The sequence below is a fragment of the Mycobacterium kubicae genome (assembly GCF_015689175.1).
GTDB lineage: Bacteria > Actinomycetota > Actinomycetes > Mycobacteriales > Mycobacteriaceae > Mycobacterium > Mycobacterium kubicae.
This window is the reverse complement of record NZ_CP065047.1, coordinates 1,605,045-1,720,387: the sequence shown is the minus strand read 5'-3', so window position 1 is coordinate 1,720,387 and position 115,343 is coordinate 1,605,045. Positions and strand designations below refer to the sequence as shown.

The window sequence follows — 115,343 nt, the reverse complement described above, 5'->3', positions numbered from 1 at the left end:
TCCCATTGCGGCAGCTGACGCCCCCACCGGTCTCACGAGTGCCGGCGGGGTATTCCCCTGCGCTCGCGTGCGTGCCAGGATTGTGGTCAAAGGTGCTGTTCAGGAGCCCGCGTGCGGGTGAGCGGCACAGATCGCCAACTGAATATCTGGCGACCGCGCTCGGTGTGCATGGAAGGAGTTGTGACCCAACATGATTCGACTACGACGTTTGCTGGCTGTCACAGCGCTCACCGCGGCCGTTGGCGGCTTGACCGGGCTGGGAGTCGCACAAGCCGATCCCGATGACCCCGAGCCGGCGCCGCCGCCCCCGGCTGGTCCGCAACTCAGTCCCGAACAGCAGTGCGCCTGGATCGCGTTTCGAACCTGGGTGCCGTGCAACTGGGTGATGCCTGCACCGCCTCCACCGGGCACGCCGGGCACACTGTACTGACGATCTAGCAGCGCTCGGGGCTCAGGCAGTCCCGTCGGGTCATCACCGCACCCGCGTTCTTGCGCGAATCGAATTCGACAACAGCTCGGACGAACTGGCGCGGGCTGTAGTCAATAGCCTGATGTCCCTGCCCGCGTAGTGAAGCGGTAGTCGTGCCGGGGATCATCGCGGCCAGGGATGCTGCGGCCGCACGGAAATACGCGGGGCTCTTGCTGCCGAGCAGGATCCGTACCGGCACGTCGATGTCGGCAAGCCGTTCGGTCGCGCGGTAGGTGCCGACCTCCGCGAGTTCGCGAACGGCGGTGTGTGCGATAGAGCCGGCCACGTAAGGGAATTCGCGATCGGTGAGGTCGTCGATCGCCGGCTCCGGCAACCGCAACGTTTCGCGATAGAACGCCTGCAGGATCGCCCGGGGATTATCCATACTGGATAACGCCGCCAAGCGGTCCGGTGCCACGACCTCGAATCCCGGCGTGGGCAGCGGCGGCTCGTAGAGCAGGATGCGCCGGAATGCCGATGTGATCAGCGCTGCCTCCAGGACCGCCAGAGCACCGTAGGAGTGTCCGACCACGTACACGTTGCCGCCGACCGCCTCGGCGACGGCCGCCACATCTTCGGCTTCGCGCTGCAGGCTGTAGGGTCCGGCCTCGGCAACGCTGAGCCCACGGCCGCGCCGGTCCATCGCGTGGACGGTGTAGCGCTGGGCCAATTTCGCACGCACCGGCCACCACCGGGCGCGGGTACCCGTGCTGCCGTGTACCAGCAGCAAAGGTGTTCCTGCGCCGCATGTTTCGTAGCCGATGACGGTTCCGTCGGTCGACGTAACGGTGGCCATCGCGGCGGTCCTACTCGGGCCAGCTGTTGGTGCGGATGATCTCGACGAAGTCGTCGCGGACGAAGGAGTCGTCGAAGTGTTCCAGCACGTCAGCGTTGACGGTGCCGAAGGTGCTGCGCGGCCGGTGCTTCATGCCGTCGGTGAACGCTCGCAGGATCCGGTTCTTGAAGTCAGGACGCGGGTGGGCGGCAGTCACTGCCTCGATGGCTTCGGCGGACAGGTCGTCGCGTCCGATGCCCAGCACGTCGGTTTCCACGCCCGCGGTGACCAGTGCGATCTCGGGTTCCAAGAACTTCGGTATTCCGGGTGTCGTGTGCAGCGCAATGGACAGCCACACCTTGCGCGCGGCGGCGTCGTCGACGCCCCGCTCCAGCAGGAAGTCGCGCGCTGCGTTCGCGCCATCGACCTCGAACCGCAGCGAAGACGTGCGGTAGCCCTGAGTCAGCCCGATGTCGTGGAACATGGCGCCCGCGTACAGCAACTCCAGGTCCGGTTGCAGCCCGCGCCGCTGCCCTTGCAGCGCGCCGAACAGGAAGACCCGGCGGGAGTGGTTGAACAGCAGCTCGTCTTCGGTGTCGCGGATGTACTCGGTGATGTCACGCACCAGCGGGGTGTCGGGAATGACGATGCCAGCGGTGGACTGCGTGGATGAGGTGGTCATGGTGCATTCCTTTCGGTCTGATGTATCGATCAAACGCCGAACGGTGCAATTTCGGGAGATTTCCCAGCGCCACCTTTCCCACAGAAACCGCCATCGCCGCTGCTCGCTTGGCGCAGGGGATGTCGCAAGCGGCCGGCAACGTCGATTCGTCGCGCACAGGTGGGGTTGCGTTTACGTAACTGACGTCAATTGCGGGTTCGGTGTGCAAACATCGCTGCCAGACTGTCGGCTGTGCGCACCGCCGGCCACAGGGTGCGTTGGGCAAGCGCTAGGGAGTGAGACTCACCATGACCGACCTCGATCAGACACCGTCGGACGGACTGTCCCCGACCAGCGCGGCGCGCTCCGAGCTGTCCGAGCACTCCCGGACCGGGATGAGCGCCGCCGCGTTACAGCGGGCGATCACCGATCATCTGCGGTACTCCATTGGCCGTCCGGCCGCGGCCCTACGGCCCGTGCATTACTACCGGGCGCTCGCGCTGGCGGTGCGTGACCGGATGCAGGACCGCCGCGCCGCGTCGACGCAGGTTTCGCTCGACCTGGGCCGAAAGGTGACGTGCTATCTGTCGGCCGAATTCCTCATGGGTCCACAGTTGGGTAACAACCTGCTCAACCTGCGCATGGAGCGGGATGCACGGGCGGCGCTGGCCGCGATGGGCCAGAACTACGACGAGGTGCTGGCTTGCGAGGAAGAGCCCGGCCTGGGCAACGGCGGCCTGGGCAGGTTGGCCGCGTGCTACCTGGACTCGTTGGCCACCCTGGAGCGTCCGGCGATCGGCTACGGCATCCGCTACGAGTTCGGGATCTTCGACCAGGAGATCCACGACGGGTGGCAGGTCGAGCAGACCGACAACTGGTTGGACAGTGGAAACCCTTGGGAGATACCGAAACCCGACGTCAACTATCTGGTGAAGTGGGGCGGGCACACCGAGCGCTACACCGACGACGCCGGTCACGAGCGGGTGCGTTGGGTACCGGGCATGATGCTCAAAGGCGTCGCGTACGACACACCCATCCAGGGTTACGGTGTCAACACCTGCAACGTGCTGACGCTGTGGAGCGCGCGGGCCGTCAAGTCGTTTGCGTTGGACGCCTTCAACACCGGTGACTACTACAAGGCGGTGGAGGACGAGGTCACCTCCGAAACGGTGACCAAGGTGCTCTACCCCAATGACGAGCCGGAGGCAGGTAAGCGGCTGCGGTTGCTGCAACAGCACTTCTTCGTGTCCTGTTCGCTGCAGCACGTGCTGCACATCATGGACGACCTGGCCGACGTCTCTGTCCAGGAACTCCCCCAGCGGTTCGCGTTGCAGCTCAACGACACTCACCCGTCAATTGGCGTAGCCGAGTTGATGCGGCTGCTGGTCGACGAGCGCCACCTGGAATGGGAAGATGCGTGGGAGATCACGGTCGCGACCTTCGGCTACACCAACCACACCTTGTTGCCGGAGGCGCTGGAGCGGTGGCCGCTGGAGATGTTCGCCCAGTCACTGCCCCGCCACCTCGAAATCATCTACGAGATCAACCGGTGCTTCCTCGACGAGGTGCGCGCCCGATTCCCCGGCGACGAGGACCGGCTGCGGCGGATGTCGCTGATCGGTGAGGACGGCGGCAAGAACGTCCGGATGGCGCATCTGGCGACAGTCGGCAGCCACGCCATCAACGGTGTGGCCGCACTGCACTCCGATCTTCTCAAAATCAGTGTGCTGAAAGACTTTTACGAGATGTGGCCGGAGCGATTCAGCAACAAGACCAACGGCGTGACGCCGCGGCGGTTCGTCGCACTGGCCAACCCGGGCCTGCGCGAGCTGCTCGACCGCACCATCGGTGATGGATGGTTGACCGACCTGGGCCGCCTGCGCGGGCTGGAGCAGTACGTCGACGACGCCTCCTTCCGTCAGCAGTGGCGCGACGTCAAACGCAGCAACAAGGCACGCCTTGCCGCTTATATCCGGTCGGTGACCGGCGTTGAGCTGAAAGCCGATTGGATGTTCGACATCCAGGTCAAGCGCATCCACGAGTACAAGCGCCAGCACCTCAATGTTCTGCACATTGTGACGCTCTACCACCGGCTCAAGCAGAATCCCGGCCTGTCCATCCCGCCGCGGGCATTCATCTTCGGTGGTAAAGCCGCGCCCGGTTACTTCATCGCCAAACGAATCATCAAGTTGATCAACGCCGTTGGGCAGACGATTAATGCCGATCCGGAGGTGAACCGCTTCCTCAAGGTGGCGTTCATCCCCAACTTCAACGTGCAGAACGCGCACCTGATCTACCCGGCGGCCGATCTGTCCGAGCAGATCTCCACCGCGGGCAAGGAAGCCTCGGGCACCGGGAACATGAAGTTCATGATGAACGGTGCACTGACCATCGGCACGCTCGACGGAGCCAACGTCGAGATGCGCGAAGAGGTCGGGGCCGAGAACTTCTTCCTGTTCGGTCTGACGGTGCAGGAAGTGGAAGCACTCAAGGCGACGGGTTACCGTCCGGCCGACTACATCGACGCCAACGAGGAACTGCGCGCGGTGCTCGACCTCATCGGTGGTGGGACATTCTCGAACGGGGACAGCGAAGTGTTCCGGCCTCTGGTCGACAACCTGCGCTACGACGACCCGTTCCTGGTGCTCGCCGACTACGCGGCTTATGTCCAGTGTCAGGACCAGGTGAGCGCGGCGTGGCAGGACAAGGACGCCTGGACCAAGATGTCGATCCTGAACACCGCGCGCAGCGGCAAGTTCTCCTCCGACCGCGCCATCGCCGAGTACTGCGATGACATCTGGAACGTGTGGCCACTGACCGTCAAGATGTAAGCGTTTGGAGTGCAGTCGTTTTCAGCGTGATTGTGATTGCAGTTCGGAGATGCGAGCGGCCAGCGCAAGGATCCGCTGAGCGTCGCGCACGTGCAGGCTCTCGACCATGCGGCCGTCGACGGTGATCACGCTGTCCCCTGCCGCCTGGGCTTGCTCATAGGCCGAGACGATCTTGTTGGCGTCGGCAAGCTCCTTCTCGGAGGGACCGAACACATCGTTGGCCGGAGCGACCTGAGACGGATGAATCAGCGTCTTGCCGTCGAAACCCATTTCGCGGCCCTGGCGAGCCTCGGCGACGAAGCCTGCTTCATCGGTGATGTCGTTGAATACACCGTCCAGCACGGCCTTTCCGGCCGCCCTGGCACCCAACACCGCCAGCGCCAAAGCGGGCACAATCGGCGCGCGTCCGGCGACATGCAGTGCGTGCAACTCGTTCACTAGATCGTTGGTACCCACGACCATGACCGCGAGGCGATCGCTGGCCGAGGCGATCTCCTCAATCCGCAGGAACGCCAACGGTGTTTCGATCATCACCCACAGCTGCAAACTATCCGGCGCACCATCCAGCCTGGCGACCAGCGCTTGCACCTGCGCGCCGGTCTGGACCTTCGGTACCAGCACTCCGTCGGCGGCTGACTCGGCCACAGCGGCCAGATCGTCGTCGTGCCAGTCGGTGTCTATTCCGTTGATGCGCACCACGATTTCGCGCGGCCGGTACCTACCGGACGAGATGGCCACGCAAACCTTGCGTCTCGACTCGACTTTCGCGTCGGGGCCAACTGCGTCCTCGAGATCGAAGATCAACACGTCCGCGGGCAGGGTTTCGGCCTTCTCCAGCGCGCGGGGCTTATTGCCCGGCAGGTACAGGGCCGATCGGCGTGGGCGCAGTGTGGGCGCCATGACTGGTTCGCTTTCTGTCGGTCGGTTGAGCACCCGTCAGCGTAGGACAACCGGGGTTGGCCTCAGCCGCCAGCGGTCGCGCAGAAGTAAGGGTGTCGCTTTTGCCCGCCTCAGCGCGACAATAGGCGGGAAAAACATGAAGGAGGGCGCCATGACCGTCGTGCTGGTGCACGGCAATCCCGAGACCGATGCCATCTGGGGCCCGCTGGTCGACGTCCTGGGTCGCGAGGATGTGGTGCGTTTGTCCCCGCCGGGCTTCGGGGCACCGCTGCCGGATGACTTCCCGGCGACCTACCTTGCTTACCGCGACTGGCTCGAGGGGGAACTCGAGCGCATCGAGGGTCCGATCGACCTCGTAGGGCATGACTGGGGCGGCGGACACGTCGTCAATGTGGTCATGCACCGACCCGAGCTGGTGCGCAGCTGGGTCAGCGACGTCGTCGGTGTGTTCGACCCTGACTACGTCTGGCACGATATGGCCCAAATCTGGCAGACGCCCGACGAAGGCGAGCAGTCGCTGGCCACCATGCTGGGCGGAACGCTTCGGGACCGCGCCAACCTGATGGCCGGGCTTGGCATGCCCGCCGACATCGCCACCTCGCTGGCCGTGGCGCAAGGACCGGAGATGGGTCGAGCCATTCTGCAGCTGTACCGTTCGGCCGCCCAACCGGCGATGGCCGAAGCCGGCCGCGCGTTGGAGAAGGCGGCGGCCCGGCCGGGTTTGTCGCTGCTGGCCACCGACGACCCTTACGCGGGGCCAGAAGAAATCCGGCGCCGCGCCTCGGAGCGGGCCGGAGCACGCGTCGAGGTGCTCGACGGGCTCGGCCACTGGTGGATGCTGCAGGACCCGGCCCGCGGCGCAGCCGCCCTCACCGACTTCTGGCAAACGCTTGGCTAATCGAACGGTCGTTCACTTACGCTCTCGTAGTCAGCTCTAGGCGAAGGACAGGTTGTGGCGAAGTATCTCGTGCTCTACTCGTCAGCTCACCGGACTGGCCAGGAATTGCGGTGGCGCCTTGCGACCGACGTCGACCTCGAGGACGTCCGTCGCCGGCTTGACGAAGCCGAACAGGGAGAGTTCGTCAAGGTCCCCGTGGTGCTCGAAGACGAACTCGAGACGCTGCTACTCCGGGTACAACCGCACAAATTCGGGGCATGGTTGGTGCTCGATCTGCCCGAAGTGGCAGGTTCGCCGGCGCCGTTGCTGGCCGCGCGCGCACGGATGCCTGATTTCGGGCAGATATTCCGCCAAGTGCACGAGGCTGCCGATGCGGTGCGGGAATCCAAGCGCCAGCAACGGAAGTGACGCCGGTTCGGACGTCCCAATCTGCGCCGACTGTTGCGTCCCAGGTCAGCGGGAAGTGAGCGTTGATGTCTTTATCGCGTTGGACCGAAACGCTCTGCGGCGCAACGTAACCGAAGGGGCCTCGCCGTAGCGGTCGGCATGCGCGGCGGCGAACCGGCCTAGATTACTGAAGCCCCAGCGGTGGGCGACTGATGCCACATTGACCATCGACGGATCGGACTCCAGCAGGGCCTGGTGGGCTCGGTGCAGCCGTACTTCACGCAGATATACCATCGGCGATGTTTCCAGGTATCGCCGGAATCCTTGCTGCAGGGAACGGACGCTGACGTGAGTGCGGGCGGCGATGGAAGACAGCGTCAAGGGCAAATCGGCCTCCTCTTCCATGATTTCGATTGCGCGGCGAACCGCGCGAGGCGCAATCATCGTGACGTCTTCCGCGAGGGCCTCACGGTGAGAATGGTCAGCGGCCAGGAGCAGCCCGCGCACCAAGCTGTCTACGAACGGCAGCCCGACGAACGGTTGATTGAGCAGGCTGTCGGGGCAGAAGAACTGCTCCTTGAAATGCACCAGCAGATTGATCCAGCTGCGGGTCGGTGCGGCATTGGGTGGTAGGACCGGCGTGAAAACGGGCTGAGACGTCAGTTGCCTACCGATTGCATCGCTGAGAGCATCGTCGATGGCGGAACGGTTGATCTTGACACAGATCATTCTGCTTCCCGCGGCCCATCGTCCGGTCCCGAGTCCGTCCGGTGCATATACCGCCGCGGTTCCGGGACCGCCGGTTACCGACAAACCTCTATGTACACAGTCCGTGCGGCCAGAATTGAGCACAAGCACCCGATAGCTGCCGCACACCTCGCCGTCGTCCATAGCCAAGTCGGATCCGACCGTGATTTCGGACAGCGTGATAGGGCCCATGCGACCCACGCGTTGGGTGAGCGAAAACGAATCTGGATCACTCAACAGTTTGAGGTGAGGTTGGCCGCAACACACCAGTCCGAAGCTTTCGAACGTGTTCGCTTTCATCCATGCGTGGGCATCAACGTCCGTTCGCAAGGCACCTTCATACATGTGTAGTCCTCGCACTAGAGGGCCATCCGGTTGAGGTTCACTTCACCGCGAGGGCAGACGGAGCCCTGGCTTTCAGCGGGCAACCACCCGCGATAGCCGCCGTCGCCCGCTGCAGAATGGGTGTCCCATCCAGCTGTGGGGGTAGCGTTCCGAAAGAGCCGCCCCAGTCATGCGCCAGGCGGGTAGCCAGGAACGCCTCGGTGACTGCGGAATCACCGTGACGGACGAGAAGTGAACCCTGCAGAGCCAGACAGATGTTCTCGGCAAGCATGCGTGACCGGTAGGCGAGCGAGTCGTGGTCGACGAGTGCGCGGCGCAGCGTCTGGATATGCGTGTCCAGTCTGGGGTCGGCTCCCGACGCTGGGTCAAGTCCAGAGATGTGGTGTACGACGTCGTCGTGTGATTCTTCGTTGTCGTGGTTAGGCGGTTAGTGCCGCGGGGGTGTCCTCCTGTTCTGTGGGGGTGTCGGTTGAGAGGCGGGATTTGCTGAGGACGTCGAGGCCGAGGTAGCGGCGCGATTCGGCCCATTCGTCGTGTTGTTCGGCCAGGACAGCGCCGACCAGGCGAATCAGGGCGTCGCGGTTGGGGAAGATGCCGACGACGTCGGTGCGACGGCGGATCTCTTTATTAAGGCGCTCTTTTATCCGGCCCTCGGGGGCGGGTCAACCCGTCGGGGTGGGATGTTCATCGATCGAGGCGCTGGAGGTGGTCGGTAAGGGCGTGGGCGACGCGGTCGTGGCGGGCGGCTTCGTCGGTCCAGCCGCGGCACTCGGCGTCGGTTCTGAGGGCCTGGACGTCGGCGAGTTGGTCGGTGAGCGTGTCGCGGAATTCGGGGGCGGTGACGTAGTTGTCGCAGGTTTCGCAGATGTTGGCATAAGGGCACGCGCCCGCGGATTCGTGGCGAGCGCAGTATCCGTGTGCAACGCGGGTTTTCAGCATTTCACTGTGCAGCCAGCCGACCTTGTCGGGCAGGATCGGTTTGCCGACCGGGGTGAGGGTGAACTGGCGGCGCATCTTGCCCATCGCTTCGTCGTAGGCCGCGCGCAGGGTGGGCGAGGCCAGGGTGGCGTAGCGGATCGTCATTTGTGGAGTGACGTGCCCGAGTAAGGACATCAAGGCCTGCAGACTCATCCCGGCGTTGGCGAGTTCGGTGGCCCAGGTGTGGCGCAACTGATGTGGAGTGACCATCAGGACGCCGCCGTCGGGACGGTGCAACCCGGCGGATTCAGCGGCGGTGAGCAGCCCGTTGCGCAGCCGGGTGTAGCCCAGGCGGCGTCCGTGCCGGGTGAACAGAAAGTCGGTGAGCACGCCGGTGCGTGGGTGCGGCAGCGGCCGGTGCGTGCCGCGGAGGGCGACCCACTCGTCGAGCGCGGCGAGGGTCGCGGCGGAGAGCGGGACCATGCGTTCGGTGGCGAGCTTGCCCAGTGGCACCTTCAGCCAGGTTCCGGCCGGTCCGTAGTCGATGATGCTGCCCAGTTCGAGGTCGAGCAGTTCCCCCGCCCGCAGGCCGGCACCACGCAGCACGGTCAGGCCGATGCGGGCGAACGGATCCTGCAGGTGGGCAACGGCGTTCATCACTGCCGCGTCCACATCGGGTGCTAGCGCGCGTGGCAACGGCTGGTCGAGTTTGGGGACGTCGGCGGCGAATACCAACCGCCGTGGTGGGGCCTGCGCCCAGCCCCAGGCGGTGATGTCGTCGAGCAGGTTGCGCAGACTGAGCACTGCCGACTGGGCCACCGCGGCCGAGACGGTGCGCCCGGCGCCCGCGGCGGCGCGCTGACCACGCCAGCCCCGGGTGCGATTCCATTTCAGGTAGCCCTCGATGCAGCTCCGGTCGAGTTCACGCAGGCTGATGACGTCGGGATGGTGAGCGGTGAGGTATTCGGCGAAGGGCAGCAGGTCGTTGATCAGCGACTCGACCGATTTGGGCCGCAGCACCGCCGCGCGCACGCCGATGTAGCGCAGCAACGTCTGACGGATCGGGTCGGGCATCTCCACCTCGGTGAAGCGCTGCTCGAGGCTACGGGCCCACCGCCGGCGTTTCGGCGCGGTGTCGATGACCGCGGTCTCGAACAACAGCTGCCGCAGGCTGGCCAGCCGCCCCCTGTATGCCCGCCGCGACGATGGCGGCACCACGGTACGTGACAGCGCGGCGTCGAAGTCGTCGAGCGCGTCGCCGGTCAGGTCGGCGACCATTCCGCCGTGGTGTGCCAGCACTACCGCCAGACATTCGCCGAGGACCGTCTCGACCCAGGAACTCCTCCAGCCCAACCGAATTCCCGCATTCCGCAACGCGGCGAATCCGCTCGGATCCCGGTCCTCCACTGCGCGGCCCAGCCCGGTCAACTGTTTGACCGCGGCCAGCTCGACGTCCAGCCGTAACCGGCCGGTGCCGATCGTGTGACAGATCAGCGGCCACGCCCCGGTGTCCCGTATCTCGGCGATCCGCTCGGCTGCCGGCAGCGTCATCCAGGCGTGCAGGTCGCGGTGGCGTGCGGTGAAGTCGCGAGCGATCCGAATCCGGTCGCGTACCGCCCGCCCGCTCAAACCCAGGGTGGCGACGTGGTCGAGATAATCCGCCACCACCTCGTCGGCGCCTACGGGTTGGCCGACCAACACCGTGGTCACTGCCGGGCTCCGGCCAACGTCGCACGAGCAGCACCGTATTCGGCGGCGAGCTGCTCGATCGACAAATGCACGTAGCGGGCCGTGGTCTCCGGCGAGACATGCCCCATCAACGCCCGCAACGCCAGCAGATCGATTCCGGCCGCCGACAATTCGGTGCCGTAGGTATGCCGTAAACGGTGCGGGCGGACTCTTGTGGCGCCAGAGGTCTCCCGGTGCCGACGGAACAGGCTGCGCAGCCCGGCCTCGCTGACCGGTGCACCGGTCGTCGGGCCGCGCAGCACTACGAAGCACTGCGGCGTCGCCAACCCCGGCGGCCGCTCCCATCGCAGGTAGGCGGCGAGCTCGGTGAAGAACGCCGCATCGACCGGGACATGACGTTCCTTGCCGCCCTTGCCGATCACCCGAAGCCGGCGCCGGCCCATATCGACGTCGGCGAGCAGCAGGCCACGCGCCTCGGCCGAACGCAGCCCTCCGAGTAGCATCACCAGCACCATCGCCCGGTCCCGGTGCGTTGCCAGTGTCGCCAGGAACGCGTCGACATCGTTGGTGGACAACGATTCCGGAAGACGCTGCGGCTGACGCACCAACCTACCGCCACTGCGTGCACGCCCGGGACCCAGATGACCGAGCAACCCCCGCTGCGACTGGCGCAGCCCCTGTCCCCGCCGCGGCGACGGCACCGGATTGTCGGTGCAGACACCGGTCATCACCAGATACTCGAATAACGCGCGCACTGCCGCGACCCGGCGGTTCACCGTCGAAGCTGCCGGCGGGGTCGACGAGCGGTGACCGCCGGTGGGCTGGTCCGTTCGGCGGACGCCTTGCCAGTCGATCCAGTCGAACACCAACGGCGCATCGACCGCGGCGAGCCCGACCGCTTGCTGGACGAGGAACCGGCTCAAATTGGCGACGTCGAATGCGTAGGCCCGCACCGTGGCCGCGCTGAACCCCCGTCCCGCCAAATGGTTGAGAAACGCGTTCACCGCGTCCTGCCCGTCCCAGTCGCCCTCCAGGACATATCCGCTGTCGCTCTTGAGTACCCGCATCGCCGCTCCGCCTTCCCCCACCGAGATGCAGACAGCATCCATCCGTGCTCAGCGCTTGTGCGTGAACCTCACGCTGCAGCCCGAACCGTGTCCCCGGAGAGCCGGTTAACGGATAGAGGGTTGTTGGACCAGATTTGGCGCCAGATCTGCTTGGGAAATGCGGTGAACGCCAGCAGATCGGACCGGGCGGCTTCGAGGTGATCGGCGACCTTGGGCAGCTTGTCGGACAGGGCGTCGATGATCCGGTCATATTGCGCGGCAACCGAAGCTGCGTCTGGTTGGTCGAACACCGAATGCAGCAGCGTCTTTACCCACGGCCAGGAGCTCTTAGGGGTAATTGCCATCAAGTTGGTGGCGTAATGGGTGCGACAGCGCTGCCAGGACGCGCCGGGCAAGGTAGCCCCGACAGCCGAGAGCAGGCCAGCATGAGCGTCGCTGGTGACCAGTGCCACCCCGGACAGGCCGCGGGCGGTCAACGACCGCAGAAACGTCAACCAGCCCGCTCCATCCTCGGCGGTGGTGACGTCGACGCCCAGGATCTCGCGGTAGCCCTCGGCGTTGACGCCCACCGCGATCAGCGCGTGCACGTTGACCACGCGGCCGGCCTCGCGGACTTTGAGCACCAGGGCATCGGCGGCCATGAACGTGTACGGGCCAGCATCGAGGGGCCGGGTGCGGAAGGCTTCCACGGCGGTGTCGAGTTCTTTGGCCATCACCGACACCTGCGACTTCGACAGCGACGTAATCCCGAGGGTTTCCACGAGCTTGTCCATCCGTCGCGTCGAAACCCCGAGCAGATAACAGGTGGCCACCACCGTGGTCAACGCCCGCTCGGCACGCTTGCGGCGTTCCAGCAGCCAGTCCGGGAAGTACGAGCCCTGCCGCAACTTGGGGATCGCCAGATCCAAAGAACCTGCGCGGGTGTCGAACTGGCGATGCCGATAGCCATTACGGGAGTTGGTGCGCTCAGCACTGCGCTGACCGTAACCCGCGCCGCACAGCGCATCGGCTTCAGCGCCCATCAGCGTGTGGATGAACGTGGCCACTAGCTCGCGCAACACATCAGGGTGGGTGGTAGTGAGTCGCTCAGCCAGCAGCGCCGGCAAGTCGATATCGTGGGCAGCGGTCATCGCGTCGATTCCTTTGCTCGAGTGACTTTGGACGGTCTCTCGAAGAATCACGCGATGACCCTCATCTATCCGGCTACGACACGCCGGTACTCAACTCACGGCCCGACTCGTACACCACCTTGGTGGACGCAACCCGACGCTGCGCTCAATTCGTCGAAGAGTACGTCGACGCAGTCCGGAGTGGCCAGCGCGCGCAGTGTGTCCAATGCGCTGACGTTGCCCGACCCCTCCCAGATTCCGGCCAGCGGGGCTTCTCGGTACAGCCGCGGCATTCCGGATTCCTCGACGTAGCCGTTGCCGCCGAGACATTCCATCGCCTCGCCGACGTGTTGTGTTGCTCGCTTGCAGACCCAGTACTTGGTTGCCGCCACGCCGATCCGCTTCAACACACCCTCGCGCTCATTGCCGCGGATGGCGTTGTCAGCGGCGCCGGCCAACCGCATGGTGACGATGGTGGCGGCCTCCGCCTCCACCGCCAGATCGGCAAGCACGTTACGCATCAAAGGCTGGTCTATCAGATAGGCGCCGAACGTCTTTCGGTGCTGAGCATGATGGACAGCGTGGGTCAGCGCCACGCGCATGAGGGTCGCGCTGCCCAGCGCGACGTCCAGCCGGCCCATGCCGACCATTTCCATGATGGTGGCAACGCCGCGACCCTCCGCACCGACCAACCACGCTGTGGCACCGTCGTATTCGAGCTCGCTGGACGCATTTGCATGGTTGCCGAGCTTGTCCTTGAGCCGCTGCAGAAACATGCGATTGCGGGTGCCGTCGGGTAATACCCGCGGCAGCAGGAAACAGCTCAAACCGCCCGGCGCCTGCGCCAACACCAGAAAGATGTCCGACATCGGCGCCGAGGTGAACCACTTGTGCCCAGTGAGACTAAAACTGCCGTCGCTGTTCGGGCTCGCCTGTGTGGTGCCGGCCCGCAGGTCGGAGCCGCCCTGCTTCTCGGTCATCGACATGCCGGCGGTGATGCCAGCTTTGGCACCGGCTACGTCGTTGCCGGGAACGTATGCGCGACTGGTCAGCAGGGGCTCGTACACGGTCGCAAGTTCGCTGTTATGGCGCAGGGCGGGGACGGCCGCGTAGGTCATCCAGACCGGGCACAGTATGGCCGGATTGGCGGCCCATACCGAAACCTTCGCGGCCCGCACAACGTGAGCACCGCGGCGGTCGTCGGCCCAAGGTCCAGCGTGCAGGCCGTTAGTGATCGCCAGTTCCATCAGGTGGTGGTAACTAGGGTCGTACTCCACTTCGTCAATACGGTGCCCGTACCGATCGTGGGTGTGCAGGATGGGCCGGTTGCGGTCGGCCAGGTCGCTCCACCCTTGAACCTCGCGGCTACCGCAGCGTGCGCCGAAACCGGTGACCTCCTCAAGCCCCCACTCCCCGCTCTCGCGGATCAGCGCCTCCCGAAGGGCTGGATCGAGTGCCAGGTTGAAGCTTTCCATCGGCGGCACTTGGTTGATGACAACGTGCGTGTCGTATGCGGACCGGCCGGAGCGTGTGGTCGTGCTTTCCATGCGGGAGTTCTCCTTTTGCGATGAATTTCTTTGCCCGACGCTCGGAACCGTTGCGCGAAAAGGCATCTCGTCAGTCACGACAGGTGACGACGTCGTAGCGGGACTGGGCGTACCGCGAGCGAACGGCTTTCTTGTCGAACTTGCCGACGCTCGTCCGCGGCACCTCGTCGATGAACGCCCACCGTTCGGGTAGTTGCCAGCGCGGCACCCGCTCGCCAAGGAAACTACGCAACTCCCCGGCTGAGACGTCGACACCGTCACTCAATACGACGGCCGCTAACGGCCGCTCCTGCCACCGTGGGTCGGGTACGGCCACCACACACGCCTCCATAACAGCGGGGTGGGCCATGAGGTGGTTCTCCAACTCGACCGACGAGATCCATTCGCCCCCAGACTTGATCACGTCTTTGGCACGATCTGTCAAAGTGATGAACCCGCGCGAGTCGATGCTGGCCACGTCGCCCGTACGTAACCAGCCGTCCTCGGACCGTCCCGAGTCGTGGTCCGCGAAGTACGAGGCGGTGACCCAGGGCCCCCGAACCTCAAGCTCCCCTACCGATTTGCCATCGCGAGGTAAGACGCGACCGTCGTCCGCCACGACCCGAGCCTCAACTCCGCATAGTGGGCGGCCCGCGGTATTACGCAACGGCCAGTGCTCGTTGTCAGGGACATCCGCCGGCGGCCACGCCACGGCGGCCAGCGGGGACGTCTCGGTCATACCCCACGCCTGCCGGATCGGCACGCCGTACTTGTCCTGGAACTCCCTCATCAAGCTGTGCGGAACGGCGGAGCCGCCGCAGGGGACCAAGCGCAGCGATGACACGTCGTGGCCGGGATTGTCACGTAGGTAGCACATGACGTCGTTGATCACCGTTGGCACAGCCGCGGCAATCGTCACGTTGTGCTCCGCGATCATGTCGACTAACCGACTGGCCTGCATGTACCGGTCGGCCATCACGAGGCTGGCCCCAGCCATCATGGCGGCGTAGGGCAGACCCCAGGCGTTGGCATGAAACATCGGCACGATCGGCAGAATTCGGTCACCGGCGGTAACCGCCATGGCGTTCGGCATGCACACCGCCATCGAATGCAGGAACGTCGACCTGTGGCTATACACGACGCCTTTCGGGTCGCCAGTCGTGCCGCTGGTGTAACACATTGCGGCAGCAGATGTTTCGCTCATGTCAGGCCAGTCGAACTCGCAAGGTTGCCCGTCCAGGAGTTCGTCATAGCGAATTATGTTCTTGCGGCACGGGGCTAGAGCGTCCAGAGCGCCGTCGCCAACCACCACCACCGTATGCACGGAGCTGAGCTGGGGCAGCACCTCGGCCAGCAGCGGGAGCAGCGAGTGGTTGGCGATCACCACCCGGTCGTCGGCCTGGTTGGCAACGTAGGAGAGCTGCTCGGCACCCAATCGAATGTTGAGCGTGTGCAAGACAGCTCCCATACAGGGCACCGCGAAGAACGCTTCGAGGTGTTCCTGGTTGTTCCACATAAACGTCGCCACCCGCTGATCACCGCTGACCCCCAGCCCGCGCAACCCGTGCGCTAAGTTGGCCACGCGACGCCCGATCTCCGCGAACGTGGCCCTGCGATAGCCGTCGGCGGTCGCCGTCACCACCGTCTGATCTCCACACAGCGCGGTGCCGTGTCGAAGAATTTCCTTGGTAAGGAGCGGAGTTTCCCGCATCGTGCTCTTCACCTAAGGCCTCTTTACTTCGTGACTTGACCGGATTCATGCCTTTGACCAACACCCCCGCGGCGTTGGTGCAGCGCCCCTCAACTCCATCGTCGGGGGGCCTCACTACAGCTCGGAAACCGAGTCTGCGCGAACCCGATACAGACGGTAAGTCGAAGTCAACAGTAAGTCAAGCTATAAAGTAAGTCACTTACCTTTACGCCGGGGTGATGCCTGTCGCGGCCTCGCCCTGGCTCGACCGTGCGGCATGCAGCCCTAATGTCAAACGTAAGCGGCTTTCGTAAGTTAGTGTTTGCGCGCAGTGCGCTCACCTGCCTAGAAAGGGTTCCATGGAAGCAGACATGTCGCTGCGGGACCGCAAGAAAGCGCTGACCCGCCGTGCGATCCTCGAAGCGGCGCACCGCCTGTTCGCAGAACGCGGATTCGACAAGGTGACTGTCGCCGAGATTGCCGATGCGGCCAACGTGTCGGTAAAGACCCTCTTCGTCTACTTTCGGTCCAAAGAAGATCTCGCCTTCTCCGACTACGACCTGGTGGACACGCTGGTGGCGGCACTGGCGTCGCGGTCGGAGCAAACTTCACCCTCGCGGGCCGTAGCCGACGCTTTGATCGATAGATTCCGCGAGCAACCAGAGGCTGTCGCCGGCATATTGAACTCATCTTGGGTGTACGGCGAGTCGCCCGCCTTGCAGACGGGAATATTGCGGCGATGGTCAATCTTGGAGGACCGCATCACCCAGGAGCTCGCTCGCGAAGCTGGAAGACCTGCTACCGCAACGATGCGGTTCCAGGCCATACAACTCGTGGGCCTGGTTCGCTGCGCCACATCTGAGGAGCTGCGAGCCGAAATCGATCCGAGCGACCCTCGAAGCTCTACGAAGTTCGCCCGCTGGATGCGCAGCGCGGCTCGCAGTATTGCGGATTGACTCGCGGGGGCGCTGGCTGACGCAGCGAGCGTGCGTTACGGAATTCATACAGCCGTATCGATTGTGTTACCCATAGTTCGCCCTCATGACAAGCCGGCGCTATTGCCTGACGACCGCGGCGATGTGGCCCGGGAACAGTCGAGGGCGTGTGCGAACACCGCGTTAACAGCTATATTGTGCGCGGCAGCCGCAAGGCCGACGGTTAGGATCTGCCATAGGAAAGTAGCGCCGCACCTCGCCGCCGGTCCTAGCCTCGGGAGGGCGACGAAGATCTCGAGGATTACACTCCTTGTGCGGCTGTATCTGTACTGTAATATTATCTACATGTCAGATGGGTATGTGGTCGGCCCGGCTGGACATATCGGACCTTCGTTGCCGACGCTCCGCATCACGCCGGAGAGGCTGGCGGGATCTGCTACCGATCCTCGACCAGTCCAGAGGAACGGCGTGATCCTCTCGACCTATGCGGATCGACACGTCATCCCCAAAGTTTTTGTGCGGCATCGCAAATGGCCGCACATACTGCGTTCATCGTGAGAGGTAAAGAGATGCTACGCGATATTGACCGGCTCACAGCGCGCTCTGTGATCCTGAGCCTCTTACTGGGCCTGCACCCGCCGTCGGCAACGTCGGGCGAATTGATTCGACTCACTTCAGGCTTCGCGATCTCCGATGCCGCGCTGCGGGTAGCGCTTACGCGGATGGTCGTCAACGGCGACCTGGTCCGATCCCCGGACGGCTACCGTCTCTCGGATCGATTGTTGGCCCGGCAGCGGAAACAAGATGACGCCCTGCGGCCGCCGACGCGTGTGTGGCGCGGATCTTGGCTAACGGTGGTGATTACCAGCGTCGGAACCGATCCCCGGACGCGTGCTGATGCCCGGAAAGCGTTATATGACAACCGGTTGGCTGAATTGCGTGAGGGCGTGTGGATACGCCCTGACAATCTCAAACTCGAGCTGCCCGTCGATCTGCAGGAGCGAGTGCGGATCCTTTACACGTACGACAACGCACCCGCTGAGCTCGCGGGCCTGTTGTGGGATCTTCCCGGCTGGGCAGAGCATGGGCGGGAGCTTCTTCAGGCACTGGACAACAGTTCCGACGCGTTTGAGCGATTCGTTGCCGCGGCCGCGATCATGCGACACCTGATGACCGATCCGGTACTGCCGGACAATCTGTTACCTCCCCGCTGGCCCGGCGATGAACTGCGGGCGGCATACGCCGAGTACGCCGCGGAAGTCTCCGACAGTCGTTATCGGCCCGACGCTGTGGCGACATAGCAATCGCTCCGGGTCATCGACACGCGGGGCCGGTCGAGGTGAAGTGACGCTACGTCCGGCCGACATACGCGCACGGACAATCCGTCGCCCGCCCGTCGACCTGATCCGCGCCGGCAATCGGCGCTCGGGGCCCTGCTAATTTCCTGGGGTGATGTTCTCAGCTTCTAAAACAGTCACGCGGTGGCTCGCCCCCTTGCTGACGGCCGCGGCCGTCGCCGGTTTTGTTGCCGGCCCGGTGCAGGTCAATCCTGCCCCGGCAGTGCGGTTGGCCGCTGACGCCAACCCGCTGGCCGGCATGCCTTTCTACGTCAACCCGAACTCGGCGGCAATGCGCGCCGCGCAGCAGGCCAATCCGCCAAGTCCCGAGCTGACCACCATCGCCAACACTCCGCAGTCCTACTGGATCGTCCCGGGCTCGTCGGCCGCGACGGTCGCGAAGTACAGCGGCGACGCGGCAGCCGCGGGCGCCTTGCCGGTGTTCACGCTCTATGGAATCCCGCATCGCGACTGCGGCAGCTTCGCTGCGGGGGGCTTCGGGTCGGGCGCGCAGTACCGCGGCTGGGTCGACGGCATCGCCGCGGACCTGGGCTCGTCCCCGGCGGCGGTCATCGTGGAACCCGATGCGCTGGCCATGGCCGACTGCCTGTCAGCTGATCAGCGCCAGGAACGCTACGACCTGATTCGCTACGCTGTCGAGACGTTGACGCGCGACCCGGCCGCGGCGGTATACGTCGACGCTGGGCACTTACGTTGGCACAGCGCCGAGGACATGGCCGCCAGGCTCAACCAGGCCGGTGTCGCCCGCGCGCGGGGATTCAGCGTCAACACCGCGAACTTCTTCACCACCGAAGATGAAATCGGTTACGGCGAAGCCATATCCGGCCTCACGAACGGTTCGCACTATGTGGTCGACACCTCGCGCAACGGCGCCGGGCCAGCGCCCGACTCCGCGCTCAACTGGTGCAACCCCAGCGGTCGAGCACTCGGCGCTGCGCCCACCGCGGCGACCGGAGGCGCGCACGCCGACGCCTATTTGTGGATCAAACGTCCCGGCGAATCCGACGGAACCTGCGACAAGGGTGATCCGCCGGCGGGTACGTTCGTCAATCAGTTCGCCATCGACTTGGCCCGCGGGGCGGGACACTAGTCCTACTACCCGGCTGGCTCTTGTACCCGAGCGACCGAACTCCTAAATGAACGGGTTGAGGACCGGCGGGATGATCTGGTTGCCGGTCACGCCGGTGAAGCGGACGAAGAGTTGAGCGGGAATGTTGAGCGACTGGTAGATACCGGCGCCAATCCATGACACCGGTAGCTGTAGGAAGTCGGGCACCGCATCGACGATGCCTTGAATCGGGTCGTATACGAAGTAGGGAATCGTGGCCGCGACCGTGCGCGCGTCGAGGGTGTAGTTGACGATGGGATCCGGATAGCCTTGCGAGGCGAAGTCGGCGCTGAGCACGCTGAACAGATTGTCACCGGGATCAACGTACGTGCCGTTGAATACGGGCGAGGTCAGGGGCGCACCCTGCATGTAAGGCAGCTGCGGAATCCCGAATTCATTCATGATTGTCGGCGTCGTACTGACTATTTGCCACGAGTTGTTGATGAGCCCGTTATCGCCGGGGAGGTTCGAGCCTGCTTGATCCCACATCAGGAATGTCGCTGTCTCGAGCGGTGATTGGAACCCGTGACCGCGGTTGAACTGGTTGGGATCGATGTGACCGTGGTCGGTGACCATGAGCACGTCCCACTTCTCGCCGAGGTTGGCGGGCTTCGCCTCCCAATCGGCTACCGCTCCTAGAACGCCTCTAGTGTCCACGGGTTGGCCAGCGACATGTTGGCCCAGGTTGTAGTCCATGTTGCGAAGGGCCGCGGCGTACTCAGGAGACGCGCCACCGTATTGATGACCCATTTCGTCGACACCTACAAAGTAGGAGAAGATGAAATTGCCTTTGTTGGGATTGGCGTTGAGGATCGCGGCTTGGGTTTGTGTGCCGACCGTGTTCTGCGACGCCACCCAGTACGGGTCGTTCGCGGAGTGCGGAACGAATTGGATGTTGTCGGCGGGGAACGCCCCGGCGCCGGCGATGTCGGTGATGACGGGCCAGTTGCCGATGACCGTGGTATCGACGCGGTTGCCGTAGGCCGCCTCGAGTTGGTTGTACACGGTCGGCCAGTTGTCATAGGTCCACGGGGTATAGACGTTGTTGGTCACGCCGGCCGTCTCGCTCCACACACCGGTCTGAATGGTCGTCCACGACGGGTTGGAGACGCTGGTGTGCCCGACGATCGTCGACGCAGACGTGACGCTCTGGTCCATCAACAAATGGAAGTTCGGGGTGCCGGCGGGGTCGGCCAGAATTCTGCTGAGATTGGTGCCGTCGGTGCCGATCAATAGGAAATTCTCGTTTGGCGTCGCCAACATCAGCAAGGCGGCCTCTTGCGGGGTGACTATGTTCAGGTTCTGGTCATAGAAGCCGGACTGGCCGGTCACGCCGGGTGCGCCGAATAAAGACCAGGCGCGGCCACCGATTCCACCGATCCCCGCGGGGCTGACTCCCCCACCGATGCCTCCGGTGCCGCCCGCCCCGCCATTCCCCCACAGCAATCCGCCCGCGCCACCGGCCCCGCCGGCGCCGCTTCGGAGACCCCCCGCGCCGCCGGCCCCGCCGTTACCGATCAACCCGGCATTGCCGCCGCGCCCACCGGTCTGGCCCAGCAACCCAGCCGATCCGCCGGCGCCGCCGTTGCCCCACAAAATCCCGCCGTCCCCGCCGGCTTGCCCGGTGCCGGGTGTGCCGTTGTACCCGTCGCCGATCAACGGACGCCCCAACAGCAAGTTCGTCGGCGCATTGATCACACCGAGAATCTGGTCGGCGATGGTCTGTAGCGGGCCCGCGTTGACGGCCTCGGCGGCCGCGTACGCCCGGCTGGCGTTGCTCAATGCCTGGACGAATTGCTCCTGAAACGCCGCCGCTTGCGCACTGAGCGCCTGGTATTCCTGGCCATAGCTGGAGAACAGCGAGGCAATCGCCGCCGACACTTCGTCACTAGCGGCAGCGGCCAGCGTGCTGGTCGGAGCCAACGCCGCCAGATTCGCCGCTCTGATCGAGGAGGCGATCCCCTCCGCACCTGCCGCAGCCGAGGTGATCAGGTCCGGCGTGGCGAATAAATACGACATCGTGGTCCTCCCAGCCGGCAAACGTATGGACAGGCAAATATTGGCACGCTTTGCGCGCGTTTTCGGGCAATTCACCGACGCGAGTGGCGCGGCGCTGCACGAGACCTCAGAACGTCGAATCGGTCTGCCCGGTGAACCGCTCACACCGATCTGATATCAGCTCCAAAACGCTCCTTCTGTTAACAAATGTCACATAGTTAACATCACGCGATGCACGACTTGTCGGTGAATTCATGCCTCCGGCATTCACCCCATATGTCCCGGCGCGACGTATTGCGCTGCGCCATCGCCATGTCGGCGCTGCCAAGTTTGTATACGGCATCGGCAATTGCCACCGTCCCTGCCACGGCTGCCGCACCGCCCAAATTGATCGATTTCGCCATGCACCAAATTCCGGCCGAACACATCCGCGCGGCTGGCTACTCCGGGGTCATCAATTACGTCTCGCTATCGCGTCCCGGCTCGTCCTTCGGCGCCAAGCCGATCACCCGGCCCTACGCCGAGCAGCTGAAAGCAGCGGGGCTGATGATTGTCAGCAACTACCAATACGGCAAACCCGGCGGGACAGCACCCTCGGACTTCAAGCGCGGGTTTGACGGCGGCGTCGCCGATGCGCGCACCGCCTGGAAGCTGCATACCGCGGCGGGTGGTGGACAGAGTGCACCGATCTTCTTCACCATTGACGAGGACATAAACCACGACACCTGGAACAACGTGGCGCTCAAGTGGTTTCGCGGAATCAACTCGGTGCTGGGCGTGCAGCGCACCGGCGTCTACGGCGGTATCGACGTATGCCAATGGGCCGCGGCTGACGGCGTCATCGGCAATTCGCGCACGCCCGGCCGCCGGTGGGCCTGGCAGACCAAAGCTTGGTCCGGCAGCCGAATCGATCCGGCCGCGGTTCTCTACCAACGCGTGGTCAGTACGGCGTCGAATCCAGGCCCAGTAGTTGGAGGACAAGAAGTCGACGTCAACGATGTCCTTGCCGAGGATTGCGGTCAGTGGAGCCTGCACCCCTGAGCCCAGCTCATACGGGATTGCCGTTGACCCAGTAATCAGATCTCCGACAGGGTGGCGAACCGCTTCTTGGAATCGTTGTACCACCTCATCGACTCATCGGGCAGTTAGTGCCGCCGACGACGTACTGGCCGCTGTACGACGGCGCGACGGTGGGAGCGTACGGATCTGCGGCACCGTCCTGAACGCAGGCAACATTCTCGAAGGGCTTGCGATTAGCCACGTCTCAGTGAACCTCGGCGACCACAGCTGGCTTACCCAAGGGTGTCAGTTGCAGAGCATCACCAGTGCTGGACAGGTTCGGGGTCCTTGACGTCGCACCTTCGGGTCAGGCGAACGGCTCCGAGCGTGCGGCCAAGGCGCTGTCGTGAAACCGGTTGGCAGCCAACGACGACAGCTGCTACGTTCCGAAGACCGTGCAAGAGGACGAGGAGGTGGTACCCGTGAACGCATCAACGTGGGTGCTCCTGTTCGGAGTCACGGTCCGGCGATAGGTCGTCCGGGAGCGCCGTTCAACGAGCACTCCCGAAAGGCACGACCATGCACTTCATCTCCGAACAGCGCCTCGATGACGGCAGCCGCGAACGCGAATTCACCCTCGGCGAGATCCCCGGCATCCTATGGACGCCCACTTCCTCACCGGCGCCGCTGATCCTGCTCGGCCACCCCGGCGGACTGCGCACGATGTACCCGCGGCTCGCGGACCGAGCCCGGCGTTCCGTGGCGGACGGCTTCGCCGCGGCCACCATCGAGCTTCCCGGGAGCGGTGAGCGCCGCCGGTCATCCGACGCCGAGCAGGCCCGCGCCGATCTGCACCGGGCACTGGCGGCCGGGGAGCCGGTCGACGAGATCGTCGAGCGGCTTGTCATCCCCCTGGTCGAGAGGGCGGTCCCGGAATGGCAGTCCGCCCTCGACGCGCTCCAGTCCCTGCCCGAGATCAGCGGCCCGACGGGGTATTCGGGCGGGCTGATCGCCATCGGGGTCCGGTTGGCGGTGGTCGAACCGCGCATCGCGGCCGCCGGTCTGTTTGCCGGCAGTTTCGTGCCCCGCTCTATGTTCGACGAGGCCCGTCAAGTCGCGATCCCGCTGCACGTCCTGTTGCAATGGGACGACGAAGGAAACGACCGGCAGCTGGCGCTGGATCTGTTCGACGCCTTCGGCTCACAGGAGAAGACGTTGCACGCAAACATGGGCGGGCACACCGGCGTTCCCGAGTTCGCCGGGGACGACGCAGCCCGATTCTTCACCCGGCACCTGAAGTGCCCGCCTTCGTCAATGACAAACGAGCGTTAATCAAGCTAGGTCAACACCAAAGTCACCGCGATGGTGGTTGTGCGAGTCCGTTGAGCGCAGTGGCAATACGGCTGATGCCGTCGGCGTTTTCGGGGTCAATGTTCATGCCGTGAGTGTTGTCCGCGTTGTATATGGCTTGGGCGGAGGAGACAATGGCGCTGCCCGTTCCGGCCAACCTGGTGATCGTGGACTCCATCTCGCGTTTGAGCCCGTCCGCCAAAGCCACCAACTTCGGCCCAGTGACGAAGCCGGGGTTTCCGCTGGCCGCCGGTTGCGCCGAGTCGAATAGCGGGACGAGTGCGGCGCGCGCCGCGGCCGCCTCAGACTCGATGGTCCTTCCAGCGTTCTTGACTTCGGCGGGTGCGATTTGCACGAAGTCACCGCTCATTTGATCTCCCCTCAGCGCCTATCCCGAAGCCGGACACAACGGCCCTCCGTCGCTGCCACTCACGGTATAACGGTCAACACCGGAGGTTGCATCGCTGTACCCGATGAGCAAGATGAACAACGACACCAGCAGAACTCCTAATACGCCAAGGATCGCAGTAACTTTCAGCCACCGGCGGTGCTTTCCGATCAGGACTAGCACTGAAGCGGCCGCCAGGCAGATCATGGTGGGGATAACAAGCCCGACGGTCGCCCACCCTGGCGCGGTGAGGTTTGGTGCAGGCGGCCAGGGCGTGGCGCAGTGATTGCTCTCCAGCTGATGCACCCAAGCGTCAACTCGCCATGCACCTACGTACAGCGCCACCAATGAACCGGCGAGCAGTGTCGCGGCAGCGACGAACCACCATCTTGCCTGCCTCGCCACAACGAAATTGCTCACTGCACTCCTGGCGGGCGAATGACGACCACGCTCTGTGGATCTTGATCTTGGAGCCTGATCGGCAACCGGTCCTCAAGGCTGTAGTTGACCGCGCCCGGCGTGTGCTGGGTGTAGAGCACTTCCCCGTTGGGAAGGACGCTCGACACGATCGCTGCGTGGTGGCTGACTTCACCGCTATGTGCGGCCGAGTCGGTCCAGTTGAAATAGATGACATCGCCGGGACGGGTCTGCGACAGAGGAACTGCGGATCCTCCGCTATTGACAAGAAAACTCCGTTGTTCGTCGGCGTTGTACCAGGACTTCGTATATCGGTACTGGTCGGCGTCGAAATTTCTGTCGGAAAAGGGAATATGGACACTAGGTATGTTGGGTATCGGGTTTGCCCAATCCTCTTTGCTCCAACGCCCTTCCACCTCTGAGAGACCACCTGCCCGCAGCGATTCGGACACGAATAGCGCGCAGTTGTTGGGGAATCGGTTGAGGCCCTCGTTGGGGGCGTTCGCGTACGCCCACCTGACGGCCTCGATAGGGTTGTAGCCGTTGCCGCCGTTGGTCAGCTGCGCTTTGACTTCGGCGGGTATGCCGGGTAGGTCGTACAACTCCACGGGAGCAGCAAGACGAAGTTGTAGCTGTTGTTGCGGAGTCAACGCCGCCCACCACTTCCCGACTTCTTCGGGTGTTAGGCCATCTGGGAGCTGATCGCGCATCTCTTCAACCGCCTTGCGCACTGCCACGCCCTGCGCGTTCTGCGCTTGCTCGCTGGTGATGTCGTCGGGGTTAAGGCTCACCGCGCTCAAGGCATCGGCACAGAGCTGGTCGGCCTGAGTGGCGGCCTCAACCGCGTCAGCGATCCGTTGCTGATATCTCAACGCGGTCATTAGATCGCCGACGGGGTCAACGCTCGCCGTCGGCAGGCTCACCCTTCCGTCGTCACCGACTGAGAAGCCCTTAGCTGTCGCCTCGGATACCGCAGCGTTCAATTCCCGCTGAGCAATCTCCACCGCGTCCTGCAATGTGTCCAACGGAGTGGTGGCACCGCGCGCCAGTACGCCGGTATTGACCATTCGCCCAGCAACCTGAACCAGCACATTGCGCGCCAGAGTGCCGGTGTGATCGGGCCAGTGCTCTTCAAGCGGTTTGGCACCATTGGCGTGGATATTGCCGGCCGTCCGCTCGGATTGCTTGGCTACCGCCAATAGGTCATCTGCGGCGGTTTGCCACAGGGCGGGGTGCGCGTCGCGCAACTGCGCGAAGGTGACCACAACCCCTCCCCTATGACTATCGAATAGGCGGAACGTTAACAGGGTATGCCGGGTGCGGCTCGACCACACTGCTGATACGCAACAGGCCGTCTGCCATTGATCATCGACCTGCTCACTACTGCCTCAACCGGTCGATAGCGGCGTGCAGATGGTCCAGCACACCGCTGGGAAGACCGTGTGTGCGGTCGTAGTCAGAGATCACGTCGGCCAGGCGGTCAAGCCGGTCGTTGAACGCCGCACCGCACACCTCTGCAATCGCCTCCGCGAGTTGATCCGCCGGGACACGAGACACTCGGTCGTCCAGCCACACTTCGGCGACTCGACCTCGGCTGTCGACCTTGACCTCCACCAGGCCGCCCTCTGACCGGGCCTCGCCAGCCACTTTGTCCAGCAACGTAGCCAGGCTGTCGAAGTCAGCAGAGTCATAAGTCATTGATCAAGGGCTTACCCACCGCCGCGCTGGCATGCAACACCATCACCGTCCCGGTCCAGCGCCGGGTGGTAGTCGGCGTCACCCCTCGGGATGTTCGTCCTGCCGTCAGCCCAGGCCGCATCACAATTCGGGTAATAGTGCGGCAGATTGCTCGACGCCGGGCTGACGGTGCGGCTGGTGCCCTGGGGCGACTTGGGGCCGGGAGGCCGCTGAGCCTCATCGAGCCGATAACCGGCTGCACGAGCACCACGGCCACCACCACCGAGATCACCGTGACGATGGTGCGGATCTGCACCTGCGTCAGGCGGGGGATCTATCGCCGGTCGCAGGCGATTCCGTCATTGTCCCGATCCAGCCATGCCCCGTAGGCCGGGTCACCTCGCGGGATGTTGTAGCGACCATCGGCGGCAGCTGCCTTGCAGTTGGCATAAGGCGGATCGGCCAGGGCGGTCGGTGCGACAAACACACCCAGGCCAAGGACGGCGGCGGCAGCAGCAGCCATGAGTACGAGACGGCGGAGCATCATTGATCAGCACCCCTCTTCTGGTAGTTGTGAGGGGAGGTTACGACGGCGGACGACCGCTATGGGCCGAAATTGGGGAGGCCCAGAAGTCCTGCGCTGGACCCTGCCCCTTTTGTCACACCGTGTGTCATACGGCTGAATCGCACTATAGTTGCAGGTCAGAGGGTGGAGCCAAGGGGACTCGAACCCCTGACCCCCACACTGCCAGTGTGAATCACGGTGTGCTGGCCAATGCCTGGGCGTCCAATAGGTTACGAATCGTCGAGGTCAGAAGAAGGATTTGGTACCGAAATGTCGATAGGGTATTTGCTGATGAGGTTGCGTCTTAGGACACCATTAGGACACTCCGAACGATGTTCGGCGCCTGGGCAGCCGCGCCCGCTCGAGTCGCGAGAGCATATGCGGTCCGTTGACGCCGCGCTCAGGTCAATGTGGCGCCACCGACTTCACCAGGCGATATAGCGCGCACTCGAGCACTAACTGCCGTCGAAACAGATGTGGTATCGATTTACTAGTGCCGATTGAGCAGTTCGAGCCCCACGCTCGGCCGGTCGCGTTCAATGCGGGTCCGCACAACTGGGGACCATCCCCCGACGAACCATGCCCCTGCGGATCCAGACGATCGGCTGGCGACTGCCACGTCGACCGGTCAACTCAACGATGGCAATTGCCGCCCTATGCACCGCTACTTGGGGACCGACCAACCGGGAAGGCACACCCGCGCTGTTACGTCGGATTCACCAACGACTGTTCGGAAAAGATCTCGAGGGAGCACTGGCTGAGCGAAGGAGTACTACGTCTGTTCGGCAGCGAGAAGACGGTCCGCATCGGTGGAATGCCCTGGCAACAAAGCGAATCAGAGGAACGCCCATTCACCGCACTCGGAGCGAAAATTCTTTGCAGCCGACACAACTCCGCACTATCTCGCCTGGACCGAACGGCTACCCAGATCCAGAAGACGGTGGAGCGCTACCAACGCAGCCAGCTGCGAAGTCCCGAACTCAACGACAACGAATTTGATCTTTGCAGCGGCGAAGAGCTCGAACGCTGGCTCCTGAAAGTGATCTGGGGGGCCGCCGCTGCAGCTTCATCGGTGCCAGACAACCTGAAAACCGCACCTCTAAGCGAGGTCCTAGCCAGTTATCTCTTTCGGGATGGTTTGCTGCCGAGACACTGGGGGCTTTACCTCACCGGCAGCCCGAACCCTGAGGTTACTCCGAGCGTTGATATTGGCTTAGAAGTTAGATCCGAAGTTCACGAGCGACGACTCCTAACTGCGACGGTCTTCATGGGTGCCGTCCGATTCACGCTCGCGCTCGGACCTCTCGAAGCCGGAAATGGAGCCTTTGCCATCCACAGACCGTCAGCCGTCTGCCTCCACTCCTCAGAGGGCAAAGCCCTCATAGTCTTGGCGCTCAGTTGGGACCATGGACGAAAATCTCCTGCTGTTGTTGTCGACCTCAGATCGCGAAGACTGCTGTGATAATTGGGCATGGCACCCAATCGGGACACGTTGTGCACCCATGACGGATAGTGACTTCCCGATCAAGCAGAGCAACTCCCTCGGTGAGTTCTGGCTACCCGGAGCAGACGGCAACACGGTGACCGGAGTACTCCAAGTAGATGGACCTGAATCAAATGAGGTGGAGCTTCACACCATCGACTATCCGAACAACGCGCTCGCCCTCGTTAGAGGCATACGGCTCCTGCGAGACGGAGAGGAACACGGACCGATCGCGGCTGAAGGTGAGTTAATCCTGCAGATGCCGTGGCAAATCGATCCCTGCCGTCTGCAGCCGATCGCATATCGCTACAGGACGGGACTGTGAGCGAAGGTCGAGCACCAGCATGGACTACTGAAACCCGCCTAAATGCGGGCTATGACGCGGTCACCAGTTCCCATCTGGCTGCGTCTGTGGCTTCGCTTCAGGAGTTGGCTTCGCTCGTTGGAGCCAAAGCCGCGATTGGAGCTTCGGCCCAATATGTCCGACTTGGATTGGTAGATCATGGCTGTTGTCTAAATCCGCTTCTCTTCGGTTTCGCCATAATGCGCGCCACAGGCCAGACTAGGCCCGCGCCGAAGGACCCGATGATCTCGAATCGACCCGCGGAGCACATCGTTGATCATCCTGCCGCGACAGCGGGGAGCCCGCTGATCTACGCGATCGTGGCAAATCACCCAGTTAACATTCAGCTAGAACACACGATCACCTACCTTGCACGGATGGTTGCCCGCCGAGTGATCACTCCTGATTCCCTCGGGGACGGCAGGATTACGACGGTGGATGACTTGGGCAGTCAACTGGACGCCACATCAGACAGCGAAGTAGCTGGGTTGCGTCCACCAAGGTGGTGTACGAGTCGGGCCGTGAGTTGAGTACCGGCGTGTCGTAGCCGGATAGATGAGGGTCATCGCGTGATTCTTCGAGAGACCGTCCAAAGTCACTCGAGCAAAGGAATCGACGCGATGACCGCTGCCCACGATATCGACTTGCCGGCGCTGCTGGCTGAGCGACTCACTACCACCCACCCTGATGTGTTGCGCGAGCTAGTGGCCACGTTCATCCACACGCTGATGGGCGCTGAAGCCGATGCGCTGTGCGGCGCGGGTTACGGTCAGCGCAGTGCTGAGCGCACCAACTCCCGTAATGGCTATCGGCATCGCCAGTTCGACACCCGCGCAGGTTCTTTGGATCTGGCGATCCCCAAGTTGCGGCAGGGCTCGTACTTCCCGGACTGGCTGCTGGAACGCCGCAAGCGTGCCGAGCGGGCGTTGACCACGGTGGTGGCCACCTGTTATCTGCTCGGGGTTTCGACGCGACGGATGGACAAGCTCGTGGAAACCCTCGGGATTACGTCGCTGTCGAAGTCGCAGGTGTCGGTGATGGCCAAAGAACTCGACACCGCCGTGGAAGCCTTCCGCACCCGGCCCCTCGATGCTGGCCCGTACACGTTCATGGCCGCCGATGCCCTGGTGCTCAAAGTCCGCGAGGCCGGCCGCGTGGTCAACGTGCACGCGCTGATCGCGGTGGGCGTCAACGCCGAGGGCTACCGCGAGATCCTGGGCGTCGACGTCACCACCGCCGAGGATGGAGCGGGCTGGTTGACGTTTCTGCGGTCGTTGACCGCCCGCGGCCTGTCCGGGGTGGCACTGGTCACCAGCGACGCTCATGCTGGCCTGCTCTCGGCTGTCGGGGCTACCTTGCCCGGCGCGTCCTGGCAGCGCTGTCGCACCCATTACGCCACCAACTTGATGGCAATTACCCCTAAGAGCTCCTGGCCGTGGGTAAAGACGCTGCTGCATTCGGTGTTCGACCAACCAGACGCAGCTTCGGTTGCCGCGCAATATGACCGGATCATCGACGCCCTGTCCGACAAGCTGCCCAAGGTCGCCGATCACCTCGAAGCCGCCCGGTCCGATCTGCTGGCGTTCACCGCATTTCCCAAGCAGATCTGGCGCCAAATCTGGTCCAACAACCCTCTATCCGTTAACCGGCTCTCCGGGGACACGGTTCGGGCTGCAGCGTGAGGTTCACGCACAAGCGCTGAGCACGGATGGATGCTGTCTGCATCTCGGTGGGGGAAGGCGGAGCGGCGATGCGGGTACTCAAGAGCGACAGCGGATATGTCCTGGAGGGCGACTGGGACGGGCAGGACGCGGTGAACGCGTTTCTCAACCATTTGGCGGGACGGGGGTTCAGCGCGGCCACGGTGCGGGCCTACGCATTCGACGTCGCCAATTTGAGCCGGTTCCTCGTCCAGCAAGCGGTCGGGCTCGCCGCGGTCGATGCGCCGTTGGTGTTCGACTGGATCGACTGGCAAGGCGTCCGCCGAACGGACCAGCCCACCGGCGGTCACCGCTCGTCGACCCCGCCGGCAGCTTCGACGGTGAACCGCCGGGTCGCGGCAGTGCGCGCGTTATTCGAGTATCTGGTGATGACCGGTGTCTGCACCGACAATCCGGTGCCGTCGCCGCGGCGGGGACAGGGGCTGCGCCAGTCGCAGCGGGGGTTGCTCGGTCATCTGGGTCCCGGGCGTGCACGCAGTGGCGGTAGGTTGGTGCGTCAGCCGCAGCGTCTTCCGGAATCGTTGTCCACCAACGATGTCGACGCGTTCCTGGCGACACTGGCAACGCACCGGGACCGGGCGATGGTGCTGGTGATGCTACTCGGAGGGCTGCGTTCGGCCGAGGCGCGTGGCCTGCTGCTCGCCGACGTCGATATGGGCCGGCGCCGGCTTCGGGTGATCGGCAAGGGCGGCAAGGAACGTCATGTCCCGGTCGATGCGGCGTTCTTCACCGAGCTCGCCGCCTACCTGCGATGGGAGCGGCCGCCGGGGTTGGCGACGCCGCAGTGCTTCGTAGTGCTGCGCGGCCCGACGACCGGTGCACCGGTCAGCGAGGCCGGGCTGCGCAGCCTGTTCCGTCGGCACCGGGAGACCTCTGGCGCCACAAGAGTCCGCCCGCACCGTTTACGGCATACCTACGGCACCGAATTGTCGGCGGCCGGAATCGATCTGCTGGCGTTGCGGGCGTTGATGGGGCATGTCTCGCCGGAGACCACGGCCCGCTACGTGCATTTGTCGATCGAGCAGCTCGCCGCCGAATACGGTGCTGCTCGTGCGACGTTGGCCGGAGCCCGGCAGTGACCACGGTGTTGGTCGGCCAACCCGTAGGCGCCGACGAGGTGGTGGCGGATTATCTCGACCACGTCGCCACCCTGGGTTTGAGCGGGCGGGCGGTACGCGACCGGATTCGGATCGCTCGCGACTTCACCGCACGCCACCGCGACCTGCACGCCTGGATGACGCTGCCGGCAGCCGAGCGGATCGCCGAGATACGGGACACCGGGGCGTGGCCGCTGATCTGTCACACGATCGGCACCGGCCGGTTACGGCTGGACGTCGAGCTGGCCGCGGTCAAACAGTTGACCGGGCTGGGCCGCGCAGTGGAGGACCGGGATCCGAGCGGATTCGCCGCGTTGCGGAATGCGGGAATTCGGTTGGGCTGGAGGAGTTCCTGGGTCGAGACGGTCCTCGGCGAATGTCTGGCGGTAGTGCTGGCACACCACGGCGGAATGGTCGCCGACCTGACCGGCGACGCGCTCGACGACTTCGACGCCGCGCTGTCACGTACCGTGGTGCCGCCATCGTCGCGGCGGGCATACAGGGGGCGGCTGGCCAGCCTGCGGCAGCTGTTGTTCGAGACCGCGGTCATCGACACCGCGCCGAAACGCCGGCGGTGGGCCCGTAGCCTCGAGCAGCGCTTCACCGAGGTGGAGATGCCCGACCCGATCCGTCAGACGTTGCTGCGCTACATCGGCGTGCGCGCGGCGGTGCTGCGGCCCAAATCGGTCGAGTCGCTGATCAACGACCTGCTGCCCTTCGCCGAATACCTCACCGCTCACCATCCCGACGTCATCAGCCTGCGTGAACTCGACCGGAGCTGCATCGAGGGCTACCTGAAATGGAATCGCACCCGGGGCTGGCGTGGTCAGCGCGCCGCCGCGGGCGCCGGGCGCACCGTCTCGGCCGCGGTGGCCCAGTCGGCAGTGCTCAGTCTGCGCAACCTGCTCGACGACATCACCGCCTGGGGCTGGGCGCAGGCCCCACCACGGCGGTTGGTATTCGCCGCCGACGTCCCCAAACTCGACCAGCCGTTGCCACGCGCGCTAGCACCCGATGTGGACGCGGCAGTGATGAACGCCGTTGCCCACCTGCAGGATCCGTTCGCCCGCATCGGCCTGACCGTGCTGCGTGGTGCCGGCCTGCGGGCGGGGGAACTGCTCGACCTCGAACTGGGCAGCATCATCGACTACGGACCGGCCGGAACCTGGCTGAAGGTGCCACTGGGCAAGCTCGCCACCGAACGCATGGTCCCGCTCTCCGCCGCGACCCTCGCCGCGCTCGACGAGTGGGTCGCCCTCCGCGGCACGCACCGGCCGCTGCCGCACCCACGCACCGGCGTGCTCACCGACTTTCTGTTCACCCGGCACGGACGCCGCCTGGGCTACACCCGGCTGCGCAACGGGCTGCTCACCGCCGCTGAATCCGCCGGGTTGCACCGTCCCGACGGCGGCGTCCTGATGGTCACTCCACATCAGTTGCGCCACACCTGGGCCACCGAACTCGCCAACGCCGGGATGAGTCTGCAGGCCTTGATGTCCTTACTCGGGCACGTCACTCCACAAATGACGATCCGCTACGCCACCCTGGCCTCGCCCACCCTGCGCGCGGCCTACGACGAAGCGATGGGCAAGATGCGCCGCCAGTTCACCCTCACCCCGGTCGGCAAACCGATCCTGCCCGACAAGGTCGGCTGGCTGCACAGTGAAATGCTGAAAACCCGCGTTGCACACGGATACTGCGCTCGCCACGAATCCGCGGGCGCGTGCCCTTATGCCAACATCTGCGAAACCTGCGACAACTACGTCACCGCCCCCGAATTCCGCGACACGCTCACCGACCAACTCGCCGACGTCCAGGCCCTCAGAACCGACGCCGAGTGCCGCGGCTGGACCGACGAAGCCGCCCGCCACGACCGCGTCGCCCACGCCCTTACCGACCACCTCCAGCGCCTCGATCGATGAACATCCCACCCCGACGGGTTGACCCGCCCCCGAGGGCCGGATAAAAGAGCGCCTTAATAAAGAGATCCGCCGTCGCACCGACGTCGTCGGCATCTTCCCCAACCGCGACGCCCTGATTCGCCTGGTCGGCGCTGTCCTGGCCGAACAACACGACGAATGGGCCGAATCGCGCCGCTACCTCGGCCTCGACGTCCTCAGCAAATCCCGCCTCTCAACCGACACCCCCACAGAACAGGAGGACACCCCCGCGGCACTAACCGCCTAACCACGACAACGAAGAATCACACGACGACGTCGTACACCACATCTCTGGACTTGACCAGTAGCTGATCTTCTGCGCGCCAAGGGTTGGCGAGTAGCGGCGGAAACGTTGTGTGCTCGCGCGGCAGCGAGCGGAGCTCCACTCAACGTGCAATTCACATCTTGTCTCGTTGAGCCGGAGCAGATCGCGCTGCAAGCGCCCATATTGCGTCGCATCTACAACGAATCCACCCGCGCACGCGCCGCGATTGATGTCCTGGCCACTCTGATGAGTCAGGGGATGGTCACTGCCGGAGGGGGAAATGCCGAGATTGCTGGGTTCGTGCGTGATTATCTCGACTTGGGACTGAGCCGTACCTATCTAGCACACGTCGTTCGCGACGCATTCGTGTGCGGTAACGGTTACCTGTCGTGGGGACAGGTACCTGACGAAGACATTCGACTGCTCCGACCCGAGTCCGTAGCCATCCAAGGCGATGGCACCTTTATCGAGCGGACACCCGAAGGCGATGTGTTGCATCGACGCGTCCTCCATGTCAAAGGGGCGTCGCAAGCGGACAGCCCCTATGGCATAAGCATTCTCGAACCGCTGGTCCTTCTGCAGATTCAGAAGGAGACGGCAGATGAGCTAAAGGCGCGCGCCGCGGCTTGGAACGTCGACGCAGTGCCAGTGGAGCATCGCGAGTACGCACTCAGCATGCTGCCATTTGCGGAGCGCACGCTAGAAACTGTGGAGACGCAGACGAAAAATATCCTGGGCCCAGTGCTCGACAGGAACACGCTGGACGTCCAAGTTCCTGCCGGGCTGTACTTCGCCGGTGCCGAAAAGATGCAACCCGCAGCTCAAGCGATCGCAATGCCGGCCGCCAGTAACGAAGTGAGCTAGGTTTCGCGTGGTGGTTCATGGTAGCGGTGCCGTTGAGCGGTCATTTGATTCGTTTCGGAGCCTTCGACTGAGCGAGCTCGTCCGGTACTGGTGGCTTTTAGCCTGCAGAGGAGGTCCGGTTCGATCGATTTTTCTGAGAGCACGCTCATTGAACCGCTTGATCAACCGTGTCTGTCGGAAGCTGTTGCTCCGCGCTGCGCTGACGTGGGTTTATTGGAGAGGTACAGATAGTGCACAGCCCGAGCCGCAACTGGAAGCGCCCACAAAAGCCGATGCGACCCCACCTCCCCACAGGACCTACAAGACAGACTCGGGCTTAACGGTTGTTGACAAGCGGCGGGTAGCCCTTGAACCAGAAATCGAGCCCGCCGATGTTCTCGACCAGGTCGAGACGAACCCGGATCATTGCCCCAGACTTAATTCGTTGTGGCACAAAATAATCGGTGAATCGATTCTATGGTCGGCGAACGGGCGAATTCCCAAGATCGACGCACGTGACCTGACCGCACGGTTGCTTAGCAGCCCCGCACTCCGAGCGATTGTTTCAGGGTCTCCAGACCCGGGTCTGGACCTACTTACGGTGATCGACCTAGGTTCCGACTCAAGCGACGGCGACTGGCGTGTGCTTACCTACCAGTGGCTGCGGAGGCACGCCGACGCCGTGACCCTTGAGTCAGTAGTTAGTTCAGAACTACTGAAGGAATCCGCAGTGACAAGACATGCAATGCCCCTTCGCCTTATTCCGCACCTGGCTGGCGTGTTTAGCGATGTCCACGCGCGCAGCATCTTGGCGAAGCTGCTCGCGCTCGTCGAGCGACCCGTCGATCCATACAAAGCTAGCGGTGATGTGCTTCTCGCGCGGGCAGGCACCGTCAGCCTACTTCGCCAACGTCCGGAGCTCGAGGGCGTCGCACTGGAGACGCTGAGCGCAACTCAGGTGGGCGATACAGATGACCGAATACCAACGGTCGCAAGTCTCTTGGCTTTGTCGCTGCGTGAGCGAGGGCTTCCGGCAGCAATCACCTTGGCCGATGTAGCAAAGCGGGCACAGCTGACCTCCAAGCGGGTTGAGGCGCTCGGCCGAGCCGCGGATTCTCCCCTCCGTTGCTCTACCCCAAGAAATCCGCCCGTGGCCGAGGATTTGCCTTTTGCGCCAGGCCCTTTCGTACGTCGCCTGATGTGCTGGGCTGGCGTAGCACTGTTGACGACACTCTGCGCAATCGTGTTGCGGGATCGTTTACCTTTGGTCCAACCGCTCGAGATCCCCATCACAGCCGCTATTGCGACACTCGCGCTTCTGGCGACTGTGCAGGTCTTCGCGGGAAATTTATCTGGCGCTAGATTGCCAAGCACTATTGCCCGATACACGAGTCAGTCCTGGCAGTTAGATCTCGCTTATGCGGCATCGGTCGCAATGATCGGACTGGCAATTTGGCAACCTAGTCAGCCTACTCATGGACCGTGGACCCTTATCAGGAACTGGGCTTCAAACTCTGCGTTAGTCATCTGGACCTGCGCCCTGTTGATCGCTCTGCTTGCCGTTTTCCGCCGAGTCGACGCCTCGCGGGCAGCTGCGGGCTTCGTCACAGCCCAGAAGAGGCGTGCGCGTTCGACCGGGCGGCGCGTCGGTCGTAACCAAGCGCGCGCGATCGAAATGACCTCCCTGATCGAGTCGTGTGCGGCCATCGAGATTCAGCCCTCCGCTATCGCAGGAGCTTGGGATCGCTCGATTAACGCAACACGACGAGGCATTGTCTTACCCAGCCGCCGTGGGCTACGTCGGATTTTGGCCAGCGGTCCAGTGCGTCGGGGATTGCGGTTGCGCATAACTGCTGGGCTGGCGACAACGGTCAACCGGTATGACACGATCGCGCATGCCGTGCCTCTGAGGGATCAGTCAGTGGATACCCGATGGCTTCGATATACGCGCAATCGCATAAAAATTCACCGGATTCGGCACATTGATGACATCAGCAGTGGCGCGATTGCGCTATCGAAGCTCTCGGCTGACCTCGTCGCCTCTGGCGACTTCGGCACGGCACACCAGGTGGCTCAAACACTTACGAAGTTCGTCAACTACCACATGTCGTGGACACGCAGTCGACGCAAGGCTGAACTCCGCCGATGGGAGAGCCGCGAGCAACTCAAGGCCAAACGCGACAATGTTTTAAGTATGCGCGAGTCCGTGCTGTTGTCGGCCGCCCAATCGGCTCGGGACGACAGCCGTGTCGCTCCAATTAATCCTCTGCTTCGCGATGTGCTGCAGATAATGACTCGTTCGGCTGTCGCGGCGTCCGGGCCGGCAGTTGGCGTGCCCGAGTACGTCGTGAGATCGCTGCTGGCGCACAGCACTCATACAGAATTAGCAGTCAGCATGACTACTTTCGCGATTCCGGTCGACGAAGTTGACTCTGTAACCAAACTGATGAGTGCAATCAGGATTCTCCGACTCGCAGCTTTGCAATCACTCGAACAACAGGAGCTGACCGCTTTCAAACTTATTCTCGATCGGGCCGTCGAGATGGCCGTTGAGGAGAGATTCGTCACCCACCTATGCGACGTCGTGTGCGACCTCACCGCATACGCATGCCGATACGGCTCCGACTTGGCTCTCGCCGGGTGTGTGTGCCTTGAGAAGTTGCTCGCCCTCCCATCCTCTCACGGAGAGGGCGACGCAAGAACACGTGGCGCAGTTCAGTTCTGGTTAGTTGGCGCGGCGGCATTGGCGGTCGGCGCAGTGTCAACCGCGTTCCACATCGCGCGCTTAGTTCACCAGCGCGAGTGGGCAGCCTACATGGTCGTAGCGAGCAAGAATGCAGACCATCTTGGAGTACTGGCTTCTCGCTCCGATCTATTCGGTGGATACCTCGGCGAGACACCACGAGATGCGTTGGCGACTTTTGGTCAACTCTTAGAGGCATACCCCGGCGACGGGGTCAACGTCTCTGTAGCGAGTGGATAGCCATAAGCCTACCTACGAGTTCTCGGCGAGCGATTACTCGACTCTCGCGCCCAACCGACAAGTGTCGAACTCGGATGGCGCGGTGGATTATCGGCCAAATCGCACCTGACCGTGCCCAATCGAGTCGGGTTCAGTCGCGCGGGTTCGCGAAAGGCCAGGCGGCATAGTGCGCGCGAAATTGCGCAATTATGGCCTTCTCGACAACTCGGGCCTCCGCGTCGTCTGTGACACGCCAGCCGACCAACAATTCGTTGCGGTCGGCAAGTTCCGCAGCGGTGAAGCGTCAGCGCGTTCGGCCGGCCATCCGGCATGTAAAGCTCGTTGAACAATTCGGCGTCGGTGACAGTCCCGTCGTCGTCGCTCGAACCGACAGCCACGGACACGGCGTGAAAGGCGTCAGCGCCGCCGCGTCCCAGCTCGTCGCCGTCGTCATCCGCGTCGCCGGCGTGGATTGCCCGATGAACACAACCCAGAGACGCGGCGAACCCAGATTAGCCGCCACCAACCTCGGGCGACTCCGGATCTGACGAATGGACCAACCCTCCCGAGCAGCCGGCGAATCAGCTCATCCCAAGGCCCCCGCCAATAGTTCGCCATACCCCCAGCCTGCCAGCAAACACCCCGAAGGGTGTTCCACCACGCCCACCCCACAAGTGGAACACCCGCCCGTCCGAAACCCGCAGGTCACAGCCCCAAATTAGCTGGCCGAACATGGTGTGCGCCAATGGCTTTAATCCCACGAAAACCGTTGATATAAATTACTTTCTGGCTGTCCAAGTCGCATTTACACAGGTTCGTTAGCTGTTTACGCCCGAAAAGTATTCACCGGAGAGATCCCAGTTTCCCCCGAGGAACTTGCGCCGGATCGCCGCCGCAACTTTTCACCCCGCATACCCTTCCTTGAGGGGTGTGGCAGGGGTTCTCCTCTGCCTCATTTGCAATGAGTATCGGGATCACCAGGGTCACCACGGCAAGGGTGGTAACGGTCAAGTGCGAAAGGAGAAACACGGTGGCCGGAGGTAACCAGTCAGCATTCGGGTACCGCTACCAATATCTCGCGACGATCGAACGCTTTCTCCGTTACATGCGCGATCACCTCGGCGAATTGGCTGCCATCGCTCTTCATGTTGAGCCGACGACCCTAATGAGAGAGGGCATTGCACGGGACGACGACATCATCGACTTCGCGATCGAGTCAGACGACGAGATTGTGGAGCGAGCCCAAGTGAAGGGGTCGAGCAATCCCGAAGGTAACAAGCTCTACCACGGTGAAGCAGACACCGTTTTTGAACGTCTAAATGGAGAGCGTGCGACGTGCTCCGTGCTCGTGACGAACCGTCCTCTCGGTCCAACCCTGCAGCAACGATGCTCGCAGACCCTGGACACTGACGACATCGAGAAGTGGGACTACGTCGGTCCCGACCCGGACGACGCCACTCCGGCTACTGACTCGCTGATGGTGGTCGATAAGCGCTCGATCGAGGACCTTACGGAGGCAATTGCAGACCTGGTGCGCCAGTTCCGATCGGACCAAGCATTAGGGCAAGGCAGCGTCTCATGCCGAATAGTCGCAAAGCTGTTGCTAGATAGAGTTTTCCAGTCAGCAGCGGGAGACGGTCCGACCAAGTTCGTCGCACTGGAAATCGTCAGCTTCATGTCAATACCCGATCCGGATATCGCCCACGTAGTGGGCAGCTTTGATTGGGGTGTGCCCGTTAATGGCATACCCGTGTTGCCCGCAACGGTGACACGCCTGCATCTTCTCGAAAAGGTATATGAAGCGATTGGAAGACCGGGCGACGGACACCAAGTCAAACACCTTGTTGCGCAAGGCCTAACCGGCTACGGGAAGTCATCGCTGGCTGCACACTTTTGCCACCTGTATCGCAATTCCTACGAGTTCATCTGCTGGATCGACTGCAGCGACACAGGCTTGATCGAGTCCAACATCCGGCGCTTCGTGCAGGAGCTGACCCAGACAGAGCTTCCACTTAGCATCGACCCTTCCGAACGCTTCCGCGAAGCGCTCGCCAGCCATCGAGGACCGTGGCTCGTGGTCTTCGACGGCTTACCAGCTCGCGTCGACATCGACAGATTCATGCCTACGCAAGGAAACGGATCCGTGCTCGTGACGACGACTAACGAAACTAGCTGGTGGCCATCGTCAACCATCCTGTCGGTGGGAACCTTTACGGAGGAAGAGGCAACGGCGTGCTTTGCTAGCTACGCCGGCCTCAATGATGCGAGCGCACAATCCGACGCGGTAAAGGAAGTCGTTGCGCGACTGGGATCGATCCCGCTAGCAATCGCAATGGCCGCCTTATATTTTCGCAACGCTGCGGGCACGATAGAGGAGCTATCAGCGGACTACTTTGCCGAACTGGAGGCGCTCGAAGATATCGGGGCCAGACCGCCAGGATTCGATCGCACAGCCTTTGCAGCGATCGAGCACGCCGTCCGGCATCTTGGGGCCGGGGTGATTGGCCACGACAACCACGACGTGAAGATGGTAGAGGGAATGCTCTACCGCGCGGCACTTCTCGCACCTGACATGATTCCACTGAATTACCTGATCGCTTCGATGCCTGAGGACATGCAGATCCGTCTCGGGCGATTGCCAGAACCGTCCTTCGCGGACTCAGCGCAACGCCGACGCTACATCAGCATCATGCGAACCCAGTCGATCGCGCACCGCGTACTCCTGCTAGACGACGATGGTGAGCAGAACGAGGCGAGCGACACGGTCGATATCCACCCGCTAGTCCATGAGATCCTTCAGCGCTTATTCGTCCGCAGAATACCGCCAGCTCGGTTGAGCGAGCAGATAACGATGATGATGTACATCCTCCACGGATGGATTGCACACGCACGAAGGCGCAGTCAATACTTCGTAGTCGATCAGCTTGTCGCACATGCTATCTCGTTGCTCAAGGCCATTGACAAACTCGGCAACCTGCCGACATTAAACCACCAGCACGCCAGCATGTTCCTCTACACCAAATCGTGGTTGAAGCTGGAGGTATCGACTTGCCGAATGAGTCGCGGCGATATCTACGCATCAGTCAATCTTGCGCGAGAAGTATTACAGGAGCTGTGGACACATCCATCTGACCCGGCCAGGGAGGCACTGGCTCTTCAGGCTGCATCTTCAATCGTGGTCGATCTCAACGACGCAGGTACCGACGCTGCGACCATGCGGCCTTGGGCGCTGTACGCGTTACGAGCGACGATCACCTGCGAAGTCCTGAGCGCAAAGGGGGCCGCGTTGGCGTTCGAAAAAGCCTATCTCATCAGGTCATCCCTCAACGCCCGCGCGCAATACCGCGGGGATGCGGTGATTGCGAGCGTGATTCATGAATTGGACGAGATGATCGCACGCGATCCAAGTGATGAACTTCGCCCGAACGCTGTCATGGACGACCTCGTGAAAAAGATCGACGCAGGCGAGCTCGGCGATTCGCTAGACGAGATGCTCGCGACTCTTCGCAAAACAGTGAACGACTACGACAAGCATACGTTCGACTGTATTGAGGTCGACATCGCACTGCGGAGGCGTCAATTCGACGAAGCTTTCAGAGCGATCGATGAATTGGTCACCCGGCCACTTCATCAGACGCACGGAGCGAGGCCGCTGAGCAGAGGCTTAGTCAATATTTACCGAACGCTTGAGATGATGATCACGACTGACATCGGCCCGGTTGAGGAAATGCGGCTCAAATCCAGTCAAGTACGCGCGCGCGCGGGCGAACTGCACCAGCAGATCATCAGCCAAGATGGCGAGTAACTGGTCCTAGAGACCCTCCCATTTGGTGTGGCTTTGAACTGCCGAGGCGCGCCGTTTGTGATTGGGTTCGGACACCTGATGTGAACGGTGACGTCACACCGTACCTATCGGCTCGCCGCGAAAGGCCTTGGCGAGGATGGCTTGGGTGCTGCGGCCAACGTTCGAAGTTGCGCGATCAATTCGCGTTGATACTTCGTCTGCAAGTGACAGTAACTTGTTCGTACGCTTGACGATTTCCCTTTGTTCCTTTTGCGGGGGAACTGGTACAGGTATGACCCGCGCATCCTGGACGTTGATGCGAGGCATCGCGAGTCCCACATATCGGTCATGCATCCACCGCTGAGCTGCTGGCGATTCGGCAGTGTTTTCCAAAGCCGCCGTAGGACAAAAATAGGACATCAGGACTATGGCGATAAGCCCGCCGCAAACACAAAACCCGTCCTAACCGCGAGGTCAGAACGGGTTGTGTAAAAGTGGAGCTAAGGGGACTCGAACCCCTGACCCCCACACTGCCAGTGTGGTGCGCTACCAGCTGCGCCATAGCCCCGAGAAGTCGTGCTCATCGAAGCTACACCACCGGCCAGACGCGTTCAAAGTCGCTGGTCCACCCCTACGCGATGACCGCATTGACCACCTCGCGCGCCACCTGCTGCACCTCGGCCAGGTGCTCAGGACCGAGGAAGGACTCGGCGTAGATCTTGTAGACGTCCTCGGTGCCCGACGGTCGGGCCGCGAACCACGCATTGGCCGTCGTCACCTTCAATCCGCCCAGCGGCGCGCCGTTGCCCGGCGCGTCGGTCAGTTTCGCGGTAATCGGCTCACCTGCCAGCTCGGTAGCCGTCACCTGGTCTGCAGACAGCCGCGACAACCGCGCCTTCTGCTCCCGATTGGCGGGCGCATCGACCCGCGCATAGATCGGCGCGCCGTACTCGGCGGCCAGTTCGGCATAGCGCTGCGAGGGGGACTTGCCCGTCACCGCCAGAATCTCCGAGGCCAACAACGCCAGGATGATGCCGTCCTTGTCGGTCGTCCACACCGAGCCGTCGCGCCGCAGGAACGACGCGCCCGCCGACTCTTCCCCGCCGAAGCCGATGGAACCGCTGATCAGCCCGTCCACGAACCACTTGAATCCGACCGGGACCTCGACGAGTTTGCGTCCCAGGCCATTGACGACCCGGTCGATGATCGACGAGCTGACCGCGGTCTTCCCGACGGCAATCCCGGCCGGCCAATCCGGCCGGTGCGTATACAGGTAGTCGATGGCCACGGCGAGATAGTGGTTCGGGTTGAGCAACCCTTCGTCGGGGGTGACGATGCCGTGCCGGTCGGAGTCGGCGTCGTTGCCGGTGGCGATCTGGTATCGATCGCGGTTTGCGATCAACGAGGCCATCGCGTCCGGCGAGCTGCAGTCCATCCGGATCTTGCCGTCGTGATCCAGCGTCATGAACCGCCACGTCGCGTCGACCAGTGGATTGACGACGGTCAGATTCAACCGGTGGCGGGCAGCGATCTCTCCCCAGTAATCCACGCTGGCCCCACCAAGCGGGTCAGCACCGATGCGCACCTGCGCGTCCCGGATCGCCGCGATGTCGACCACATTGGGCAAATCGTCGACATAGTTGCCGAGGTAGTCGTGCCGTTGCACGCTTGCCAAGGCCCGGGCCAGTGGCACCCGCCGCACGGCAGACCACCCGTCGCGCAGAATCTCGTTGGCGCGCTTGGCGATTGCGTTGGTCGCGTCGGTGTCGGCCGGGCCCCCGTTGGGCGGGTTGTACTTGAAGCCGCCGTCGGAGGGCGGGTTATGCGACGGGGTCACGACGATTCCGTCGGCCAGCCTGTCGCTGCGGCCACGGTTGTAGGTCAAGATGGCGTGGCTCACCGCGGGTGTCGGGGTGTAGCGATCTCGCGAGTCGATCATGGCGACCACATCGTTGGCGGCCAGCACCTCCAGCGCCGACACCCAGGCGGGCTCGGAAAGGCCATGCGTGTCACGGCCGATGAACAGCGGGCCGGTAGTCCCGTGTGCCGCCCGGTACTCGACGATCGCCTGCGTGATCGCCACGATGTGCCCCTCGTTGAAGGCGCCGTTGAGTGCCGAACCGCGATGTCCCGACGTGCCGAACGCCACCTGCTGGGCGACGTTGTCGGGGTCAGGCTCGATCGAGTAGTACGCCGTCACCAGGTGCGGCAGGTCGACGAGGTCTTCGGGCAGGGCCGGTTGTCCGGCTCGCGGGTGGGCCATGGATACCAATTGTGCCCATACCGGCCAGTGCAGCCCTAGGCTGCGTAGGCGCACATTTGGCACAGCGAAGGGAAACAACCGGTGGCAAGCCGCGACTATCGGGAATTGGCCGCGATTTTCGCCGGCGGTGCCGTGGGCGCGCTGACCCGAGCCGCCCTGGCCACGCTCTTCGTCCCCGACCCGGCGCGCTGGCCGTGGCCGACGTTCATCGTCAATATCGTCGGCGCCTTTCTGGTGGGCTACTTCACCACGCGGCTGCTGGAACGGTTGCCGTTGTCGAGCTACCGGCGCCCGCTGCTCGGCACCGGATTCTGCGGAGGACTCACCACCTTCTCCACGATGCAAGTAGAAACCGTGAAGATGCTCGAACACGGGCAGTGGGCGTTGGCCACGGCGTACACGGTGGTCAGCATCGCCGTCGGACTGCTGGCCGTGCATCTGGCCACCGCGCTGGTGCGCCGCGCGCGGGTGCGCTCGTGACGGCCGCCGCGACCGTCGCGGTCTGGGTCGGTGTCGCGCTCATCGGTGGCATTGGTTCGGTATCCCGCTTCCTCGTCGACCGCGCCGTCGCCCGGCGAGTCGCCCGGTCCTTCCCCTTCGGCACCCTGACGGTCAACATCAGCGGCGCGGCCCTGCTCGGCTTCCTCGGCGCCCTGACGTTGCCCAAGGACGTGGCTCTGCTCGCCGGAACGGCGTTCGTCGGCGCCTACACCACCTTTTCCACCTGGATGCTCGAGACGCAGCGACTGGGCGAAGACCGTCAACTGTCGGCGGCGTTCGCCAATCTCGCGGTCAGCGTCGCGCTTGGGTTGGCCGCGGTGGTGGCCGGCCAATGGATTGCGGACCAATTGTGAGCGGACAAAGCCTCAAACTGACCGCCTACTTCGGTGAGCGGCAACGCGTCGTCGGCGAGCCCCGGCGCTTCCTGGCAGACGCGATGTTCGACCTGTTCGGCTCCCGCGAGGTGGCAACCAGCGTAATGCTGCGCGGCGTAACGAGTTTCGGACCGAAGGGCGATTTGCGCAGCGACCAGTCCCTGAGCCTGTCCGAGGATCCGCCGGTGGCCGTTGCGGCCGTCGACGCCGAACCCAAGATCCGCGCGTTGGTTCAGGAGGTCACGGCGATGACCGGCCGTGGCCTGGTGACGCTGGAACGGGCGCGGATGGTGACGCACGGGCAATCCTTCGAGGGCATCGACAGCGCGAATGGCGATGCCGCCAAACTGACCATCTACGTCGGACGCCAGGTCAAGGTAGGCGGGGCAGCGGCGTACTACGCGGTGTGCGAGTTGATGCACCGCCACGGATTCGCCGGGGCGACAGTGTTCCTCGGCGTCGACGGCACCGCATACGGCCAACGCTGCCGGGCCCGGTTCTTCAGCCGCAACGTCAACGTTCCGCTGATGATCATCGCGGTAGGCTCCGCTACCCAGGTCTCGATCGCCGCGAGCGAACTGTCTGCCCTAGTACCTAATGCCCTGTTGACCGTGGAACGGGTGCGGTTGTGCAAGCGCGATGGGGAATTATTCGCTCGCCCACCGGAACTGCCTCTCACCGATCATCGAGGCCGGCCGCTGTGGCAGAAGCTGATGGTGCACACCGCCGAACAGACGCATCACGACGGTGAGCCGATTCACCGCGCGCTCATTCATCGGTTGATGCAGTCGCGGACAGCTCGCGGCGCGACCGCGATTCGCGGCATCTGGGGGTTCCACGGCAGCCATAAGCCGCACGGAGACAGGCTCTTTCAGCTCTCGCGCACGGTTCCGGCCACTACGATCATCGTCGACACACCCGAAGCCATCGCCCGCAGCTTCGACATCGTCGACGAGCTGACGGTTCGCCACGGGCTGGTGACCAGTGAAATGGTGCCTGCCGCAGTGTCATTGGACGGCTCGCAGGTACCCGCCGAACCATCGATCGCCGAATACGACTACTGACGGGTAGATGCTTACGCTGAGACCACTTGTCGGCCAGCCCGCGAACCCAGTCGACGATCCGAAACGCATACGACGTCTCACGCGGGTCAGTGGCGACCGAGCAGGTCGGCCAGCACCGCGGCGTGGCTGCCGTCGACTTCTCGGGTGGCGGTGACCAGGGTGACGACGCCGCGTTTGGCTAGGTCGCGCAACTCATCCAGGGCGGGGCTGCCCGCCAGCTCCGCCTCATAGCGGGAAGCGAATTCGTCGAAGCGTTCGGGCTGATGGTGATACCAGTCGCGCAATTCTTTCGTCGGCGCCACGTCCTTGCGCCAAATGCCCACGCGCGGATCGTCTTTGCGGATGCCGCGCGGCCAGATCCGATCCACCAGGACCCGTTGGCCGTCCTCAGGGCTCGGGTCTTGGTAGATCCGGGCGACCCGGATGCGGGGAGTTGCGCTCACTTAGTAGTGGTAGGTGTCCGACGGGGCGGGTGAGTGGACCGGTTCGTCCTCGAATTCCATGGCGACTATGCCGTAGGACCGGGCCAGGTCGAGGATTTTGGTCGCCCGTGCGATGCGCGGCAAATCCGAGCCGTTGCGGATCTCACCCCCGTCGCGCTCGAACTCAGCGAAAAACTCCTTGGCCCAACCGATCTCGTCTTGCGACGGCGACAGACCCTCGTTGACTACCGCGCACTGGTCCGGGGACAGGCAGATCTTGCCGGTCATGCCGAACTCGACGGACACCGCCGTAGCCTCGATCAACTTCAGCGGATTGGAGCCGATGGTCGGTCCGTCGATCGCGCTGGGCAGCCCGGCCGCCTTGGCCGCGATGGTGAACCGGGACCGGGCATAGGCCAGGGTGGTCGGCTCTTCGCCGAAACCGGTGTCGCGGCGGAAGTCACCGATGCCGAACGCCAGGCGGAAGGTGCCTTTGGCCGCGGCGATCTCGGTGATCCGCTCGAGCCCGCGAGCCGTCTCGACCAGCGCCACGATCGGCTTGTTGGGCAGCCGCTTGGCCGTCTCGGTGACATGGTCCACCGACTCCACCATCGCCAGCATCACGCCACCCACCGGGGTTTGCGCCAACTGCGCGATGTCGTCCGCCCACCATGGCGTGCCGAAGCCGTTGATCCGGACCCAGTCGTTGTTATCCGCGCTCAGCCACCGCACCACATTGTCGCGGGCTACGTCCTTGTCCTTGGGCGCGACGGCGTCTTCGATGTCGAGGACCACGATGTCGGCGCGCGAGCGCGCGGCCGCTTCGAACCGGTCGGCGTGCGTCCCGTTCACCAACAGCCAACTGCGGGCCAGCACCGGATCCAAGCGGTATCCGACGTCAGCGGAGTCTGCCGCGTCATGGTTGACCTGGTCATACATCGGGTGATCGGCCGCCTCTTCTGTTCCGTCGTCTGTCAACAGTCGCCCTTAACCGTAGCGACAGTACAAACGAGTGGTCAGGGCTGCCTAGGCGAATTGCGCCACGAGGTCTACCAGCTGGTCCAGGCGGCGCAGGGTTGGGTCGGCGGGCTCGGTGGGCAGCTCGAACAACAGGCGCTCCACCCGCAGTTTCAGGTGGCCCTCGATGTCTCGCTGGTTTGGTTCACCCAAGTGGACGACGGTCACCGGCACGTCGTGATCGGCGACATCGTGCAACCGATCGAGCTGACCCGACAGCACCTGCGCGGACGGGCTGATCGAGATCCAGCCGGCGCCCCTAACCGCCGGCAAAACGAACCCGGTAGCTACAGCCATGGTGTTGGATGGCGGGGTGGCACAGATCAGCCGCAGCACGAAGATACCGGCGACCGTCCAGGCAGTATGGAACGTGCTGGCCGACTTCGGGTCGCTGAGCTCGTGGGCCGACAACGCCGATCACTCGTGCCTGCTGAACCACGGGCCGGACGGCGAACTGATGGGCAGCACCCGCCGCGTGCAGGTCGGCTCCAATGTACTGGTCGAGCGGGTCACCGAGTGCGAGGCGCCCACGTCGCTCGCCTACGACATCGAGGGATTGCCTAGCCGGCTGGGGAAACTCGCCAATCGCTGGACACTTCGGCCGGCCGATGATGGGACCGTCGTGACATTGACCAGCACAGTGGAGGTCGGCACCAGCGCATTGGCGCGTGCGGCGGAGTGGGTGACGTTGCGTGTGATGACCAAGCAGTCCGACTCGATGCTCGCCGGGCTGGCACAGCAATTGGAGGACACCCATGTCTGAGCGTCCCGACATCGTCATCCTGATGACCGACGAAGAGCGGGCGGTGCCGCCGTATGAATCGGACGACGTGCTGTCCTGGCGCCGGCGGACGCTGGCCGGCCGTCGCTGGTTCGACGAGCACGGCGTCAACTTCACCAGGCACTACACGGGTTCGCTGGCGTGTGTTCCCAGCCGTCCGACAATCTTCACCGGGCAATACCCGGATCTGCACGGGGTCACCCAGACCGACGGCATCGGCAAGCGGTTCGACGATTCCCGGTTGCGCTGGCTGCGCCACGGTGAGGTACCAACGTTGGGCAACTGGTTTCGCGCCGCCGGCTACGACACCCACTACGACGGCAAGTGGCACATCTCGCATGCCGATCTGATGAACCCAGTCACGGGAGAACCGTTGGCTACCAACGACGACGACGGCGTCGTCGACCCGACCGCGGTGCAGCGCTACCTGGATGCCGATCCACTGGCGCCCTACGGCTTCTCGGGTTGGGTCGGGCCCGAGCCGCACGGAGCTAGCCTGGCCAACAGTGGATTTCGCCGCGACCCGTTGATCGCCGATCGTGTGGTCGCCTGGTTGACGGACCGCTACGCTCGGCGCCGCGCCGGGGACGTCGCCGCACTGCGGCCCTTCCTACTGGTGGCCAGCTTTGTGAACCCGCACGACATTGTGCTGTTCCCCGCCTGGGTGCGGCGCAGCCCGATCAAGCCTTCTGATCTCGACCCGCCGCACGTGCCACCGGCGCCGACCGCCGGAGAGGATCTGTCGTCAAAGCCAGCCGCGCAGATCGCCTTTCGTGAGGCGTATTACTCCGGCTACGGGCCCGCAAGTGCGATCAGCCGCAGCTATCGACGCAACGCACAGCGCTACCGCGACCTGTACTACCGGCTGCATGCGGAGGTGGACGCGCCGATTGACCGGGTACGCCGAGCAGTCACCGAAGGCGGATCCGACCATGCGGTCCTGCTGCGCACGTCCGACCACGGTGAGTTGCTCGGCGCCCACGGCGGATTGCATCAGAAGTGGTTCAACTTGTACGACGAGGCGACGCGCGTTCCATTCGCCGTCGCCCGGATAGGACCCAACGCGACCACGCCGCAAACCATTTCGGCGCCGACATCGCATGTCGACTTGGTACCGACGCTGCTCGCTGCGGCCGGCATCGACGTTCCCGCCACGGTGGCACATCTGGCCGAGTCGTTCTCTGAGGTGCATCCGCTGCCCGGGCGTGACCTGATGCCCGTGGTGGACGGAGCGCCGCAAGACGAAGCCCGGGCGGTGTACTTGATGACGCGGGACAACGTGCTCGAAGGCGACACCGGCGCCTCGGCCACCGCCCGCAGGGTGGGCCGCGACGTGATCCTCCTGCGCCGCTTCGGATAAAGTTGCCGGCACATGTCGCCGCCAACTTCGAGGGATTGGTTGTGCGTGTCGACGAGGGTGATGCGGTGGGCGGCGCCGGCCACCTGTGGAAGTTGGTGCGCACCTTCGACGACCCGGCCACCTGGACCGAGCCTGGCGTGCGCCACTTGGCGGCCAACGGAATTGGCGGCGAGGCGTATCGCACCGAGCCGATCGAGGATCAGTGGGAGCTGTACGACCTGACGGCCGACCCCATCGAGGCGGACAACCGGTGGACCGACCCGAACCTGCACGAGTTACGCCAGCACCTGCGGATGCAGCTCAAGCAACAGCGGGCGACGTCGGTGCCCGAGCGCAACAACCCGTGGCCGTATGTTCCGCGTCAACCACCGGTCCCGCCAGGAGGTTTGGTACGTCGACTGCCCACCGCGCAGCAGCTGATTTCACCGGTTGCGACCACGGTGCTGAAATACACGGCCAAGGCTCAGGTCGCGGTGTTCAAGTTGACCGACGGACGCGTCGGCAGCAACTGGCGCATCGGGGCAGGCTTTCGCAAGCCGGTGCCGACCCTGTTGCTCGAGCACCGGGGCCGCAAGTCTGGCCGCTCGTTCACCACTCCCCTGGTGTACCTCGAAGACGGCGACGCCTTCGTGCTCGTCGCGTCGCACGGTGGTCTGCCCAAGAATCCGCAGTGGTATCACAACCTGGTCGCCAACCCCGACACCCACATCCACGTGAAAGGCCAACGGCGACTGCGGGTTACGGCCCGCGTCGCCTCACCGGAGGAACGGGCGGCGTTGTGGCCCCGCCTAATCGACCTGTATGCCGACTTCGCCAGGTCTCAGTCGTGGAGCGTCCGCGAATTTCCGGTGATCATTCTTTCCCCGCGTTGACGGGCCCCGGCGCGGTAGGACCCGCGTCGAAATTGCCGCTGTGGTCGTGACTCGCCCGGCGGGCACCGCCGTGGCGGCAATCTCGGCGATGTCAGCCGTGGAAGCCGTCGTTGCCGTCGGCGCCGGGGCTGCCGTTAGGTGTGCCGCCGAGGCCCTTGCTGCCACCGTCGCCGCCGGGCCCGCCGGGGACACCGGAACCGCCGTTGCCGCCGTTTCCTCCCGTACCGCCCGTGCCACCGTTGCCCGGTAATCCGAGCCCGACGGTCCCGCCGTTGCCGCCCTTGGCGCCGTCGCCGCCGTCCCCGCCAGCGCCGCCCGCACCACCGCCGGTCGCGCTGCCGCCGTTGCCGCCGTTGCCTCCGGTGCCCGCATTACCCCCGGTGCCGCCCCCACCAAGGCCGAGCCCGCTCGCTCCGCCGGCGCCGCCCGCACCACTGTCGCCACCGTCTCCGCCGGTCCCGCCGGAACCGCCGGCGGTGGCGGCTCCTCCGGATCCCCCGGCACCGCCGTTGCCGCCGGTGCCTCCGTCGCCGCCGGCCAGGAGGGTGACCGTGTTGCCCGCCCCGCCGGCGCCACCGACGCCGCCGGTCCCGCCGTCGCCTCCGCTGCCGCCATGGATACCGCCGACGCCCGCCCCGCCGGCGCCGCCGTTGCCGCCGACGCCGCCGGTACCGCCGGCGAGCCCGTCACCGCCGTTGAGAACGCTCGTGACGAGGGCCCCGCCTGTGCCACCGTTGCCGCCCGAACCACCGTTGCCACCGTCACCGGCCGTGCCAATGGTTCCGCTGCCGTTGCCGACAGTGCCGGTCGCCCCAGCCGCGCCACCAATGCCGCCATTGCCTCCGGCGCCGCCGTTCGCGCCCGCGACGGCGAGCGCCAGGCTGGATCCCGCGTTGGCACCGTCCCCGCCGATGCCCCCGTTACCGCCGTTGCCGCCGCCACCGTTGGCCGCACTCGCCGCGCCGGCATTCCCACCGGTACCGCCGCCGCCGCCGTTGCCGGCATTGCCCCCGGCGCCGCCTGCCGTGCTGCCCAACACGTTGACGCCGGCGCTGCCGTTACCGCCGTTGCCGCCGGTTCCGCCATCGCCGCCGGTACCGCCGGCGCCCGCCGCACCGGTCGCGGCATTGCCGCCGGTGCCCGCCCCGCCGCCCGTTCCGCCTTGACCGCCGGTTCCGCCATTGCCGCCGGTACCGCCGGCCGCGCCAGCCAGCAGTGTCGCAGGTGAGGCGCCACTTCCGCCGTCGCCACCGGTTCCGCCGGTGCCACCTGCGCCCCCGGTGCCGTTGGTGCCGCCGTTGAAGCTGTTGCCGCCGGCCCCACCCGTTCCGCCGACTCCGCCATTGCCGGCAGCGCCCCCGTTGAGACTGCCCAGCAGGGCTTGACCGTTGCCGCCGTTGCCCCCGTCGCCGCCGGTACCGCCGACACCGCCGTTGCCTGCGGTCCCGGACCCGGTCAGCCCGCCACTTCCGGAGGCACCGCCAGCCCCTCCGGTACCACCCGTGCCGCCGTCACCTCCGGTGCCGCCCAGCACGCCGCCGGTGCCCAGCAGGCCCGACGAGCCGTTGCCGCCGGTTCCACCGTGACCGCCCGCGCCGCCGTTGCCATTGGCCACTCCGGCGGCGCCGTTGCCGCCGGCACCGCCGGCCCCACCGGTACCACCAGCCAACCCGTTGCCGCCGTTGAGCGTGCCGCCGATGGTGGCGCCGTTGTCTCCGGTGCCGCCGTTTCCGCCGCTGCCGCCATCACCGGCAGTGCCCGAGGCGCCGTGGGTTCCGGTGCCGTTACCAACAGCACCCGCCGCACCACCCACACCCGCATCACCGCCGCGACCCCCGGCGCCGCCATCAGGTCCGGCTACCCCCAAGCCCAGGCTGGATCCCGCGTCGGCCCCGTCACCACCGGTGCCGCCGTTGCCGCCGTGCCCGCCGCTGCCGTTGGCCGCACCTGCCCCACCGGCGCTTCCGCCAGCGCCGCCGGCACCGCCGGCACCGGCGTCGCCCCCCGCTCCGCCGGCGGTGCTGCCGAGCACGTTGACTCCGGCGGTGCCGTCAGCGCCATCACCGCCGTTACCGCCCGCGCCTCCGGCGCCGCCGGCACCTGCCGATCCCGAACCGGCCAGTCCCCCGCTGCCCGCGGCGCCGCCCGCGCCGCCGCCACCACCGGCACCGCCGTCACCCCCGCTACCGCCCGCGGTGCTCACCAGACCGATATCGACGGCAGAAGCGCCCGAACGGCCGTCGCCGCCGCCCCCGCCTTGGCCGCCCGCTCCGCCATTGCCGTTGGCCACTCCCACGGCGCCATTACCGCCAGCACCGCCAGCGCCACCCGCGCCGCCCGCAAAGCCGTTGGCGCCGTCGAGCGTGCCCGTGATTAAGGCGCCGTTATCGCCGTTGCCGCCGTTGCCGCCGTTGCCGCCACTGCCCGCGGTGCCCGAGGCGCCGCCGGTGGCGCTGCCGGTGCCGACGACGCCCGCGGTGCCGCCGGCACCGGCGTTGCCGCCGCGCCCTCCGGCGCCACCGTCGCCGCCGGCCACGCCCAGACCCAGGCTGGATCCCGCGTTGGCCCCATTTCCACCGGTGCCGCCGTTACCGCCGTGGCCGCCGCCACCACGGGCCGCTCCCGCCGCTCCGGCACTGCCCCCAGCGCCACCGGCCCCGCCGTTGCCCGCAGCACCCCCGGCACCACCCGCGGTGCTACCCAAGACATTGACACCGGCCGTGCCGTCGGCACCATTGCCGCCGTTACCACCCGCACCACCGGTGCCGCCGGCCCCGGCCGTGCCGCCGGTCCCCACAGTGCCCGCCGCGCCGCCTGCCCCGGCGTTGCCGCCGGTCCCGCCGTTGCCGCCACTGCCGCCCGCGGTGCTCACCAGGCCGGCACTCAATCCGGAGGCGCCATTGCCGCCGTTGCCGCCCAGCCCGCCATTGCCGCCTGCCCCGCCGCTGCCGCGCAGCCCACTGGGTCCGCCACTGCTGCCACCGGCGCCGCCCGCCCCGCCGATGCCGCCGCTGCCACCATCGCCGCCGTCGAGAGCGCCGACGATCGGGGTCCCGGCACCGCCATTGGCGCCGGCGCCGCCGTTACCGCCCACCCCGCCGGTACCTCCTGCACCGGCGACCCCGCCGGTGCCGCCGTTACCGATCGCGCCGCCCGACCCGGCGTTGCCGCCGGCTCCGCCGTTTCCACCGGCGCCTCCGGCCAGGCCCGCGGTAGACAAGCCCAGACCCGCTCCGCCATTGCCGCCGGCACCGCCGGAACCCCCGGCTCCGCCGCTGCCGTTGACACCGCCGGCGCTGTTGCCGCCGGCGCCGCCATTGCCGCCGGCGCCACCGGCCAGGCCGTCACCGCCCAGCAGGTGGTTGACCGTCCCGATCAGACCTGCGTCACCAGCTCCGCCGTTGCCCCCGACGCCACCGGTACCACCGGTCCCCGCCACTCCTGCGACTCCGCCGCTGCCACCGGTACCCGCGGCGCCGCCCAATCCGGCGTTGCCGCCGTTGCCGCCATTGCCGCCGTTCCCCCCGGCCAGAAGCGACCCGATGCCCGAACCACCATTAGCCCCGGCCCCGCCCACGCCGCCGTTGCCCCCGGTGCCACCGCTGCCGTTGACGGCGCCGGGGAAGGCGTTGCCGCCCACTCCGCCATTGCCGCCCTGGCCGCCGGCAGTCCCATCACCGCCCGTGAGGGTGCCGACAATGGGGCCGCCGTTTGCTCCTGCGCCGCCCGTGCCGCCGGTGCCACCGGTACCGCCGTTGCCTTGGGCGCCAGCTTGACCGGCGAGCCCGATCAACCCGCCCGCACCGCCGCCGCCCGCACCGCCGGCGCTGCCGCCGGCACCGCCGTTGCCACCCGTACCGCCGGCGACCAGGCCGGGGCTGGCCGCACCGGTTCCGCCCGTGCCACCGATGCCGCCCCAGCCGCCGGCGCCGCCGGCCCCGCCGAAGCCGATCAACCGGCTGGCTCCGCCGGCACCACCGAATCCACCGTTGCCGCCCGCGCCGCCGTTGCCCCCGGGCAGCAGGGTGGTTTGTGCTGTGCCGCCGAGACCGCCCGCGCCGCCGCTACCGCCACTACCTCCGGCTCCGGCAACGCCGAGCATTCCGCTACCGCCGCCGACGCCACCGTGTCCGCCGTTGCCGCCGGCGCCGCCGTCCAGACCGGGCAAGCCGTCGGTGCCGGTGCCGCCCGTACCACCGGTGCCACCGGCTCCTCCCCAACCGAAGACGTTCGCGCCGCCACCGGCACCCCCGGCTCCGCCGTCGCCGCCGCTGCTGCCGAGCAAGCCCGCTGGGCCGGTCCCTCCGGTTCCGCCGGCACCGCCGGCGCCGCCAGCGCCGAAGAAGCCTTGAGCACCTCCGGCCCCACCCGCTCCGCCATTGCCGGCGGCCAGTCCGGTGGTGCCCGCACCCCCGGATCCGCCGGCGCCGCCCGCTCCGCCCCAGCCGAACAAGCCCTGGCTGCCTCCGGCACCACCGATTCCGCCGTTGCCACCGATCAGTCCGAGCCCGGCCGGACCCCCAGTCCCGCCGGCGCCGCCCACACCTCCGGCGCCGAACAAGATTCCGCCGGTCCCGCCGACACCGCCGGTGCCCCCGACCTGGCCGATTGCTCCGGCGCCCCCAGCACCGCCGGGTCCACCGTTGCCGAACAATCCTGCTGCGCCGCCCGCTCCACCGGCGCCTGCCGGCGAGGTGGCGGTACCGGCCGCGCCGGAGCCGCCACTGCCGCCGTTACCCCACAAGATGCCCCCGGCGCCGCCGGCCTGGCCGGTGCCCGGCGCGCCGTTGATGCCGTTGCCGATAAGCGGGCGTCCGAGCAGGAACTGAGTCGGGGCGTTGATGACGGCAAGGATGTTGTCCTCGAGGATCTGTAACGGAGACGCGTTGATCGACTCGGCAACCGCGTATGCGGTCGTGGCGCCGGTCAACGTCCGCACGAACTGCGCGTGAAAGGCCGCCGCCTGTGCGCTGACTGCCTGAAATTCCTGGCCGTGGGCGCCGAACAACGTGGCGATTGCCCGCGAGACCTCGTCTTCGGCGGCGGCCAACACCGCTGTGGTCGGGCCTATGGCGGCGGTATTCGCCGCGGTCAACGTGGAGCCAAGGCGGTCTAGATCGGCCATTGCGGCCGCGACCAGATCCGGAGTTATGGAAACAAAAGACATTGGGCGGCTCCTTCGCCTCGGCAACATCTATTCGTCTTTGACGGCAACAAAAATACGCTCCGTATCGTACGGTAATAGCGACGTGCAGAAAACGCCTTGGTAAAAGTGACCGCGGCCCCAGAAGCTTTGCGCAGAAAGCCCTCGCGATTTCGCCTCACACGAGATTGTCCAGGATGGCGATGCGGGACGAAACTCGATCATCACACGGTTCCCTGAGCCGCATGACGATGTAATCGGGTGCGGCACAACAGCATTAATAGAACCCGATGTGATCCAGCCGTTCGCCCGACGGGTGTGACCGCCGAAAGTGATCGGCCAGGGAACCGCGACGGAAACTCGCGCGGCTACGCCGAACAATGGAACGCCTGGCGATGCCGAGTGCCGCTAATTACTGGTTCGAACTGAGACGGATGTACATTATCGCCAGGCGTGGATTGCCCCTTGTAGCCGATGAATTAATTTGCTGAGCAATTACCTTCGCCACCCGACGATGCCCGGCGCCGACTCCGTCCAAACCGCCGCTGGTCCGACCCAACAGTCAAGAGTCTGTTTGCTGCGCGCACTCACTTTCCTGACTCTATTTGACGTGAGTGTAACGAACCCGGTTTGCTGTCCCAGCCATGCGACCCGGGCCATCGACCGAGGACATCGAGCCTGGCCACACACCACCCGCTCACCAGCGGTCGACCCAATTGCTTTGCCGAATCGAGACCACCGGCCCGCCCGCCGAGCCGGTGTCATTGCGACGGCGCCCGTCGCATCGAGTAAATTCGCAGCGCCCGTCACCGACGACGGCTACGCACGCGCGCCGGCGCTAGGAGTAACGATGCCCAAGTTCTCACTTCCCGAAGACGCTCCTTCCGGGCTCACCTCACCGGTCACCGCGAAGGTGATCAAGTACGCGGCCAGGGCGCAGGTCGCGGTGTTCAAGGCGACCAACGGGCGCATCGGCAGCAACTGGCGCGTGGGTGCGGGTTTCCGCAAGCCGGTGCCCACCCTGCTGCTCGAGCACCGCGGCCGCAAGTCCGGCCGGCAGTTCACCACTCCCCTGCTTTACCTGCACGACGGCGACGACTTCGTCATCGTCGCGTCCCAGGGCGGGATGCCCAAGAATCCGCAGTGGTTCCACAATCTGGTGGCGCACCCCCATACCCGAGTACACGTCAAAGGTCGTGGCGCAGTGAACGTTTCGGCGCGCGTCGCCTCACCCGAGGAGCGCGCCGCGTTGTGGCCTCGCCTGGTCGACCTCTACGCCGACTTCGCGAAGTATCAGACCTGGACCGAGCGCGAGATCCCGGTGGTCATCCTCTCCCCGCGTTGACCGTCAGCCGGAACAACGCGCGATCCAGCGTCGGCAGGATGTCGGTGATCGGAATCTCGCCGGCCGAGAAGCGGGCCACCAGACCGTAGGCGAGGTTGGACACGATCGGCGGCAAATCCTCGATCAGGTCGGCGTCGGCTCCCTCCAACACCGCCATGGTGGCGGGCAGCACCGCATCCAGCCCCCGACTCACCAGCCGCTGGCCGCCCGGGGCCGACCGCGCCCGGTAGTACGCCCGCAACATGTCCGGATGCCGCTCCCACGGTTCGAAGATGGTCCGGAACACCCGCATCAGCCCGTCGTAGATCGATTCCCCGGGAGTCGGTGTCTGCGTGGCCAACCCGGCATATCGGTTCTGCTCCATCCAGCTTTCCAGTGCGGCCGAAATCAACGCGTCCCGAGTCGGATACCGCTTGTAGATGGTAGCCAGCGACGTGCGCGCGCGCCTGGCGACCTCCCGCAACTGCACCGCGTCGTAACCCTCGGTCTCGAGTATCTCGACGACGACTGCCAGAAGGGGGTCCAAGGTGCGGCCGACAGGGCGATCCGGCTCACCAGACATCACTTCAGCGCTGACCACACGAAACCTTGCCCTCGGGGAGTAACACAGTTACCGTACTCGGTGTAACGAGGTTACTCAACGAGGAGGACCGATGCCCGGCCCAGTTGCAGGCGAGGTCGCTGACACCGAGGTCTATTACGACCCGTACGACGTCAACATCACCGCAGACCCTTACCCCACCTTCGCTCGCCTGCGCGACGAGGCCCCGCTGTATTACAACGAGCGCTATAACTTCTGGGCGATCTCCCGTCATGCGGACGTCGAGAAGGCGCTCTCGGACTGGGAGACCTTCTCCAACACCCGAAGTGACATTCTCGAACTGGTCCAGTCGAAATTCGACATGCCGCCCGGCGTCATGATGTTCGAGGATCCGCCGACACACACGATGCTGCGTGGGGTGATGTCGCGAGTCTTCACGCCGCGACGAATGGCGGCGATCGAGGACCAGATCCGCGCTTACTGCGTCAGGTGCCTTGATCCCTTGGTGGGCACCGACGGTTTCGACATCATCGCCGAACTCGCCTCGATGATGCCCATGCGCGTGATCGGCATGCTGCTGGGCATTCCCGAGGCCGACCAGATCGGTGTGCGCGACGCCAACGACGCGAACCTGCGCACCAAGCCGGGCACACCGATGAAGGTGGCCGACCCCGACGCGATCGCCGACGGCCGGATCTATGCCGAATACGTGGACTGGCGGGCCAAGAACCCCTCCGACGACCTGATGACCGCACTGCTCAACGTCGAGTTCGAAGACGAGAACGGTGTGACGAGAAAGCTGACGCGCAAAGAGGTTCTGCACTACACGCAGGTGGTCGCCGGCGCCGGCAACGAGACCACGGGCAGGCTGATCGGCTGGCTCGCCAAGGTGCTCGCCGAACATCCGCACCAGCGTCGCGAGGTCGCGCAGGACCGCTCACTGCTGACTCGCGCGGTCGACGAGACGCTGCGCTTCGAACCGACCGGGCCACATGTCGCGCGTTACACCATCCGCGACTTCGAGGCCTATGGCACCACCGTGCCCGCCGGCAGCGCGATACTGCTGCTGTTCGGCGCCGCCAACCGGGACCCGTTGCGGTACAACGATCCTGACACCTTCAACCTGCACCGTGACAACATCTCCCACCTCACGTTCGGCAAGGGCGTGCACTATTGCCTGGGCGCGAACCTGGCCCGACTGGAGGGCAGGGTCGCACTCGACGAATTGCTCAACCGGTGGCCGGACTGGGACGTCGACTACGACAGCCTGAAACTGGCGCCGACTTCAACTGTGCGCGGCTGGGAGCGGCTGCGCATCGTGGTCTAGCCCAGCGGGAATTAATCGCCCGTCGCGGCGGTAGAACATCGCATGAAACTCAACGACGCCGCACGCGACTTCATCGGCAAGGGTGTCGACGCCACCCTGGTCACGCTCAATCCCGACGGGAGCCCTCAGGTCAGCCTGGTCTGGGTGGCGCTGCAGTCGACTCCGGACGGGGACGAACTGGTCACCGCACACCTGGCCGAGCACAAGAAGGTCCGCAACGTGCGCAACGACCCCCGAGTCGCCGTCACCATCGTGTCGACGGACGACCCGGGCCCGGAGATGCGGCCCTACCTCGCCGTCTACGGAACCGCGCGGATCGTCGAGGGTGGCGCCCCGGAGCTGTTGAAGGAGCTTGCCCAGACGCTGTCGGACCCGACCGTGTTTCCTCCGGACAACGCGCCGCCCGGATTCCTCACCCGCATCCGCATCGAGAAGGTCGGCGGCATCGGGCCCTGGACGTAACCGGTCAATCCGCGGGCGCCTCGATGCGCGGTGCCCGGCGCACGGCACCCCATAGGCCGACACCGATGCCGAGCGCCGCGCCGCCCAAGCCGATGAGCCGCTGCGCGGGCTTCAATTGCTCATGCACGCTGATCCCGCCGAGTAGGTCAGCGGCGTCGGCGCCACCGGAGGCGAGGAACCAGCCGCGAGTGTTTCTGCCCCGCACCGCGGCGGCCGCGAGCAACCCGCCGATCAGCGCGTCGCGATAACCCATAGAGCGCAAAAGTAGTTGCGCCGTTGCCGTTCGGTCGTCAGGGTCCCCCCACAACTTGTTGGCCCGCAGCGGGTCGACGAGGAACGAGATGCCCGAGGCCAGTCGGATGCTGCCCGCAATCAGCCCGGCGCGATCAATCGACATGAAACCGCAGCCTAGTCTTCCCCTACCACCTGCAGAAGGAGTTACGGGATGACGTGGCAGATCGTGATGCTGACCCTGTGCTTGATCGTCGCCGGAAGCGCGGCCTTGGCGTGGGCTTTCACCGACAATGACAAGACACGTCGCCGCGGCAAGACGGTGACCATCGCCGCGCTGGCGCTAGCGGTGCTGTCCTTCCTGTTCGGTTGCTTCACCATCGTCGGGACACGCCAGATTGCCATTGTCACCACCTTCGGCCGGCCCACCGGAGTGAGCCTCAATAACGGCTTCCATGGCAAGTGGCCCTGGCAGATGACGCACCAGATGGACGGGGCGGTGCAAATCGACAAGTACGTCAAAGACGGCAATAACGACCAGCGCATCCTTGTTCGACTCGGCAATCAGTCCACCGCCATGGCCGACGTCAGCATCCGCTGGCAGCTCAAACAACCCGCCGCGCCGGAACTGTTCCAGCAGTACAAGACTTTTGACAATGTGCGGGTCAACCTGATCGAACGCAACCTGTCGGTCGCACTCAACGAGGTGTTCGCCGCCTTCAACCCGCTGGACCCGCAGAACCTCGACGTCTCACCGTTGCCCAACCTCGCCAAGCGCGCAGCCGACATCATGCGCAAGGACGTGGGCGGGCAAGTCGACATCTTCGACGTCAACGTACCGACCATCCAGTACGACCAAGGCACCGAGGACAAGATCAACCAGCTCAACCAGCAGCGGGCCCAAACCTCGATCGCGGTCGAGGCGCAGCGCACCGCCGAGGCGCAGGCGAAGGCCAACGAAATCCTGTCCCGCTCGATCAGCAACGACCCCAATGTCGTTGTGCAGAACTGCATTACGGCCGCGATCAACAAAGGCATCAGCCCGCTGGGGTGTTGGCCCGGCAGTTCGGCGCTACCCACCATTCCGATACCCGGGCGGTAGAGGTCGCGCCGGATGCAGATCCCGTTCGCCGGCGCGGTCCGCCGCCGGCTAGGCCGCCGGAATGCGCGGCTCGAAATCATGGAAGAGGTTGAAGACGAAGGCGGTTCCCTCGACCCCGACGACCTGCCGCCAGCCGAGCCGGCGCTGCTGCTGCAGCAGATGGAAAGCCGGTTGATCCGTGACCATCTGGCCCTTCCAGACGTGCTGAGTGCAGAGCAACTGCGCCGACTGCGCTACATCCTGAATTTCGCGCGACTCGGCGACTTCGAGCCGGGAGCCGCCGGTCCAAGCGGCAGCCGCGGGCGCGGCGACGTGTCGGTGGCCGCCGAAATCGCGCCCTGGCGATCCAGGGTGACCGACGCTTTGTACCGGCCGCTACGCGAGGAGCCCGATCCGCTCGAGGCGTTGACGGCGGCACGTGATGCGCTGGTCACCCTGGCGCCGGAACAGGAGGATCAACGCCGGGTGCTCATCGAGCGCCACGGCAGCGACTTTTCGACCGCGGAGCTGGACGCCGAAGTCGGATACAAGAAGCTCGTCGCAATCCTCGGCGGGGGCGGAGGCGCCGGATTCGTCTACATCGGCGGCATGCAGCGGCTGTTGGAAGCCGGCCACCTGCCCGACTACATGATGGGCTCGTCGTTCGGTTCGATCCTGGGCAGCTTGGTGTCTCGCGCGTTACCGGTGCCGATCGAGGAGTACGTCGCCTGGGCGAAGACGGTGTCGTATCGAGCGATTCTCGGACCGGAGCGGTTGCGACGCCGCCACGGCATGGCCGGGCTGTTCTCGTTGCGGTTCAACCAGTTCGCCGCGGCGCTGTTCAGCCGCGAGGACGGGGAACAGATGCGGATGTCGGACTTGGCCGTTCCGTTCGATGTCGTCATCGCCGGTGTCCGACGGCAGCCGTATGCGGCCCTGCCGTCCCGGTTCCGCCGCCCCGAGCTGGCGGCGCTGCAGCTGCGCTCGCTGCCGCTCATCCCGATCGGCATCGGCCCGCGAGTCGGGGCACGCATGTGGCAGGTCTCCGCCTTCATCGACCTGCGCGTGGTCAAGCCGATCATCGTCGGCGCCGACGACCGGGCGCGCGACTTCAACGTCGTCGACGCCGCGTCGTTCTCGTCGGCGATACCTGGTGTGCTGCACCACGAGACCAACGATGCGCGCATGATCCCGATCCTGGATGACCTGTGTGCCGAGAAAGAGGTGGCGGCGCTCGTCGACGGCGGCGCGGCCAGCAACGTTCCCGTCGAGCTGGCGTGGAAGCGGGTCCGCGAAGGAAAGCTCGGTACCCGCAATGCCTGTTATCTGGCCTTCGATTGTTTTCACCCGCAATGGGATTCGCGACATATGTGGCTGGCACCGATCCTGCAGGCCATTCAGTTGCAAATGGGACGCAACCTGCCCTACGCCGACCACCTGGTCCGGTTCGCCCCAACCTTGTCACCGATCAACTTGGCACCATCGGCCGCGGCCATCGACCGAGCGTGCCGTTGGGGACACGACAGCGTCGATGCCGCCATCCCGGTGACGTCGGCGCTGTTGCAACCGACGTGGTGGGAAGGTGACGGTCCGCCGACCGACGAGCCGCGGCCGCTGGCCAAGTCGGTGGCGGCCTCGATGAGTTCGGTGCTGGCCGCGATCCAGGCGCCCACCGGTCGCTTACGGCAGTGGCGCAACCGCCGGTTGACCTGAGACCGCTCCCAAAGCGGTGCATGTCGCACTCGGTGACTACGATGACCGTCATGGCCGAGCGGGTCCCGCCCTCCGACGAAACGGCCGCCGTCAACGCTGGCGAGACCGTTGCTGTGCCTAATGCGACACCCACCGACGCCGTCGAACTCGCCTGGTCCAGCGGCGACGGATTCGCTGTCTCCGAGGAGCCGGCTGACGACCCGAAAGAGCCTGCGCCGGCAACCGTTTACCAGTCCTGGGGCACGACGGTACGCAACGCCGTCTTGTTGCTGGTGGTCGGACTCGGCGTAGCCGGGTTGATCTTCTTGGGCCGTTGGCTGCTCACGTCGTCGGAATCCCCGACGGCTGATAAGCCTGCCACGGCCACGCAGGCGCCCACGACGCCGGCGACGACGGCACCCCCGACCGCTGACCCCGCGTCGATTCTGTCCACGGCCGACCAGGACAACACTTACGTCCAGGCCCTCAACGACCGCGGCATCGCGTTCGCGAACCCCGACGCGGCGGTTTACAACGGCAAGATGGTCTGCGAGAACATCCGGCTCGGGATGACGGTGCCGCAGGTCGTCTCGGCGTTCCAATCCAGCAGTCCACAGTTCGCCAGCAACGCTAATGCCTATGTCGGTATCTCAGTTCGCACCTACTGTCCGCAGTACAAGAACCAGGTCGCCGGCTTCTGACTGAATAGGGCCCAGATCACTCGGTGTTTGCCTGACGTCGAGCGTTTTGGTCGGCCGTTACCGGGGTATGCGGCGGCGAGCGGCGCACAGCCCATAGCCCGCGTCCTTAACTCCACTACATACAGGAGGTGTATCCGCGTGGCCGACATGATTGTGGAAACACCCGACCAAGTTGTCGACTTTCTGAAAGCTCAGCACGACCTCATCGAGGACATGTTCGACGAGGTGCTGCACGCTTCGGATCCCCAAGCACGCGAGAAGCCGTTCACCGAATTGCGCCAACTGCTTGCCGTTCACGAAACGGCCGAGGAGATGGTGGTGCACCCGCGGCTGCGCCGCGAGCACGACGAGGGTGAATCGATCGCCGACGCCCTGCTGCAAGAGGAGCACGACGCCAAAGAGCAGCTGTCGAAACTGGAAGACCTCGACATCACCTCACAGCAATTCGTCGACGAGTTCACCAAGTTCCGCGACGCCGTGCTGGCCCACGCCGAACACGAGGAAACCGAGGAGTTCCCGAAGCTGCAGCAGGAACTCACCGAAGATGACCTCAAGCGGATGGGTACCGCAGTGAAGGCCGCCGAAGCCATCGCGCCGACCCGACCGCACCCCGGCGTGGAATCGGCGAAGCTCAACTTCGCGGTCGGGCCGTTCGCTTCCATGCTCGACCGTGCCCGTGACCTGATTCAGTCAGCCCTCAGCTAGGAGGATCGATGAGCAGCCCGGAACCCGGCCAAGCCGACGAGCAGCAGGCTGTCGACTCGGCCACCGAGCAAGCCGCCGACGACAGCACAGTTTCGCCCCCCGCTTATCCCGCTTACGGCACCCCACCACCGGACGGGCTGCCCTCGGCCGATGGCTGAGGGCGGTCCCCGAATCGGGGCCCGGTTGGTTGGTTTCAGCGGCTTTGTAGCCTGGGAGAAGTGAGCGTCGCACCGGACATGACCATCAGCCTGCAAGACCGCTTCGCGCGCGAGTTGCCGGAGATGGCTGTCCGCTGGCAAGCCGAGGTGCCGCCGGAGGCCCGTCTGCTGGTCCTGAACGAGCCGCTGGCGGCGGACCTCGGCCTCGACGCCGGCTGGCTGCGCAGCCCCGAGGGCGTGCAATTCCTGGCCGGCAACTTGGTTCCCAGCGGCGCGGCTCCCGTGGCGCAGGCCTATAGCGGCCATCAATTCGGCGGCTTCGTGCCGCGCCTGGGCGACGGCCGCGCCCTGCTCCTGGGTGAACTGGTCGATACCCGTGGACGGGTCCGCGACATCCATCTCAAGGGTTCCGGGCGTACGCCTTTTGCCCGCGGCGGCGATGGTCTGGCGGTCGTCGGACCGATGATGCGCGAATACATCATCAGTGAGGCGATGCACGCGCTCGGCGTTCCGACGACGCGCTCGTTGGCCGTAGTGGGCACCGGACGTCCAGTCGAACGGGAAGCGCGGCAGTTGCCCGGCGCGGTGCTGGTCCGGGTGGCGAGCAGTCACCTGCGGGTCGGAAGCTTCCAATATGCCGCGGCCACAGGCGATGTCGGGCTGTTGCAGCGCCTCGCCGATCATGCCATCGCGCGCCACCACCCCAGCGCCGCCGAGGCTGCCAATCCCTATGTGGCGCTGTTCAAAGGGGTGGTGGACGTCCAGGCGTCTTTGGTGGCCCAGTGGATGCTGATCGGTTTCGTCCACGGGGTGATGAACACCGACAACATGACCATCTCGGGTGAAACGATCGACTACGGGCCGTGCGCGTTCATGGAGGCGTACAGCCCAGACACGGTGTTCAGTTCAATCGACTTCTGGGGCCGCTACGCCTACGGCAACCAGCCCACCATCGCGGCGTGGAACTTGTCGCGCTTCGCCGAAACGCTTCTCCCTCTGTTCTCCGACGATGTCGATCAGGCAGTTGCCCTGGCGCAGGAGGCGTTCGGCGAATTCCGTCAATACCAGGGCACCTGGTCTTCCGGGATGCGGGCCAAGTTGGGTCTGCGGACCGACGCCGACGCCGGCGTTGTCGGGCCCCTGATCGAGGAACTGCTGGCCCTGCTTGCGCAGAGCCATGTCGACTACACCTCGTTCTTCCGACAGCTCAGCCGCGCTGCCCGCGGCGAAACCGAGCCTGTCCGCGGGCTATTCATCGACCTGGCCGGATTCGACGCCTGGCTGTCGCGGTGGCGCGCGCTGGGGCCAGACGCCGAATCGATGGACCGGGTGAACCCGATCTACATTCCGCGCAACCATCTGGTCGAGGAAGCGCTGACCGCGGCGACGGCAGGCGAGTTGGAGCCGCTAGGACGGCTTCTCGAAGCGGTGACCGACCCCTATACGGCAAGGCCAGGGCTTGATCGCTACGCCAGCCCGGCTCCGGAAGACTTCGGGAACTACCGCACCTTCTGCGGCACCTAGCGCCCTGCCGTCGTCGCGCTGCCTGTCAGGAAGACTGCAACTTGGCAAGCAACTCATGGCAGCGGTGAGCACGCTCGGAGTCTTGTGCCATGACTTCCTCGAAGAACGAAGCGACGTCGTCCAGTTGGGCGGTCTTGGCGTCACGAACGTACTGACCGTAGTCGTGGCCCGCCTTCAGCGAGTGGTACTGCAATGAGATCAAGTCGAATTCGACGTCTTTGAACCCAGTTTCCCCCGTAGCCATCATTTCCTCCTTGGATATCGATGTGCTGACCAGTCAGGCCTACCCGTGCCCGGGTCACCTAAACAGGTCACTGACATTTAGGAGTGCAGATCCAGCGCGGCGCCGATCAGGGCGAGGTGGCTGAGCCCCTGCGGGAGATTGCCGAGGAACGAGTTGTCTTCGGTATCAATCATTTCGGCGAGCACACCGACGTCGTTGGCCTGCTCGACCAGCTGTGCCATCAGGTCGCGCGCCTCGGCGTCGCGGCCGACATGATGAAGCGCTGACACCGCCCAGAACGAGCAGGCGATAAACGCCCCCTCTTGCTCTTCGCGCGCCCCACTGAACCGGTACATCAGGGGTCCCCTGCCCAGGTGGTGGCGCAACGCGTCGATGGTCGCCGACATCCGTGCGCCGCGGTCATAGCCGCTCCCGGCGTGCAGCAGGATGGATGCGTCCAGCTTTCCGCTGCCCGGATACCATTCGTAGCTGTTCAACTCGTCGGACCAACATTCCCGCTCCACCCAATCGCGAATGCGCTCAGCCTCCCTGGCCCAACGATCCGGATCACCGGGAATCTGCCCCAATTCGGCCAGACCGACCGCGCAGCGCAATGCGTGCCAGCACCCGAGCTTTGAGCTGGTGTAGTGCTCGAGCTGCGTCAGCTCCCACATGCCGGCGTCCGGGGTGCGCCAGGCGTCACAGGCTTGATCGGCGAAGTCGGCCAGCAGGTGGCCGGTGTCGGTGTCCAGCGCGTGACCGCCTTCGACATACAAGCGCACAGTGTTGAACAGATCGGCGTAGATGCTCAGCTGCAGCTGGCTGTGCGCTCGGTTGCCGGTCACCACCGGACCAATGGCACGCCAACCTGGCGCTTCGTGCGTCACGACCGGGTCGACCGGCTCGCCGTCCAACCGGTAGAACACCCCGGTACCGGCGCGATGGCGGCGCACCGTGCGCAGCAGCCAGCTGATGGCCGCATGCGTCTCTTCCCGAATCCCCAAGCGCCGCAACACGTCTAGGGTGTAGGCCGTGTCGCGTACCCAGGCGTAGCGATAGTCCCAATTCTTTCCTCCACTCAGCCGTTCCGGCAACGAGGTCGTCGCGGCCGCGGCCACGGCTCCGGTGGGACTGAAGATCAGCATTCTGAGGAATAGGACACTGCGGTGGACGGCGGCGTGCCATGTTCCGCTGCAGTCAAATTGGGACGACCAGGTCGACCATCGCTCAACGGTACGGTCCAGGCCGCGGTCGATGTCGTCCACCGACGACAACATCAGCGGTTCGGCGTCCGTGGCCACCACACCGATCACCCGGCGTGACCCGGCGTCGATCGTGAACGAGCCGAACACGGCCTGATCGGTGACTTCGATGTCCATCTCGTCGGAGGTACACACGCCCAGGTTCAGATTCTTGACGCGCAGCACCGTGCCGTGCGGTGTGCGCCGCGCCCACGGTGAGGCGGTGTTGAAGCAGGTGCCGGGCGCTACCCGCCAGCGCATCGGCACCTCACCGTCGATGCCTTCGATGCGGCGCACCAATTCTGTCCACGGCAGTCGTCCGTCGATTCCGACATTGAGCGCGTCACTGACCCGCGCGCGGCCCGACTCGGTGACAAAGGTGGTTTCCAAGACGTTGGTCGCCGGCAGGTAGCGGCGGTGCGACGAAAACGGCACTGCGGGCACCAATTCGAGCCGGCCGCCGTTGCCCGAGTCCAGCATCGCGGCGAACACCGGCAGGGAGTTCAGATCAGGTATGGGGAACCAGTCGATGGCACCGTCTTCGGCGACCAACGCGATCGTACGACCGTCACCGATCGGCGCGTAGCTGCGTAGCGGCACGAACCCGTCTGTGCGACACGGCGTCTGACTGGGTTGCGAGGTGATTGGGTCAAGCTCGGGTGCCGGCACGCCACCGCGTGCCCGCGATTGGCTGTCCATAAACGTCAGGCGGTCGAGTGCCGGCGCCGACGAAAGGGCAACACGTGCGCAATCGCGACGACCAATGCGCCCACCAGGAGACCGACGACTGCAGAAGCCGCGGTGTTGAGCATCCAGGCCAGTACCGGACCGATGGATTCGACGGCATGGTGGGCATGTTCCTCGCCGTGATGCACCAGGCGGTACGGCGCGTGCCAACCGAGCTCGTCGATGCCGACCAGCAGAATGTGGCCGCCCACCCAGAGCATGGCCGCCGTTCCGACCGCGGAGAGCACCGACAGCAGCTTGGGCATTCCGGCAACCAGCCCGCGTCCGACTGTCTGCCCGAGTCGAGATCCCGACTTGGTGAGCCGCAACCCCACGTCGTCCATCTTGACGATCGCGCCCACCACTCCGTAAACGGCGAAGGTGATGACCAACGCGACGATGATCAGAATGATGAGCCGCGGCAGGAACGCCTGGTCGGCCACCTCGTTGAGAGCGATCACCATGATTTCGGCGGACAGGATGAAGTCCGTGCGGATTGCCGCGGACACCATGTGGCCCTCGGTCACCGGCGCCTGGCCCTCGTCGTCATGGCCGCGGATGGCCTCCCACAGCTTCTCGGCGCCTTCGTAACAGAGGTAGATGGCCCCGAGCATCAGGATCGGAGTCAGCAGCCGCGGCGCGAACTGGCTGAGCAGCATTGCGCCGGGAAGGATGAAAAGCAGCTTGTTGCGTAGCGATCCGACGCCGATGCGCTTGATGATGGGCAGCTCGCGCTCCGCGCTGATGCCGTCGACGTATTGCGGCGTCACCGCGGTGTCGTCGATCACCACACCCGCAGCTTTGGCGGTGGCGCGGCCTGCTGCGGGGCCGACGCCGCTGACGGAGGCCGCGGTTGCCCGCGCCAAGGTCGCGACATCGTCCAGCAGTCCGAACAGACCCGCACTCATCGCCGCTCCGCCATCCCGATCGAGGTTACCGTCCGCCTCATCAGCCCGGTCGACTCCCGATTTCCAGACCCGCCAGTTGCGAGGTGCCATCGAAAATGGTCCGTCCCCATTCTCGGACCGTGCAGCGCAGGCTTCCCGCCAAGTACTCGTAGTCGGTGTCGACGTTACGGCGCTCGGCCGGAAGGGGCACCGGCAGCACGTGCGGCCCGACGGCGTCGCCGCGTCCGTCCAGCGTTACGTGATAGCGCGGGGTGCGGGCGTCGATGCGCCAAGACCGGTCACCGAGTGTGCAGGACACCAGGGCCGGCGGTGTGATGCGCAGCACCCGACTGCCCAGTCGCACAACGACTCCGGTGACCTCGCGGCGCAGCGGGCCCAGTTCCAGCAGGCCACCGGAGAACGCCACGCAGACGTCTGACTCGCCGAAGTCGTGGGCTTGCCCCCACCACCACCGCAGCGGAAAGCCCGCTCCCCAGTTGCGTTCGCAGTACAACGTCGCATCGGTGAAGTCCCATCGCTGGTCGCCGCAGGTCACCGTGCCCGACGCGGTGCCGCCCAGTCGATAGGGGTGCCAGTACTGGTTGAGGAAAGGCACCGACGAGAACACTCCGCCCCCGCCGAACGCTTTGGGCCACCGGCATTCCTGGGTGAGTTTGATATCGACCTCTGTGTCGCCCAGGACCATCCTGAGTCGTTCACCGTCGGCGTCGACGAGGTCCGGTCCCGCCTCGGCCTTCACCGAGAAGCGAGCGCGATCGGCGCTCACCTGGTTGATGGCGGCCGAACGCACGACACCGCCCGGGTGTAGCGCAATGGCGGCGGTCGACCAGTCGCCGTCAGGGTGGCGATTGGCACTGCACAGCGCGACGACCACCCGTTGGTTGGCAGGGTCGGAGAGCCGCCAGAACCAGCCCTCCATTTCGGTGCCGTGCGACGGCAGCGGATCGCCGAACGGCAGGTCAGCCCCGCTGCGCCGATATAGGGAGACAAGCCGCTGACCGGTGTGCGCAACAGAGCCGATCACGTTCACAGCAATCCTGGTACCCCGGTGCGCTCGGGCTCAACCGGGCGCCGGGGCCGTCCAGTGCACCACCTTGACCGAGGTCATCTCGTCGAGCAGCTCGGGACCGAAGCCGAAACCGCTGCCGCTGTCTTTACGCGGCTCGGAAGCGCCGCCGGGAGCACCGCCGAAGACCTCGTTGATCTTGACCGTCCCCGCGGGAAGGGCGCGCCACGCCGTCTGCGCGTGGCCCATGTCGGGCGTGAGGACGGTTGCGGCCAGCCCGTACCGGTCGTGCGCGGCCTCGGCCAGCGCCGTCGGGAAATCGGCAACCACCCGCACCGGCGCTATGGGACCGAACGTCTCTTCGTTGAACACCAACATGTTCGGATCGCAATCGGTGAGCACGGTAGGTGGATAGAAGGAGCCGGCGCCTTGACCGGGCTCGCCGCCGGTCAGCACGGTCGCACCCTTCTCCACCGCGTCGGCGACATGTCGGTGTACGAGTTCGCGATGAGCTTCGTCGACCAGCGGACCGATGCGATCGGCCCACACGCCGGCTTGTTCGACCAGTGCCTCGATGAACTGGCTCGCGATGGTCTCGACTACGTAGATGCGTTCTACCGAAACACAGATCTGCCCGGAGTTGGCGAACGCACCGGTGGCGGCTTGCTCGGCGGCCCAGCGGGGGTCGACTCCGGCGTCGACGATCAAGGCGTCGTTGCCGCCGTTCTCCAGGATGGCCTTGGCGCCGCGCGCCGCGCACGTTTTGGCGATTTCCCGACCGGTGGCCGTGCTGCCGACGTGGGCGACGACAGCGACGTCGTCGGCCGCGGCCAGATAGGCGCCGACAGTGCCGTCGCCGTCGAGGATCTCGAGGACACCGTCCGGCAGGTGCGCGGCGATCAACTCCGCGAAGCGCCTGCCGGTTGCCGGGCACCGTTCGCTGGGCTTGTGCACGACGGTGTTACCGGTGACCAACGCGGCACCGAGCAATCCCGCGGCGACGGCGACGGGATCATTCCACGGCGTCAACACCGCGACGACGCCGCGCGGTTCGGCGATCATCAAATCCGTTGCGTCCCAGTTTCCTTGCAAACTGCGGCCGCGGTGCAGCGGGCCCAGTTCGGCGTACTGCCGCAGGGTGTCGACGCCGGCCTGCACGCCGCCCAGGGCATCGTCGACCGGCTTGCCCGTTTCGCGTTCGATGAGCTCGGCGAGCTCCTTGGCAACGGCTTCCACGGACGCGGCGGCCTCCTTGACCCGCGCGGCCCGCTCTCCTGGCGAGACACGCACCCAGTCGATGGCGGCTCCGCTGGCGCGCTCCACGGCACGTCGGCACTGTTCTTCGCTGGCGACCGGCACTCGGGATACCGGCTCACCGGTGCGCGGGTCAAGGACAGTTATCTCGGTGGTCTCAGGCACGTGTATGTCTTCACCCAAATTCTCGGTGGTTAAACCGAGGCCTGAGGCTTTTCGTCTCATCAGTCACAGCGGCCACTAGATCCGATGATGTGGGATTCTGCCCACCTCACAGCGACAACGAGCGCTGTCCTGGCCCTGCTCCGCAGGATGTACTCGAACAGAACCGCAATAAGGACCGGAAGTCGGCCAACCCACTCGAGCATCGTCGCTGAGTGCGGCGGCTACGTTTCACCTCGGCACGCTCGGCTGAAGAGATGAGGTAGTCGACTACCCTACCGCCCCCATCTGTTGCTCAATACGTTGTGGTTGTCGCTAAACAGTCGAGCGCATGACGTTCGGTGCCGTCTGAACCGCGTCATAAATGTTCTGAGGTAAAAGCCAGCGAAATAGGCCTTTTCAGGACGAAGACAGCTAGCCGAGCCCAATAGATCCCCAGGAAGAAATACGAGGTGACATGGCCAACACCCTGACCGGCGATTTCGACGGCGTTGTCCAGATCAGCGACAGCACCATCAATCGACTGTGTGCGACGCTGCACCAGAACTCATTCATCGACAACACCGTCCCCAGCATTGCCCACGACTGTGTCCTGCGGATCGGCAATGCCCGGAGCGGGAGCGGTGACCGCGGCTCAGTCAGTGTCCAAATTGGCTGTCCGCGAGTATTTTTCGACGATGGTGCAACAGACCACTTGTGGGTCGAGATGGCGGTCCGCGCTCGTTACCGCAAGGATCCATTCGCTGCCACCTTGGTCGATGTGGTGCACGGCACGGTCAGGGCGAAGTATCGCGTCGCTCCGGTCAGTCCAGACTGTCCGGGCTGGAAAACGATTGCCAAGGAGTACCTTTGGTTGACACCCGACAGGAGCAGCGTTTCTTTCGACGGCACCACCTACATCGAGAATGGACCGCTCGGCACTGTCGGGAACGCCGCCGTCGACGCGATGAACGCCAAAGTGACCAAGCACATAACGCGCTTGCTTGCCGGCGAGCTACGACCACAGCCACAGCGGATCGCTGCCCAATTTCGTCGCTGGCGAACCCTGTCTGAAGGAAGGAACCTGGGGCTGTCGTGTGTCGCATTCCCGGTCGACTTGAATGGGGCTCTTCCGCAGGGAGACCTCGCCAGCATCTCCACCCAATTTCTGCAGGAACACGACTTCGCCTGCGCAGTGAACGAAGCCACCATCATGGCCGGTATCGATGATGGACTGCAGCACTCGGGGCTTATCGGTTATCAGCAGGACACCCGGATTTCAGGGGACGCTGGCATCGGCGGCGGACTCACCATTGACTACCACGCACGCATTGACACCCTCACCAGCGAGTGGCTTGCCCCTTCTTCGGGTGTCGGCTTCGTAAGAATCGACGCGCAGGGCCGTGGCTGGGCTTCACATCTGCACCGAAGCGGCATCTACAACATCGGCTCTATGCACATAAACGACCTCAACATGACATTCTCGGCTAGCCAGACGGTTATGTTGACTTTCGACCCAGTCTCGCAACGGTTTTCGGCAAGCACCAGCGGCCCACCAGCGGTGACCGTCAATTACACTGGGCCGTACGCCGGCAAAATGCGAAACGCGGTGCGCAAGGCGCTGTCTCAGCAGATCACAGCGAAGCTCAGCCCCGCGCTAAGCGACCTGGCTAGCGGGCTCGATGTCATCACCTCTCCCACGGTCCGTCAGCAACTCGCCGGCCAATTGCAAGCACTAGACCCGAACGCCTACGTCAGTGTTGATGCGGGGACCTTTGAAGCGGACGGCTTCGTGTTACGAGGTGAAGTGCAACTCACGCCACGACGCCCACCCGAAGTGATATTCGAGAAGAACCCGACCAGTGACGGTTTCACGGCTTTCGACTCATGGATCCCCGGAGGGCGCATCGACAGCTATATCTGGACGTGGCGGTCGCTGCCCGGATCCCATCTCGCCGGCGCCGGCCCCTCGGGATCAGCAACCCACAAGCGCACCTTCGACCTGCGACGACCCGTCGAGGACTTCACTGGGTTCGGTCGTCCGATATTGGGAGAACGAAGCCTGCCAGGGCTCGATGGCCCGGGCCAAGTGTGCTTGCAGGTGCGGGGTCGTCACGTCGACCACATCACCGGCGCCCTGACCCCTGTCTCCAGCCTTGTGTACTGCGACGCGTTCGGCTTTGGCGGCATAGCCCCATTCGGCTCAGGCACAGGACCCTATCTGCGAGTCAAGTGGGGGTTGGACGGCGACGAACGCCGAGCCTCTACTGAGGCGCTTATCCGACAGATACCCGACGAACGAGGGACGCATAACACCCTGGCGATCGCCCCCGGCGAGTCGCGGTCCAGTGCAGAAGTAATGGCCGTCGTCGAGGAAGGTTTGGCCCACAGTCAGCGGACCGATGCCAGCCTAGTCGTACTGATGATAGTCACTGAAAACGCACCACCTCCGGATTTGCAGGAGTCGATCGCTGGCTCGTCAGCGCTCACCTTCGTCATCGACGACGCATTGGGTAGCTGGTCGGACTGCCTACGGCTCACCAGCGGCACAGCAGAACCACAGTGGCGACTGCTAAATCCAAACGGGCAGTTGACGTGGGCACACACCGGACCCATTGATGCTGCCGACTTCACCCGAGAACTCGACGACCGGCTTGTCCGATCAGGACGGCCGTCGTTTGCCCGGATCGATAAGCCGCTACGCACCGGTGGCTACATGAACGTCAGCCTTCCAGCGCGCAACTGCCCTCCGACCCCCGTGCAGCGCAGGGGAACCGGTTCGCGGGTAGCGTTCCTCACCATCGACCACGCACGCGAAGAATTTCTTCGCAGGCTGATCGAGCACTCAGGGCAAGAACCGTTGACCGCGATCGTCGTATGCGGCGCCACAGCGCAGAGTACCCGCATGTTCTCCCAGTCGCCCCTCTTCGACGACATCCCCATGGTGGCAGACCCATTGGGACACATCTCCAGTCGCGCGGGCGCCTATATCACCCCGTCCGTCTACACGTTGAACGATCAAGGCTGCCTCGCTGAAGTCCACATCGGGTATCCGGCCGACCTGGCCGATCTGCAAAACGACCGGACGCGATAGGAGACAGCAACTCATGTCCCTCTACATCTTCGCTGATGAACTGTTCAATGTCTCTCCGGCGGAACAGAATCTGCTGGTAGCAGTCGTTGCGAGCGCCGTAAACTGCGATCCCAACCTTGATTGGGAACACGAGAGGTTGGACGGTTCAGAGTACCTTCGCGCCCTCTATGCGTCGTCGAACCTCAACAACCAAACGCTGTTCGCGGAATCTCGCAATTTGATCTACTCCCTGGTCAATTCGGCGAACAGAATCGAGATACGAGGTACCAACTCGACCTTTCAGAGTCCGGGCATGCCAGCACCTATAACGAATTACGGTGGCCTCTATGTCGGCGTCGACGGCCCGAACTACGACATTCGGGTCGATACAAGTGACTGGGACGGAGCCGGCTACGTGTTCCCGAACCCCTCCCTAACCGGGACTGTTTGCAGCTTCGTAGATACCCGCGTTTACAACGCCCTGGTCATGGCACAACTCAGGCAAGTCAATTACTACGATGCGGCCGCTGAATTCACGCGCCTCTTGTACGAGAATCGCTATCGAAATACTGTTGGCGTTGCCACGCGCGCCTTGATCTCCGGGTACGCCGTCCAGGGCTTGCCGACTGACGGCGGAATTGACTGGCCGGCGTGTACGAAACCACTGTTCAAAGAGAAGAAGGTTGCCGACCAGCAATATTCGCCACCCAAGTGGTGAATAAACTCAGTTAGCGCCGTTCAGCGCAAGAACCAGTTTGCCGGTGTTCTCTCCACGGAATAACGCCAACAGCACCTCGGGGAAGTCGCCGACGCTGCCGTGGATCACCTGCTCGCGCGACCGCAGCTCGCCACTGCGCAACCAATCTGCAAGCTGCGCAACGGCTTCGGCGTACCGGTCGGCGTAGTCGAAGACCACGAACCCGGTCATCGACGCACGTGCCACCAGCAACTGCATGTAGTTCGCCGGTCCGCGCAGCTCCCCGTCGGCGTTGTACTGCGAGATGGCACCGCAGATGACAATGCGTGCGCCCCGGGCCAGCCGTGCCAGCGCAGCCTCCAACGTCGCTCCCCCGACGTTGTCGAAAAAGACGTCAATACCGTTGGGCGCGTGTACCTTCAGCTGCCCTCGCAGGTCACCGGCTTTGTAGTCGATCGCCGCGTCGAACCCGAGCTCTTCGACCAGCCAGCGGCATTTGTCCTGGCCCCCGGCGATGCCGATCGCCCGACAACCGTTGATACGCGCTATCTGACCGGCGATGCTGCCCACGGAGCCGGCAGCCCCGGAGACGACGACGGTCTGACCCGGCTGGGGGCGGCCCACATCGAGCAGCCCGAAATACGCGGTGATTCCGCTGATGCCCAGCGCACCCAGATGCACCGGAGCGGGCGCCACCGTGGTGTCCACCCGAGTCACGTCTTTGCCGTCGGACACCGCGTAGCGCTGCACCCCGAAGGTGCCGAACAGCTCGTCACCTACCGCGAAGTCCCGATGCCGTGACTCGATGACCCGCCCGATGCCGCCGGCGCGCATCACCTCGCCCAGCCCGACCGGTGGCACGTACGAGCGGCCCGCGTTCATCCACGTCCGCATCGCCGGATCGACCGAAAGGTATTCGACCTTGACCAAGAACTCGCCGTCCGCGGGAACTCCCGCAGGCTCGTCGACAACCTCGAAATCTGTGGGCTTCGGCAGGCCGGTTGGCCGGGCGGCCAATCGACAGGCGGTATTGGTCAATGTCATGAGTTTCTCCCTCAGTTCAACGCTCGCAGGACATTCCGTCCCGCGGGATCTTGCGCGGTGGCCGGCACCACCGCCACGCAATCCGCGCCTGCTTGCCGGTAGGCGCGTAACCGGGCCTCGATCCGGTCTGCGCTGCCCAGCGCGCAGACACGATCGAGCAGGTCGACAGGTATGGCCGCCGCCAACTCCCGCCGGGTTGCACCGGTTCTGGCTGAGTGCACCAATTCGGCAAAACCCAAGGCGCTGAACATCTCGCCGTAACCGGGCGGACCGAGATACACCGCCAGCTGCGCGGCCAATTGTGCGTGCGCGACGTCACCTGGATCAAGCGCAGCAGGTACCCACACCGTCAAGCGCGGTGGGTCGCGGTCGGCCGCCGCTGCAATGGAGTCGATGCCGGCACGAACGTCGGCGACGCGCTCGGGTGTCGCCAGGTTGAGCACCACCTCGTCGGCGTGCTGGGCAGCTAGACGAATCATCTGAGGCCTGAACGCGCCTAGAGCGATTCGAGTCTCGGGGCGCTTGTCACGCAGCCGGAAACCGCGGCTGCTGACGTGCTGGCCGACGTAGTCAACGCGTGCGCCGGTGAACATCGAACGCAGACACTCGATGGTTTCGCGCATGACTGAGACATGGTTGGCCCACTCGCGGTCATGCCAACCCATGACGATCACCGGACTCGACGCTCCCAGCGCGAGGTCCACACGGCTACCGGTGAGTGAGGCGACCGTATTGAGCCCCAGGGCCAACCCAGCCGGCGTTCGCACGCCGACGGGCAAAGGCCCGATCTTCAAGTCGATCCCGGGTGCGCGCAGGCCGATGGCGGTGGCCAATGCGAACGCATCGTAGGTCGCCATCTCGCCAACCCATACCGCGCCGACGCCCGCTTCGGCTGCCGCCAACGCCACATCCATGGCTTCGCGATCCGGGCGGTCGAGCCAGAAAGGCAGAGCGACTTCGTATTCGGTCACAGCATCGAGGCGTCGGCGGGTTGGCCAAGCAGGAGGCGGCCGGGCAGCTCGCGGGATGCTTCGTTGACCTGGAAGTGGGCGGTCGCCGTGAACGCATCGCGGAACCGTCGTTGCAGCGGCGCGCCGTCGTAGATCGCGCTGCCACCGGCCAAGTCGTACATGGTGCGAACCACGTCGGCCGACGTGCGTACCGCATGGGTGGCGGCCAGGCGTAACCGGTTCCTCAGGTCCACCCGAACGGGCTGGACGTCGTGGCTCGCTTGCCAAGCCAAGTCGATCGCTTCGTAGTACAGCGCGCGAGCGCCGCCCAGCGCGGCCTCTGCGGTCGCCACCGCCGCTTGCGTTGCCGGCCGTTCGGCCAAGCTGCGGGTGGAGCCCAATCCTCGCTTCCCGCTAGCCAATTCGGTCAGGTCGTCTATTGCGGCCCGGGCATTGCCCAGCGCGGCTGCACCGATGCACAACGCGAAGAAGCCGAACACCGGGAACCGGTACAGCGGCCGGTCCAGCACCGGTCCGTCGAACACCGAGAACACCCGCTCGGTAGGAACGAAAACCTCGTCGGCAACCGTGTCGTGGCTGCCGGTACCACGAAGGCCCAACGTGTGCCAGGTGTCCAGGACTTCGAGATCCGATTTGGGTAACGCGACGACGGACGGCACGCGGCCGTCGTCGATGAAGCAACCGGCGAACATCATGTCGGCGTGGGTGATTCCGCTGCAGAAAGACCACCGCCCGGACACCACGACACCGCCGGCAACGGACTTGGCCTTGCCGCGCGGAGCCCACACTCCTGCGGCGACACCGCGCCCACCACCGAACATCTCGTCGCGGGTAGCCGCTGGCAGGTATGCGACCAGCAGGGCGCTGGTGATCGCGATGGAGACACACCATCCGGCCGAGGTGTCGCCGCGCGCAACCGCTTCGGCACATCGCAGGGCCGGTCCGGGCGCCAACTCCAGTGCGTCGACCTCCCTTGGCATGGTGGCGCGCAGCAGTCCGGCCTGATTGAGCTGGGCGAGCAACTCCTGCGGAAGCCCGCGGTCGCGGTCGATCTGAGGCGAAAATTGTTGCGCGGCAGCGCCGATCTGCGCAGCGAGGGTTTCGACGTCCTCGGTGGCGAGGTGCGGGTTACTCATCAACACTCCTGAGCAAGCGGTGGTTCAAAAAACTTACCACGACTGGTTCAAGGAGTGAACCGGTACAGTTGGTGAACTATGAGCGCGCCCGATCTCGGTCACCGGTTCGAAGCCGAGTCGGTGGGGCGAGCCCTCGAGCTGGTCGGTGAGCGCTGGACGCTCCTCATCCTGCGTGAGGCGTTCTTTGGCGTGCAGCGCTTCGGCCAGCTCGCGCGAAACCTCGCGATTCCGCGCCCCACGCTGTCCTCTCGGCTTCGGATGCTCGTCGACCGCGGGCTGCTGGAACGAGTGCCCTACTCGTCGGACCCCGAGCGCCACGAGTACCGGCTCACCGATGCCGGGCGCGCTCTTTTCGGAGCCATCGTCATTCTCATGCGCTGGGGGGACGAGCACCTGCCGCATCCGGAGGGGCCGCCGATAGTGTTGCGGCATAATTCATGTGGCGAACTTGCGGATGCCCGTGTGACGTGCGCCCATTGCGGCGACGAGATAACTGCGCGCAATGTGACGCCCGAAGCGGGACCGGGCTTTCGTTCCGCTGCGCAGTAGCATCCGCCGCGGTGAGCCGAGCTCAGTCCTGGGTTTCTACAACGAGCACTTCGGTTTTCGCGCGCCGCTTGACGGCGCGAGGAACCGAACCAATGACCCGGCCGACCAACGAGTTGTTACCGACATCGCCTACCACCAGCAGGTCGGCGTCGACCTCCTCAGCCAGTTCCACCAGCGCCTCCACGGGGGCACCTGCAATGGCCCGTTCCTCCACATCGGTGGCGCCGGCGTCGCGTGCCCTGGCGGCGGCTTCACGCAGCATGTCGTACACCGGCGCATTGCCCTGAGTTCGGTATTCCTCGTTGCGCAATTGATCGGGATCGGTGCCGCCGCCGTGGTCTGAGTCCTGGAACGCCGATGCGATGAAGAGTTTCGCGCCGGACTCGGCAGCGATCGACGCCGCGCGGTCAACCGCGCGAAACGACGTGTCAGAGCCGTCCGTACCGACCACCACGACTTTGTAGTTGCCCATCCATTCCTCCCGAACTTCCGAAGTCGGCTACCCGATGCAGCACATTCCGCAGCTAATCATCGCCGGTCGACTGGCTAAGCAGAATGACTTGTTTGAGATTGGACTGGTGCAAACTTCGGCGCAAGTCCGATGGCTCAACAAGGTATGACGTACCCCGGATCAGTTGTGAAATCTAACCACTTACCGTAGGCGTTGCCGCCAGCAGCGCGAACCCTTGCGCAAACTGCACTTTGGGTAGTCCCACCTGGTATGAACACGGCGTAGATCGGGTTGCCTTCGTCGGTAGTGGGGCGCAGTGATGGACAGGTCTGATCGGTGCGGAGATAGTACGAACCCGGGTGCGCATCTAGTAGTCGTTGTACGCCAACGGCATACAGCCCAGGAGTCGTGACTGACCCCAACACCACGATTCCTTGGCCATTGCAGTTGGGCTTGGCGATTGGCGTAGTCAGCCCCAGATCTCCCGCACCCCGGTCTGATCGTGAAGATGTTGTAGAAGGAGGGGCGGCACTCACATTCGGCGGCGCACCTGGCTGAGTGACGGTGAGTGGGGGCGGAGTGAAAGTTATAGTCTCCGGTGGCCGTGGCGCATACACCTCCGTCGATAGTGGAGCCTGTTGGGGCGCCGAGGCAGGCGGCGACGGGGGCTGGGCCAGGCGCGTGGCGATAAACGCCACAATTCCTACTGCTAGCAATGCAGCCACACAGCCTGCAATCAGCAGTCCCTGGCGATGAGTTGCGCTAGGCGGAGGCGTCTGGACAGGAGTTGCGAGCTGCGTGGTATCAGCCGATTTGTCCAGCTCGGCAAAGCTTTGCGCAAGAGCATCCGCAAATTCGCGGCAGGAACGAAAGCGGCGGAACGGTTCTTTTGCCATGGCTTTTGAGAGGACGTCATCGAATAAGCCAAGTTCGGGCCGTAAACGCGCTAACCGTGGGGGCTTAGACGACAAGTGGTTCCCGATCACGACGGCCGGATTCGAATTTGGGAAAGGAAGTACCCCAGTCAGTAATTGGTACGCAGTACAGGCAAGGGCATATTGGTCGGCACGGCCATCCAATTTCTTACCCGTAAGCTGCTCAGGCGCCGCATAAGCGACAGATCCGACTGTCATGTTCGTTGCTGTTAGGCCACTAATATCATCGGTGGCTCGTGCGATCCCGAAATCGGTCAGCATAATTCGACGGCTATCGCTCCGCGGATTTGCGATCAGAATATTCGCGGGCTTCACGTCTCGGTGGAATAATCCCTGTTTGTGCGCATAGTCAAGGGCGTCAGCGACTGCGGCCACGATCTCCAGCACATCTTCGGGTGGCATCCCGCTCGGGTAGCGTCGCCGCAACAACTGAGCAGCGTCGGTGCCTTCCACGTAGTCCATCGCGATCCAAAGCTGACCTTCGTATTCACCGCGGTCATGAATGGCGACCACGTGAGGATGCCAGAGGGAAGCGGCGATGTCTGCTTCCCGTGCGAACCGTTGGCGGTACTCCGGGTCGGCGCTCACACTGCCGGGAAGAATCTTCAAAGCTTCTCGGCGGGGCAACCGTGGGTGCTGAACCAGGTAGACCTCGCCCATCCCCCCAGTGCCCAACAGGCGCAAGATCGTGTAGCCAGCAAACACTGCACCATCGACAATGGGCATGCTTGAACTCTACCGACCCATTCGACCGAGAACCGGTGAACCGGGTGAACGATGCGGTCAATCTCAGAGGGATGTGCTGTAGTTTCAGAACGCTAGTTCCGAATAACGTGTCGCGGTGTCTTAATTGGCCTCGTAGCAGAGAGATGCAGAAGACGTCCTTTTAAGGACAACGACATCCGTATCGTGAGCACATGCGCGATTCTCGGCCCGATCCCCCAAGACGAGGCACGGATCATATCAATCGCCGGCGGCTGCTTTACCTTGCTGGCAGCGTCGGCTTCGCCGTCACCGCTAGCGTCTGCTCGCGCAGCACGCTGAACCGCAGTCCGGGGAATGGGGCTGGCACGCGCCCGCCTTCGGATTTACAACTTCCCACGACCACACCAATCGACTCTGCGTCAACGACGATGCCACAATCCGGACTGGTGACCTCGCCGCGACTGGCCAGCCCGAACGCTGTGGGTGTCATGTTCTGCCGAGACGCCTGGGGAGCCCGACCTGCACGGTCGGGCGGGGCGTTGCAGAGACCTAACCGATTGACGGTCCACCACTCGGGCGTGGTGCTGGGTGACAACCGTCACGCTCCAGGCCGCTTCCGCCAAGACCAGAAGTACCACCAGGAGCAGCTGGGATGGATCGACATCGCCTATCACCTCGGCGTTGACAAAAATGGCAACATCTATCAACTTCGAGCACCCGAAATTTCGGGAGATACTGCAACGGACTATGACACGTCAGGACATTTCCTAGTGCTGTGTGAAGGTGACTTCGATCAAGAGGAACTGCCGGAATCCCAGCTACAAGGTGCCGCACGGGCACTAGCATGGGCCGCTTTTAAATTCAGTATCCAAACTGAAACGTTGGCGGGTCATCGCGACCTAGCGCGAACTGCCTGTCCGGGCGCCGCTCTCTATGCCCACATCTCCTCGGGTGAGCTCAAGCGGCGCATTGATGCACTAATTTCCGTAGGCGAAGTTGAGCTTCGCTCCTCTTGTGGTCCCGAGGGCGCCGCTGAAGTCGCGGCCATTGAGGCTGGCGCTTGAGCAATGCCTTCACAAGTTATCGCTAGATCAAAGTGGTAGACGAATGTATTCAAGACCGCGTTTATACCTAGAAAGTCGCGCGGATGGCAGCGTCACAGCAACGAGTCGATCATCGATTGACCGTCGCTGTCGGCGCCCGCGGACGCGTCGCTGTTTTGCGCGAACACGATGAACGCCGACTGATGCGTCGAGGTGTTCAGCAGCTCGCTGAAGGAACCCACGACGGGTATCAGACCCATCCGCGATGTTCCGTCGGCGTTGAATGTCACTGACGCTTGTTGCTGAAAGTTGGTACCCTGCAGGGGATTTCCGCTGGGCGCGCCCACATCTCGAACGTTGGTGAGACCGGTCGTCGACAGGCTGCTCAATCGACTGATGTCGCCCTGCAACACGGCAACGGGGTCGTTGCCGCTGGCCGGCTTGACCTTGATTTCCATTTCCGCGGTGGAAAAGGCGTTGTGCAGCGTCACCCAACCGGGACCCTGATCTCCAACCGTCCAGCCCGGGGCCGGGGTGACCGAGACGCCCTGGCCGAGGTCGATCGCGTCGGCGGTCAACCTCAGCGCCGGTCGGTTGCCGCCCGTGAGAGCGATGGCTCCGGTCACGACGGCCGCGACAGCGAGCACCTGCAGTCCGCGGCCGACTCGGCGCCAGCGGCGAGGGTGGCTTAAGGCGGGCATGGCTGACTCCTCGAGTGGACCGCCGTCAGGGGTGCGGCGGATTTGCTCTCATTTCACTCGGCAACGCACATGCTGTCCATGGCCCGACTCGGAATCGCGATCGGTCAACCGACGGCGGGCGGTGTCCCCCAGCACTCGAGGACTTCACCGATATGACGCAACATCACGTAGCGGTAGTCCTTCTCGGTCGCCTGCGACGTGTGTTCGTCGTACGCGGCCCTCGCACCCGCCTCATCACCCTCGTAGACGGTGTTGGGCACGGGAGGGACACCCGGGTTGGTTGGGTCGTCCACTTCCCCGATCTCGACGGTCCACGATTCGTCAGCCATGAACCCAGGCTAGGGGTTCGTCCCGTGTCCATCGCGTTCGGTGTGGGTCTCGCGGCACGACTGCATCAGTAAGTTGGCCTACGTGAGGTCATCCCTGCGCCGATGCGCCGTGGTCGCGGCTGCGATCGCGACGGTGCTCCTGCTGGTGCAGTGCAGCCCCGCGTCGCCACCTCACGCGGTCACATCGGCGCCGTCCGTTTCGCCGTCCACGTCCGTCGCGGCGGCGCCACCCACCAGCGCGCCGCCGGCACCGGTCGCTGCGACGGTGCAGCCGGTCACGGCCGCCGATCTCGGCACGACCTGGCAACCGGGTTGTCCCGTCGAACCGGAGCAGCTGCGGCGCGTCGAGGTCGACTACCTCGGTTTGGACGGCCAAACCCACCGCGGCCCGCTGATCGTGCACCAAGATCTGGTAGCGGATGTCATCGCGATCTTCGACCAGCTGCACCGGCTGGGCTATCCCGTCGACAAGATGCAGACGGTCGACCACTACCCGAACGCTGACGACGAATTGTCCATGGAGGACAACAACACTTCGGCGTTCAACTGCCGCCGCATTCCGGGCACCGACGATTGGTCGCCGCATGCTTACGGTCGGGCCATCGACATCAACACCATGCTCAACCCGTGCCTCTATGTCAGCGGGTATTTCGAACCGCGCAACGCAGCGGCCTACCTGGATCGCACTCGCACCGACCCCGGGCTCTTACACATCGGCGATCCAGCCGTCCTCGCCTTCACCGATCGTGGCTGGCGGTGGGGTGGCGACTGGAACGCCCCCCTGGACTATCAACACTTCGAGCGGGTCTAAAGGCCCAAGGCCCTCGCCGTCACCGTAGCCACCTCACCGCGCAGATCCGACATCGGTGGACTGCCCCGCGTATGGATCGAGTTCGCGAGCAGCACGATGTAGGTGTTCGAGGTTGGGTCGATCCAGATCGAGGTTCCGGTGAAGCCGGTATGGCCGAAGCTCCCGATCGGGAAGACCATGCCGCGAGTTCCCGACAAGGGCGTATCGATGTCCCAGCCGAAACCCCGCAGGTTCTGCCCGGGGATTGCCGGATAGCGCGCCGCCAGCAACGGATCCCAGGTGTTCAAACCCTTTGCGATGTCGGTTCGGGCCGCCCTGTTGGCCGCTTCGAGTTGTCCGGCGGAATGTCCCGGTTGTTGGGGTGACGTCATCAACTCACACGACGCTTGGCTCAGCGGAAACTTGCTCGGACGGCCCGCGAGCCGGTCCAACAACGCCTGGGCGAAGGTGCTGACGTCATATGCCGTCGAGAACACCCCGGCATGCCCGGCCACCCCGCCCATACGGCGCGCAGTCGTGTCATGCACGGTGCCCCAGAGCAAGTGGTCAAGGTCGGGATTCTTGCTCGGGTCGGCCCGTCCGTCTTCATCGCGTGCTGTCGGTGCCACCCGGCCCAACAGCTCGGTGCTCCAGGTGCCTGCGGGGCAACCGGCCGACGCCCCGCCCGGCGGCGCGGGTGCCCATCCAATCGCGGCGCCCCGAATCACGTGCGGCCCACAGGCTTTCGCGAGCGGAAGGTAGCGGGTCTCGGTCATGCCGAGTGGGGCGAAGACGTGGTCTTGGACGTAGACGTCCTCGGGTTCGCCGGTGAGTTTCTCGAGCAGCGCGCCGAGCAGGATGAAGTTAATGTCCGAGTAGCGGAAGCCCTGCCCAGGATTCGACTCCAGCGGTGTCGTCAGCGCGCGGTGGATGCCTTCTGCTTTGTCCGGACCGTCCAGGCCCCAGGTGTCTTTGAGCTCCACGTCTCCCGTCTCACCCGAGGTGTGGGTGAGCAACATGCGAACCGTTACCGTGGCGCGCCGCGGATCGTTCTCGGTGTTGAAGTCAGGCAAATACTGCTGAATGGGATCGTCGAACTGAATCTGGCCTTGTTCGTAGAGTTGCATGACGGCGGTCGCGGTGGCCAGGATCTTCGTCAACGAAGCGAGATCGAAGATGGTGTCCTCGGTCATCGGCTCGGCGGGAGCTGGCGATCCGTCCAGCCCTGGTTCACTGGCGAGCTTGCGTGAGCCGTAGGCCTGGTGGAAGGCGATGTCACCGCCGTGCCCAACGACGAGGACGGCTCCGGGCAACTTGTTCGCCGCGATCGCATTGTCGATCAGCTTGGACACGCTCGCGAAAGCGGGCGCGGGCGCCACCTCTGGGAGCTTCGGAACTATTGCGGGAGTAGGTGTTTGGACGACAGCGGTGGTATGCGTGGTCTCGCTTAGCGCTGCGTGTGGTGCATCGCCACGCGAGCAACCCGCAGTGACCGCAAGCAAGACACTTCCCACGGCAACGAGCTTTCGCATTGATTTACTGCCTACCGTCACAACCGCCCCCGCAGCGCGTCCCGTACGCGGCCGTGCACGCGGTCGAGCCGAGCCGCAGCTTCGGCCGCGTCGACGCCCGCAAGCAGCGCGACGATGGCGGTCTTGGCGTGACCATCCGCGGCGGCCAGTGCCCTTGCCGCAGTCTCCTCGTCCACACCGGCCGCGTCGCGAACGATCCGGACCGTGCGGCGGCGCAGCTTCGCGTTGGTCGCGCGCACGTCGACCATCCGCGGTCCGTAGGCCTTGCCCAGCGCGATCATCACGCTGGTGGATATAGCGTTGAGTACCACCTTCTGGCATGTTCCAGCGGTCAGGCGGGTGGAGCCCGCGAGCACCTCTGGTCCGGTCAGCAATTCGATCATGATGTCGGCTGTCGCCTCGCTGCCGGAGTTGTTGACGATCGCGACGGTCAGCGCACCCGCTGCGCGCCCGTGGTTGAGCGCACCGAGCACGAACGGGGTGCGGCCCGACGCGGTGATCCCGACCAGCGCGTCGTCCGCGGTCACATCGGCCAAATCGGCGACGTCAAAGGCGTCTTCGGCGCCGTCGATGGCCTGGGTGAGTGCCACCGGCCCGCCGGCGATCACGCCTCGCACCAGGTCGGTGTTGAACGTCGGTCCGCATTCCGCCGCATCGAGCACGCCGAGCCGACCGGGCGTCCCGGCGCCGGCGTAGATGAGGCGGCCGCCGCGCGCTAGCCGTGCGGCGATGGCCTCGGCCGCTGCGGTGATCCGCGGGAGCGCCGCGACCACGGCGCCGTGCGCCTCGCCCTCGGCGGCCACGAGCAGGGCGACGATCTCGCCGATGGACCGGGTGTCGAGGTCGTGCAGGTCCGGCCGGACGGCCTCGGTGGTGAGCGCATCGAGCCGATCCGTGCTGTCGTTGGCCCGCACGCGGATGACGTGCGGCTCGTGGATAGCTGCTAGCCGCAACGCACCCTCAAGCGCGTCACCAGCGGGTGGGATGGCGTCGATGTGCTTGCGCAGCGCCGGCATCTGAGCCAGGCCGCCGACCATTGCCACCGGGCCGTCCCCCACCGCGCGGGCGGTCGCGGCGAGCGACTCGGCGGCAGCTTCGACGATCACTGACGCCACGGCGTCGTCTTCGGCAGCCAGGACGTCAGGCGCGAACGACGCGAGCATGGCGGCGTCGGCGAGTTGTGCCGGCCAGGTTTGCGGTGGGCCGAAGCGGGCGGTGGCGGCGTCGACCAACGCGGTGGCTGGGCCGCGGCCGTCGAGTGCACGCAGTGCCGCGCGCAAACCCGATGTGCCAATCCACGCGCCGCCGCCCTCGTCGCCCAACCATGGACCCCAACCGTCGGCGGTACGCATTACGCCGTCGGCGTCGATCGCCATCGCCACGACGCCGGTGCCCACGATCAGCACGGTGCCGGGTTTACCGTCCAGCGCGCCTGCGTGCGCCGTCACGGCGTCGCCGGTCACCGCGACCCGCTTGGCCCGCACTGAGCGCAGCAGCGCCTGACCCAATGCCTGCGCCGCGTCCGGAGCCGTCAAAGCGCCTGCGGCGCCCACGATGAGTTCATCGACCGGCCCGAACTGCTGCGCGACGGCCAGGATCGCCGCTTCGGCCCGTCGCACTCCGCCGGTGAACGCGATCCCCGGCGCGCCTGGACCCTCGGCCCTGCGGCCGGCTGCGGCGGCCCGACACGACGTCTTGCCCAGGTCGATGGAGAGGATCACCGAACCCATGTTTTCATGCGACCGCGCGTCCGTATTGCCCTTTTCTCTCTAGTCTGGGCAGAAGAAAGGACGAGCACCGATGAGCATCGACGACGACTCCGTCACCACGCTGGAGGACCTCCGAGGGGACCTGGCGCAGCGTTACAAGTGGACACCGACCAGCGGAAGCTCGGTCGACAGCTCAGTGGTCGAGGCCGACATGGCGGCCCTCGACCGCGACGGGTATGTCATTTGGGAGAACCTGCTCAGCGCTGAGGAATGTCGGCAAATCCGAGAGGACGTGCGCCCGTGGCTGGGGCACACCGGACGCAACTCGTTCGAGGGTCGGCGCACCCAACGCATCTACAGCCTGCTCAGCAGGACGCGTTTGTGCGACCGGCTGGTCGATCATCCCCGGGTGTTGGCGGTGCTTGATCGGATACTGATGCCCAACTACCTGCTATCGGCGTTGCAGGCCATCAACATTCAGCCGGGCGAGGACGCGCAGCTGGCCCACCATGACGACGGCTTCTATCCGGTGCCGCGTCCGCGAGACCCGTTGGCGGCGGCCACCATCTGGGCGATCGACGACTTCACCGCCGACAATGGCGCCACGGTGATCTATCCGGGCAGCCATCGCTGGGGCAAACGCCGCCCCGGTCCTGACGATCATGCGCTGCCCGTCGTCATGCCCGCCGGCTCGTGCGTCTTCTTCGTGGGCACCCTTTGGCATGGCGGCGGCGCCAACACTTCGTCCGCTGACCGTCTTGCCGTCACCGCGCAGTACTGCCAACCGTGGCTGCGCCCCATGGAGGCTTTCACCCTGTCGATCTCGCGCGGCATCGCCCGAATGGTCTCCGACGACATTCGCCGCATGCTCGGCTACAGCATCCACCCGCCGTTCGTCGGCGCGGTCGACGGCCTGCACCCGCTGCGGCTGCTCGAGACCGGAGAAGACGCGTAGCTTGTTGCGATGAGTTCGGTCCGTGTCGCCGGTCGATACTTATGTGACTGAACAACAACTGGTCGCTACGACCACAATTGATGCCCCACTCGAAGTGATTTTCGACGTTCTCGCGGACCCGAGCACACACGCCGCCATCGACGGCACCGGCTGGGTACGCGAACCCGTCGACGGTGAACACTTGCGCTCGCTCGGGCAGATCTTCCGGATGGCGATGTATCACGACAACCACCCGGACAAGGACTACGAAATGGCCAACAAGGTTGTCGTGTACGACCCACCGCGGGCCATCGCTTGGGAGCCCGGCCAGGAAGTCTCCGCCCGCGGCTTTCTCATGGATGCGCCCAAGGGGGAGAAGTTCGTGTTCGGCGGCTGGATATGGCGGTACGACCTGAGGCCGGTCGGACCGTCGGAGACCGAGGTCCGGTTGACCTACGACTGGTCAGGGGTACCGTCTGACCGCAGGGACATCGAGTTCCCACCGTTTCCCCGGTCGCATCTAACCGATTCGCTGAGCAATCTTGCGGCGCTTGCTCTGCGCGCTGCGCCGGCATAGTCGCACGTGCCCACCTCGTAGCGACAACTCCGGCGAACGGACGTCAGGCCGCGATGAGTTCTTGACCGATCTGTTGCCAATACTGGGGACCATCCAGGGTGAGGATGGTCCAGTCGTGGATCTGCCCGTTGCCCAGGACGAAGTAGAAGGGGGCGGCGTCCGCCTTCGCGAATTCCTGAAGTCTGAAGACATCGGGCGAAAGTATGTCTAGGTTGCCCGAATAGACGTACGTCGTGGGAAATCCGGGGGGTAAGTTCGAGACCCCATACAGCGGACTGACCATGGGGTCCATGATGTCGAGACCGTTTGCCCATGCTCTACCGATTTGCTGCGCAGGCCCAACCGGGAGCAGCGGGTCCTGCACGAATCCGATATTCGGGTTGGTCATTCCCAGATCCAGCCAGGGCGACAGCAGCACCATGGACGTCGGCAATGCGCTATAGGTGTTGGGATTAGCCGCCATGTATTCGACTGCCGCTAGCGCCAGGTTGCCACCTGCGGAGTCACCGATGACGCTCACGTGCGGGTGCGCAGGAGTGATCATCGAGGAGATGAAATTCGACATCAGCGGTACTACCGTGCCGGCGGTACCGCCCTGCTGTAGCAAGGGATAAATCGGCACTTCAAACGTCGCGCCGGTTTGGTAAGCCATTACCGAGTAATTGATCCAGTGGAAAATTGAGGGTGGAAGAATAAACGCACCACCATGGATGGCGACCACGTAGTCGCCGGTCGGATGTGCCGGCGTAATTTGCACAACGCTCATCCCGTTGTATGTGGTGTACTGCACCGTTTCACCGAGCAACATGTTCAAGAACGGTGGCGGAGAATTCCCAATCAACCACGACAGCGGAGGCGGCAGCTCCGCGCCCAGAAACGACAGTATCGGCGAACCTGGCACCGACAACTGCGGTTCGATCCCGGACAACGCCAGGATAGGCTTCACCGGGTACAGCAACGCTTCTTCAAACCTGGTGATCAACGACGGGGCGCCGGAGAAGCCACCTGTCTGGCTGGCCGGGAACGGCGGAGCAGCCGGCGCTCCGAAAATCTGGGTGAAGAAGTAATTGGAGATCTCGGAGAATTCGGTGGCAATCGTCGTCGGGAGCTGCTGAATCCCCTGCTCGACTCCGAGCACTGCCTGCTCGAAAGCCGCCAGTGGTGAGACACTGGCCGCCTCGGCGGCGGCGTACGCCCCGCTGGCGTTGGCCAAGGCCTGCACGAACCGGTCGTGAAACAGCGCCGCCTGCGCGCTGAACGCTTGGTAGCCCTCACCGTGTGCGGAGAACAAAGCGGCGATCGCCGCCGAAACCTCATCCTCGGCGGCGGCTAGCACGCCCGTGGTCTGCGCCGCCACGGCAGCGTTAGCCTCTTCGATCGTGGACCCGACTTCAGCCACATTTGCCGCTGCCGCAGTGAGCCACTCCGGAACGACCACCACCGATGACATAAGGCTGACCCTCCATATCGCCCGCACGTGCCGCGGATGGCGCTTCGCCTTCGGCTGTTGCGCCGAGGAGAACTCGCCCACCCCCGCTTCACTGCGACTCTCAACGAGTCGCAGACCCCAACGGAATTTATCGCTCGCGGCGGCAGTCCGCTAGCAAAATTTTCAGATTTGGTTATCGGGTGGGCCGAACGCCTTCTCCAGCAGTCGCGGGAGCAGATCTACGCCGTGCCTGATCACCGCCTGACGGGTAGTGTTTGCGCGGCTTGGCCAAGCGGACCCGAGCAAAGGAAGCGGTGTGATCACACGTTTGTTTCGAGGGCTTGCGCTGGTCGGTGTGCTGCTGGTGGCTTCGCTGATAGTCGCGGACCCGGCGCTGGCGGCGTCGCCTCCCGCACCGGGGATACAGGTCAAGGATCAAGACTCGAAATGCACCGCAGGTTTTGCGGCCCAAGGCGACGACGGTAGCTACTACTTGTTCACCAGCGGTCATTGTGATCACGCCGAGGGCTCGCTGTGGACTTACGACGGAGACGTTCCGCTCGGGAAAATCACCGCGAGCGAGCACGAAACTGACCGACAAGATGCGGCCATCATCCGCCTTGAGCCTGGTGTCGGCGTGCCGGTGGGCGGGGTCGGCGGCAGACGGGTCCGAAACGTGTTGAGCAGTAACCAAATCCAGGTCGGCGCGCCGTTCTGCAAACTCGGCGCAATCACCGGCGAGACGTGCGGCCCCGTCAAGGACATCGACGGCGATGTGGTTATCGCCAGCGTGCCCGCCCAACCCGGCGACAGCGGTAGCGCGGGTTTCGTGAAGAACTCGGACGGCAGCGTCAGCGCGGTCGGCATCTTGGCGGGTTCGTATGGTGACGATCTGAACACCACCGTCTACATACCCGTGCAGCCGCTCCTCGGCAGATGGGGTCTGCGCATACTGCCGTGAGCTGCGCCGCGCGTGAACCTGGAGACGACTTACTTTTGGCGCTGTCACTGACTCGCCAGCCGGGCTGCCTGACCCAATCGCTGTGACGCGAGTAACGGCATCCGTTTCGTAGCCCAATACGTCTCTATGGGCGAAGCATCAACGATCATCGCCCCCAGAAAGGCTGCATCGAGACATGACTGCTGATCCACAGATCGCCCCTGCTGCCGCCCAGATGCACCAATTGCTCGCCGGTTTCGAGGTGTCCCAGGCTCTGTACGTTGTGGCAGAACTGGACATCGCCACCGTGTTGCTGCAGGGCCCGCGGCGTGTCGACGACCTCGCAACCAGTGTCGGCGCGAACGCTGATGCGCTCGAACGGCTCATCCGGTTTCTCGTACCGCTGGGCGTGTTCCACACGTCAGGCCGCGACGTGGAGCTCACCGAACTGGGCCGCACACTCGCCGATGGTCCGGCCGATTCGATGCGCGACGTTGCGCGCTACCTCATGCGAACCGACTACGCGCCATTCAGCCGCCTGCTGCATACCGTACGCACCGGCGACGCAGCCGCCACCGAATATCTCGGCCAACCGTTCTTCGACTGGATCAACGCCACCGAAGGTCTTGCCGAGTTGCAGAACGCCGCTATGGCAGGCTTCACTACGGGCGGCCGCGGCGACCTACTGGACCGGCTTGAGTTTCCGAGCGGAGACACGATCGCCGACATCGGCGGCGCCGACGGCACCCTGCTCGCGGAAATCCTGCGCCGGCTTCCCGGCCGACGCGGCATCGTGTTCGACACGCCCAGCGTCGTCGCGGCAGCCACCGCGAAACTGGCTGCAGCCGGACTCGCCGACCGAACTACCACCGTCAGTGGAAATTTCTTCGACAGCGTTCCCGCTGCCGACATCTACGTGCTGTCGGCCGTCCTGCACGACTGGGACGACGCCTCGGCGCTGCGCATCTTGAACGCTATCGGCGGCGCTGCCAACCCAGGCGCTCATCTGCTCCTATTCGAGTTGGTGGTGCCGGAGGACGACGCACCGCATGCCGCCAAGATCGTCGACTTCACCATGATGACGATGCTCGGGGGTCGCGAGCGCACCGAGTCGCAGTGGCGACGACTCCTCGACGAGGGCGGCTTCACCCTGGATCGGATCACTTCGGGCTCGGGCATGTACTGCGCTATCGAGGCGACCGTCTGTCGACGCTAGCTGCAAAAGCTGCTTTACAGTGAGCCGCGCGATTCGCTCAGTCGCCCTCATCGTCAGGCCTCGAGCGCTCCTGAAGCTCGAGCAGCGCGTCGGGGTCGCCCTCCACTTGCAATCGGCGTCGCCCGCCGTCTTCCGTGGCAACAGTGATCGGTAATTCTTGGCCGCGCAGGCTCTTTGGGGCCACGAGCAGCTGCAGTTCGTCGGAGTCGACGAACAACACCGCATCGTCGTGCGAAAGCTTCCATGGATGGCCATCGGTGGGCCACCGTCCACCGACCACCCGAATGTCGTTGCGGTCGGCCTCTTCTTCTTCGTCCGCCTGCACCACGACGCGGTCAACCCACAGCTTCGCCGGCACCGGACGGAAGTAGACCGCGAGGCGCTGACGGTTGAGATCCACCTCGACCGGCATGCCGACCGGAGGAAGCGAGGTGCCCTCAGGTTGGTCGTTCAGCGATTTCTTGACCTGACGCGAGCCGAGCCCGGTGCCGAACCAGTCAAGGGTCAACACGGTGGTGATGTACTGCGCGATCGCCAGGGTCAGCAGACCCCCCGCACCGGCAGCCCCGACGCCGGCCGCCCCCGCAACCCAAGTCACCGGCAGCGCAAGCAAACCGACGACAGCCGCCGCGCCGGCAGCCGTAGCGACTTTGCCGCCTGCGGTCAGACTGAAGTCCGCGTTCACCTCCGGCTCAGAGGTCTGCGTCGGCCGCACCCCCACCGTTCTCGGCAGCTGATCGAATCGCTCGCTGACGCGCTTGACTTCCGCTTCGTACTCTTCGTTGGTGATTTGACGGGCGCGCTTCTTGAGGCCGGCGAGGTTCAGCGTCTCTTCGAGAAGCTCGATGGTATCGACCTCGTCGCGCACCAACTCCTTTCCCTTCGGGTCACGGGGTATGTCATCGAGACCCATTTCGTAGGTCACCTTGAAAGTGGCGTTGAAGTCGTAGAGCTTGGTTTCAGCACTCACGGTGCCCTCGATGACCAGCCGGCCGTCCTGGCTGCGCGGCACGATATCGGCACCTAGAGCGTCGAGGCTGCGGTCTTGGCCGCCAATACTGATCGTCTTCGGACCGTCCAGCAGACACGGCGCATCGGGGTCGAAGTCGCTTTCTTCCAGATCAAAGCTTTTCATCACGGTGTCACGGACCTGGCGCAGGATGCTCCACCCGGTGACGGCCAGAGCCGTCTTCTCGCAGGGGTTTTCGGCCAGCACCGATGCGGGCAACTCCTCCCCCGACGGTAACTCGCGCAGTGTTTGCAGCTGCACCACCATGGATTCTTCAGTGGTCCCGCCGACGTCGAAGCGCTGCACAATGGCGTCGAGCGCCTTGAACGTGCTGTCGTCCTGCGCCTCAGGGTCGACGTCCACTGGCGACGGCAGTAGTTGCTGAATCCCATTGTCGCCCATAGCTTCCAGTTGCGGTCGAACCGCATCGGCGATTTGGGCGGCAAGCGAGTCGAGCACTCTGGTTCTCGCTTCGTCGTCGGAGATGCTGGGGTGCTGGACCTTTTCCAGATTGACCATCAGCTCCCCAGCGATGCTGTGGGTGATCCAGTAGGCCTCGGCGTAGTCGAGTTCCCAGCTGACTCGGGGGTCTTGTCCGGCGAAGACGGTGACCCCATCGTCACGGCGTTCGACGTGCGGGCCGAACAGCCACCCGGTGTACTGGTCGGTCAAGGGTGTGGCGACCAGCGTAGGAGCATCCTGGGCAGTGAAGTTGAGTGCGATCGTCTCCTTGCCCTGCTCGATTTGGTGGGGCTCAAGCTGGTCGTGAATCGTCAACCGCCCGAACAGCGGAATCTCGTTGTACGGGATCTCGCGCGATTCCCCGGCACGCGGACCGTCGGGGATCGTGACCGTCGCCGGGGGCAGCGACACCAGCGGGATACAGGTCACCGCATCGATCACGATCTTCGAATCGAAGATCACCAGGTCGATCGCGAAGTGCCGCAGTGGATCGCGGCGCTCACCGTCGGTCTCCTCCTGCCACAAGCGTTGATGAGAATCGAGGACGAACCAGACGCGATCCAGCGTGACGTCGAGGGTGGCGGTCGCGGAGTAACCGGTCCCGTCGACGGACTCGGTGTACTTGTCGCCGCTGAACATCTCGACCGTCTGGTCCTGCACGCGTTCGCGGTGAATCTCGATCATCGTGTCGGGGCGATGCATGTCGTGACTCCGTCTCTCGGCGGCGCGCATAGTGGTGTCCCCGCGCGGGTGGTTGGCCGGCCCTAATGATTGCGGTTCAGCCGGCTTGGGGAAGCTTTACCCAAAATCGCGTGTTTCGAGTCAGAAGGCCGAGTCGCGCGAGGGAAAACGGTGGACGAGCGCTGAGTTGCCTTCGGAACGTGGCGCCGCGGACCCAAGGGCGTGCGGGTGCAGATGCAGGAAGTCAACGCACGACGAGAAGGAGGCCCCCGATGGCTAATCGCGCTTACGCCACGCGAGGATTGTAGGCGCGGCGCCCGGTTTCGCGGCATTCAGCGCGGCTCGGCACAGACCGACGACTCTAACCTTTTAGAACAACATTGCGTAGAACGGGATCCCCCGGGTGATGAACCGCCGCCGACTGCTCTGGCCCTGGGACCATTTTATGTGGGAATCGGATGCGAGAGGACATGTCACCGATTGGATGCCGCGCAGCTTTCCGACGATCGCTCATCGATGACGGGCATTCATGACCACCAAGCACGATCTGCGCCCGGGCACCCTGCGGTGAACGACGCGCGTACGGCGATTAGCGCGTGAGACGCAGCCTCAGCAACCAAGACACGATATCGCTATCGGCCCTCACCAACCCCATGAATTAACCCCAGCAACAGCTGAAACAGCAGTAACTTCAGTTGGTCTGTGGCTGCAAAACGTGCGTCTGATTCGCTCACTAGCAAACGCGACCGCGCGTAACGTTTCGTAGACAAGACGCTCGACTAAAGGGGAAATCATGATCAGGGGGTTGATCATCATGTCGGCAGCGGCAGCACTCGCCGTGTCGACGTTGGCCGCGCCCACCGCTGGCGCGCTTCCGCGGGGATGTGAATCCGTCCCGTGGGGATTCTTCGGCACCCAAACACGCCAGATATGTGACGGACCTATTCGGCCAGACGGCTCGTGGACGCGAGAGCGGATCATCGGCGTTCCGGCGCACTACGTCAATGCATCATCCAGTTGCTCTAGCGGCAGCTATTCCAGCCACTGCACCTACTATCCGGGCGGCTGGGTTGGTGACCGGATTCAGTCTGACGAGACCTATCCGGTGACGCCGGATACTGTGCTCCCCGATGAGCCAGGCCACCTTGGTTAGGCGAACACGAGAAGCGCGCTACCGCCCCGCGCGGAGGTTGGGGCCGCAATCGCGCGGAGGTGATGGCGTCGAAGCCTCAAAGTGATTAGCCGGCAACGTGGGAAGAAGGTACCCCAGCCCTTAATTTGGCTCCGCAGAATTCACGCCCCAAGTATGGTGCGTGGATTATGACCCAAGCGACGCCGCCAGGCTGGTATCCCGACCCAACCGGAGCGCCCGGTACACGCTACTGGGACGGCAACCACTGGACGGCCACTCCACCGCCTCCTGCGCAGCCGCCTCGTAAACGGCACGTGTGGCCCTGGGTCCTGCTTGCGGTGGTGGTGTTGTTCTTCGGCGGATGCGGTGTCTTGATCCTCGCTGTTGGCTCATCTGTTAACAGCAATCACCACGCGACTGACGCCACCACCGCGAATGTCGGTCAGGAAGTTAGAGACGGCAAGTTCGCGTTCGTCGTGAAGAACGTCCGCACCTCCAAACAAGAGGGCTTATCAACGGCGCGAGGGGAGTTCGTCATACTCACCATGACCGTGACCAACATTGGCCAGCAACCTCAATCGTTCTTCGTGCAGAATCAAAAGCTCGTCGACACCGCCGGCAAGGAGTACGCCGCCGACTCGATGGCGGCATTGGAAATGAACCGCAGCGAGAATGGCGACAACAATTCCATGCTCACCGATATGAACCCCGGGTTCACCGTCACCGTTCTCGTGCCGTTCGACGTCCCACCCGGCACAACGTTTAAGGCGGTAGAGCTACACGATTCGGTCTTCAGCGATGGGGCGAAAGTGAAGCTCTGATACGGGCCCCCGATTCGCCAGACTTCGGCGGCGGCTTGGGCGCTGCGCGGGTCCAGGTGCCGTACACGTCGGCCGTGGTCCGATTCGGGACCGTGGTGGGCGTTGGATGACCGGCAGCGGTGGGCGATGCGGAATCAGCCAGCTCGCGCACTCTGCCGCAGATTGTGGATCCGCGGGCGCGACAGAAGCTAGCGCGACGGCCGGTCATCAGACGTTAGTCCGATAGATCGGGGCCGCACATCTGACCCGTCGACCTCCGCGTTTGCTAAGAGTACTCACGAACGGCGGTCGCCAACCGACTGGTCAATGGTGGAGCTGCCGGGAATCGAACCCGGGTCCTACGGCATTCCCTCAAGACTTCTCCGTGCGCAGTCCGCTATGCCTCTGCTCGGATCTCCTGGTCACGCGAACAAGCCAGGATGACGATCCCAGTCGCTGTGAGTGTCCCGATAAGTCCCGCGACCGAACTCATCGGTTGATCCCTCTTGATGACGCCAGGGTCCGGGTCGAGGGCGTTCCCGGTCTGACGGACTTGCTGTCGCTTAGGCAGCGAGAGCGAAGTCGCGCTGAGTGTTCTCGGCGCTTAATTGGTTGCAACGACGCTTACGGTGGTCTCTTGCCTGCACCGGCACGCTTCCCTTGATTCGATGCGCGAAGTCGAAACCGTTCAGCCCCTCGCATCCCCGCCGATTTCCAGCGGGACAATCCATGTTACGCCCCTACCAACAGCTGGCAACGCAACTAGCTTCCCGACGGCCGAGTGCCCCCGGTCACGACCGGGGGCACTCGGGTCAAGCCGTTGAGTGTGGGGGTTATGGACGAAAACCTGGCCTTCGCCATACCCATGGCCCACACTCGGCGCGAGCGACTAGTTGATGCCGACGACCTCTTGGGCGATGGCAGCAACGCGGGTCTGCGCCGCCGAGACGATGCGCTGCCGGTTCTTGTGCGCCTCTTCGTAAGCGATGATGATCCGCACGTCAGTCGGGTTGCTCAGATCCTTGATGGCAGCCACGGCGTCGCTGATGTTCAGGTCGTCGTAGTTGCGGATCGGCAGTTCCTTGGCGTCCAAGACACCGACCGATTCGCGGCCGGAGTGCAACGCGTCGGCGGCCTTGTCCGCGCCCTCCGAGCGGGTGACCCGCTCCGCGGCACGCAGGGCAGCACTCTGCGAAGCGGAAAGCGCCTTCGCGGCGATCTCGCTGGCGTTGCCGCCACGCTTGACCAGGTCGTTCAACGCCGGACCGGTCGAGCGGAGGGCATCGACTGCCCGGTCCACACCACGTGCCGACCACGACACGGGCAGGTTGACCAGCTTGACCGCGGTGCCGGCGGCAGCCTGCAGCGGGGTGCGACGCAGCGCAGCCGGGCCGCCCAGGGCGTCCTCGGCAAGCACGGTGGTGAGCCAGTCGACGGTCGCCGAGTGGGCGGTGATCAGGCGCTCGGCCAGCTCGACGATGTCCTGACGCTTGGCAGCAACGGCCAAAGCCTTGGTGTAGCGCGCGCGGTCCAGCAGCTGGTCCTCAAGCGCGAGGTCACCCAGCAGCGCCTCGTCGAACGGTGCGGCCTGCTCGGTGAGGGCCTTCACCGCCGCAGCGGCGCGGCCCAGGAAGGGGCCGATCACGTCGGGGTAGCCGCCCAGCTCACGAATGGCCGTCTCGATGGCCTCAGCGCGGTCCCGACCGTTGGAAGCGTTCTGCGAAAGTTCGCGGCGAACGGCCTCGGTGCGGGCCTGGGCAACGCGAGTCTCGGCTACCTGAATTTCGGTGTTCGTCAGATCGAGCAGAGTGCGTAGCTGCGCGAGCAATCTGGTCGTATCTGGTGCAGTCATAAGAAAATGGCCTCCTTGGCTTTCGGATTTTGTTTGGCGCGAGCGCGCCGGTGTCTTTCGGCTACCCGTCCTGGGCGCCGATACACCATCTGCTGCCAAGGTGTGACATATCTCGCTTAACTCCGGGACGCGAGCGTCTCCGCTAATCCGGGGCAGACTATATAGATAGCCAAACAGATTGTCAGATCACGAAGTTGAGGCGTCCGACTATTTGGCGGGCAACGTCCGAGTCACCACCGAGTTCCACGTTCTGTGGGCGGGCCGGGCACATCGGACGACCGCCGGCGAGGCGGGTGAACTGCAGTCCGTCCAGCCGAATCGTCGCGGTCGGCCCCTGATCGCCGAAGTCGTCGACCACCTGAGCCCGCCCGTTGACGCGGACGCGGATGTCGCGTGCCAGTGGCCCAGTCAGTTCGAACAGAACCCGGGTACCGTCGGGCACTTTCGCGAGCTTTCCGACGACGAAGCCCATGGTGGCCGCAATCTCGTCTACCGCCAATTGCGCTGCCGGAACGCCGAGGTCGTCGTCCGACGACGGCCGGTTGAGCGCGACGCGGATGTCTTGCTCATGCATCCAGCAGTCGAAAACCCTTACCCGCATGAATCTTCCGTAACTGTCCGGACCCACTGGAGTGGCAGTGACCGCGTTCCAATCACGATCCGACATGCCCTCCAATGCATTACGCCGCTCGCTCGTTATTGCGCGGAAGCGCGCCAGCACATCGGTCCCGGAGTGCTCTCGCAGGTGGCGAACCCAGCACTCGTTCATCACGCCAATGTCGTTACGCACGTGGTCGAGTGCGGCCACGTCGATGTCTGGTTGCGGCGCACTGACACCCGCCAAGAACGACTCCGTGCCAATCATGTGTGCTACCAACGCCTTCACGTCCCAGCCCGGCAGCGGACTGCTCGCAAGCCACTGGTCTTCGGAGAGGCCGACCAACATCGCATCGATTCCGTCCCAGACGGAGAAGAGGCTGGAGAGGACCTCAGACTTGTTCAGTTCGGTGACGGGTCGGCCAGCCATGTTCGGATACTAGGCGGACGATCCTCAGCTCATGCCCTTGGCCCGGCGTCCCAGCTCACGCAGCACTTCGCGCTGGGCGTCGCGGCGCGCCAGGTCCTGGCGTTTGTCGCGGGCCTGCTTACCGCGGGCCAACGCGAGCTCGACTTTGACCTTGCCCTCGGTGAAGTACAGCGACAGCGGCACCAGGGCGAAGTTTCCTTCCCGGATCTTGCCGATCAACGCGTCGATCTGCCGGCGATGCAGCAGCAACTTGCGGTTGCGGCGCGGAGCGTGGTTCGTCCAGCTGCCGTGCTGATATTCCGGGATGTGCAGGTTGCGCAGCCAGATCTCCCCGTCATCGACGGTGGCGAACGCGTCGGCCAGCGAGGCCTGCCCCTCGCGCAGGCTCTTCACCTCGGTGCCCTGCAACGCGATGCCGGCCTCGAACACCTCGAGAACGGCGTAATTGTGGCGGGCCTTGCGGTTGCTGGCGATGATCTGTTTGCCACCGCGCTTGGCGGCCGCCTTGGCGCCACCGGCCTTGTTGGACACCGCTATCGCCGCACGTAGAGGCGCAACGTCGCGTACGCCGTCAACCCTGACATCGCCACGCCCAGCACCAACAACACCGGTGAGATATAGAAGATGTCTGCGTAGTCGACCCGGGCGATCAGATTCGCTTGGTAGAACTGATTCAACGCGTTGTCCAAGAACAGCGCACGCACCACGATCAAACCGCCGATGGCGATGACGACACCGATCGTCGCGGCCAGGGTCGCCTCCACCAGGAACGGCAGCTGGGTGTACCATCGGCTGGCACCGACCAGACGCATGATGCCGATCTCCGTGCGCCGGGTGTAGGCGGCGACTTGGACCATGTTGGCGATCAGCAGAATCGCCCCGACGGCTTGCACCAGCGCGACCGCGAAGGCGGCATTACTCAATCCATCCAGCACGGCGAAGAGCCGGTCGATCAAATCCTTTTGATTGAGCACGGACAGCACGCCGGGCTGGCCGGTCATCGCGGTGTCGAAGTCCTTGTGCTGCTCGGGGTTGTCGAGCTTGACGATGAACGACGCCGGGAACGAATCCTTGCCCGCGACGTCCTTGTATTGCGGGAACTTGCGGATCGCGTCGTCGTAGGCCTGCTGCCGGTTGAGGAACCGCACCGATTTGACGTCGGATCGCTTCTCGATCCGCTCCCGCAACGCCTTGCACGCGTCGGTGTCACACGTCGGGTCGTTGGCCGAGACGTCGTCGGTCAGGAAGACCTGGGTTTCGACCCGGTCCAGGTAGATCGCTCGCGAGTTGTCCGCCAACCGGACCACCAGCAGACCACCGCCGAACAGGCCGATCGAGATCGCCGTCGTCAGGATCATCGCGATGGTCATGGTGACATTGCGACGAAACCCGGTCAGGACCTCGTTGAGCAGGAAGCCGAAGCGCACTAGCGATCCACCCCGTAGACGCCGCGCTGCTCGTCACGGACCAACCGGCCCAAGGACAGCTCGACCACGCGCTGCCGCATCGAGTCGACGATGTGGTGGTCGTGTGTCGCCATCACCACCGTCGTCCCGGTGCGGTTGATCCGCTCCAACAAATCCATGATGTCCTTACTGGTGTCTGGATCGAGGTTGCCAGTGGGCTCGTCGGCCAGCAGCACCAGTGGCCGGTTGACGAAGGCGCGGGCGATCGCGACGCGCTGCTGCTCACCGCCGGACAGCTCGTGCGGCAACCGGTTGGCCTTCCCGGACAGGCCCACCGTGTCGAGCACCTCGGGCACCACCCGGTTGATCGCGTCGGCGCGCTTGCCGATGACCTCCAAAGCGAAGGCGACGTTGTCGTACACCGTCTTCTGCTGCAGCAACCGGAAGTCCTGGAAGACGCAGCCGATCACCTGCCGCAGCCGCGGTACGTGCCGGCCCCGCAGCTTGTTGACATGGAACTTCGACACCCGGACATCACCGGTCGTCGGCGTCTCGGCGGCCAGCAGCAGCCGCATGAACGTCGACTTGCCCGAGCCCGACGGTCCGATCAAGAAGACGAACTCACCCTTGTCGATCTTGACGTTGACGTCGTCCAGCGCTGGGCGTGCCGACGATTTGTACTGCTTGGTGACATGTTCCAGGGTGATCATCACGGCACGCCAGTGTAGCGGTGAGGTCGCGGGGCAAGCGAAATTCAGCTTGCCGGGGGCGACGAGGTGGGGGTCGGGCCGGGGCCGGGCAACTGCCCCGGTGGCGGGCTGGGGGTGCTGGTCGCCGGGCAGAACGGTGGCGGCAGCAGGCACGGCGGCGTCGGCAGGGTGAACGGCGGCGACGTGGTCGTCGTGGTGGTCGTCGGCGGCGGCGTGGTGGTCGGGCGCGGCGTGGTGGTCGTCGTCCTGGGCGCCTGCGTCGGCTGGTTCACCCGGGTCCGCGGTACCCAGGTGTAATCCGGATCGGGCACGTAGCCCGGCGGCACCACCTGAGCTGGCGGGGTGTTGGTCTTGGCCGGAGGTTCCGGGCGGTAGGCCTCGTAGACCCACCAGACCGCCAGGAACGCCACGATCAACACCAAGGTGGAGGTACGTACGCGGCCGCCGAAGAGGTGGTCGGGCACGCGCCGCTGCGCTTCTTGGACCCGCTTGGGCAGGATGTTCAGCGATAGCCGCGCCACTACACCGGATCCTTCGCCTTGGCGGCCTCGGCGGCTTCGGCGGCGGGTACGGCGGGATCTTCGACGAGGCCGATCGTTGCGTCAGCTGCCGTCACGATGCCGGCGCGAGCGAGCGCCCGGATGACCAGCACACGCAGTTGCCGACCCGCCTCGAACTGCTTGCCGGGCAACGTGCGCGCCACCAGTCGCAGCGTCACGGTGTCGACTTCGATGCTTTCCACCCCCATGACCGTGGGCGAATCCAGCAGCAACTCCCCGAGCACCGCGTCGTCGCGCGCGCGCTCGCATTCCTGGTGCAAGACCTCGTTCACGCGGTTGAGGTCGGCGTTGGTCGAGACGGGGATGTCCACCACCGCACGAGCCCAGTCCTTGGACAGGTTGATCGACTTGACGATCTGGCCGTTCGGAACGGTGAACAACTCTCCGTCGGACGAACGCAGCTTGGTCACCCGCAAGGTGACGTTTTCGACGGTGCCGGTGGCGTCCGTCGTGGACCCCTGGATGGTCAGCTTCACCAGGTCCCCGAAGCCGTATTGGCGCTCGACGATGAGGAAGAACCCGGCGAGCAGGTCCTTGACCAACTGCTGGGCACCGAAACCGAGCGCGGCGCCGACCACCGTGGCCGGCGCGACCAGGCCACCGACGGAAAACTGCAGGACTTCGGCGATCTGCATGATGACGACGATGCCGATGAGCACGATCGACACCCACGAGATCACCGAGGCCACGGCTTGGCGGTGTTTGGTCGCCTCCGAGCGCACTAATGCGTCGCTCTCGGCGAAGCCGAGGTCGAGTTGCTTTGTGACCCGTTGTGCCACCCAGTTGACGAACCGGGCCGCCAGTACCGCCGCGATGAGCAGCATGACGACGCGCAGTCCCCGGGTGATGATCCATTCACCTATTTGGCCGCGCCAGAAGTCGTGCCAGCGCTGAGCCACGGACATGGCAAGAACAGTGTTATTAGTTGTCATCTTTTCGGTTGCGCCACCGGATTCCCGCTTCCAGGAACCCGTCGATGTCTCCGTCCAAGACGGCCGCCGGATTGCCCACCTCGTACTCGGTGCGCAGATCCTTGACCATCTGATAGGGGTGCAGCACGTAGGACCGCATTTGGTTACCCCAGGAGCTGCCGCCTTCGCCTTTCAAGGCGTCCAGCTCCGCGCGCTCTTCTAAACGCTTGCGCTCCAACAGTTTTGCCTGAAGCACCCGCATCGCCGCAACTTTGTTCTGCAGTTGCGACTTCTCGTTCTGGCAAGTGACGACAATACCCGTTGGGATGTGGGTTAAACGAACCGCCGAGTCGGTGGTGTTGACCGATTGGCCGCCGGGGCCGCTGGAACGGTAGACGTCGACCCGCAGGTCCCCTTCGGGGATTTCGATGTGGTCGGTGGTCTCCACCACCGGCAGCACTTCGACTTCCGCGAAAGACGTTTGACGTCGACTTTGGTTGTCGAACGGGCTGATCCGCACCAGCCGATGAGTCCCTTGTTCGACCGACAATGTGCCATAGGCGAAAGGCGCGTGCACCGCGAAGGTGGCGCTCTTGATTCCGGCCTCTTCGGCGTAGGAGGTGTCGAACACTTCGACGGGGTATTTGTGCTGCTCAGCCCAGCGGATGTACATCCGCATCAACATCTCTGCCCAGTCGGCCGCGTCCACCCCGCCCGCACCCGAGCGGATTGTGACCAATGCCTCACGTTCGTCGTACTCACCGGACAGCAAGGTGCGCACTTCGGTGGCTTCTATATCGGCGCGCAACGCGGTGAGTTCGGCGTCGGCTTCGGCGCGCGCATCGGCGGCGGCCGAGCCTTCCTCCTCGGCCGCGAGTTCATACAGCACCGGGAGGTCGTCGAGGCGACGTCGCAGATCTTTGATGCGGCGCAACTCGCCTTGCGCGTGGGAAAGCTCGCTGGTGACCTTTTGCGCCCGCGTCTGGTCGTCCCACAGATTCGGGTCGGAGGCCTCGTGTTCGAGCTTCTCGATGCGGCCCTTCAAACCGTCGACGTCAAGCACCCGCTCCACCGTGGTCAGGGTGGAGTCGAGGGCGGCAATATCTGCTTGACGGTCAGGTTCCACAGGCGCCCACGTTACCGGCATCAACGTTTAGCATCAGGAGACCATCGTGTGCACCGCGCGACTGCGGCCCAATTCTCGAACAGCCCCTTGCGCCGCAGCCGGGCACGGACAGAAGGTTCGAAGATGCGTCCATATCACGTAGCCATCGTCGGCTCCGGACCCTCGGGGTTCTTCGCCTCCGCTTCTTTGCTGAAGGCGGCCGACACCTCGGAAGAGATCGACGTGGCCGTCGACATGCTGGAGATGTTGCCGACCCCCTGGGGACTGGTCCGCTCGGGCGTCGCGCCCGACCACCCCAAGATCAAGTCGATCAGCAAGGCCTTCGAGAAGACCGCCGAAGACCCCCGATTCCGCTTCTTCGGGAACCTGGTGGTCGGTGACCACGTGCAGGCCGCCGAGTTGGCCGAGCAGTACGACGCCGTCATCTATGCCGTGGGCGCCCAGAGCGACAAGCCGCTGAACATCCCCGGCGAGGACCTGCCGGGCAGCGTGGCCGCCGTCGATTTCGTCGGCTGGTACAACGCCCATCCTCATTTCGAGGAGTCGACGCCGGACTTGTCGGGCGCCCGCGCGGTCGTGGTCGGCAACGGCAATGTCGCTATCGACGTCGCGCGGATTCTGGTCACCGACCCCGACGTCCTCGCGGCCACCGACATCGCCGACCACGCGCTGGAGTCGCTGCGCCCGTGCGGTGTGGAGGAAGTCGTCATCATCGGGCGGCGCGGCCCGCTGCAGACCGCGTTCACCACATTGGAGCTGCGGGAGCTGGGAGAACTCGAGGGGGTCGACGTCATTGTCGACCCGGCGCAGCTGGAAGGCATCACTGACGAGGATGCGGCCGCGGCCGGCAAGACCACCAAGACCAACATCAAGGTGCTGCGTGACTATGCCCAGCGAGCTCCCCGGCCCGACCATCGCCGCATCGTGTTCCGGTTTTTCACCTCCCCGATCGAGATCAAGGGCGAGGACCGGGTCGAAAAGATCGTGCTGGGGCGCAACGAATTGGTGACTGACGAGACCGGACGAGTGTCGGCCAAGGACACCGGTGAGCGCGAGGAGTTGCCGGTGCAGTTGGTGGTGCGCTCGGTCGGTTACCGCGGCGTGCCGACCCCGGGCCTGCCGTTCGACGAGAGAAGCGGAACCATCCCTAACACCGATGGCCGGGTGGAAGGCAGCCGCAACGAATATGTCGTCGGCTGGATCAAGCGGGGACCGACCGGTGTGATCGGTACCAACAAGAAGGACTCGCAGGACACGGTCGACACATTGCTCGACGACCTGGCGAAGGCGGGCGACCTGGCAGACTTCGGCGATGACCATGCCGACAAGTTGCTCGAATGGCTGAGTTCGCGGCAGCCGAAGCTCGTGACATCGGCTCACTGGGAGATCATCGACCGCTTTGAGCGCGACGCGGGCGAACCGCACGGGCGGCCGCGGGTGAAGTTGCCCAGTTTGTCGAAGCTGCTCGACATCGGGCACGGCTGATCAGGGATCGAACAGAACGCCAGGGTTGAGAATCAGCGCCGGGTCGAGCGCGGCCTTGGCCGCACGTAGCGCGGCCGCGAACGGGTCGGGACGCTGCCGGTCGTACCAGGGACGATGGTCGCGGCCTACCGCGTGATGGTGGGTGATGGTGCCGCCGGTGGCGCTGATCGCTTCGGAGACAGCGGCTTTGATCTCGTCCCACTGGGTGTCGAGCGAACCCCATCGTCCGCCCGTGTAGATGCCGTAGTAGGGGGCGGGGCCATCGGGGTAGACGTGGGTGAATCGGCAGGTGACCACGCCGACGCCACAGATCCGTTCTATTGCGGTTCGGGCGGCGTCGGTCACCGCGGCATGCAGCGTGTCGAATCCGTCCCAGGTGCAAGCGGTTTCGAAGGTTTCGGCGATGACGCCGCGGCGCGCGAGGGCGTCTCGCTGGTACGGCATCCGCAGAAACGCCGAGCGCCAGCTTTGGGATGCATCGGATCGCGGTGCGTCGCTTCGGTTTTCGCCCCCGCGACGCGTGATCACAGAGCCGCCGTGACCGGCAGCGATCTCGACGGCGCGGTCGAGCCACGGTTCGATCGGGTGGTCGGCGGACTCGAATGCCAGCACCAAGAGGCCGCCGCGCACCGGGGCGCCGGCATTGAGGAATGCTTCGGCCGGGTCCAACAGTCGGCAGTTGGCCGGGTACAGCCCGGCTTGTGCGATGGTGCGGGTTGCGGCGACCGCATTGGGCCAGTTTTCGAACGCTACGGACGCAGTGACCTGCCACTTCGGCCGAGTCTGCAGCCGCATCCAGGCTTCGGTGATGACACCCAACGTGCCCTCGGAGCCGATGAAGAAGCGGTCCGGGGACGGCCCTGCACCCGATCCGGGCAGCCGACGCGATTCGCTGATGCCGACCGGGGTGACGACCCGCACCGATTGGGTCAAGTCGTCGATGTGGGTGTACAGGGTGGCGAAGTGCCCGCCGGCGCGGGTAGCCAACCAGCCGCCCAGGCTGGAGAAAGCAAACGACTGCGGGAAGTGCCGCAGCGTCAGATCGTGCGGCCGCAGTTGGTCTTCGATCCAGGGCCCCAGCGCCCCGGCTTGAATGCGAGCGGCGCGGCTGACCGAATCGATTTCGAGTACCGCGCTCATCGTGCTGACGTCCAACGTCACCGCGGGTTGGTCGAAACGGGGTTCCACACCGCCCACCACTGAACTGCCGCCGCCGTAGGGAATGACCGAAATGCCTTCGCGGGTACACCAATCCAGTACGTCGACGAGGTCTTGCTCGCGACGGGGACGTGCGATCAGGTCGGGTACATGGTCGAGGCGGCCCTGGAGGTTGCGGGCGACATCGCGGAATGCCTTGCCGCGTGCGTGTCCCGCGCGGTCAACGGGATTGGTCGAGCACATCGCCGCCAGTGAGGCCGGCGCGGTGATTCGCGGGGCGGGCAACCCGAGAGTGGTCGGGTCGGGGGGACGATGGTCGGTCAGGTCGTGCCCGGGCAGCAGGGCGGCTACCCGCGCCTCCAGGTCCCTCGTCTCCTGTTTTGTGAGCGCCTGCTCATCGGTGCCCCAGCCCCACCAGGAACGCATCGACGCCTTAGCGTTTCAGAATGACGGCCGCGGTGCCGCTGAGCAGCGCCACAATTGCCGCAAAGATGGCCCAGCCGGCGCCGGCCAGCCACCAGATGACACCCAAGACCACGAGCACCGGCGACAGCGCGAAGAGCACCAAGACGGGGTGCTGCCGGATCACTTGGAGAGCACTCGACGCGCGTACCCGGTCGACTTCCTTGCCTGGCATGTCATCAGAATGCCAGACAACGGGCCAGTTAGCCCCCCTCCTCGTCGTCTTCGTCCATCAGGAGTTTTTCGGAATGGTGGTAGGTGTTGGTGCGGGGTTGGCCGTGGTCCAGGTGGGGTGGGGGGATCCATTCGGTGTCGCCTTGGGTGTTGGTGCGGGTGGTGTAGCCCTGTTCGGCTAGGGGGTGGTGGCCGCCGCAGGCCAGGGTGAGTTGGTTGATGTCGGTGGTGCGGGACTGTGCGTAGGGGATGACGTGGTGGACTTCGCAGTAGTAGCCGGTGACGTCGCAACCCGGTGCGGTGCAGCCGCGGTCTTTGGCGTACAGCACGATGCGCTGGGCCGGGGAGGCTAGCCGTTTGGTGTGATGCAGCGCCAGGGCGTTGCCGCGGTCGAAGATGGCCAGGTAGTGGTGGGCGTGGCGGGACAAGCGGATGACGTCGGACATGGGCAGCAGGGTGCCCCCGCCGGTCAGGCCTGTGCCCGCGGCGGCTTCGAGGTCTTGCAGGGTGGTGGTGACGATGATGGAGGCGGGTAGGCCGTTGTGCTGGCCGAGATCGCCGCTGCACAGCAGCGCCCGACACGCCGCCAGCATCCCGTCGTGGTTGCGTTGGGCGGCCGAGCGCAGGTCGTGGCGGACCGCGTCTTCCGACGGTGCCCCCGCCACACACGGGGTGTCGTCGTCGGGGTTGCACATGCCTGGGGCGGCCAGTTTCGCCAGGACTGCTTCTAGGGTGGCGCGGGCTTCGGGGGTCAGGTAGCCGGTCAGCCGTGACATGCCATCGACGTCTTGCTTACCCAGCGTGACTCCGCGGCGGCGGGCGCGGTCGTCGTCGGTGTAGTCGCCGTCGGGATGTAGGCAGTCCATCAGGCGTTCGGCGAGTTTGGCCAACTGGTCGGGTCGGTACTGACCGGCCAGCCGCGCGAGATGTTCCTCGGCCTTCTCCTGGGTCTCCACGTCCACATGGGCGGGCAGGTGCTTGACGAAATCCCGGATCACCCGCACATGACCCTCACCAATGGAACCGGCGCGCTGCCCGTGGGCGGTGGCGGTGAGGTAGGGCGCCAGGGTTTGTCCGGTCAGGGTGTGGCGCTCGCCAAGGTCGGCGGCCTCGGCGAGGCGCCGGTTGGCTTCGGCGCGGGTGATGTGCAGCCTGCTGGCCAAGACCGAGGGCAGTCGGCCGCCCAGCTGGGCTGGATCGGCTTGTTCGGCAAGCAGATTGAGCACCGCGTGCTGTGCTGCGGGCAGTCGGCGCGCGACCCGCTCCAGGCGCAGCGCCACCCGCATCAACTCCGGAACCGTCAACTCCGCACACGACAGGTCCAGCAGGTCGTCGGTGACAGCATCGAGCCGGTCCAGCACCCCGACGATGGTCTCCCGATCCGAACGCATGTTCGAATGATATCCCGGGCCACCGACACATCAACGACGTTATCCTCAGGCAAGGCTTTGGCACACAAGATGATTCGATACGTTCCCTGAACCCGGGTGCACGGGAGTGGTTGACCCACTTGGTCAAGCATGGGAGTTTCACTACACCGCCGCCAGAAGCTCCTCGAAGTCCGTTAGACACCAGGAAGGTCCGCCATGACCGACGCGCCCGTCACCGTCCTCACCGAGGACGCGAGCTGGAACCTGCTGAGCAGCGTCGCACTCGGGCGCCTGGTTACCAGCTTCGCCGGTGAGCCGGAGATCTTCCCGGTCAACTATGTCGTGCAAGGCCGGACCGTGTTATTCCGCACTGCCGAAGGCACGAAACTGTTCTCAGCAGTGGCGAATCGAGCAGTGGTCTTCGAAGCCGACGACCACAATGTCGAAGAAGGCTGGAGCGTCATCGTTCGAGGGCGCGCCCAACTCCTCAAGAACGACGCGGACATTCAGCAAGCCGAACGGGCGCAGTTGTTGCCCTGGACGGCAACTCACAAACCCCACTACGTGCGAATCAGCCCGTCGGAAATCACCGGCCGCGCATTCAAGTTCGGCCCCGAACCCGACGGCGACCTACCGGGTCACAGTCCCTGAGCGTCCGGCGCGAATCTCCAGTTGTCCGGATTCTTCGGCGAATACACCACCGGAAGCACCTGTCCGACGGTCGGCCATTGGTCGACGCTGACGGCCATGCGTTGGTACACGGCATGTTCACTGACGGTGGGGCCGTTGATGACACCGGCGATGGTGACGAATTGCTCGCCGGGCGCGTCTGGCCGCTCGCTGACGCCCGTCACCAGCAGCGTCCCACTCGCCAGGGCACCGCGGGGGCCTACCGGTATGAAGCGCGGGGCCAGGAAGACGACGAGTACCGCAACCAAGATCAGCAACACGCCTAGTTCCCATCCCACGTGACCATGGTAGGACTGCTCGCATGAGCCCAACCAACGATCTGCGTTTCGCGCTGGCGTTGGCCGACCGCGCCGATGTGCTGACCCGCGCTCGCTTCGGTGCGCTGGATCTGCGCGTCGACACCAAACCGGATCTGACGCCGGTGACAGATGCCGACCGGGCGGTCGAATCACAGTTGCGTGAGGCGATTGCCCGCGACCGGCCCGGCGACAGCGTTCTCGGCGAGGAATTCGGCGGCACCACCACCTTCACCGGACGCCAATGGATACTCGATCCGATCGACGGCACAAAGAATTTCGTGCGCGGAGTGCCGGTGTGGGCCAGCCTGATCGCACTGCTCGACGACGGCGTTCCCATCGTCGGAGTAGTGAGCGCGCCGGCCCTGCAGCGGCGCTGGTGGGCCGCGGTGGGGCAGGGCGCATTCGCTTCGGTCGCCGGCGCACAATCCCGGCCGATCACCGTTTCGTCTGTGAGGCAACTGGATTCGGCGAGCTTGTCGTTTTCCAGCCTTTCCGGATGGGCGCAGTTGGGCCTGCGGGAACGCTTCATCGAACTCACCGACGCGGTGTGGCGGGTGCGCGGTTACGGCGACTTCTTCTCCTACTGCCTACTCGCCGAAGGTGCGGTGGACATCGCCGCCGAACCAGAGGTGTCGGTATGGGATCTAGCGGCCATCGACATCCTCGTGCGCGAGGCCGGCGGGCAATTGAGCGGTCTTGACGGCACCCACGGCCCGCACGGCGGAAGCGCCGTCGCAACCAACGGCTACCTGCACGAACAGGTGATGAGCCGACTGCGCGCCGATGTGAAGTAATTAACACGGGACTATTTATCTTACTCCGGAGTAAGATACGGTTATTCGCATCGCCCCAACGACAGAGGCTGCCGATATGACCAACACAATTCCCGCCAAGACCGACTCGCCCACGCGCAAGAAACGCCGTGGCCGTAGCAACGGCGTCGGGCTAGAACCCCACAAACGCACGGGCGTCGACCTCGCGATCGCATTCCTCACCCCGATCATGGGTCAAGAGTTCCTGGACAAGTACAACCTGCGAGGTCCGCTCAACCGAGGCCTGCGCTTCGGCACCAAGACCTTGTTCTCCACGACGGTCAAAGCGGCGCGGCAATTCCAACGGGTGCAGAACCTGCGCGGTGCCCCCACCCGGCTCAAAGCCAGCGGCAAGGACTACTTCGACCTCACCCCCGACGACGACCAGAAGATGATCGTCGAGACGGTCAATGAATTCGCAGCGGAAATCTTGCGGCCGGCAGCACCCGACGCGGACGCAGCGACGACCTATCCCCCGGACCTGATCGCCAAAGCCGCCGAACTCGGCATCACCGCCATCAACATCCCCGAGGACTTCGACGGCATCGCCGAACACCGGTCCACCGTGACCAACGTGCTGGTGGCCGAGGCGCTCGCCTATGGCGACATGGGACTGGCGTTGCCGATCCTGGCTCCCGGCGGAGTCGCCGCTGCGCTGACCCACTGGGGCAGCGCTGACCAGCAGGCCACCTATCTCAAGGAGTTCGCCGGGGAGAACGTGCCGCAGGCGTGCGTGGCGATCGCCGAACCCCACCCGTTGTTCGACCCCACCCGCCTGAAGACCACTGCCGTGCGCACCCCGTCGGGTTATCGGCTGGACGGCGTCAAGTCGCTGGTGCCGGCCGCCGCGGACGCCGAGTTGTTCATCGTCGGCGCTCAGCTCAACGGGAAGCCGGCCCTGTTTATCGTCGAAGCCGGCACCAAGGGCCTGACCGTCAAGCCCGACCCCAGCATGGGTATTCGCGCGGCCGCCCTGGGCCAGATCGAATTGTCCGGAGTCTCGGTACCCCTCACCGCCCGACTGGGTGAAGACGAGGCCTCCGACGAGGACTACTCCGACGCGCTGGCCCTGGCTCGGCTGGGTTGGGCGGCACTGGCCGTCGGCACTTCGCATGCGGTCCTCGACTACGTCGTCCCTTACGTGAAAGAGCGAGAAGCGTTCGGCGAGCCGATCGCCCGTCGGCAAGCCGTGGCCTTCATGTGCGCCAACATCGCGATCGAGCTCGACGGGCTGCGGCTGATCACTTGGCGCGGCGCATCACGCGCCGAACAGGGCCTGCCGTTCGCGCGAGAAGCGGCACTGGCCAAGCGCCTTGGCACCGACAAGGGCATGCAGATCGGCCTGGACGGCGTGCAGTTGCTCGGCGGCCACGGCTTCACCAAGGAACACCCGGTCGAGCGCTGGTACCGCGATTTGCGAGTCATCGGCGTGGCCGAGGGCGTCGTCGTCATCTGAGTCTTCTAACTGAAAGATCAATCATGGCAATCAATCTGGAGCTCCCCCGCAAATTGCAGGCGGTCATGACCAAGACCCACCAGGGTGCCGCCGAACTGATGCGGCCGATCGCCCGCAAGTACGACCTGAAAGAGCACGCCTACCCGGTGGAGCTGGACACCCTCTTCAATCTCTTCGAGGGCGCGTCGCAGTCGTTCAGCTTCGCCGGAGCCGACGCGCTGCGCGGTCCCGACAGCAAAGAGGACAACCACAACGGCGCCAACATGGCCGCGTTGCTGCAGACGTTGGAAGCCAGCTGGGGCGACGTCGCGATGATGCTGTCCATCCCCTACCAAGGCCTGGGCAACGCCGCCATCTCCGCGGTCGCCACTGACGAGCAGCTGCAACGTCTGGGCAAGGTGTGGGCCGCGATGGCCATCACCGAACCGGGATTCGGATCCGACTCGGCGGCCGTGTCGACGACAGCCACCCTGGACGGGGACGAATACGTCATCAACGGGGAGAAGATCTACGTCACCGCGGGCTCGCGCGCCACCCACATCGTGGTGTGGGCCACGCTGGACAAGTCGAAGGGCCGTGCGGCAATCAAGTCGTTCATCGTGCCGCGCGAGCATCCGGGCGTCACGGTGGAACGACTCGAGCGCAAGCTGGGCATCAAAGGCTCTGACACCGCGGCCATTCGGTTCGACAACGTCCGCATCCCCAAGGACAACTTGCTGGGCAACCCGGAAATCGAAGTCGGCAAGGGTTTTTCGGGAGTCATGGAAACCTTCGACAACACCCGGCCCATCGTCGCCGCCATGGCCGTTGGGGTGGGCAGGGCGGCCTTGGAGGAGATCCGCCGGATTCTCACCGAAGCCGGCGTGGAGATCGACTACGACAAGCCGAGCCACGTCCAGACCGCCGCCGCGGCCGAGTTCCTGCGCATGGAGGCCGACTGGGAGGCAAGCTACCTATTGTCCTTGCGGGCGGCCTGGCAGGCCGACAACAACATTCCCAACTCCAAAGAAGCCTCGATGAGTAAGGCCAAGGCCGGCCGCATGGCCAGCGATGTGACCTGCAAGACGGTCGAATTAGCCGGTACGACGGGGTATTCGGAGCAATCGATGCTGGAGAAGTGGGCGCGCGATTCCAAGATCTTGGACATCTTCGAGGGCACCCAGCAGATCCAGCAACTGGTGGTCGCCCGCCGATTGCTGGGCTTGTCCTCCTCGGAACTCAAGTAGCCTGCAGCTCAGCGCAACTCGATCGTCACAGCGGTCGGATGGCCGCGGAGAACAGCGCGGCCAGCCCGAATGGATCGTGCACGTCGAGACGTGGGTCGTCGATGTCGAGTCGGCGCAGCATCAGTCGCGCAATGTCGTCGTCGCTACCCGAGACACGGCATAACCGATCGGCATTTCTGCCCGGTATCCACGCCGTTCCCGTCCACGTCACGCCCATCAACGCGGCCGGAGCGTCGAGTGCGAGCGCGAACGCGGGAGAATCAACCGGAGCCGCCTGCCGCAGTAGGTAGTGATCGCCGAAGCCGAACAGCGCCGAAAGAGTCGCCGCGCTGAACGCTGTGTCGGGCCGTCCGGCCGCAACCTCGAGATCGTTGCGGTGAACCCCGAATTCGACGACCAAGCTTTGCAGCGCCACGGCGACAGGCATAGTCCCGAAGGGGGTGGGAACGGCCGGCCACCGGGGTGGACCCAGGGCGAGCGCCGCACGCAGGTGCTCGGCCGCCAGCCGTACCGCTGTCGCATAGTCGGTGCTGTCGAGCGTCACCTCCCCGGGCGGTGAGGAGATGGCCAACCGCGCCCGATGGAACGCTTCGGCGTCCCGAAACGCACCGGTGGCCACATGGATGGCAAGATCGGCGACCGTCCACCCACGGCACGGGGTCGGCAGTCCGAAGTGTGTTGTGGTCAACTCCTCGAAGATCTCGGCGCACGCCTGCAACTCACCGGCCACATCCTCGAGCAAGGACGCCAACGCTGGGGTCACGTCTTCTCCAAACCGGTGAGGATGCGGTTGATTTCGGTGATTGCGTGGCGATGCGCCACTTTGACGTCATCTGACCTGGCCACCGTCATGGCCGTTTCACACAGGGCACCGAACAGGAAGTGCGCAAGCGGCCCCGACGGACGAGAAGCGATTCGACCGGCTTCGGCAGCGCGCGCGATGCCCACTTCCATCATTTCGAGCAGCGGAGCTTCCAGGCGGCGGGACTCCTCCCACCCGATCGCGGCGAATGCGTCGAGCACCACGATGCGTTGCACATCCGGATCGAGGCACTCGTCGAGGAAGGCGCGACATCCGGCCTTGAACGCATCCCACGGATCCCGTTTGCGCGCATACGCCTCGGTGACGGGACCGGCCATTCGCTCGACCTCCCGCGCGAAGACGGCGGCGAACAACTGTCGTTTCCCGTCGAAGTGGTGATACACAGCGCCCTTGCTGACCCCGGTCGCCGCGGCGACGGCCTCCAAAGACGTCGACTCGTAACCGTCGCGGGCAAACAACTGTCTCGCCGCGTCAACGATCGCTGCCGTGGTCGCACCGGTGCGCTCTTCCTGTGTGCGTCTCATCGGCGCATTACCCACCGTCTGGTTCGCTTTCGAACACCAAACCCGCCGTTCACAGCACTCGGTAGATGCGGTAGTCAATGTGGTTGGGCGACAGGATGTTGTAACCGAGTGTCACCAAGCCGCTCAACCACGCGTAGCGTTCGTCGGCAGTCTCGAAGGTCGGAGTCGTACGAATGTAGGACTCCGTGAAGGACACCGTCTCGCCGGCCGCGAGCCGGTCCAGGGCGCCGGCCGGAACCTTGATGATGCCGCGCGTCTCACAGTGGATGAGCGCATCGTCGCGGGTACGAATCGTCGCACGCACGTCCACGCGTCCCGTGCCGTCGCTTCCTACGAGCAGCCAGTCACCGCCACCGGGCAGGATCTCGCCTGCCAGCCTAGGCCCGTCGATGGTGCCGCCAGTCGTGATGAACGTCATGCGCAAGCCCACCGCGGTGGCGATGATCTGCGCCGGCTGCAGGTCCACATGCATGTCGAACAGGTGCTCGGCAGGCAGCGCGTCGACCGAGGGCAGCTGTTGCACCGCCGTGAGCGCCGTCATCGACCAGCTCCCCCCGCGGCGGCCGGAATTTGGCCCGCGTCAACGAAGCTGTCTTTCCGGACCACGAGGCCGTCCGGGGACAAGTCCACGAGGTCACGGCAGTCGAAACGGCGGCCACCCGAAATCAGTGCCCAGTCCAGCACCCAATGGTCCGTGCCGTACCGCACTCGATAGATCTCGAAGGCGAAATCGGGGAAGCGGGCGAAGATCTCGGCGAACGCGGCCCGGGCAGCAGTTCGCCCGACGACGGGTTGAGTGCCCGCATGCATCCAGAATCGGGTGTCCTCGGTGTGCAGAGACGCGATGGCGTCCGGATCTCGTGTCCTCCAGGCGGCGAAGTAGCGATCCGCGATATCGCGCACGTCAAGCTTCTGTTCGATCACGACCGCCCTTAACTTACCGACCGTTGGTATCAAAAACCTACCACCGGTCGGTAAGTTCACACAAGGGCAACAGCGCAGCTTCATCCCCCTGCCCGGACCAGCTCGGCGAACGCGTGCGCCGCGGCGTCTACGCCGGCGTGGTCGTCGGTGGCGAGAAGGTCGAGAAGCAGACCACGCATGACTGCCAGGCCAAGGCGAGCCCGCGCGGGGTCAGCCGTTCCCGCCTCAGCGAGCCATGTCTCTACGGCTCCTGGCAGCATCCGCGCGAACGGCTGCTCGCCTTGGAGACCGCGGGCATAGCACTCGAAGAACAGGCGCTCGAACGGGCGCAATTCGGGACGGCGGAGATCAGCCCACATGGCTCTGACCGCCGCGGCGGGCTCGGCTGGAAGTTCGCGAAACAAGGCTTGCTGCCGACGCTCGACCTCATCGACGATCGCCAGCAGAAGCTGGTTCCGGGACCCGAAGTGATGCAGGAGCATGCGGTGGCTGACGCCCACCGCGGTCGCCACGTGACGCAGGGACCGGTCGCCGATGCCGCCTTCGGCGTATTCCTTGACCACCGCGTCGAGTAACTGCTGGCGCCGCTCGAGGTCAGGCGCTCGGGCCATCACCGTGTCGCTGTTCACTGCGCGCTTTGAGGCCCGCTGCCTCCAATTCGAGGTAGCGCCTTGTCATCCCACGCATCAGCAAGCCCACCATGGCACCGATCGGCCCACCTTGATCGAGCCGCTGTCGCACCAGGGTCCGCTGCGGCGACGCTGCGATGACGTCATGCCGGGCCCCGGTCAAACCGCCGGGCGCACGCTGCGTCCAGGTCCACGAGGCTCCCGGCGCCAACTCGACGACCTCCCACACCAGCTTCGGCATGCGCGGCTGCTTGATCTCGAACCGCTTGCCCACGGCCAGGTCCGGCCCGTTGAGACCCACCAGCCGGGTGACGGACGCCGTCCATTCCGGCCAGTGCTCTACGTCGCTGAACACATCCCAGACGACGGCGGCAGGTGCGTTGATCGTGATCTCCGACTCGCTGATCATGTACCAAATGGTACATGAATGCGGGACCACGCAGGTGGTGCCGGTCGCGGTCACATTTTCCTGCCCGCATCGGTCGAGTAGATGACGGCCACGCCATAGCAGGAGGAGTCAACACGACCGCTCTTACCCTGACCAAGCCGACAGCCACCGGACGTGC

101 protein-coding genes, 1 tRNA gene, 1 other RNA gene and 8 pseudogenes are annotated in these 115,343 nt (G+C 64.7%); 49 read left to right on the top strand and 62 right to left on the bottom strand.

Features of this window, described 5'->3' with window-relative positions; all coding sequences use genetic code 11:
- Positions 1-190: 190 nt before the first annotated feature.
- Positions 191-430, top strand: a complete 240-nt coding sequence (locus I2456_RS08125) for a hypothetical protein (protein WP_131813454.1) — start codon at positions 191-193, stop codon at positions 428-430.
- 4 nt (positions 431-434) lie between these two features.
- Here the strand turns inward: I2456_RS08125 and I2456_RS08120 are convergent, their stop codons facing one another.
- Both I2456_RS08120 and I2456_RS08115 read right to left on the bottom strand, forming a co-directional pair.
- Positions 435-1,265 carry an alpha/beta fold hydrolase gene (locus I2456_RS08120; protein ID WP_085073482.1) on the bottom strand — a complete coding sequence of 277 codons (831 nt, stop codon included), beginning with the start codon at positions 1,263-1,265 and terminating at the stop codon, positions 435-437.
- 10 nt (positions 1,266-1,275) lie between these two features.
- The gene (locus I2456_RS08115) at positions 1,276-1,926 is read right to left on the bottom strand and encodes an HD domain-containing protein (RefSeq protein WP_085073483.1); all 651 of its coding nucleotides are present in this window, start codon (positions 1,924-1,926) and stop codon (positions 1,276-1,278) included.
- Positions 1,927-2,213: 287 nt separating this feature from the next.
- On the opposite strand from I2456_RS08115, the gene I2456_RS08110 reads away from it, so the two are divergent.
- Complete coding sequence (locus tag I2456_RS08110) at positions 2,214-4,736, top strand: glycogen/starch/alpha-glucan phosphorylase (protein ID WP_085073484.1); 2,523 nt, start codon at positions 2,214-2,216, stop codon at positions 4,734-4,736.
- A 21-nt stretch (positions 4,737-4,757) separates the two neighbouring features.
- Here I2456_RS08110 and I2456_RS08105 read toward each other — a convergent pair whose 3' ends face one another.
- Positions 4,758-5,636 (bottom strand): HpcH/HpaI aldolase/citrate lyase family protein, encoded by an 879-nt coding sequence (locus I2456_RS08105; RefSeq protein ID WP_085073485.1) that lies wholly within the window; start codon positions 5,634-5,636, stop codon positions 4,758-4,760.
- A 151-nt stretch (positions 5,637-5,787) separates the two neighbouring features.
- Between I2456_RS08105 and I2456_RS08100 the strand changes: the two genes are divergently transcribed.
- Together I2456_RS08100 and I2456_RS08095 are read left to right on the top strand one after the other, a co-directional pair.
- Positions 5,788-6,534, top strand: coding sequence for an alpha/beta fold hydrolase (locus I2456_RS08100; protein ID WP_085073505.1), 747 nt, complete (start codon positions 5,788-5,790; stop codon positions 6,532-6,534).
- A gap of 54 nt (positions 6,535-6,588) precedes the next feature.
- The gene (locus tag I2456_RS08095; protein WP_085073486.1) at positions 6,589-6,942 is read left to right on the top strand and encodes a hypothetical protein; all 354 of its coding nucleotides are present in this window, start codon (positions 6,589-6,591) and stop codon (positions 6,940-6,942) included.
- Between the two features lie 45 nt (positions 6,943-6,987).
- Here the strand turns inward: I2456_RS08095 and I2456_RS08090 are convergent, their stop codons facing one another.
- The 8 genes and pseudogenes from I2456_RS08090 to I2456_RS08060 all read right to left on the bottom strand — a co-directional run bounded on the left by I2456_RS08090 (position 6,988) and on the right by I2456_RS08060 (position 16,045).
- Positions 6,988-7,860: an AraC family transcriptional regulator gene (locus I2456_RS08090; RefSeq protein ID WP_241007963.1), complete on the bottom strand. Its 873-nt coding sequence runs from the start codon at positions 7,858-7,860 to the stop codon at positions 6,988-6,990.
- Positions 7,861-8,050: 190 nt separating this feature from the next.
- Positions 8,051-8,374: pseudogene (locus I2456_RS28405) on the bottom strand (hypothetical protein); the annotation flags it as partial.
- Between the two features lie 58 nt (positions 8,375-8,432).
- Positions 8,433-8,651 (bottom strand): annotated as a pseudogene (locus tag I2456_RS08085) (transposase); the annotation flags it as partial.
- Positions 8,652-8,697: 46 nt separating this feature from the next.
- A complete protein-coding gene (locus tag I2456_RS08080) occupies positions 8,698-10,641 on the bottom strand; it encodes a tyrosine-type recombinase/integrase (protein ID WP_007172497.1) in 1,944 nt (647 codons plus the stop codon).
- Positions 10,638-11,687, bottom strand: coding sequence for a tyrosine-type recombinase/integrase (locus tag I2456_RS08075; RefSeq protein WP_007172498.1), 1,050 nt, complete (start codon positions 11,685-11,687; stop codon positions 10,638-10,640). Before I2456_RS08075 ends, I2456_RS08080 begins: the two co-directional genes overlap by 4 nt.
- Before the next feature lie 116 nt (positions 11,688-11,803).
- A pseudogene (locus tag I2456_RS08070) lies at positions 11,804-12,817 on the bottom strand (IS256 family transposase); the annotation flags it as partial.
- Positions 12,818-12,948: 131 nt separating this feature from the next.
- Positions 12,949-14,343, bottom strand: a pseudogene (locus I2456_RS08065) (acyl-CoA dehydrogenase family protein); the annotation flags it as partial.
- 70 nt (positions 14,344-14,413) lie between these two features.
- Complete coding sequence (locus I2456_RS08060) at positions 14,414-16,045, bottom strand: fatty acid--CoA ligase (protein ID WP_085074033.1); 1,632 nt, start codon at positions 16,043-16,045, stop codon at positions 14,414-14,416.
- A 326-nt stretch (positions 16,046-16,371) separates the two neighbouring features.
- Here I2456_RS08060 and I2456_RS08055 point away from each other — a divergent pair, with 326 nt between their 5' ends.
- The 3 genes from I2456_RS08055 to I2456_RS08045 all read left to right on the top strand — a co-directional run bounded on the left by I2456_RS08055 (position 16,372) and on the right by I2456_RS08045 (position 19,395).
- Positions 16,372-16,968, top strand: a complete 597-nt coding sequence (locus I2456_RS08055; protein ID WP_085074032.1) for a TetR/AcrR family transcriptional regulator — start codon at positions 16,372-16,374, stop codon at positions 16,966-16,968.
- 560 nt (positions 16,969-17,528) lie between these two features.
- Entirely contained in the window at positions 17,529-18,248 is a 720-nt protein-coding gene (locus tag I2456_RS08050) for a PaaX family transcriptional regulator C-terminal domain-containing protein (protein ID WP_241007962.1), read from the top strand.
- Between the two features lie 148 nt (positions 18,249-18,396).
- The gene (locus I2456_RS08045) at positions 18,397-19,395 is read left to right on the top strand and encodes a glycoside hydrolase family 6 protein (protein WP_085074031.1); all 999 of its coding nucleotides are present in this window, start codon (positions 18,397-18,399) and stop codon (positions 19,393-19,395) included.
- Between the two features lie 42 nt (positions 19,396-19,437).
- Here the strand turns inward: I2456_RS08045 and I2456_RS08040 are convergent, their stop codons facing one another.
- On the bottom strand, positions 19,438-21,432 hold the full coding sequence (locus I2456_RS08040; RefSeq protein WP_163703812.1) for a PE domain-containing protein: 1,995 nt from the start codon (positions 21,430-21,432) through the stop codon (positions 19,438-19,440).
- A gap of 203 nt (positions 21,433-21,635) precedes the next feature.
- Positions 21,636-21,815 (bottom strand): hypothetical protein, encoded by a 180-nt coding sequence (locus tag I2456_RS28400; protein WP_241008045.1) that lies wholly within the window; start codon positions 21,813-21,815, stop codon positions 21,636-21,638.
- On the opposite strand from I2456_RS28400, the gene I2456_RS08035 reads away from it, so the two are divergent.
- Entirely contained in the window at positions 21,742-22,452 is a 711-nt protein-coding gene (locus tag I2456_RS08035; protein WP_241007961.1) for a DUF1906 domain-containing protein, read from the top strand. The two genes, I2456_RS28400 and I2456_RS08035, sit on opposite strands and share 74 nt — an antisense overlap.
- 537 nt (positions 22,453-22,989) lie before the next feature.
- The gene (locus tag I2456_RS08030; RefSeq protein WP_085072915.1) at positions 22,990-23,742 is read left to right on the top strand and encodes a dienelactone hydrolase family protein; all 753 of its coding nucleotides are present in this window, start codon (positions 22,990-22,992) and stop codon (positions 23,740-23,742) included.
- A 22-nt stretch (positions 23,743-23,764) separates the two neighbouring features.
- Here the strand turns inward: I2456_RS08030 and I2456_RS08025 are convergent, their stop codons facing one another.
- From I2456_RS08025 to I2456_RS08005, 5 genes are all read right to left on the bottom strand, one after another.
- Entirely contained in the window at positions 23,765-24,130 is a 366-nt protein-coding gene (locus I2456_RS08025) for a hypothetical protein (RefSeq protein ID WP_085072916.1), read from the bottom strand.
- A 434-nt stretch (positions 24,131-24,564) separates the two neighbouring features.
- Positions 24,565-25,899 (bottom strand): amidase domain-containing protein, encoded by a 1,335-nt coding sequence (locus I2456_RS08020; protein ID WP_139823012.1) that lies wholly within the window; start codon positions 25,897-25,899, stop codon positions 24,565-24,567.
- Positions 25,900-25,945: 46 nt separating this feature from the next.
- Positions 25,946-26,263 (bottom strand): YbaB/EbfC family nucleoid-associated protein, encoded by a 318-nt coding sequence (locus tag I2456_RS08015; RefSeq protein WP_068164042.1) that lies wholly within the window; start codon positions 26,261-26,263, stop codon positions 25,946-25,948.
- A gap of 11 nt (positions 26,264-26,274) precedes the next feature.
- On the bottom strand, positions 26,275-26,355 hold the full coding sequence (locus tag I2456_RS28395; protein WP_241007960.1) for an excalibur calcium-binding domain-containing protein: 81 nt from the start codon (positions 26,353-26,355) through the stop codon (positions 26,275-26,277).
- A 221-nt stretch (positions 26,356-26,576) separates the two neighbouring features.
- Positions 26,577-26,765 carry an excalibur calcium-binding domain-containing protein gene (locus I2456_RS08005; protein ID WP_241007896.1) on the bottom strand — a complete coding sequence of 63 codons (189 nt, stop codon included), beginning with the start codon at positions 26,763-26,765 and terminating at the stop codon, positions 26,577-26,579.
- Positions 26,766-27,747: 982 nt separating this feature from the next.
- Between I2456_RS08005 and I2456_RS08000 the strand changes: the two genes are divergently transcribed.
- The 9 genes and pseudogenes from I2456_RS08000 to I2456_RS07960 all read left to right on the top strand — a co-directional run bounded on the left by I2456_RS08000 (position 27,748) and on the right by I2456_RS07960 (position 41,266).
- On the top strand, positions 27,748-28,269 hold the full coding sequence (locus tag I2456_RS08000; protein ID WP_139823013.1) for a hypothetical protein: 522 nt from the start codon (positions 27,748-27,750) through the stop codon (positions 28,267-28,269).
- A 40-nt stretch (positions 28,270-28,309) separates the two neighbouring features.
- On the top strand, positions 28,310-28,615 hold the full coding sequence (locus I2456_RS07995; protein WP_085072918.1) for a hypothetical protein: 306 nt from the start codon (positions 28,310-28,312) through the stop codon (positions 28,613-28,615).
- 638 nt (positions 28,616-29,253) lie between these two features.
- Positions 29,254-30,267: pseudogene (locus tag I2456_RS07990) on the top strand (IS256 family transposase); the annotation flags it as partial.
- A 116-nt stretch (positions 30,268-30,383) separates the two neighbouring features.
- Positions 30,384-31,433, top strand: coding sequence for a tyrosine-type recombinase/integrase (locus I2456_RS07985; RefSeq protein ID WP_007172498.1), 1,050 nt, complete (start codon positions 30,384-30,386; stop codon positions 31,431-31,433).
- Positions 31,430-33,373, top strand: coding sequence for a tyrosine-type recombinase/integrase (locus I2456_RS07980; protein WP_007172497.1), 1,944 nt, complete (start codon positions 31,430-31,432; stop codon positions 33,371-33,373). Before I2456_RS07985 ends, I2456_RS07980 begins: the two co-directional genes overlap by 4 nt.
- A gap of 46 nt (positions 33,374-33,419) precedes the next feature.
- Positions 33,420-33,638, top strand: a pseudogene (locus tag I2456_RS07975) (transposase); the annotation flags it as partial.
- 144 nt (positions 33,639-33,782) lie between these two features.
- A complete protein-coding gene (locus tag I2456_RS07970; protein WP_085074068.1) occupies positions 33,783-34,520 on the top strand; it encodes a hypothetical protein in 738 nt (245 codons plus the stop codon).
- Between the two features lie 1,129 nt (positions 34,521-35,649).
- Positions 35,650-37,482 (top strand): hypothetical protein, encoded by a 1,833-nt coding sequence (locus I2456_RS07965; RefSeq protein WP_205880198.1) that lies wholly within the window; start codon positions 35,650-35,652, stop codon positions 37,480-37,482.
- Positions 37,483-38,491: 1,009 nt separating this feature from the next.
- Positions 38,492-41,266, top strand: a complete 2,775-nt coding sequence (locus I2456_RS07960; protein WP_139823144.1) for an NB-ARC domain-containing protein — start codon at positions 38,492-38,494, stop codon at positions 41,264-41,266.
- Positions 41,267-41,740: 474 nt separating this feature from the next.
- Here the strand turns inward: I2456_RS07960 and I2456_RS07955 are convergent.
- Both I2456_RS07955 and pgm read right to left on the bottom strand, forming a co-directional pair.
- Positions 41,741-41,813, bottom strand: a tRNA-Ala gene (locus tag I2456_RS07955).
- Positions 41,814-41,876: 63 nt separating this feature from the next.
- Entirely contained in the window at positions 41,877-43,508 is a 1,632-nt protein-coding gene (gene pgm, locus I2456_RS07950) for a phosphoglucomutase (alpha-D-glucose-1,6-bisphosphate-dependent) (RefSeq protein WP_085074072.1), read from the bottom strand.
- Between the two features lie 81 nt (positions 43,509-43,589).
- Between pgm and crcB (I2456_RS07945) the strand changes: the two genes are divergently transcribed.
- From crcB (I2456_RS07945) to I2456_RS07935, 3 genes are read left to right on the top strand one after another with little or no spacing between them, the layout of a single operon-like run.
- The gene (crcB, locus tag I2456_RS07945; RefSeq protein ID WP_085074073.1) at positions 43,590-43,988 is read left to right on the top strand and encodes a fluoride efflux transporter CrcB; all 399 of its coding nucleotides are present in this window, start codon (positions 43,590-43,592) and stop codon (positions 43,986-43,988) included.
- Positions 43,985-44,362: a fluoride efflux transporter CrcB gene (gene crcB / locus I2456_RS07940; RefSeq protein WP_085074074.1), complete on the top strand. Its 378-nt coding sequence runs from the start codon at positions 43,985-43,987 to the stop codon at positions 44,360-44,362. The genes crcB (I2456_RS07945) and crcB (I2456_RS07940) overlap by 4 nt, the downstream gene beginning before the upstream one ends.
- A complete protein-coding gene (locus I2456_RS07935) occupies positions 44,359-45,447 on the top strand; it encodes a DUF190 domain-containing protein (protein ID WP_085074075.1) in 1,089 nt (362 codons plus the stop codon). Before crcB (I2456_RS07940) ends, I2456_RS07935 begins: the two co-directional genes overlap by 4 nt.
- An 86-nt stretch (positions 45,448-45,533) precedes the next feature.
- Here I2456_RS07935 and I2456_RS07930 read toward each other — a convergent pair whose 3' ends face one another.
- The 3 genes from I2456_RS07930 to I2456_RS07920 all read right to left on the bottom strand — a co-directional run bounded on the left by I2456_RS07930 (position 45,534) and on the right by I2456_RS07920 (position 47,183).
- On the bottom strand, positions 45,534-45,890 hold the full coding sequence (locus tag I2456_RS07930; RefSeq protein WP_085074076.1) for a DUF488 domain-containing protein: 357 nt from the start codon (positions 45,888-45,890) through the stop codon (positions 45,534-45,536).
- Positions 45,891-46,808 carry an HpcH/HpaI aldolase/citrate lyase family protein gene (locus I2456_RS07925; RefSeq protein WP_068033310.1) on the bottom strand — a complete coding sequence of 306 codons (918 nt, stop codon included), beginning with the start codon at positions 46,806-46,808 and terminating at the stop codon, positions 45,891-45,893. It lies immediately after the preceding gene.
- Positions 46,809-46,895: 87 nt separating this feature from the next.
- The gene (locus I2456_RS07920; RefSeq protein ID WP_085074077.1) at positions 46,896-47,183 is read right to left on the bottom strand and encodes a hypothetical protein; all 288 of its coding nucleotides are present in this window, start codon (positions 47,181-47,183) and stop codon (positions 46,896-46,898) included.
- On the opposite strand from I2456_RS07920, the gene I2456_RS07915 reads away from it, so the two are divergent.
- The 3 genes and pseudogenes from I2456_RS07915 (at position 47,182) to I2456_RS07905 (ending at position 49,899) form a co-directional block, all read left to right on the top strand.
- Positions 47,182-47,649: an SRPBCC family protein gene (locus I2456_RS07915; RefSeq protein ID WP_085074078.1), complete on the top strand. Its 468-nt coding sequence runs from the start codon at positions 47,182-47,184 to the stop codon at positions 47,647-47,649. The two genes, I2456_RS07920 and I2456_RS07915, sit on opposite strands and share 2 nt — an antisense overlap.
- Positions 47,642-49,428: pseudogene (locus I2456_RS07910) on the top strand (sulfatase-like hydrolase/transferase); the annotation flags it as partial. The gene I2456_RS07915 and the pseudogene I2456_RS07910, both read left to right, overlap by 8 nt.
- Complete coding sequence (locus I2456_RS07905) at positions 49,426-49,899, top strand: nitroreductase family deazaflavin-dependent oxidoreductase (RefSeq protein WP_241007959.1); 474 nt, start codon at positions 49,426-49,428, stop codon at positions 49,897-49,899. The pseudogene I2456_RS07910 and the gene I2456_RS07905, both read left to right, overlap by 3 nt.
- A gap of 91 nt (positions 49,900-49,990) precedes the next feature.
- On the opposite strand, the gene I2456_RS07900 is transcribed toward I2456_RS07905, so the two are convergent.
- Positions 49,991-55,066 carry a PE family protein gene (locus I2456_RS07900; protein WP_085074079.1) on the bottom strand — a complete coding sequence of 1,692 codons (5,076 nt, stop codon included), beginning with the start codon at positions 55,064-55,066 and terminating at the stop codon, positions 49,991-49,993.
- An 826-nt stretch (positions 55,067-55,892) separates the two neighbouring features.
- Between I2456_RS07900 and I2456_RS07895 the strand changes: the two genes are divergently transcribed.
- A complete protein-coding gene (locus I2456_RS07895) occupies positions 55,893-56,387 on the top strand; it encodes a nitroreductase family deazaflavin-dependent oxidoreductase (RefSeq protein WP_068164074.1) in 495 nt (164 codons plus the stop codon).
- On the opposite strand, the gene I2456_RS07890 is transcribed toward I2456_RS07895, so the two are convergent.
- The gene (locus I2456_RS07890) at positions 56,368-56,949 is read right to left on the bottom strand and encodes a TetR/AcrR family transcriptional regulator (protein WP_085074112.1); all 582 of its coding nucleotides are present in this window, start codon (positions 56,947-56,949) and stop codon (positions 56,368-56,370) included. The two genes, I2456_RS07895 and I2456_RS07890, sit on opposite strands and share 20 nt — an antisense overlap.
- Before the next feature lie 91 nt (positions 56,950-57,040).
- Between I2456_RS07890 and I2456_RS07885 the strand changes: the two genes are divergently transcribed.
- Entirely contained in the window at positions 57,041-58,255 is a 1,215-nt protein-coding gene (locus I2456_RS07885; RefSeq protein WP_085074080.1) for a cytochrome P450, read from the top strand.
- A 42-nt stretch (positions 58,256-58,297) separates the two neighbouring features.
- Complete coding sequence (locus I2456_RS07880; protein WP_085074081.1) at positions 58,298-58,717, top strand: PPOX class F420-dependent oxidoreductase; 420 nt, start codon at positions 58,298-58,300, stop codon at positions 58,715-58,717.
- 4 nt (positions 58,718-58,721) lie between these two features.
- Here the strand turns inward: I2456_RS07880 and I2456_RS07875 are convergent, their stop codons facing one another.
- On the bottom strand, positions 58,722-59,114 hold the full coding sequence (locus I2456_RS07875) for a DUF4267 domain-containing protein (RefSeq protein ID WP_085074082.1): 393 nt from the start codon (positions 59,112-59,114) through the stop codon (positions 58,722-58,724).
- 48 nt (positions 59,115-59,162) lie between these two features.
- Between I2456_RS07875 and I2456_RS07870 the strand changes: the two genes are divergently transcribed.
- From I2456_RS07870 to I2456_RS07845, 6 genes are all read left to right on the top strand, one after another.
- The gene (locus I2456_RS07870; RefSeq protein ID WP_085074083.1) at positions 59,163-60,050 is read left to right on the top strand and encodes an Rv3090 family protease; all 888 of its coding nucleotides are present in this window, start codon (positions 59,163-59,165) and stop codon (positions 60,048-60,050) included.
- 12 nt (positions 60,051-60,062) lie between these two features.
- Entirely contained in the window at positions 60,063-61,742 is a 1,680-nt protein-coding gene (locus I2456_RS07865) for a patatin-like phospholipase family protein (protein WP_085074084.1), read from the top strand.
- Positions 61,743-61,792: 50 nt separating this feature from the next.
- Positions 61,793-62,422, top strand: a complete 630-nt coding sequence (locus I2456_RS07860) for a DUF732 domain-containing protein (protein ID WP_241007895.1) — start codon at positions 61,793-61,795, stop codon at positions 62,420-62,422.
- A 138-nt stretch (positions 62,423-62,560) separates the two neighbouring features.
- The gene (locus I2456_RS07855) at positions 62,561-63,127 is read left to right on the top strand and encodes a hemerythrin domain-containing protein (RefSeq protein ID WP_068033300.1); all 567 of its coding nucleotides are present in this window, start codon (positions 62,561-62,563) and stop codon (positions 63,125-63,127) included.
- Positions 63,128-63,135: 8 nt separating this feature from the next.
- Entirely contained in the window at positions 63,136-63,285 is a 150-nt protein-coding gene (locus I2456_RS07850) for a hypothetical protein (RefSeq protein WP_163703811.1), read from the top strand.
- Positions 63,286-63,363: 78 nt separating this feature from the next.
- Positions 63,364-64,809 (top strand): protein adenylyltransferase SelO, encoded by a 1,446-nt coding sequence (locus tag I2456_RS07845; protein ID WP_174814204.1) that lies wholly within the window; start codon positions 63,364-63,366, stop codon positions 64,807-64,809.
- Between the two features lie 25 nt (positions 64,810-64,834).
- On the opposite strand, the gene I2456_RS07840 is transcribed toward I2456_RS07845, so the two are convergent.
- From I2456_RS07840 to I2456_RS07820, 5 genes are all read right to left on the bottom strand, one after another.
- Entirely contained in the window at positions 64,835-65,053 is a 219-nt protein-coding gene (locus tag I2456_RS07840) for an acyl carrier protein (RefSeq protein WP_068164131.1), read from the bottom strand.
- A 77-nt stretch (positions 65,054-65,130) separates the two neighbouring features.
- Positions 65,131-66,873: a glycoside hydrolase family 15 protein gene (locus I2456_RS07835; protein WP_241007894.1), complete on the bottom strand. Its 1,743-nt coding sequence runs from the start codon at positions 66,871-66,873 to the stop codon at positions 65,131-65,133.
- A 104-nt stretch (positions 66,874-66,977) separates the two neighbouring features.
- The gene (locus tag I2456_RS07830; RefSeq protein ID WP_085074087.1) at positions 66,978-67,907 is read right to left on the bottom strand and encodes a DUF808 domain-containing protein; all 930 of its coding nucleotides are present in this window, start codon (positions 67,905-67,907) and stop codon (positions 66,978-66,980) included.
- 40 nt (positions 67,908-67,947) lie between these two features.
- Positions 67,948-68,937 carry a tocopherol cyclase family protein gene (locus I2456_RS07825; protein WP_241007893.1) on the bottom strand — a complete coding sequence of 330 codons (990 nt, stop codon included), beginning with the start codon at positions 68,935-68,937 and terminating at the stop codon, positions 67,948-67,950.
- A 30-nt stretch (positions 68,938-68,967) separates the two neighbouring features.
- Positions 68,968-70,332: an aldehyde dehydrogenase family protein gene (locus I2456_RS07820; RefSeq protein ID WP_241007892.1), complete on the bottom strand. Its 1,365-nt coding sequence runs from the start codon at positions 70,330-70,332 to the stop codon at positions 68,968-68,970.
- 454 nt (positions 70,333-70,786) lie between these two features.
- Here I2456_RS07820 and I2456_RS07815 point away from each other — a divergent pair, with 454 nt between their 5' ends.
- Together I2456_RS07815 and I2456_RS07810 are read left to right on the top strand one after the other, a co-directional pair.
- Positions 70,787-73,402: a hypothetical protein gene (locus tag I2456_RS07815; protein ID WP_085074088.1), complete on the top strand. Its 2,616-nt coding sequence runs from the start codon at positions 70,787-70,789 to the stop codon at positions 73,400-73,402.
- A gap of 13 nt (positions 73,403-73,415) precedes the next feature.
- Positions 73,416-74,099 carry a hypothetical protein gene (locus I2456_RS07810; RefSeq protein WP_085074089.1) on the top strand — a complete coding sequence of 228 codons (684 nt, stop codon included), beginning with the start codon at positions 73,416-73,418 and terminating at the stop codon, positions 74,097-74,099.
- 6 nt (positions 74,100-74,105) lie between these two features.
- On the opposite strand, the gene I2456_RS07805 is transcribed toward I2456_RS07810, so the two are convergent.
- From I2456_RS07805 to I2456_RS07795, 3 genes are read right to left on the bottom strand one after another with little or no spacing between them, the layout of a single operon-like run.
- Positions 74,106-75,122 (bottom strand): NADP-dependent oxidoreductase, encoded by a 1,017-nt coding sequence (locus I2456_RS07805; RefSeq protein ID WP_085074090.1) that lies wholly within the window; start codon positions 75,120-75,122, stop codon positions 74,106-74,108.
- Positions 75,123-75,133: 11 nt separating this feature from the next.
- Positions 75,134-76,093, bottom strand: coding sequence for an LLM class F420-dependent oxidoreductase (locus I2456_RS07800; RefSeq protein ID WP_085074091.1), 960 nt, complete (start codon positions 76,091-76,093; stop codon positions 75,134-75,136).
- Entirely contained in the window at positions 76,090-77,229 is a 1,140-nt protein-coding gene (locus I2456_RS07795; protein WP_085074092.1) for an acyl-CoA dehydrogenase family protein, read from the bottom strand. The genes I2456_RS07800 and I2456_RS07795 overlap by 4 nt, the downstream gene beginning before the upstream one ends.
- A gap of 78 nt (positions 77,230-77,307) precedes the next feature.
- Here I2456_RS07795 and I2456_RS07790 point away from each other — a divergent pair, with 78 nt between their 5' ends.
- Positions 77,308-77,778 carry a winged helix-turn-helix transcriptional regulator gene (locus I2456_RS07790; RefSeq protein WP_085074093.1) on the top strand — a complete coding sequence of 157 codons (471 nt, stop codon included), beginning with the start codon at positions 77,308-77,310 and terminating at the stop codon, positions 77,776-77,778.
- A 22-nt stretch (positions 77,779-77,800) separates the two neighbouring features.
- On the opposite strand, the gene I2456_RS07785 is transcribed toward I2456_RS07790, so the two are convergent.
- Positions 77,801-78,250, bottom strand: a complete 450-nt coding sequence (locus I2456_RS07785) for a universal stress protein (protein ID WP_068033293.1) — start codon at positions 78,248-78,250, stop codon at positions 77,801-77,803.
- Positions 78,251-78,384: 134 nt separating this feature from the next.
- Positions 78,385-79,890: a serine/threonine-protein kinase gene (locus I2456_RS28870; RefSeq protein ID WP_082965950.1), complete on the bottom strand. Its 1,506-nt coding sequence runs from the start codon at positions 79,888-79,890 to the stop codon at positions 78,385-78,387.
- A 557-nt stretch (positions 79,891-80,447) separates the two neighbouring features.
- On the opposite strand from I2456_RS28870, the gene I2456_RS28385 reads away from it, so the two are divergent.
- Positions 80,448-80,933 carry a peptidoglycan recognition protein family protein gene (locus I2456_RS28385; RefSeq protein ID WP_241007891.1) on the top strand — a complete coding sequence of 162 codons (486 nt, stop codon included), beginning with the start codon at positions 80,448-80,450 and terminating at the stop codon, positions 80,931-80,933.
- A 92-nt stretch (positions 80,934-81,025) separates the two neighbouring features.
- Here the strand turns inward: I2456_RS28385 and I2456_RS07770 are convergent, their stop codons facing one another.
- Both I2456_RS07770 and I2456_RS07765 read right to left on the bottom strand, forming a co-directional pair.
- Positions 81,026-81,613, bottom strand: a complete 588-nt coding sequence (locus I2456_RS07770; protein WP_085074094.1) for a hypothetical protein — start codon at positions 81,611-81,613, stop codon at positions 81,026-81,028.
- Positions 81,614-81,717: 104 nt separating this feature from the next.
- The gene (locus I2456_RS07765) at positions 81,718-81,942 is read right to left on the bottom strand and encodes a hypothetical protein (protein WP_068163304.1); all 225 of its coding nucleotides are present in this window, start codon (positions 81,940-81,942) and stop codon (positions 81,718-81,720) included.
- 82 nt (positions 81,943-82,024) lie between these two features.
- Here I2456_RS07765 and I2456_RS07760 point away from each other — a divergent pair, with 82 nt between their 5' ends.
- Positions 82,025-82,753: a M15 family metallopeptidase gene (locus tag I2456_RS07760; protein ID WP_241007890.1), complete on the top strand. Its 729-nt coding sequence runs from the start codon at positions 82,025-82,027 to the stop codon at positions 82,751-82,753.
- On the opposite strand, the gene I2456_RS07755 is transcribed toward I2456_RS07760, so the two are convergent.
- The 3 genes and pseudogenes from I2456_RS07755 to I2456_RS29100 all read right to left on the bottom strand — a co-directional run.
- Positions 82,750-84,264: a serine hydrolase domain-containing protein gene (locus I2456_RS07755; protein ID WP_085074095.1), complete on the bottom strand. Its 1,515-nt coding sequence runs from the start codon at positions 84,262-84,264 to the stop codon at positions 82,750-82,752. The genes I2456_RS07760 and I2456_RS07755 overlap by 4 nt on opposite strands.
- A 17-nt stretch (positions 84,265-84,281) precedes the next feature.
- Positions 84,282-85,178 carry an N-acetylmuramic acid 6-phosphate etherase gene (locus tag I2456_RS29105; protein ID WP_371869929.1) on the bottom strand — a complete coding sequence of 299 codons (897 nt, stop codon included), beginning with the start codon at positions 85,176-85,178 and terminating at the stop codon, positions 84,282-84,284.
- Between the two features lie 129 nt (positions 85,179-85,307).
- Positions 85,308-85,994 (bottom strand): annotated as a pseudogene (locus tag I2456_RS29100) (N-acetylglucosamine kinase); the annotation flags it as partial.
- 70 nt (positions 85,995-86,064) lie between these two features.
- On the opposite strand from I2456_RS29100, the gene I2456_RS07745 reads away from it, so the two are divergent.
- Together I2456_RS07745 and I2456_RS07740 are read left to right on the top strand one after the other, a co-directional pair.
- A complete protein-coding gene (locus tag I2456_RS07745) occupies positions 86,065-86,928 on the top strand; it encodes a phytanoyl-CoA dioxygenase family protein (protein WP_085074096.1) in 864 nt (287 codons plus the stop codon).
- 43 nt (positions 86,929-86,971) lie between these two features.
- Positions 86,972-87,484 (top strand): SRPBCC family protein, encoded by a 513-nt coding sequence (locus I2456_RS07740; RefSeq protein WP_085074097.1) that lies wholly within the window; start codon positions 86,972-86,974, stop codon positions 87,482-87,484.
- A gap of 43 nt (positions 87,485-87,527) precedes the next feature.
- Here I2456_RS07740 and lipY read toward each other — a convergent pair whose 3' ends face one another.
- Complete coding sequence (gene lipY / locus I2456_RS07735; protein WP_085074098.1) at positions 87,528-88,934, bottom strand: triacylglycerol lipase LipY; 1,407 nt, start codon at positions 88,932-88,934, stop codon at positions 87,528-87,530.
- Positions 88,935-89,229: 295 nt separating this feature from the next.
- On the opposite strand from lipY, the gene I2456_RS07730 reads away from it, so the two are divergent.
- Positions 89,230-89,874: a S1 family peptidase gene (locus tag I2456_RS07730; RefSeq protein WP_085074099.1), complete on the top strand. Its 645-nt coding sequence runs from the start codon at positions 89,230-89,232 to the stop codon at positions 89,872-89,874.
- A gap of 175 nt (positions 89,875-90,049) precedes the next feature.
- Positions 90,050-91,069, top strand: coding sequence for a methyltransferase (locus tag I2456_RS07725; protein WP_085074100.1), 1,020 nt, complete (start codon positions 90,050-90,052; stop codon positions 91,067-91,069).
- A 37-nt stretch (positions 91,070-91,106) separates the two neighbouring features.
- Here the strand turns inward: I2456_RS07725 and I2456_RS07720 are convergent, their stop codons facing one another.
- Entirely contained in the window at positions 91,107-93,242 is a 2,136-nt protein-coding gene (locus I2456_RS07720; protein ID WP_085074101.1) for a hypothetical protein, read from the bottom strand.
- A 772-nt stretch (positions 93,243-94,014) separates the two neighbouring features.
- On the opposite strand from I2456_RS07720, the gene I2456_RS29095 reads away from it, so the two are divergent.
- On the top strand, positions 94,015-94,374 hold the full coding sequence (locus I2456_RS29095) for a CDGP domain-containing protein (RefSeq protein ID WP_085074102.1): 360 nt from the start codon (positions 94,015-94,017) through the stop codon (positions 94,372-94,374).
- Between the two features lie 167 nt (positions 94,375-94,541).
- A complete protein-coding gene (locus I2456_RS07715) occupies positions 94,542-95,174 on the top strand; it encodes a DUF4352 domain-containing protein (RefSeq protein ID WP_085074103.1) in 633 nt (210 codons plus the stop codon).
- Between the two features lie 307 nt (positions 95,175-95,481).
- Here I2456_RS07715 and ssrA read toward each other — a convergent pair.
- From ssrA to prfB, 9 genes are all read right to left on the bottom strand, one after another.
- Positions 95,482-95,849: a transfer-messenger RNA gene (ssrA, locus tag I2456_RS07710) on the bottom strand.
- Positions 95,850-96,042: 193 nt separating this feature from the next.
- Positions 96,043-97,005, bottom strand: a complete 963-nt coding sequence (locus I2456_RS07705; RefSeq protein ID WP_085074104.1) for a hypothetical protein — start codon at positions 97,003-97,005, stop codon at positions 96,043-96,045.
- Positions 97,006-97,186: 181 nt separating this feature from the next.
- Complete coding sequence (locus I2456_RS07700) at positions 97,187-98,032, bottom strand: maleylpyruvate isomerase family mycothiol-dependent enzyme (protein ID WP_085074105.1); 846 nt, start codon at positions 98,030-98,032, stop codon at positions 97,187-97,189.
- A 24-nt stretch (positions 98,033-98,056) separates the two neighbouring features.
- Positions 98,057-98,563, bottom strand: coding sequence for an SsrA-binding protein SmpB (gene smpB / locus I2456_RS07695; protein ID WP_068033281.1), 507 nt, complete (start codon positions 98,561-98,563; stop codon positions 98,057-98,059).
- A gap of 2 nt (positions 98,564-98,565) precedes the next feature.
- The gene (gene ftsX / locus I2456_RS07690) at positions 98,566-99,459 is read right to left on the bottom strand and encodes a permease-like cell division protein FtsX (RefSeq protein WP_068033280.1); all 894 of its coding nucleotides are present in this window, start codon (positions 99,457-99,459) and stop codon (positions 98,566-98,568) included.
- The gene (ftsE, locus tag I2456_RS07685) at positions 99,459-100,148 is read right to left on the bottom strand and encodes a cell division ATP-binding protein FtsE (protein WP_068033330.1); all 690 of its coding nucleotides are present in this window, start codon (positions 100,146-100,148) and stop codon (positions 99,459-99,461) included. Before ftsE ends, ftsX begins: the two co-directional genes overlap by 1 nt.
- Before the next feature lie 44 nt (positions 100,149-100,192).
- Positions 100,193-100,669 carry an Rv3103c family proline-rich protein gene (locus tag I2456_RS07680; RefSeq protein ID WP_085074106.1) on the bottom strand — a complete coding sequence of 159 codons (477 nt, stop codon included), beginning with the start codon at positions 100,667-100,669 and terminating at the stop codon, positions 100,193-100,195.
- Positions 100,669-101,640: a mechanosensitive ion channel family protein gene (locus I2456_RS07675; protein ID WP_068026313.1), complete on the bottom strand. Its 972-nt coding sequence runs from the start codon at positions 101,638-101,640 to the stop codon at positions 100,669-100,671. The genes I2456_RS07680 and I2456_RS07675 overlap by 1 nt, the downstream gene beginning before the upstream one ends.
- Entirely contained in the window at positions 101,630-102,745 is a 1,116-nt protein-coding gene (gene prfB, locus I2456_RS07670; protein ID WP_085074107.1) for a peptide chain release factor 2, read from the bottom strand. The genes I2456_RS07675 and prfB overlap by 11 nt, the downstream gene beginning before the upstream one ends.
- 123 nt (positions 102,746-102,868) lie before the next feature.
- On the opposite strand from prfB, the gene I2456_RS07665 reads away from it, so the two are divergent.
- Positions 102,869-104,230, top strand: a complete 1,362-nt coding sequence (locus tag I2456_RS07665) for an FAD-dependent oxidoreductase (RefSeq protein ID WP_085074108.1) — start codon at positions 102,869-102,871, stop codon at positions 104,228-104,230.
- Here the strand turns inward: I2456_RS07665 and I2456_RS07660 are convergent, their stop codons facing one another.
- Genes I2456_RS07660 through I2456_RS07650 form a run of 3 tightly spaced genes read right to left on the bottom strand, consistent with a single transcriptional unit; the run spans position 104,231 to position 107,415 of the window.
- Entirely contained in the window at positions 104,231-105,814 is a 1,584-nt protein-coding gene (locus I2456_RS07660) for an FAD-binding oxidoreductase (protein ID WP_085074109.1), read from the bottom strand.
- Between the two features lie 7 nt (positions 105,815-105,821).
- Entirely contained in the window at positions 105,822-106,025 is a 204-nt protein-coding gene (locus I2456_RS07655; protein WP_085074110.1) for a hypothetical protein, read from the bottom strand.
- A 28-nt stretch (positions 106,026-106,053) separates the two neighbouring features.
- A complete protein-coding gene (locus I2456_RS07650; protein WP_163703809.1) occupies positions 106,054-107,415 on the bottom strand; it encodes an HNH endonuclease signature motif containing protein in 1,362 nt (453 codons plus the stop codon).
- Between the two features lie 195 nt (positions 107,416-107,610).
- Here I2456_RS07650 and I2456_RS07645 point away from each other — a divergent pair, with 195 nt between their 5' ends.
- Entirely contained in the window at positions 107,611-108,045 is a 435-nt protein-coding gene (locus I2456_RS07645; RefSeq protein WP_085075527.1) for a pyridoxamine 5'-phosphate oxidase family protein, read from the top strand.
- On the opposite strand, the gene I2456_RS07640 is transcribed toward I2456_RS07645, so the two are convergent.
- On the bottom strand, positions 108,033-108,362 hold the full coding sequence (locus I2456_RS07640; RefSeq protein ID WP_068026329.1) for a hypothetical protein: 330 nt from the start codon (positions 108,360-108,362) through the stop codon (positions 108,033-108,035). The two genes, I2456_RS07645 and I2456_RS07640, sit on opposite strands and share 13 nt — an antisense overlap.
- 23 nt (positions 108,363-108,385) lie before the next feature.
- On the opposite strand from I2456_RS07640, the gene hisN reads away from it, so the two are divergent.
- The 3 genes from hisN (at position 108,386) to I2456_RS07625 (ending at position 111,877) form a co-directional block, all read left to right on the top strand.
- Entirely contained in the window at positions 108,386-109,177 is a 792-nt protein-coding gene (gene hisN, locus I2456_RS07635; protein WP_068026332.1) for a histidinol-phosphatase, read from the top strand.
- A 76-nt stretch (positions 109,178-109,253) separates the two neighbouring features.
- Positions 109,254-110,651: an acyl-CoA dehydrogenase family protein gene (locus tag I2456_RS07630; RefSeq protein ID WP_085075528.1), complete on the top strand. Its 1,398-nt coding sequence runs from the start codon at positions 109,254-109,256 to the stop codon at positions 110,649-110,651.
- A 23-nt stretch (positions 110,652-110,674) separates the two neighbouring features.
- Positions 110,675-111,877, top strand: a complete 1,203-nt coding sequence (locus I2456_RS07625) for an acyl-CoA dehydrogenase family protein (protein ID WP_068026341.1) — start codon at positions 110,675-110,677, stop codon at positions 111,875-111,877.
- Positions 111,878-111,902: 25 nt separating this feature from the next.
- Here the strand turns inward: I2456_RS07625 and I2456_RS07620 are convergent, their stop codons facing one another.
- The 6 genes from I2456_RS07620 to I2456_RS07595 form a co-directional block, all read right to left on the bottom strand.
- Positions 111,903-112,640 carry a maleylpyruvate isomerase family mycothiol-dependent enzyme gene (locus I2456_RS07620; RefSeq protein WP_241007889.1) on the bottom strand — a complete coding sequence of 246 codons (738 nt, stop codon included), beginning with the start codon at positions 112,638-112,640 and terminating at the stop codon, positions 111,903-111,905.
- Positions 112,637-113,224, bottom strand: a complete 588-nt coding sequence (locus tag I2456_RS07615; RefSeq protein WP_085075529.1) for a TetR/AcrR family transcriptional regulator — start codon at positions 113,222-113,224, stop codon at positions 112,637-112,639. Before I2456_RS07615 ends, I2456_RS07620 begins: the two co-directional genes overlap by 4 nt.
- Positions 113,225-113,273: 49 nt before the next feature.
- Positions 113,274-113,765 carry a DUF3237 domain-containing protein gene (locus I2456_RS07610; protein WP_085075530.1) on the bottom strand — a complete coding sequence of 164 codons (492 nt, stop codon included), beginning with the start codon at positions 113,763-113,765 and terminating at the stop codon, positions 113,274-113,276.
- Complete coding sequence (locus tag I2456_RS07605; protein WP_207547469.1) at positions 113,762-114,148, bottom strand: nuclear transport factor 2 family protein; 387 nt, start codon at positions 114,146-114,148, stop codon at positions 113,762-113,764. The genes I2456_RS07610 and I2456_RS07605 overlap by 4 nt, the downstream gene beginning before the upstream one ends.
- An 80-nt stretch (positions 114,149-114,228) precedes the next feature.
- Positions 114,229-114,759, bottom strand: coding sequence for a TetR/AcrR family transcriptional regulator (locus I2456_RS07600; protein ID WP_082952085.1), 531 nt, complete (start codon positions 114,757-114,759; stop codon positions 114,229-114,231).
- Positions 114,743-115,186 carry an SRPBCC family protein gene (locus I2456_RS07595; RefSeq protein ID WP_085075532.1) on the bottom strand — a complete coding sequence of 148 codons (444 nt, stop codon included), beginning with the start codon at positions 115,184-115,186 and terminating at the stop codon, positions 114,743-114,745. Before I2456_RS07595 ends, I2456_RS07600 begins: the two co-directional genes overlap by 17 nt.
- Positions 115,187-115,343: the final 157 nt, after the last annotated feature.

Coding starts and splice junctions, on each gene's coding strand:
- I2456_RS08125 (WP_131813454.1), top strand. CDS start 191: ATGATTCGACTACGACGTTTGCTGGCTGTCACAGCGCTCACCGCGGCC.
- I2456_RS08120 (WP_085073482.1), bottom strand. CDS start 1,265: ATGGCCACCGTTACGTCGACCGACGGAACCGTCATCGGCTACGAAACA.
- I2456_RS08115 (WP_085073483.1), bottom strand. CDS start 1,926: ATGACCACCTCATCCACGCAGTCCACCGCTGGCATCGTCATTCCCGAC.
- I2456_RS08110 (WP_085073484.1), top strand. CDS start 2,214: ATGACCGACCTCGATCAGACACCGTCGGACGGACTGTCCCCGACCAGC.
- I2456_RS08105 (WP_085073485.1), bottom strand. CDS start 5,636: ATGGCGCCCACACTGCGCCCACGCCGATCGGCCCTGTACCTGCCGGGC.
- I2456_RS08100 (WP_085073505.1), top strand. CDS start 5,788: ATGACCGTCGTGCTGGTGCACGGCAATCCCGAGACCGATGCCATCTGG.
- I2456_RS08090 (WP_241007963.1), bottom strand. CDS start 7,860: ATGGGCCCTATCACGCTGTCCGAAATCACGGTCGGATCCGACTTGGCT.
- I2456_RS08075 (WP_007172498.1), bottom strand. CDS start 11,687: ATGCGGGTACTCAAGAGCGACAGCGGATATGTCCTGGAGGGCGACTGG.
- I2456_RS08055 (WP_085074032.1), top strand. CDS start 16,372: ATGGAAGCAGACATGTCGCTGCGGGACCGCAAGAAAGCGCTGACCCGC.
- I2456_RS08040 (WP_163703812.1), bottom strand. CDS start 21,432: ATGTCGTATTTATTCGCCACGCCGGACCTGATCACCTCGGCTGCGGCA.
- I2456_RS28400 (WP_241008045.1), bottom strand. CDS start 21,815: ATGGCGAAATCGATCAATTTGGGCGGTGCGGCAGCCGTGGCAGGGACG.
- I2456_RS08030 (WP_085072915.1), top strand. CDS start 22,990: ATGCACTTCATCTCCGAACAGCGCCTCGATGACGGCAGCCGCGAACGC.
- I2456_RS08025 (WP_085072916.1), bottom strand. CDS start 24,130: ATGAGCGGTGACTTCGTGCAAATCGCACCCGCCGAAGTCAAGAACGCT.
- I2456_RS08015 (WP_068164042.1), bottom strand. CDS start 26,263: ATGACTTATGACTCTGCTGACTTCGACAGCCTGGCTACGTTGCTGGAC.
- I2456_RS08005 (WP_241007896.1), bottom strand. CDS start 26,765: ATGGCTGCTGCTGCCGCCGCCGTCCTTGGCCTGGGTGTGTTTGTCGCA.
- I2456_RS07995 (WP_085072918.1), top strand. CDS start 28,310: ATGACGGATAGTGACTTCCCGATCAAGCAGAGCAACTCCCTCGGTGAG.
- I2456_RS07985 (WP_007172498.1), top strand. CDS start 30,384: ATGCGGGTACTCAAGAGCGACAGCGGATATGTCCTGGAGGGCGACTGG.
- pgm (WP_085074072.1), bottom strand. CDS start 43,508: ATGGCCCACCCGCGAGCCGGACAACCGGCCCTGCCCGAAGACCTCGTC.
- I2456_RS07925 (WP_068033310.1), bottom strand. CDS start 46,808: ATGTATGACCAGGTCAACCATGACGCGGCAGACTCCGCTGACGTCGGA.
- I2456_RS07915 (WP_085074078.1), top strand. CDS start 47,182: ATGGTGTTGGATGGCGGGGTGGCACAGATCAGCCGCAGCACGAAGATA.
- I2456_RS07920 (WP_085074077.1), bottom strand. CDS start 47,183: ATGGCTGTAGCTACCGGGTTCGTTTTGCCGGCGGTTAGGGGCGCCGGC.
- I2456_RS07900 (WP_085074079.1), bottom strand. CDS start 55,066: ATGTCTTTTGTTTCCATAACTCCGGATCTGGTCGCGGCCGCAATGGCC.
- I2456_RS07895 (WP_068164074.1), top strand. CDS start 55,893: ATGCCCAAGTTCTCACTTCCCGAAGACGCTCCTTCCGGGCTCACCTCA.
- I2456_RS07890 (WP_085074112.1), bottom strand. CDS start 56,949: ATGTCTGGTGAGCCGGATCGCCCTGTCGGCCGCACCTTGGACCCCCTT.
- I2456_RS07885 (WP_085074080.1), top strand. CDS start 57,041: ATGCCCGGCCCAGTTGCAGGCGAGGTCGCTGACACCGAGGTCTATTAC.
- I2456_RS07880 (WP_085074081.1), top strand. CDS start 58,298: ATGAAACTCAACGACGCCGCACGCGACTTCATCGGCAAGGGTGTCGAC.
- I2456_RS07875 (WP_085074082.1), bottom strand. CDS start 59,114: ATGTCGATTGATCGCGCCGGGCTGATTGCGGGCAGCATCCGACTGGCC.
- I2456_RS07870 (WP_085074083.1), top strand. CDS start 59,163: ATGACGTGGCAGATCGTGATGCTGACCCTGTGCTTGATCGTCGCCGGA.
- I2456_RS07865 (WP_085074084.1), top strand. CDS start 60,063: ATGCAGATCCCGTTCGCCGGCGCGGTCCGCCGCCGGCTAGGCCGCCGG.
- I2456_RS07860 (WP_241007895.1), top strand. CDS start 61,793: ATGGCCGAGCGGGTCCCGCCCTCCGACGAAACGGCCGCCGTCAACGCT.
- I2456_RS07850 (WP_163703811.1), top strand. CDS start 63,136: ATGAGCAGCCCGGAACCCGGCCAAGCCGACGAGCAGCAGGCTGTCGAC.
- I2456_RS07845 (WP_174814204.1), top strand. CDS start 63,364: ATGACCATCAGCCTGCAAGACCGCTTCGCGCGCGAGTTGCCGGAGATG.
- I2456_RS07840 (WP_068164131.1), bottom strand. CDS start 65,053: ATGGCTACGGGGGAAACTGGGTTCAAAGACGTCGAATTCGACTTGATC.
- I2456_RS07830 (WP_085074087.1), bottom strand. CDS start 67,907: ATGAGTGCGGGTCTGTTCGGACTGCTGGACGATGTCGCGACCTTGGCG.
- I2456_RS07815 (WP_085074088.1), top strand. CDS start 70,787: ATGGCCAACACCCTGACCGGCGATTTCGACGGCGTTGTCCAGATCAGC.
- I2456_RS07810 (WP_085074089.1), top strand. CDS start 73,416: ATGTCCCTCTACATCTTCGCTGATGAACTGTTCAATGTCTCTCCGGCG.
- I2456_RS07805 (WP_085074090.1), bottom strand. CDS start 75,122: ATGACATTGACCAATACCGCCTGTCGATTGGCCGCCCGGCCAACCGGC.
- I2456_RS07795 (WP_085074092.1), bottom strand. CDS start 77,229: ATGAGTAACCCGCACCTCGCCACCGAGGACGTCGAAACCCTCGCTGCG.
- I2456_RS07790 (WP_085074093.1), top strand. CDS start 77,308: ATGAGCGCGCCCGATCTCGGTCACCGGTTCGAAGCCGAGTCGGTGGGG.
- I2456_RS07785 (WP_068033293.1), bottom strand. CDS start 78,250: ATGGGCAACTACAAAGTCGTGGTGGTCGGTACGGACGGCTCTGACACG.
- I2456_RS28870 (WP_082965950.1), bottom strand. CDS start 79,890: ATGCCCATTGTCGATGGTGCAGTGTTTGCTGGCTACACGATCTTGCGC.
- I2456_RS07770 (WP_085074094.1), bottom strand. CDS start 81,613: ATGCCCGCCTTAAGCCACCCTCGCCGCTGGCGCCGAGTCGGCCGCGGA.
- I2456_RS07765 (WP_068163304.1), bottom strand. CDS start 81,942: ATGGCTGACGAATCGTGGACCGTCGAGATCGGGGAAGTGGACGACCCA.
- I2456_RS07755 (WP_085074095.1), bottom strand. CDS start 84,264: ATGCGAAAGCTCGTTGCCGTGGGAAGTGTCTTGCTTGCGGTCACTGCG.
- I2456_RS07745 (WP_085074096.1), top strand. CDS start 86,065: ATGAGCATCGACGACGACTCCGTCACCACGCTGGAGGACCTCCGAGGG.
- lipY (WP_085074098.1), bottom strand. CDS start 88,934: ATGTCATCGGTGGTGGTCGTTCCGGAGTGGCTCACTGCGGCAGCGGCA.
- I2456_RS07725 (WP_085074100.1), top strand. CDS start 90,050: ATGACTGCTGATCCACAGATCGCCCCTGCTGCCGCCCAGATGCACCAA.
- I2456_RS07720 (WP_085074101.1), bottom strand. CDS start 93,242: ATGCATCGCCCCGACACGATGATCGAGATTCACCGCGAACGCGTGCAG.
- I2456_RS29095 (WP_085074102.1), top strand. CDS start 94,015: ATGATCAGGGGGTTGATCATCATGTCGGCAGCGGCAGCACTCGCCGTG.
- I2456_RS07715 (WP_085074103.1), top strand. CDS start 94,542: ATGACCCAAGCGACGCCGCCAGGCTGGTATCCCGACCCAACCGGAGCG.
- I2456_RS07705 (WP_085074104.1), bottom strand. CDS start 97,005: ATGACTGCACCAGATACGACCAGATTGCTCGCGCAGCTACGCACTCTG.
- I2456_RS07700 (WP_085074105.1), bottom strand. CDS start 98,032: ATGGCTGGCCGACCCGTCACCGAACTGAACAAGTCTGAGGTCCTCTCC.
- ftsE (WP_068033330.1), bottom strand. CDS start 100,148: ATGATCACCCTGGAACATGTCACCAAGCAGTACAAATCGTCGGCACGC.
- I2456_RS07675 (WP_068026313.1), bottom strand. CDS start 101,640: ATGACAACTAATAACACTGTTCTTGCCATGTCCGTGGCTCAGCGCTGG.
- I2456_RS07665 (WP_085074108.1), top strand. CDS start 102,869: ATGCGTCCATATCACGTAGCCATCGTCGGCTCCGGACCCTCGGGGTTC.
- I2456_RS07660 (WP_085074109.1), bottom strand. CDS start 105,814: ATGCGTTCCTGGTGGGGCTGGGGCACCGATGAGCAGGCGCTCACAAAA.
- I2456_RS07655 (WP_085074110.1), bottom strand. CDS start 106,025: ATGCCAGGCAAGGAAGTCGACCGGGTACGCGCGTCGAGTGCTCTCCAA.
- I2456_RS07650 (WP_163703809.1), bottom strand. CDS start 107,415: ATGCGTTCGGATCGGGAGACCATCGTCGGGGTGCTGGACCGGCTCGAT.
- I2456_RS07645 (WP_085075527.1), top strand. CDS start 107,611: ATGACCGACGCGCCCGTCACCGTCCTCACCGAGGACGCGAGCTGGAAC.
- hisN (WP_068026332.1), top strand. CDS start 108,386: ATGAGCCCAACCAACGATCTGCGTTTCGCGCTGGCGTTGGCCGACCGC.
- I2456_RS07630 (WP_085075528.1), top strand. CDS start 109,254: ATGACCAACACAATTCCCGCCAAGACCGACTCGCCCACGCGCAAGAAA.
- I2456_RS07625 (WP_068026341.1), top strand. CDS start 110,675: ATGGCAATCAATCTGGAGCTCCCCCGCAAATTGCAGGCGGTCATGACC.
- I2456_RS07615 (WP_085075529.1), bottom strand. CDS start 113,224: ATGAGACGCACACAGGAAGAGCGCACCGGTGCGACCACGGCAGCGATC.
- I2456_RS07610 (WP_085075530.1), bottom strand. CDS start 113,765: ATGACGGCGCTCACGGCGGTGCAACAGCTGCCCTCGGTCGACGCGCTG.
- I2456_RS07600 (WP_082952085.1), bottom strand. CDS start 114,759: ATGGCCCGAGCGCCTGACCTCGAGCGGCGCCAGCAGTTACTCGACGCG.
- I2456_RS07595 (WP_085075532.1), bottom strand. CDS start 115,186: ATGATCAGCGAGTCGGAGATCACGATCAACGCACCTGCCGCCGTCGTC.